General features: G+C 67.9%; 92 protein-coding genes, 1 other RNA gene and 14 pseudogenes (2 of these 107 cut by a window edge). 61 read left to right on the forward strand and 46 right to left on the reverse strand.

The features are described 5' to 3' along the window. Nucleotides 1–92 carry the beginning of an Rrf2 family transcriptional regulator gene (locus BN118_RS06425; RefSeq protein WP_010930798.1) on the reverse strand. 346 nt of this gene lie to the left of the window's left edge, so 92 of the gene's 438 nt are visible here — the first part of the coding sequence; its start codon is at nucleotides 90–92; its stop codon lies beyond the left edge, outside the window. Between the two features lie 43 nt (nucleotides 93–135). Next, on the reverse strand, nucleotides 136–1,344 hold the full coding sequence (gene hmpA / locus BN118_RS06430) for an NO-inducible flavohemoprotein (RefSeq protein WP_010930799.1): 1,209 nt from the start codon (nucleotides 1,342–1,344) through the stop codon (nucleotides 136–138). Nucleotides 1,345–1,490: 146 nt separating this feature from the next. Here hmpA and BN118_RS06435 point away from each other — a divergent pair, with 146 nt between their 5' ends. Continuing rightward, nucleotides 1,491–1,955, forward strand: a complete 465-nt coding sequence (locus tag BN118_RS06435; protein WP_003810867.1) for a GatB/YqeY domain-containing protein — start codon at nucleotides 1,491–1,493, stop codon at nucleotides 1,953–1,955. Between the two features lie 23 nt (nucleotides 1,956–1,978). Here BN118_RS06435 and BN118_RS06440 read toward each other — a convergent pair whose 3' ends face one another. Beyond that, a complete protein-coding gene (locus BN118_RS06440; protein WP_005015810.1) occupies nucleotides 1,979–2,929 on the reverse strand; it encodes an IS481-like element IS481 family transposase in 951 nt (316 codons plus the stop codon). Nucleotides 2,930–3,027: 98 nt separating this feature from the next. Next, nucleotides 3,028–4,044 (reverse strand): CAF17-like 4Fe-4S cluster assembly/insertion protein YgfZ, encoded by a 1,017-nt coding sequence (ygfZ, locus tag BN118_RS06445; protein WP_010930595.1) that lies wholly within the window; start codon nucleotides 4,042–4,044, stop codon nucleotides 3,028–3,030. A gap of 178 nt (nucleotides 4,045–4,222) precedes the next feature. On the opposite strand from ygfZ, the gene mltG reads away from it, so the two are divergent. The 11 genes and pseudogenes from mltG (at nucleotide 4,223) to BN118_RS06500 (ending at nucleotide 14,259) form a co-directional block, all read left to right on the forward strand. After that, nucleotides 4,223–5,257: an endolytic transglycosylase MltG gene (gene mltG / locus BN118_RS06450; protein WP_014905636.1), complete on the forward strand. Its 1,035-nt coding sequence runs from the start codon at nucleotides 4,223–4,225 to the stop codon at nucleotides 5,255–5,257. Further along, entirely contained in the window at nucleotides 5,254–5,880 is a 627-nt protein-coding gene (tmk, locus tag BN118_RS06455) for a dTMP kinase (RefSeq protein WP_003811733.1), read from the forward strand. Before mltG ends, tmk begins: the two co-directional genes overlap by 4 nt. Then, nucleotides 5,877–6,935, forward strand: coding sequence for a DNA polymerase III subunit delta' (gene holB, locus BN118_RS06460; RefSeq protein ID WP_014905637.1), 1,059 nt, complete (start codon nucleotides 5,877–5,879; stop codon nucleotides 6,933–6,935). Before tmk ends, holB begins: the two co-directional genes overlap by 4 nt. A 49-nt stretch (nucleotides 6,936–6,984) precedes the next feature. Then, a complete protein-coding gene (locus BN118_RS06465) occupies nucleotides 6,985–7,755 on the forward strand; it encodes a TatD family hydrolase (RefSeq protein ID WP_010930598.1) in 771 nt (256 codons plus the stop codon). 50 nt (nucleotides 7,756–7,805) lie between these two features. Next, nucleotides 7,806–8,642: an ankyrin repeat domain-containing protein gene (locus tag BN118_RS06470; RefSeq protein WP_014905638.1), complete on the forward strand. Its 837-nt coding sequence runs from the start codon at nucleotides 7,806–7,808 to the stop codon at nucleotides 8,640–8,642. Nucleotides 8,643–8,838: 196 nt separating this feature from the next. Further along, nucleotides 8,839–9,579, forward strand: a complete 741-nt coding sequence (locus tag BN118_RS06475) for an IclR family transcriptional regulator (protein WP_010930600.1) — start codon at nucleotides 8,839–8,841, stop codon at nucleotides 9,577–9,579. 74 nt (nucleotides 9,580–9,653) lie between these two features. Then, on the forward strand, nucleotides 9,654–10,397 hold the full coding sequence (locus tag BN118_RS06480) for a glutamine ABC transporter substrate-binding protein (RefSeq protein WP_014905639.1): 744 nt from the start codon (nucleotides 9,654–9,656) through the stop codon (nucleotides 10,395–10,397). Continuing rightward, nucleotides 10,394–11,062 (forward strand): annotated as a pseudogene (locus tag BN118_RS06485) (amino acid ABC transporter permease). Before BN118_RS06480 ends, BN118_RS06485 begins: the two are co-directional and overlap by 4 nt. Further along, entirely contained in the window at nucleotides 11,059–11,832 is a 774-nt protein-coding gene (locus BN118_RS06490; RefSeq protein WP_003811719.1) for an amino acid ABC transporter ATP-binding protein, read from the forward strand. Before BN118_RS06485 ends, BN118_RS06490 begins: the two are co-directional and overlap by 4 nt. Next, nucleotides 11,829–12,777 (forward strand): annotated as a pseudogene (gene hutG / locus BN118_RS06495) (formimidoylglutamase). Before BN118_RS06490 ends, hutG begins: the two are co-directional and overlap by 4 nt. A 192-nt stretch (nucleotides 12,778–12,969) precedes the next feature. Beyond that, on the forward strand, nucleotides 12,970–14,259 hold the full coding sequence (locus BN118_RS06500) for a Glu/Leu/Phe/Val family dehydrogenase (RefSeq protein WP_014905640.1): 1,290 nt from the start codon (nucleotides 12,970–12,972) through the stop codon (nucleotides 14,257–14,259). Nucleotides 14,260–14,334: 75 nt separating this feature from the next. On the opposite strand, the pseudogene BN118_RS06505 reads toward BN118_RS06500, so the two are convergent. The 13 genes and pseudogenes from BN118_RS06505 to BN118_RS06565 form a co-directional block, all read right to left on the reverse strand. Continuing rightward, a pseudogene (locus BN118_RS06505) lies at nucleotides 14,335–15,820 on the reverse strand (aldehyde dehydrogenase). Between the two features lie 49 nt (nucleotides 15,821–15,869). Beyond that, a complete protein-coding gene (locus BN118_RS06510) occupies nucleotides 15,870–17,117 on the reverse strand; it encodes a Zn-dependent hydrolase (RefSeq protein WP_010930602.1) in 1,248 nt (415 codons plus the stop codon). Nucleotides 17,118–17,126: 9 nt separating this feature from the next. After that, on the reverse strand, nucleotides 17,127–18,836 hold the full coding sequence (locus BN118_RS06515; RefSeq protein WP_010930603.1) for a thiamine pyrophosphate-binding protein: 1,710 nt from the start codon (nucleotides 18,834–18,836) through the stop codon (nucleotides 17,127–17,129). Next, nucleotides 18,833–19,771, reverse strand: a complete 939-nt coding sequence (locus BN118_RS06520) for an HpcH/HpaI aldolase/citrate lyase family protein (protein WP_003811709.1) — start codon at nucleotides 19,769–19,771, stop codon at nucleotides 18,833–18,835. The genes BN118_RS06515 and BN118_RS06520 overlap by 4 nt, the downstream gene beginning before the upstream one ends. After that, on the reverse strand, nucleotides 19,768–21,051 hold the full coding sequence (locus tag BN118_RS06525) for a TRAP transporter large permease (protein ID WP_003811706.1): 1,284 nt from the start codon (nucleotides 21,049–21,051) through the stop codon (nucleotides 19,768–19,770). The genes BN118_RS06520 and BN118_RS06525 overlap by 4 nt, the downstream gene beginning before the upstream one ends. A 3-nt stretch (nucleotides 21,052–21,054) precedes the next feature. Then, nucleotides 21,055–21,537, reverse strand: a complete 483-nt coding sequence (locus BN118_RS06530; RefSeq protein WP_010930604.1) for a TRAP transporter small permease — start codon at nucleotides 21,535–21,537, stop codon at nucleotides 21,055–21,057. Next, complete coding sequence (locus BN118_RS06535; protein WP_014905641.1) at nucleotides 21,538–22,524, reverse strand: TRAP transporter substrate-binding protein; 987 nt, start codon at nucleotides 22,522–22,524, stop codon at nucleotides 21,538–21,540. A gap of 172 nt (nucleotides 22,525–22,696) precedes the next feature. Further along, nucleotides 22,697–23,416: a FadR/GntR family transcriptional regulator gene (locus BN118_RS06540; protein ID WP_003811701.1), complete on the reverse strand. Its 720-nt coding sequence runs from the start codon at nucleotides 23,414–23,416 to the stop codon at nucleotides 22,697–22,699. A 116-nt stretch (nucleotides 23,417–23,532) separates the two neighbouring features. Beyond that, nucleotides 23,533–24,483: an IS481-like element IS481 family transposase gene (locus BN118_RS06545; RefSeq protein ID WP_005013747.1), complete on the reverse strand. Its 951-nt coding sequence runs from the start codon at nucleotides 24,481–24,483 to the stop codon at nucleotides 23,533–23,535. Nucleotides 24,484–24,564: 81 nt separating this feature from the next. Then, nucleotides 24,565–25,164, reverse strand: coding sequence for an ABC transporter ATP-binding protein (locus BN118_RS06550; RefSeq protein WP_227915017.1), 600 nt, complete (start codon nucleotides 25,162–25,164; stop codon nucleotides 24,565–24,567). Then, nucleotides 25,154–26,143 carry a branched-chain amino acid ABC transporter permease gene (locus tag BN118_RS06555; RefSeq protein ID WP_003811518.1) on the reverse strand — a complete coding sequence of 330 codons (990 nt, stop codon included), beginning with the start codon at nucleotides 26,141–26,143 and terminating at the stop codon, nucleotides 25,154–25,156. The genes BN118_RS06550 and BN118_RS06555 overlap by 11 nt, the downstream gene beginning before the upstream one ends. A gap of 11 nt (nucleotides 26,144–26,154) precedes the next feature. After that, a pseudogene (locus tag BN118_RS06560) lies at nucleotides 26,155–27,033 on the reverse strand (branched-chain amino acid ABC transporter permease). 51 nt (nucleotides 27,034–27,084) lie between these two features. Then, nucleotides 27,085–28,290: an ABC transporter substrate-binding protein gene (locus BN118_RS06565; protein ID WP_014905642.1), complete on the reverse strand. Its 1,206-nt coding sequence runs from the start codon at nucleotides 28,288–28,290 to the stop codon at nucleotides 27,085–27,087. Nucleotides 28,291–28,485: 195 nt separating this feature from the next. Here BN118_RS06565 and BN118_RS06570 point away from each other — a divergent pair, with 195 nt between their 5' ends. From BN118_RS06570 to BN118_RS06595, 6 genes and pseudogenes are all read left to right on the forward strand, one after another. Beyond that, a complete protein-coding gene (locus tag BN118_RS06570) occupies nucleotides 28,486–28,971 on the forward strand; it encodes a VOC family protein (RefSeq protein WP_003811524.1) in 486 nt (161 codons plus the stop codon). Then, nucleotides 28,964–30,172: an FAD binding domain-containing protein gene (locus BN118_RS06575; protein WP_014905643.1), complete on the forward strand. Its 1,209-nt coding sequence runs from the start codon at nucleotides 28,964–28,966 to the stop codon at nucleotides 30,170–30,172. The genes BN118_RS06570 and BN118_RS06575 overlap by 8 nt, the downstream gene beginning before the upstream one ends. Before the next feature lie 176 nt (nucleotides 30,173–30,348). Then, nucleotides 30,349–31,275, forward strand: coding sequence for a LysR family transcriptional regulator (locus BN118_RS06580; RefSeq protein ID WP_014905644.1), 927 nt, complete (start codon nucleotides 30,349–30,351; stop codon nucleotides 31,273–31,275). A 116-nt stretch (nucleotides 31,276–31,391) separates the two neighbouring features. Beyond that, a pseudogene (locus tag BN118_RS06585) lies at nucleotides 31,392–32,398 on the forward strand (LLM class oxidoreductase). Nucleotides 32,399–32,411: 13 nt separating this feature from the next. Beyond that, nucleotides 32,412–33,431, forward strand: coding sequence for an alkene reductase (locus BN118_RS06590; protein ID WP_257792204.1), 1,020 nt, complete (start codon nucleotides 32,412–32,414; stop codon nucleotides 33,429–33,431). An 81-nt stretch (nucleotides 33,432–33,512) separates the two neighbouring features. Next, nucleotides 33,513–34,463, forward strand: a complete 951-nt coding sequence (locus tag BN118_RS06595; protein WP_014905645.1) for an IS481-like element IS481 family transposase — start codon at nucleotides 33,513–33,515, stop codon at nucleotides 34,461–34,463. 29 nt (nucleotides 34,464–34,492) lie between these two features. Here BN118_RS06595 and BN118_RS06600 read toward each other — a convergent pair whose 3' ends face one another. The 6 genes from BN118_RS06600 to ompA form a co-directional block, all read right to left on the reverse strand. Continuing rightward, nucleotides 34,493–34,675 (reverse strand): type II toxin-antitoxin system HicA family toxin, encoded by a 183-nt coding sequence (locus BN118_RS06600; RefSeq protein ID WP_010930090.1) that lies wholly within the window; start codon nucleotides 34,673–34,675, stop codon nucleotides 34,493–34,495. Nucleotides 34,676–35,018: 343 nt separating this feature from the next. Next, nucleotides 35,019–35,405, reverse strand: a transfer-messenger RNA (tmRNA) gene (gene ssrA / locus BN118_RS19300). A 42-nt stretch (nucleotides 35,406–35,447) separates the two neighbouring features. After that, entirely contained in the window at nucleotides 35,448–36,629 is a 1,182-nt protein-coding gene (locus tag BN118_RS06605) for an MFS transporter (RefSeq protein WP_014905646.1), read from the reverse strand. A gap of 215 nt (nucleotides 36,630–36,844) precedes the next feature. After that, entirely contained in the window at nucleotides 36,845–37,522 is a 678-nt protein-coding gene (locus BN118_RS06610; protein ID WP_010930092.1) for an HAD-IA family hydrolase, read from the reverse strand. Then, entirely contained in the window at nucleotides 37,519–38,244 is a 726-nt protein-coding gene (gene ubiG, locus BN118_RS06615) for a bifunctional 2-polyprenyl-6-hydroxyphenol methylase/3-demethylubiquinol 3-O-methyltransferase UbiG (RefSeq protein ID WP_010930093.1), read from the reverse strand. The genes BN118_RS06610 and ubiG overlap by 4 nt, the downstream gene beginning before the upstream one ends. Before the next feature lie 125 nt (nucleotides 38,245–38,369). Beyond that, nucleotides 38,370–38,951 (reverse strand): outer membrane protein OmpA, encoded by a 582-nt coding sequence (ompA, locus tag BN118_RS06620; RefSeq protein WP_010930094.1) that lies wholly within the window; start codon nucleotides 38,949–38,951, stop codon nucleotides 38,370–38,372. Nucleotides 38,952–39,321: 370 nt separating this feature from the next. Between ompA and gyrA the strand changes: the two genes are divergently transcribed. The 15 genes from gyrA to cysM all read left to right on the forward strand — a co-directional run bounded on the left by gyrA (nucleotide 39,322) and on the right by cysM (nucleotide 55,864). Next, a complete protein-coding gene (gene gyrA, locus BN118_RS06625; protein ID WP_014905647.1) occupies nucleotides 39,322–42,039 on the forward strand; it encodes a DNA gyrase subunit A in 2,718 nt (905 codons plus the stop codon). Then, complete coding sequence (gene serC, locus BN118_RS06630; RefSeq protein ID WP_010930096.1) at nucleotides 42,039–43,172, forward strand: 3-phosphoserine/phosphohydroxythreonine transaminase; 1,134 nt, start codon at nucleotides 42,039–42,041, stop codon at nucleotides 43,170–43,172. Before gyrA ends, serC begins: the two co-directional genes overlap by 1 nt. Then, complete coding sequence (gene pheA / locus BN118_RS06635) at nucleotides 43,165–44,250, forward strand: prephenate dehydratase (RefSeq protein ID WP_010930097.1); 1,086 nt, start codon at nucleotides 43,165–43,167, stop codon at nucleotides 44,248–44,250. Before serC ends, pheA begins: the two co-directional genes overlap by 8 nt. An 86-nt stretch (nucleotides 44,251–44,336) precedes the next feature. Continuing rightward, entirely contained in the window at nucleotides 44,337–45,236 is a 900-nt protein-coding gene (locus tag BN118_RS06640; RefSeq protein WP_010930098.1) for a prephenate dehydrogenase, read from the forward strand. Next, a complete protein-coding gene (aroA, locus tag BN118_RS06645; RefSeq protein ID WP_010930099.1) occupies nucleotides 45,233–46,561 on the forward strand; it encodes a 3-phosphoshikimate 1-carboxyvinyltransferase in 1,329 nt (442 codons plus the stop codon). Before BN118_RS06640 ends, aroA begins: the two co-directional genes overlap by 4 nt. A 14-nt stretch (nucleotides 46,562–46,575) precedes the next feature. Then, nucleotides 46,576–47,247, forward strand: coding sequence for a (d)CMP kinase (gene cmk, locus BN118_RS06650; RefSeq protein WP_014905648.1), 672 nt, complete (start codon nucleotides 46,576–46,578; stop codon nucleotides 47,245–47,247). A 187-nt stretch (nucleotides 47,248–47,434) separates the two neighbouring features. Continuing rightward, complete coding sequence (gene rpsA, locus BN118_RS06655; RefSeq protein ID WP_010930101.1) at nucleotides 47,435–49,150, forward strand: 30S ribosomal protein S1; 1,716 nt, start codon at nucleotides 47,435–47,437, stop codon at nucleotides 49,148–49,150. A gap of 1 nt (nucleotide 49,151) precedes the next feature. Next, nucleotides 49,152–49,511, forward strand: a complete 360-nt coding sequence (locus BN118_RS06660) for an integration host factor subunit beta (protein ID WP_010930102.1) — start codon at nucleotides 49,152–49,154, stop codon at nucleotides 49,509–49,511. 191 nt (nucleotides 49,512–49,702) lie between these two features. After that, nucleotides 49,703–50,017: a lipopolysaccharide assembly protein LapA domain-containing protein gene (locus BN118_RS06665; RefSeq protein ID WP_010930103.1), complete on the forward strand. Its 315-nt coding sequence runs from the start codon at nucleotides 49,703–49,705 to the stop codon at nucleotides 50,015–50,017. Nucleotides 50,018–50,059: 42 nt separating this feature from the next. Continuing rightward, nucleotides 50,060–51,280: a lipopolysaccharide assembly protein LapB gene (lapB, locus tag BN118_RS06670; protein WP_010930104.1), complete on the forward strand. Its 1,221-nt coding sequence runs from the start codon at nucleotides 50,060–50,062 to the stop codon at nucleotides 51,278–51,280. Next, nucleotides 51,277–52,218, forward strand: coding sequence for a D-glycero-beta-D-manno-heptose-7-phosphate kinase (gene rfaE1, locus BN118_RS06675; RefSeq protein ID WP_010930105.1), 942 nt, complete (start codon nucleotides 51,277–51,279; stop codon nucleotides 52,216–52,218). The genes lapB and rfaE1 overlap by 4 nt, the downstream gene beginning before the upstream one ends. After that, nucleotides 52,215–53,204: an ADP-glyceromanno-heptose 6-epimerase gene (gene rfaD / locus BN118_RS06680; protein ID WP_014905649.1), complete on the forward strand. Its 990-nt coding sequence runs from the start codon at nucleotides 52,215–52,217 to the stop codon at nucleotides 53,202–53,204. Before rfaE1 ends, rfaD begins: the two co-directional genes overlap by 4 nt. A gap of 34 nt (nucleotides 53,205–53,238) precedes the next feature. Continuing rightward, nucleotides 53,239–53,823, forward strand: a complete 585-nt coding sequence (locus BN118_RS19415) for a ComEA family DNA-binding protein (RefSeq protein WP_033446303.1) — start codon at nucleotides 53,239–53,241, stop codon at nucleotides 53,821–53,823. 98 nt (nucleotides 53,824–53,921) lie between these two features. Continuing rightward, a complete protein-coding gene (locus BN118_RS06690) occupies nucleotides 53,922–54,872 on the forward strand; it encodes an IS481-like element IS481 family transposase (RefSeq protein ID WP_005012067.1) in 951 nt (316 codons plus the stop codon). 80 nt (nucleotides 54,873–54,952) lie between these two features. After that, a complete protein-coding gene (cysM, locus tag BN118_RS06695; RefSeq protein WP_014486062.1) occupies nucleotides 54,953–55,864 on the forward strand; it encodes a cysteine synthase CysM in 912 nt (303 codons plus the stop codon). A 60-nt stretch (nucleotides 55,865–55,924) separates the two neighbouring features. On the opposite strand, the gene mltB is transcribed toward cysM, so the two are convergent. Further along, nucleotides 55,925–57,070, reverse strand: a complete 1,146-nt coding sequence (gene mltB, locus BN118_RS06700) for a lytic murein transglycosylase B (protein ID WP_010930108.1) — start codon at nucleotides 57,068–57,070, stop codon at nucleotides 55,925–55,927. 19 nt (nucleotides 57,071–57,089) lie between these two features. Here mltB and BN118_RS06705 point away from each other — a divergent pair, with 19 nt between their 5' ends. The 14 genes and pseudogenes from BN118_RS06705 (at nucleotide 57,090) to BN118_RS06775 (ending at nucleotide 71,675) form a co-directional block, all read left to right on the forward strand. Beyond that, a complete protein-coding gene (locus BN118_RS06705) occupies nucleotides 57,090–58,004 on the forward strand; it encodes a histone deacetylase family protein (protein WP_003821521.1) in 915 nt (304 codons plus the stop codon). Nucleotides 58,005–58,075: 71 nt separating this feature from the next. Then, nucleotides 58,076–58,825 carry an electron transfer flavoprotein subunit beta/FixA family protein gene (locus tag BN118_RS06710; RefSeq protein ID WP_010930110.1) on the forward strand — a complete coding sequence of 250 codons (750 nt, stop codon included), beginning with the start codon at nucleotides 58,076–58,078 and terminating at the stop codon, nucleotides 58,823–58,825. Continuing rightward, nucleotides 58,825–59,754: an electron transfer flavoprotein subunit alpha/FixB family protein gene (locus tag BN118_RS06715; RefSeq protein WP_010930111.1), complete on the forward strand. Its 930-nt coding sequence runs from the start codon at nucleotides 58,825–58,827 to the stop codon at nucleotides 59,752–59,754. Before BN118_RS06710 ends, BN118_RS06715 begins: the two co-directional genes overlap by 1 nt. Nucleotides 59,755–59,997: 243 nt before the next feature. Next, complete coding sequence (locus BN118_RS06720; protein ID WP_003821527.1) at nucleotides 59,998–61,824, forward strand: acyl-CoA dehydrogenase; 1,827 nt, start codon at nucleotides 59,998–60,000, stop codon at nucleotides 61,822–61,824. 82 nt (nucleotides 61,825–61,906) lie between these two features. Continuing rightward, a complete protein-coding gene (locus BN118_RS06725; protein ID WP_014905650.1) occupies nucleotides 61,907–62,548 on the forward strand; it encodes a peroxiredoxin in 642 nt (213 codons plus the stop codon). A 189-nt stretch (nucleotides 62,549–62,737) separates the two neighbouring features. Beyond that, nucleotides 62,738–63,772, forward strand: a complete 1,035-nt coding sequence (locus BN118_RS06730; protein WP_003821528.1) for a sulfate ABC transporter substrate-binding protein — start codon at nucleotides 62,738–62,740, stop codon at nucleotides 63,770–63,772. Between the two features lie 15 nt (nucleotides 63,773–63,787). Next, a pseudogene (gene cysT, locus BN118_RS06740) lies at nucleotides 63,788–64,687 on the forward strand (sulfate ABC transporter permease subunit CysT). Continuing rightward, nucleotides 64,684–65,584, forward strand: a pseudogene (gene cysW, locus BN118_RS06745) (sulfate ABC transporter permease subunit CysW). Before cysT ends, cysW begins: the two co-directional pseudogenes overlap by 4 nt. 24 nt (nucleotides 65,585–65,608) lie before the next feature. Next, nucleotides 65,609–66,673, forward strand: a complete 1,065-nt coding sequence (locus BN118_RS06750; protein ID WP_003821532.1) for a sulfate/molybdate ABC transporter ATP-binding protein — start codon at nucleotides 65,609–65,611, stop codon at nucleotides 66,671–66,673. Then, nucleotides 66,673–67,377, forward strand: a pseudogene (locus BN118_RS20705) (phosphoadenylyl-sulfate reductase); the annotation flags it as partial. The gene BN118_RS06750 and the pseudogene BN118_RS20705, both read left to right, overlap by 1 nt. Before the next feature lie 63 nt (nucleotides 67,378–67,440). Then, on the forward strand, nucleotides 67,441–68,379 hold the full coding sequence (gene cysD, locus BN118_RS20710) for a sulfate adenylyltransferase subunit CysD (RefSeq protein WP_227915041.1): 939 nt from the start codon (nucleotides 67,441–67,443) through the stop codon (nucleotides 68,377–68,379). Nucleotides 68,380–68,431: 52 nt separating this feature from the next. Then, a pseudogene (locus tag BN118_RS06765) lies at nucleotides 68,432–69,678 on the forward strand (sulfate adenylyltransferase subunit 1). A 188-nt stretch (nucleotides 69,679–69,866) separates the two neighbouring features. Further along, entirely contained in the window at nucleotides 69,867–71,141 is a 1,275-nt protein-coding gene (locus tag BN118_RS06770; RefSeq protein ID WP_023852693.1) for a PA0069 family radical SAM protein, read from the forward strand. Nucleotides 71,142–71,294: 153 nt separating this feature from the next. After that, the gene (locus BN118_RS06775; RefSeq protein ID WP_023852686.1) at nucleotides 71,295–71,675 is read left to right on the forward strand and encodes a hypothetical protein; all 381 of its coding nucleotides are present in this window, start codon (nucleotides 71,295–71,297) and stop codon (nucleotides 71,673–71,675) included. Between the two features lie 7 nt (nucleotides 71,676–71,682). On the opposite strand, the gene BN118_RS06780 is transcribed toward BN118_RS06775, so the two are convergent. Beyond that, nucleotides 71,683–72,555 (reverse strand): DMT family transporter, encoded by an 873-nt coding sequence (locus BN118_RS06780; protein WP_014905652.1) that lies wholly within the window; start codon nucleotides 72,553–72,555, stop codon nucleotides 71,683–71,685. Nucleotides 72,556–72,862: 307 nt separating this feature from the next. Between BN118_RS06780 and rplS the strand changes: the two genes are divergently transcribed. Next, on the forward strand, nucleotides 72,863–73,243 hold the full coding sequence (rplS, locus tag BN118_RS06785; protein WP_003813315.1) for a 50S ribosomal protein L19: 381 nt from the start codon (nucleotides 72,863–72,865) through the stop codon (nucleotides 73,241–73,243). Between the two features lie 210 nt (nucleotides 73,244–73,453). Continuing rightward, nucleotides 73,454–74,179, forward strand: a complete 726-nt coding sequence (locus tag BN118_RS06790; protein ID WP_003813314.1) for a CoA pyrophosphatase — start codon at nucleotides 73,454–73,456, stop codon at nucleotides 74,177–74,179. 95 nt (nucleotides 74,180–74,274) lie between these two features. Here the strand turns inward: BN118_RS06790 and BN118_RS06795 are convergent, their stop codons facing one another. Then, nucleotides 74,275–75,225, reverse strand: a complete 951-nt coding sequence (locus BN118_RS06795; RefSeq protein ID WP_010930048.1) for an IS481-like element IS481 family transposase — start codon at nucleotides 75,223–75,225, stop codon at nucleotides 74,275–74,277. Nucleotides 75,226–75,329: 104 nt separating this feature from the next. Between BN118_RS06795 and BN118_RS06800 the strand changes: the two genes are divergently transcribed. Next, a complete protein-coding gene (locus BN118_RS06800; RefSeq protein ID WP_010930118.1) occupies nucleotides 75,330–76,379 on the forward strand; it encodes an NADP(H)-dependent aldo-keto reductase in 1,050 nt (349 codons plus the stop codon). Between the two features lie 96 nt (nucleotides 76,380–76,475). On the opposite strand, the gene BN118_RS06805 is transcribed toward BN118_RS06800, so the two are convergent. The 3 genes and pseudogenes from BN118_RS06805 to BN118_RS06815 all read right to left on the reverse strand — a co-directional run bounded on the left by BN118_RS06805 (nucleotide 76,476) and on the right by BN118_RS06815 (nucleotide 79,573). Next, nucleotides 76,476–77,492: an IS110-like element IS1663 family transposase gene (locus BN118_RS06805; protein WP_010930525.1), complete on the reverse strand. Its 1,017-nt coding sequence runs from the start codon at nucleotides 77,490–77,492 to the stop codon at nucleotides 76,476–76,478. Nucleotides 77,493–77,748: 256 nt separating this feature from the next. Beyond that, nucleotides 77,749–78,928 (reverse strand): annotated as a pseudogene (locus tag BN118_RS06810) (MFS transporter). Between the two features lie 72 nt (nucleotides 78,929–79,000). After that, nucleotides 79,001–79,573: a chorismate--pyruvate lyase family protein gene (locus tag BN118_RS06815; RefSeq protein WP_010926548.1), complete on the reverse strand. Its 573-nt coding sequence runs from the start codon at nucleotides 79,571–79,573 to the stop codon at nucleotides 79,001–79,003. A 59-nt stretch (nucleotides 79,574–79,632) separates the two neighbouring features. Here BN118_RS06815 and BN118_RS06820 point away from each other — a divergent pair, with 59 nt between their 5' ends. Next, nucleotides 79,633–80,364, forward strand: a complete 732-nt coding sequence (locus BN118_RS06820; protein WP_010930119.1) for a pseudouridine synthase — start codon at nucleotides 79,633–79,635, stop codon at nucleotides 80,362–80,364. A gap of 51 nt (nucleotides 80,365–80,415) precedes the next feature. Here BN118_RS06820 and BN118_RS06825 read toward each other — a convergent pair whose 3' ends face one another. Next, nucleotides 80,416–81,351 (reverse strand): LysR family transcriptional regulator, encoded by a 936-nt coding sequence (locus tag BN118_RS06825; protein WP_010930120.1) that lies wholly within the window; start codon nucleotides 81,349–81,351, stop codon nucleotides 80,416–80,418. Nucleotides 81,352–81,583: 232 nt separating this feature from the next. Between BN118_RS06825 and BN118_RS06830 the strand changes: the two are divergent. The 3 genes and pseudogenes from BN118_RS06830 to BN118_RS06840 form a co-directional block, all read left to right on the forward strand. Beyond that, nucleotides 81,584–82,054, forward strand: a pseudogene (locus BN118_RS06830) (biotin/lipoyl-binding protein); the annotation flags it as partial. 86 nt (nucleotides 82,055–82,140) lie between these two features. Beyond that, nucleotides 82,141–85,322, forward strand: a pseudogene (locus BN118_RS06835) (efflux RND transporter permease subunit). After that, complete coding sequence (locus BN118_RS06840; protein WP_014486063.1) at nucleotides 85,319–86,701, forward strand: efflux transporter outer membrane subunit; 1,383 nt, start codon at nucleotides 85,319–85,321, stop codon at nucleotides 86,699–86,701. The pseudogene BN118_RS06835 and the gene BN118_RS06840 overlap by 4 nt, the downstream one beginning before the upstream one ends. A gap of 69 nt (nucleotides 86,702–86,770) precedes the next feature. Here BN118_RS06840 and BN118_RS06845 read toward each other — a convergent pair whose 3' ends face one another. From BN118_RS06845 to BN118_RS06870, 6 genes are all read right to left on the reverse strand, one after another. Continuing rightward, nucleotides 86,771–87,022 (reverse strand): GlsB/YeaQ/YmgE family stress response membrane protein, encoded by a 252-nt coding sequence (locus BN118_RS06845; RefSeq protein WP_010930123.1) that lies wholly within the window; start codon nucleotides 87,020–87,022, stop codon nucleotides 86,771–86,773. A 147-nt stretch (nucleotides 87,023–87,169) separates the two neighbouring features. Continuing rightward, nucleotides 87,170–87,784, reverse strand: coding sequence for an SCO family protein (locus BN118_RS06850; RefSeq protein ID WP_010930124.1), 615 nt, complete (start codon nucleotides 87,782–87,784; stop codon nucleotides 87,170–87,172). 186 nt (nucleotides 87,785–87,970) lie between these two features. Then, entirely contained in the window at nucleotides 87,971–90,085 is a 2,115-nt protein-coding gene (locus tag BN118_RS06855) for a M3 family metallopeptidase (RefSeq protein WP_019248379.1), read from the reverse strand. 75 nt (nucleotides 90,086–90,160) lie between these two features. Then, nucleotides 90,161–91,012, reverse strand: a complete 852-nt coding sequence (folD, locus tag BN118_RS06860) for a bifunctional methylenetetrahydrofolate dehydrogenase/methenyltetrahydrofolate cyclohydrolase FolD (RefSeq protein WP_003811948.1) — start codon at nucleotides 91,010–91,012, stop codon at nucleotides 90,161–90,163. Next, on the reverse strand, nucleotides 91,009–91,635 hold the full coding sequence (locus BN118_RS06865) for a response regulator transcription factor (protein ID WP_010930126.1): 627 nt from the start codon (nucleotides 91,633–91,635) through the stop codon (nucleotides 91,009–91,011). The genes folD and BN118_RS06865 overlap by 4 nt, the downstream gene beginning before the upstream one ends. Beyond that, the gene (locus BN118_RS06870; protein WP_003817147.1) at nucleotides 91,632–93,386 is read right to left on the reverse strand and encodes a PAS domain-containing sensor histidine kinase; all 1,755 of its coding nucleotides are present in this window, start codon (nucleotides 93,384–93,386) and stop codon (nucleotides 91,632–91,634) included. Before BN118_RS06870 ends, BN118_RS06865 begins: the two co-directional genes overlap by 4 nt. 292 nt (nucleotides 93,387–93,678) lie before the next feature. Here BN118_RS06870 and aceE point away from each other — a divergent pair, with 292 nt between their 5' ends. Genes aceE through lpdA form a run of 3 tightly spaced genes read left to right on the forward strand, consistent with a single transcriptional unit; the run spans nucleotide 93,679 to nucleotide 99,831 of the window. Further along, nucleotides 93,679–96,384, forward strand: a complete 2,706-nt coding sequence (aceE, locus tag BN118_RS06875) for a pyruvate dehydrogenase (acetyl-transferring), homodimeric type (protein ID WP_014905653.1) — start codon at nucleotides 93,679–93,681, stop codon at nucleotides 96,382–96,384. A 12-nt stretch (nucleotides 96,385–96,396) separates the two neighbouring features. Beyond that, complete coding sequence (gene aceF / locus BN118_RS06880) at nucleotides 96,397–98,043, forward strand: dihydrolipoyllysine-residue acetyltransferase (RefSeq protein WP_014905654.1); 1,647 nt, start codon at nucleotides 96,397–96,399, stop codon at nucleotides 98,041–98,043. A 12-nt stretch (nucleotides 98,044–98,055) separates the two neighbouring features. Then, nucleotides 98,056–99,831 carry a dihydrolipoyl dehydrogenase gene (gene lpdA, locus BN118_RS06885; RefSeq protein ID WP_014905655.1) on the forward strand — a complete coding sequence of 592 codons (1,776 nt, stop codon included), beginning with the start codon at nucleotides 98,056–98,058 and terminating at the stop codon, nucleotides 99,829–99,831. Between the two features lie 221 nt (nucleotides 99,832–100,052). Here lpdA and BN118_RS06890 read toward each other — a convergent pair whose 3' ends face one another. Then, a complete protein-coding gene (locus BN118_RS06890; RefSeq protein WP_003817151.1) occupies nucleotides 100,053–101,228 on the reverse strand; it encodes a FliC/FljB family flagellin in 1,176 nt (391 codons plus the stop codon). 42 nt (nucleotides 101,229–101,270) lie between these two features. Continuing rightward, nucleotides 101,271–102,221 carry an IS481-like element IS481 family transposase gene (locus tag BN118_RS06895; protein WP_005012808.1) on the reverse strand — a complete coding sequence of 317 codons (951 nt, stop codon included), beginning with the start codon at nucleotides 102,219–102,221 and terminating at the stop codon, nucleotides 101,271–101,273. Between the two features lie 17 nt (nucleotides 102,222–102,238). Here BN118_RS06895 and BN118_RS21030 point away from each other — a divergent pair, with 17 nt between their 5' ends. Continuing rightward, the gene (locus tag BN118_RS21030; RefSeq protein ID WP_255033170.1) at nucleotides 102,239–102,361 is read left to right on the forward strand and encodes a hypothetical protein; all 123 of its coding nucleotides are present in this window, start codon (nucleotides 102,239–102,241) and stop codon (nucleotides 102,359–102,361) included. Here the strand turns inward: BN118_RS21030 and BN118_RS06900 are convergent. Next, entirely contained in the window at nucleotides 102,320–103,060 is a 741-nt protein-coding gene (locus BN118_RS06900) for a 16S rRNA (uracil(1498)-N(3))-methyltransferase (protein WP_010930130.1), read from the reverse strand. The two genes, BN118_RS21030 and BN118_RS06900, sit on opposite strands and share 42 nt — an antisense overlap. A 194-nt stretch (nucleotides 103,061–103,254) precedes the next feature. Between BN118_RS06900 and tkt the strand changes: the two genes are divergently transcribed. From tkt to BN118_RS06915, 3 genes are all read left to right on the forward strand, one after another. Next, on the forward strand, nucleotides 103,255–105,291 hold the full coding sequence (gene tkt / locus BN118_RS06905; RefSeq protein WP_010930131.1) for a transketolase: 2,037 nt from the start codon (nucleotides 103,255–103,257) through the stop codon (nucleotides 105,289–105,291). 17 nt (nucleotides 105,292–105,308) lie between these two features. Next, on the forward strand, nucleotides 105,309–106,319 hold the full coding sequence (gene gap / locus BN118_RS06910) for a type I glyceraldehyde-3-phosphate dehydrogenase (RefSeq protein WP_010930132.1): 1,011 nt from the start codon (nucleotides 105,309–105,311) through the stop codon (nucleotides 106,317–106,319). Between the two features lie 117 nt (nucleotides 106,320–106,436). Continuing rightward, entirely contained in the window at nucleotides 106,437–107,630 is a 1,194-nt protein-coding gene (locus BN118_RS06915) for a phosphoglycerate kinase (RefSeq protein WP_010930133.1), read from the forward strand. Between the two features lie 29 nt (nucleotides 107,631–107,659). Here BN118_RS06915 and fabI read toward each other — a convergent pair whose 3' ends face one another. The 7 genes and pseudogenes from fabI to BN118_RS06945 all read right to left on the reverse strand — a co-directional run. After that, nucleotides 107,660–108,433, reverse strand: a complete 774-nt coding sequence (gene fabI, locus BN118_RS06920) for an enoyl-ACP reductase FabI (RefSeq protein WP_014905656.1) — start codon at nucleotides 108,431–108,433, stop codon at nucleotides 107,660–107,662. Continuing rightward, entirely contained in the window at nucleotides 108,430–109,620 is a 1,191-nt protein-coding gene (locus BN118_RS06925; protein WP_014905657.1) for an acetate/propionate family kinase, read from the reverse strand. The genes fabI and BN118_RS06925 overlap by 4 nt, the downstream gene beginning before the upstream one ends. 25 nt (nucleotides 109,621–109,645) lie before the next feature. Continuing rightward, nucleotides 109,646–110,584 (reverse strand): phosphate acetyltransferase, encoded by a 939-nt coding sequence (locus BN118_RS06930; protein WP_003809454.1) that lies wholly within the window; start codon nucleotides 110,582–110,584, stop codon nucleotides 109,646–109,648. Then, entirely contained in the window at nucleotides 110,581–112,929 is a 2,349-nt protein-coding gene (locus BN118_RS06935) for a DUF3141 domain-containing protein (protein ID WP_014905658.1), read from the reverse strand. Before BN118_RS06935 ends, BN118_RS06930 begins: the two co-directional genes overlap by 4 nt. A gap of 154 nt (nucleotides 112,930–113,083) precedes the next feature. Continuing rightward, on the reverse strand, nucleotides 113,084–113,725 hold the full coding sequence (yfcF, locus tag BN118_RS06940; protein ID WP_010930137.1) for a glutathione transferase: 642 nt from the start codon (nucleotides 113,723–113,725) through the stop codon (nucleotides 113,084–113,086). Nucleotides 113,726–113,828: 103 nt separating this feature from the next. After that, nucleotides 113,829–114,014, reverse strand: a pseudogene (locus BN118_RS21400) (DHCW motif cupin fold protein); the annotation flags it as partial. Next, nucleotides 114,015–114,830, reverse strand: a pseudogene (locus tag BN118_RS06945) (IS481 family transposase); its annotated part runs 132 nt beyond the window's last position; the annotation flags it as partial.

Below are 114,830 nucleotides of genomic sequence, written 5' to 3' on the forward strand. Positions count from 1 at the left end.
TCGGGAATCGTCACGGGTACGGTGCGGTCGCGGCATTGCGTCAGGTACATCATGACGCGCAGGCCGAAGTCAGTGAAACGGTTCAGTTGCATGGCTGGCGCGGGATGGGCGGCGGAACGCGGCAAGCATACACCGCTATGCCACGCCGCCGGTGCCGAACACTTCGGCATGGATGCGGTGCTCGGCCACGCCCAGGTCGGCCAGGGCGCGCCGTTGCGCCTGCATGAAGGGCAACGGACCGCACAGGTAGTAGTCCGCGTCGGGCAGGATCACCTCGTCGCGGATCGCATGCAGATCGACCCGGCCTTCGTAGTCGTAGTCGACGCCGCGCCGGTCGTCCGCGCCCACGCGCTCGTAGAACACCGCCTTGCGCACATTCGGCCGCTTGGCGGCCAGCGCGTTGATATGTTCCTTCATCGCATGCACGCCGGCCTCGCGGCAGGCATGCACGAAGCGGATCTGCCGGCCGTCGTCGCGCGCCGTCAGGTGGTTGAGCATGGACACCATCGGCGTCAGCCCCACCCCGCCGCTGAGCAGCACCACCGGCCGGCCGTCCTCGGCGTCCAGCGTGAAATCGCCCTGCGGCGGCGACACGTCCAGCACATCGCCCTCGTTGATGCGATTGTGCAGCGTGCCCGACACCATGCCGGCGGGCGAGCCGGCCTCGCGCTTGACCGAAATGCGCAGTTGCCCCGGCATGCCCGGCGCCTCGGACAGGCTGTACTGGCGCGGCTGCATCAGGCCCAGCTCGGGCACGTAGACCCGCACCGATACGTATTGGCCCGGCAGGTAGTCGGGAGTGGCGCCGCCGTCGGCCGGCGCCAGGTAGAACGAGGTGATCTCGGCGCTTTCCGGCGTCTTGCGCACCACCTTGAAGGCGCGCCAGCCGGTCCAGCCGCCGTCGCGGGAAGCAGCGGCGGCGTACAGCGCGCGCTCGCGTCCGATCAGCAGATCGGCCAGCTGGCCATAGGCGGCCGCCCAGGCGTCGATCAGTTCGTCGGTGGCCGCTTCGCCCAGCACCTCGCGGATCGAGGCCAGCAAATGCTTGCCGACGATGGCGTAGTGTTCCGCGCGCACGCCCAGGCTGACGTGCTTGTGGGCGATGCGCTCGACCACCTGCAGCAGCACCGAGGGATCGTCGATATGCTCGGCATAGGCCGCCACCGCGGCGGCCAGCGCCTGCTGCTGCTGGCCGCTTTGCTGGTGGCCTTGGTTGAACAGCTGGCGCAACTCTGGGTTGCCGCCCAGCATGCGCGTATAGAAATGGCGCGTCAGCGCCTCGCCGTGTTCTTTCAGGACGGGCGCGGTGGCCTTGACCAGCGCGCGGACTTCGGGGCTCAACATACTGCGGTTCCTTCGATGTGGCTGCGAAAAATTAAAACATGTATTTATTCTACATCTTTTAAAAGGCCCGTATCGCGCGCCGTTTGCGGCCCCGCCCCCGGGCGGCGAAAATAGCGGTTTGCAGTCACCTATCCAAGGATTCCGTCATGAGCCACGATACGCTCAAAGCCCGCCTGTCCGACTCGGTCAAGGACGCCATGCGCGCCAAGGCCACCGATCGCCTGGCCACGCTGCGCTTTCTGCTGGCCGCCATCAAGCAGCGCGAAGTCGACGAGCGCCGCGAACTGAGCGACGCGGAAATCACCGCCGTCATCGAGAAGCAGGTCAAGCAGCGGCGCGAATCGATCGCCGCGTTCGAGCAGGCCGGACGCACCGAAACCGCCGAACACGAGAAAGCCGAGCTGGCCGTGCTGCAGGAATTCCTGCCCCAGGCGGCCGCGCCCGAGGAAGTGGCCGCCGCCGTCGATGCCGCGCTGGCCGAAGTCAGCGCGCAAGGCGTCACGGGCGCGCCCGCCATGGGCAAGGTCATGGCCATCCTGAAGCAGAAGCTGGCCGGCCGCGCCGACATGGCCGCGCTGTCGCAGCAGGTCAAGGCGCGCCTGCTCCCCTAGGGAGCGCGTCCGGTCTTGGTCGACTAGATGTGAACTGTCAATAGGTTGTATTCGTCCAGGTTGAGTCTGGAGATGGGTACAGCGCGCCCGATGCCTTGGTGGGGTCGATGCCAGTTGTAGTGGTGTAGCCAGGATTTCATGGCATCGGCTCGGTGTTGGGAGTTCTGGTAGGTGTGAGCGTAAGCCCACTCACGCAAGGCCGACTGGATGAAGCGTTCGGCCTTGCCATTGGTCTGTGGGCGGTAAGGTCGGGTAAAGCGGTGCTTGATGCCCAGCTCATGGCACAGCGCGGCGAAGGCGCGGCTGCGAAAGGCCGAGCCATTGTCGGTGAGCAAGCGCTGGATGGTCACGCCCAGGCGCTGGTAGTAGGCCACTGCGTCCTTGAGGAACTGGACGGCGCTGGGGAAGCGCTCGTCGGGGTGGATGTCGGTGAAGGCCACGCGGGCGTGGTCATCGATGGCCACGAAGACGAAGTCCCAGCCGGCCCCCTCAACGGTATCGCGTCGGTTGCCCGTGACCCGGTGGCCAGGGCGCTGGATACGTCCCAGCTTCTTGATGTCGATGTGCAGCAGATCGCCGGGGGCCTGATGCTCGTAGCGCACCACCGGCTCGGCCGGCTCCAGGTCGGCCAGGTGCGACAGACCGGCGCGGGCCAGGACGCGGCTGACGGTGCTGGCTGACACGCCCAGCGCCTGGGCGATGCGCGCTTGGGTCAGCCGCTTGCGGCGCAGCTCCACGATAGCCAGCGCCTTGGCCGGCGCAATCGCTCGGGGCGAGACCGTCGGGCGCGAGGACGCATCGGCCAAGCCCGCCTGGCCCTGAGCCAGGAAGCGGCCCAGCCATTTGCGCACAGTCGGCGCGGTGACCCCATAGGCGCGGGCCGCTTCAGGCACACAAACTTGATGGGCGATCAATTGCTGGACCATTTCGAGTCGACGTAGGAAGGTCAATCGGGCATGCTTATGGGTGTTCATCCGGCCGGGCTCCTTGAGTGAACTGGGGGGGTGGCGATTTCCAGTTTCTCAAATCCGGTTCGGATGAACCATGCATACAACCTATTGAATCTTCACACCTAGCCGGCGGCGTTGCCGGCCAGTTCGTAGGGCAGGGGCGCCAGGGCGATGCGCGGGCCCTGCGCGCTGAGCAGCCGCAGGTCGCCGTCGGGCAGGCTGGCCAGGGTGGTTTCGAACAGCAGCGCGAGCTGCCCGTCGCTGCGCGCGGCGTCGACCACGCGTCCGCAGGGTTCGTCCGGCCGCGCGCTGTCGTAGATGTCCTGGCCGGCCAAGGGGTCGGGCAGGTCGGCCGGGGCCTCGGCGATCACGCCATGGGCCATGCGGCGCTTGACCGTGCCGCGGTAATGGCTGCGCGCCACCACCTCCTGGCCCGGATAGCAGCCCTTGGTGAAGCTGACGCCGCCGATGAGGTCGAGATTGACGGTCTGCGGAATGAAGACGTCCTGCGTGGCCGCGCCGATCCAGGGCAGGCCGGCGGCCAGGTCGGCGGCCTGCCAGGCGGACTCGGACGCGCGGCCCAGGTGCGCGGCCAGCGCGCCGGCCCGCTCCAGCTGCGCTTCGGTGGCGATCCACCACCAGCGCGGCTGCGCATCGGCCGAGGGCGCGCCGATCCAGGTGCCGGTGGGCAATTCGGCGCGCTGCCAGGGCGCGGCGGGCAGGGCGCCGCCGGCGGCGTCCTGCAGCGCGGCCAGCGCGGCGGGGGCGCATTGCACGCCCGCCGCCCACGCCGGCACCGGAGCCAGCCGCGCCTTGGCGCGCAATACGAACATGGACAGGCGCTTGAGCACCGCCTCGGCGACGTCGGCGCGCACCAGCGCCTGCCATACCGGGGCGCTTTCGTCGGCCGCGGCGGCCAGCCACATGACCAGCGTGGCCAGCAGGCGGCCCTTGGCGGTGCAGTAGCCGGCCAGGCGGGCGTGGTCGGCGGGCTGGCCGGTGACGTCCTGGGTCAGTTGCCCATGCAGGAAAGCCAGCGCGTCGGCGCCGGCCGCGCCGATGACGCGCAGGCTGGCCAGCGGCGCGCATTGCGCCGAACCATCGGCGCGCGCGGGAATCGAATCGTAGAAAGCGTGCATGGCGGAATTCTAAAAGGGGCGGATGACGCGCACGCGCGAACCGGCGTGGGCCGCGCGGCGTCGAACAAACCCCGATGATACCCGGGGCGGCCCGCGCCGGCCCCTATGACCCGGCTGACCGCGGGGGCGTGGGCGGGCCAGCCGCCGCGCCCGCGATCCATTAAACTTGCGCAGACTTATGAGAAAACGCATTCGTTTCTATTTTCTGCTGCTCGTGCTGGTGGCGCTGCTCGGCGCCGCGCTGGCGGCCGGCGGCGCCTGGACCTGGATGCACAGGCCGGTGGCGCTCAAGTCCGACCGCATCGATTTCGTGGTGGATCCGGGCAGCACGCCGCGCGCCATCGCGCGCACCCTCAACCAGGCCGGCGTGGCGGTCTGGGAGCCGGGCTTCGTCTGGATGGCGCGCCTGTCCGAGCTGGACAAGCAGATCAAGGCCGGCGGCTACCAGGCCATCGACGGCGACTCGCCCTGGCAGTTGCTGCAACGGCTGGCGCGCGGCGACATGAGCCAGCGCCAGATCACTTTCCTGGAGGGCTGGACGTTCCGGCAGATGCGCCAGGCGCTGCGCGAACATCCCGACGTCAAGCAGACCCTGGGCGAGACCAGCGACGAGGCCCTGATGGAAAGGCTGGGCTCGACGGTGACTCATCCCGAGGGCATGTTCTTTCCCGACACCTATGTGTTCACTCCGGGCAGCACGGATTTCGACATCCTGCGGCGCGCCTACCAGGAAGGGCAGCGCATCCTGGAGTCGACCTGGGCCAAGCGCCAGGATGGGCTGCCGGTGGGCACGCCCTACGAAGCGCTGATCCTGGCCTCCATCGTCGAGAAGGAGACCGGCCACGGGTCGGAGCGCGCGCGCGTGGCCGGGGTGTTCGCCAACCGGCTGCGCATCGGCATGCTGCTGCAGACCGATCCGACCGTGATCTACGGCATGGGCGAGGCCTACCAGGGCCGTATCCGCAAGCGCGACCTGCAGACCGACACGCCATGGAACACCTACACCCGTCCGGGCCTGCCGCCCACGCCCATCGCCGCGCCCGGGCGCGCCGCGCTGCTGGCGGCGGTGCAGCCCGAACGCCACAAATACCTGTTCTTCGTGTCGCGCGGCAACGGCACCAGCGAGTTCTCGGTCAACCTGAACGACCACAACCGCAATGTGTCGCGCTACATATTGGGACAAGGGCAACCGCAACAAGGATCGCAGCAATGACCCCGCGTGGACGTTTCATTACGCTGGAGGGCGTCGATGGCGCCGGCAAGAGCACCCATACCGCATGGATGGTGCAGGCGCTGCGCGACCTGGGCCTGACGGTGCTGGCCACCCGGGAGCCCGGCGGGACGCCGGTGGGCGAGAAGCTGCGCGAGCTGCTGCTGTCCGAACCCATGGCCCTGGAAACCGAGACCTTGCTCATGTTCGCGGCGCGCTGCGAGCACGTGCGCGAAGTGATCGCGCCGGCGCTGGCGCGCGGCGAGTGGGTGGTGTGCGACCGCTTCACCGATGCGTCCTATGCCTATCAGGGCGGCGGACGCCAATTGGGCGCGGCGCGCGTGGCGGCGCTGGAGCAGTGGGTGCATCCCGATCTGCAGCCCGACCGCACCTGGCTGTTCGACGTGCCGCTGGACGTGGCGCGCGCCCGGCTGGCGCGCTCGCGCCAGCTCGACCGCTTCGAGCGCGAGGAGGATGCCTTCTTCGAACGCACCCGCGCCGCCTACCACGAGCGGGCGCGCAGCTCGGATGGACGTATCCGCATCATCGATTCGAGCCGGCCGCTCGAGGTCGTGCGCGCGCAGCTCGACAGCGAGGTGCGCGAGCTGGTGGCGCAAGCGGCATGAGCCTCGGTCGCTTCCTGCCCTGGCAGACGGAGATCGCCCGCTCCTGGCTGAGCGGGCGCGACCGCTTCGCGCATGCCTGGCTGATCCATGGCAATGGCGGCATCGGCAAGCTGGACTTTACGGCGGCCGCGGCGGCCAGCCTGCTGTGCGAGTCGCCGCGCCAGGGCCTGGCGTGCGGCGAGTGCGCGGCCTGCGCCTGGGTGGCCAGCGGCAACCATCCGGATCTGCGGCGCATCCGTCCGGAGGCGGTCGCGCTGGAAGAGGGCGCCGACCAGACCGAAGGCGCCGAGGAGGCCGAGGCCGAGGCCGGTTCCGGTGGCGCGGCGGCCAAGCGCGCGCCGTCCAAGGACATCCGCATCGACCAGATCCGCGCGCTCGAACCGTGGTTCAACACCGCCACGCACCGGGGCGGCTGGCGCGTGGCGCTGCTGTATCCGGCGCATGCGCTGAACGTGATATCGGCCAACGCCTTGCTGAAGGTGCTGGAGGAGCCGCCCGCGCATACGGTGTTCCTGCTGGTGGCCGATGCGCCCGACCGCCTGCTGCCCACGCTGGTGTCGCGCTGCCGGCGCCTGCCGCTGCCCACGCCGTCGGCCGGGCAGGCGCTGCAATGGCTGGGCGAGCAGGGCGTGGAGCCGGCGGCCGACTGGCTGGCTGCCGCCGGCGGCGCGCCGCTGGCGGCGCAGCGCCTGGCGGCCCGGGGCGATGCGCCGTGCCCGGCCTGGCTGGCGCAACTGGTGCAGCCCTTGGCCGCGGGCAAGGCGCCCGATGTGGGCACGCTGACCGAAAACCTGGAAAAGGTGGCGGCGGCCGAGTGGATCGACGCCCTGCAGCGCCTGTTCACCGACCTGACGCTGGCCGCCCATGGCGCGGCCAGCCGCTACTATCCCTTGCTGGCCGAGCCGGTGCGGCAAGCCGCCGCGCGCGCGCAGCCCGCGCAACTGGCCGAGACCGCGCGCTGGCTGAGCCGCCAGCGCGGGCTGGCCACGCATCCGCTCAACGCCAAGCTGTTCGTGCACGCGGCCCTGCAGCGCGTGGTGCTATCCTGCCAGTGACGATCGGGCCACGGCCCGTTTCTCCTGTGATCCGTATTCTGTGGTCCGTATGTACGTAGACTCCCACTGTCATCTGAATTTTCCCGAATTGGCGCAAGACCTGCCGGCCGTGCTGGATCGCATGGCCGCCAACCAGGTCACCCATGCGCTGGTCGTCAGCGTCAACATGCCCGACTGGCCGGGCCTGATGCAATTGGTCGAGCCGCACGGCAATCTCTGGGCGTCGGTGGGGGTGCACCCCGACTATGAAGACACGCCCGATCCCGAGCCCGCCGAGCTCGAGCGCCTGGCCGCGCACCCCAAGGTGGTGGCCATCGGCGAGACCGGGCTGGACTACTACCGCCTGAGCGAGCCGCTGGACTGGCAGCGCGAGCGCTTTCGCCGCCATATCCGCGCGGCGCGCTCGACCGGCCTGCCGCTGATCGTGCATACGCGCGCCTCGGCGCAGGACACGGTGCGCCTGCTGCGCGAAGAGGGCGCCGACGAGGTCGGCGGCGTGATGCACTGTTTTACCGAGTCCTGGGAGATCGCCCAGCAGGCCGTGGCGCTGAATTTCCATATCTCGCTTTCGGGCATCGTGACGTTCAAGAATGCGCAGCTCGTGCACGAGGTGGCCGCCAATATGCCGCTGGACCGGCTGCTGATCGAGACCGACTCGCCCTACCTGGCGCCGGTGCCATACCGCGGCAAGCTGAACGATCCGTCCAAGGTGATCCACGTGGCCGAGAAGATCGCCGAGCTCAAGGGTATTCCGGTGGCCGAGGTGGCGCATGCCTCTACCGAGAATTTCTTCAAACTTTTCAATAAGATAAAACGATAATCTAATTTGAATTATTTAAAGTGAATTCTAGATTTTGGCGGTATTCCACCATGAAACCCTTGCGTACCCGTTTTCTGCGCTGGCGCGGCGCCGCGGCCGGCGGCCTGCTCGCCGGCGCCTTGCTGGCCAGCCCCGCCTGGGCGGCCAAGCAGGCCGACTGGTGGGTGTATGTCCATAACGACAAGGCTCGCGACATCGGCGCCTTGCTGGCGGCGGGCGCCGATCCCAATGTGCGCTACGACAATGGCCAGCCGGCCATCATGCGGGCGGTGGTCGACAACGCCTGGGAGGTGTTCGATGTGCTGGCCGCCAACCGCCGCACCGATCTCAACGCCGAGAATCCCGCGGGCGAGACGCCCTTGATGTACCTGGCGGTGGCGGGGCAGACCGAACGCGCGCAGGCGCTGATCGCGCGCGGCGCGCAGGTCAACCGGCTGGGCTGGACGCCGCTGCACTATGCGGCCTCGAAGGGCCGGCTGGAGACCGCGCGCATGCTGCTGGGCAAGCAGGCGCTGGTCAATGCGCCGTCGCCCGACGGCACCACTCCGCTGATGATGGCCGCGTATTCGGGCGATCGCCGCATGGTGCAGTTGTTGCTGGATGCCGGCGCCGATATCACCACGCGCAACCTCAAGGGCATGAGCGCGGCCGACTGGGCCGCCTTCGGCAAGTCCGAGGCGCTGGCGCGCGAGCTCAAGCCCATGATCGCCCGCGCCGAGGCCGAACGGCAGGCCCGCCATGGCGCAGTGGCCACGCCCAAGCTGGCGCCGGCCGCCGAAACGCCGCCCACGGCACAGCCCGCGGCAGCCTCTGCCGCGGCGTCGCAACCCGGCGAAGGCCGCTCCCTGTCCGGCGTCTCGGGCGTGCGGCTGAATTCCTACGATTAACCCGGGTGCCTGTCCCCACAGGGACAGGCACCCGGGCCTCCCTGTTCCTGCTCCTCCACCTGATCACGTGCCGCCCACCGGGGCGGCATTTTTTTGCTCGGGGTTTTCCCTGAAATTCTCATAAATTGAGAATGAATTCTGAAAAAATGGGAAAAAACTGAATAATCTGCGCACGCAATATCAAGGAACGATCGACATGCAAGAACAAGCCATCGCGGGTGGCGCCGAGCGCGTGCTGTATGTGCTGGCCACCCTGGCGCGCGAGGAAGCCCCGCTGACCGTGGCGGCGCTGGCCGAGCGCACCGGCCTGGCCCAGAGCACGCTGTACCGGCAGGTGGCCCTGCTCAAGCGCTGGGGGTTCGTGCTGGAGCAGGCTGGCGCCTATACGCCGGGCCCGCTGTGCGTGCAGCTGGCGCGCGGCTTCGACCAATCGTCCTATCTGATCCAGGAAGCCTTGCCCGATATGACCCGCCTGGCCGCCGATTCGGGCGAGACGGTGGGCTTGCTGGTGGCCATGTCCGACCAGGCGGTCTGCCTGGAGATGGTCGAAAGCCGGCATCCGCTGCGCTGTTCGTTCGTCAAGGGCCGCGGCCTGCCGCCGTTGGCGCGCGGGGCCTCGGCCAAGTCGCTGATGGCGTTCATGGCGCCGGCGCGCCTGCAGGGCCGGCTGCACGAGCTGGCCGGGCAGGGCGTCGACGCCGCCGCGCTGGCGCGCGACCTGGAGGCGATCCGCGCCGCCGGCTACGCGGTCAGCGACAGCGAGGTCGACGCCGGCGTATGGGGCTGCAGCGCGCCGGTGTTCGAGCGGCCGCACCAGGCAGCCGGCTCGGTCACCCTGATGGCGCCTTCCACGCGCGTGGCCGAACGCACCGCGAACCTGATCAACCTGACGCTGGCGGCCGCCAAACGCATTTCCAGCCGCCTGCAGCATTCCTGATGTATCCCTGTGGCCGTATCCATCCATACGGTTTTCTTCACTCCAATGCCGCACCCATCACCAAAGGAAGCATCATGACGACTCGCCGCCAACTGCTGACCGCCGCCCTGACCCTGAACCTGGCCTGGGGCGCCGGCGCCGCGCATGCCCAGGAGACCATTCGCGCCGTGACCGACGCGACGTTCCCGCCCATGGAATTCGTCAAGGACGGCAAGCGCACCGGTTTCGATATCGAACTGGTCGAGGCGCTGGCCCAGGCCATGGGCAAGAAAATCGAATGGATCGACATCGACTTCAAGGGCCTGATCCCGGCGCTGCAGGCCGGCCGCGCCGACATCGCCGTGTCGGCCATCTACATCACCGCCGAGCGCCAGAAAGTGGTGGATTTCACCGACCCGTACTATGCGGGCGGCCTGGTGGTGCTGACCAAGAAGGATGGTCCGGTGAAGTCGCTCAAGGACCTGGAGGGCCGCAAGGTGTCGGTGCAGGTGGGCACCAAGTCGGTCAACTATCTGAAGGAGCACTTCCCCAAGGTGCAGCGCGTCGAGGTGGAGAAGAACCAGGAGATGTTCAACCTGGTGCAGATCGGCCGCGCCGACGCGGCGGTGACCGGCAAGCCGGCGGCCAAGCTGTTCGCGCAAAGTACGCAGGACCTGGCCGTGCTGAGCGAGCAGATCACCACCGAGGAATACGGCATCGCCGTGCCGAAGTCCAAGTCCGGACTGACCCGCGAGCTCAACGAGGCGCTCAAGAAGCTGAAGGCTGACGGTACCTACGAGCGCATCGTCAACAAGTGGTTCGAGGCGCAGGCCAAATGATGCTGGATTTCGCGCCTGTCTTTGCCGACTTCGACGCATTGCTGCGCGGCGCGGTCGTCACCGTGGAGGTGACGGCCTGCGCGCTGCTGCTGGGCTGCGTCATCGGCCTGCTGGTCGGGGTCGGCCGCCTCAACCCGCAACGCCGCTTCATCTACAACCTGTGCAGCGTATACCTGCTGTTCTTTCGCGGCACGCCGCTGCTGGTGCAGCTGTTCATCTGGTTCTTCGGGCTGCCGCAGTTCGGCATTACGCTGCCGGCGTTCGCCTGCGGCGTGCTCGGCCTGGGCATCTATTCCGGCGCCTACGTCTCGGAGATCGTGCGCGGCGCCATCCAGTCGGTCGACCGCGGCCAGATGGAAGCGGCCCGCTCGCTGGGCATGTCCTCGGCGTAGGCGATGCGCATCATCATCCTGCCGCAGGCCGTGGTGCGCATGATTCCGCCGCTGGGCAACGAGTTCATCGCCCTGATCAAGAATTCCGCGCTGGTTTCGCTGCTGACGATCCACGATCTGATGCACGAAGGCCAGAAGATCATCAGCGTGTCGTATCGCTCGCTGGAGACCTATCTGGTGGTGGCCCTGATTTACCTGGTGTTGACGACCGCGACGACGACGATCCTGCGCCGGATCGAGCATCGCCTGCGCGCGGGAGGGATGGTGCAATGAGTACGCAAGAGATGATCCGCATCCGCGGACTGCGCAAGGCCTATGGCGAGCACGAAGTGCTGCGCGGCATCGATTTCAATGTCGAGGCCTCGCAGGTGGTGGTGGTGATCGGGCCCAGCGGCTCGGGCAAGAGCACGCTTTTGCGCTGCTGCAACGGCCTGGAGGTGGCGCAGGGCGGCACCATCGATATCTGCGGCCACAACCTGCTCAAGGATGGCCGGCTGCTGCCCGAGGCGGAGCTCAATCGCCTGCGCATGCAGGTCGGCATGGTGTTCCAGGGTTTCAACCTGTTCCCGCACCTTTCGGTGCTGGACAACGTGACCGTCGGGCCGCGCACGCTGCGCGGCATGAGCCGGGCGCAGGCCGAGGAGCTGGGCGGCGACCTGCTGGCCAAGGTGGGGCTGCGCGAAAAGATGGCGGCCATGCCCGGCTCGCTGTCGGGCGGCCAGAAGCAGCGCGTGGCGATCGCCCGCGCGCTGGCGATGCAGCCGCGCGTGATGCTGTTCGACGAGCCCACGTCGGCGCTCGACCCGGAACTGGTGGGCGAGGTGCTGCAGGTCATGAAGCTGCTGGCCCGCGAAGGCATGACCATGATGGTGGTCACGCACGAAATGGGTTTCGCGCGCGAAGTGGCTGATGTGGTGGCGGTGATGGACGGCGGCAGCATTGTCGAGTCCGGTCCGCCCGAGCTGATTTTCAGCCAGCCGCGCGAGGCGCGTACCCGCGCCTTCCTGCAGGCCGTCCTCAGCGCATCGCAGGGGGCGGCATGAGCGTGGCCAACGATTCCGCGTCCATCTGGACCGCGCGCGACGACAGCGGCGAGCGCGGCGATACGCGCCGCCTGGCCCACATCGTCGCGCTGGGGCAGGACGCCGGCGCCGGCGACGCCGCGGTGCTGGGCTTTGCCTGCGATGCCGGCGTGGCGCGCAACCAGGGGCGGCGCGGCGCTGGCGCCGCGCGCCATCCGGCGCATGATGGCCGGCCTGCCGGCGCACAATCTGCGTCGCCTGGTCGACGCCGGCGACGTGGTGTGCGAGGACGACCAACTCGAGGCGGCGCAGGATGCGCTGGCCGGCCGCGTGGCCGCGCTGCTGCAGGCCGGCGCGCATCCGGTGGTGCTGGGCGGCGGGCACGAGATCGCCTGGGGCAGTTTCCAGGGCTTGCGGCGCTGGCTGGACGCGCGCGGCGACCGCGAACCGGTGCTGGTGCTCAACCTCGACGCGCATTTCGACCTGCGCACCGGCCGGCCGGGCAGTTCGGGCACGCCGTTCGACCAGATCGCCGAGTATTGCGCGGCGCGCGGCCACGCGCTGCAGTACGCCTGCCTGGGCGTCTCGCCGCTGGGCAACACGCCCGCGCTCTACGCGCGGGCGGCCGAGGTCGGCGCCGTCTGGGTGGAAGACCGCCACATGCAGGAGGCCCATCTGGGCGAGCGCCTGGCCCAGCTCGATACCTTGCTGGCGGCGGCCGGCCACGTCTATCTCACGATCGACCTGGACGTGCTGCCGGCGGCGACCGCGCCGGGGGTCTCGGCCCCCGCGCCCTATGGCGTGCCGCTGGCGGTGGTCGAGGAGGTGGCGATGCATGTGCGCGCCAGCGGCAAGCTGCGCCTGGCCGACCTGGCCGAGTGCAACCCGGCCTACGACATCGACCACCGCACCGCGCGCGTGGCGGCGCGCCTGGCGTGGCGCTTGCTGGGCGGCGCGGCGCGGTAGACGGCGGGCCCGCCACGGGCTTAGGATGTAGGCGTTGGCCGCCCGGATCGGCCCGATCCGGGCGGCCTGCCCGAAGGTTGTTGCAAGGCGCGCTTTTTTGATGCGACCCTAATAAATATTTATCTCTTTTTATTGGGGCCGCAGCTGGTTTCGTGGAAAAATAAGCGCAACCTCAGCCCGGAGATCCTCCCTATGTCTCAAGCTCCCGCCTATTCCTTGCCCTCATACCTGGATGCCGAGCATCTGGGCCCCTGGGGGATCTACCTGCAGCAAGTCGACCGCGTCACGCCGTACCTGGGTCCGCTGGCCCGCTGGGTCGAGACGCTCAAGCGTCCCAAGCGCGCGCTGATCGTGGACGTGCCGATCGAAATGGACAACGGCAGCATCGCCCACTTCGAGGGCTACCGCGTCCAGCACAATACGTCGCGCGGCCCGGGCAAGGGCGGCGTGCGTTTCCACCAGGACGTGACCTTGTCGGAAGTGATGGCGCTGGCGGCCTGGATGTCGATCAAGAATGCCGCCGTCAACCTGCCGTACGGCGGCGCCAAGGGCGGCGTGCGGGTCGACCCGCGCACGCTGTCGCACTCCGAGCTCGAGCGCATGACGCGCCGCTACACCTCGGAGATCGGCGTCATCATCGGGCCGTCCAAGGACATCCCGGCCCCGGACGTGAACACCAACGCCCAGACCATGGCCTGGATGATGGACACGTACTCCATGAACGAAGGCGCCACCGCCACCGGCGTGGTGACCGGCAAGCCGATCGCGCTGGGCGGCAGCCTGGGCCGGGTCGAGGCCACCGGCCGCGGCGTCTTCGTGGTCGGCTGCGAGGCGGCGCGCGACCTGAACCTCGACGTATCCAAGGCCCGCATCGTGGTGCAGGGTTTCGGCAACGTCGGCGGCACCGCGGCGCGCCTGTTCCATGAGGCCGGCGCCAAGGTGATCGCGGTGCAGGACCACACCGGCACCATCCACAACGACGGCGGGCTGGACGTGCACAAGCTGCTGGCGCACGTCGGCAACCAGGGCGGCGTGGCCGGCTTCACCGGCGCGCAGCAACTGGCCGACGACGATTTCTGGGGATTGGAGACCGATTTCCTGATCCCCGCCGCTCTTGAGGGACAGATCAACGAAAACAACGCCGCCAGGGTGCGCGCCAAGGTCGTGGTCGAGGGCGCCAACGGCCCGACCACCCCGGAAGCCGACGATATCCTGCGCGAGAACGGCGTCTACGTGGTGCCCGACGTGCTGGCCAACGCCGGCGGCGTGACGGTCAGCTACTTCGAGTGGGTGCAGGACTTCTCCAGCTTCTTCTGGAGCGAGGAGGAGATCAACCAGCGGCTCGAGCGCCTGATGCGCGAGGCCTACAGCGCCGTGTCGCAAGTGGCCAAGGAGCACAAGGTCACCCTGCGTACCGCGGCCTTCATCGTGGCGTGCACCCGCATCCTGCAGGCGCGCCAGGTGCGCGGCCTGTATCCCTGACCGCTGCGCGGCGGGCCCCGCAGGGCCCGCATCGGCGTACCAGGCAGCCGGCCCCGCAAGGGGCCGGCGCCGTTTTCAGCGCAGGCTGATCCAGGTGGTCTTGAGGTCGCTGTACTTGTCCATCGCGTGCAGCGACTTGTCGCGCCCGAAGCCGGATTGCTTGACGCCGCCGAAGGGCACCGTGATGTCGCCGTCGGCATAGCAGTTGACCCATACCAGCCCGGCGCGACAGGCGGTGCGCGCGGCCGAGGTCGGCGGTCCACAGCCCGGCCCCCAGCCCATAGATGGAATCATTGGCCAGCGCGACGGCCTCGTCCTCGTCGGCGAAGCCTTGCGCGGCCAGCACCGGCCCGAAGATTTCCTCGCGCACCAGCGAGTTGTCCTGGCCGGGACAATCGAAGATGGTCGGTTCGATGTAGTAGCCGCCGCTGTCGGTCAGCACTTGCCGGCCGCCCAGGCGCAGCCGCGCGCCTTCCTGGGCGCCGGCGGCGATGCGGGCCATGACCGCCTGCGTCTGCCGTTCGTCGACCATGGCGCCCAGCGCGCTGTCCGGGTCCAGCGGATTGCCGGGGCGCAGGGTGGCGGCGAAGGCGGCCACTTTTTCCATGAAGGCGTCGTAGATGCCGTGCTGCACGTACAGGCGCGAACCGGCGATGCAGACCTCGCCCTGGTTGGAGAAGATCGCCAGCGCGGCGACCTGAGCCGCGCGGTCCAGGTCGGGGCAGTCGGCGAACACGATATGGGGCGACTTGCCGCCGCACTCCAGCCAGACGCGCTTGAGATTGGATTGGCCCGAGTAGGTCATGAAGCGCTTGCCGGTCGCCGTCGAGCCGGTGAAGGCGATGCAGTCGACGTCCGGGTGCAGGCCGAGCGCCTGGCCGGCCTGCGCGCCCAGGCCGGGCACCACGCTGAACACGCCGGGCGGGATGCCGGCCTGTTCGGCCAGGGCCGCCAGCCGCAGCGCCGACAGCGAGGCCTGCTCGGCAGGCTTGAGGATGACGCTGTTGCCCACAACCAGCGCCGGGGCCACTTTCCAGGCCGCCATCATCAAGGGGTAATTCCACGGCACCACGGCGGCCACCACGCCCAGCGGCTCGCGCGTGATGGTGGCCAGCGCGTCGGCGCCGGTAGGCGCGATCTCGTCGTAGCGCTTGTCGATGGCTTCGCCGTACCACGCATAGCAGCGGGCGGTCTCGGGCAGGTCGAAGGCCAGGGCGTCGCGGATCGGCTTGCCCATGTCCAGCGTTTCGAGCAGCGCCAGCTCTTCCTGGTGTTTGGTGATCAGCGCGGCCAGGCGCAGCAGGCGGTGCTTGCGCTCGCGCGGGGCCAGGCCGCTCCAGACGCCGGCCTCGAAGGCGCGGCGCGCGGCGGCCACCGCGCGGTCCACGTCGGCCGCGCCGCAGGCGGCGACATCGGCCAGCTTGCGGCCGTCGATCGGGCTGTGCGCGGCGAAGGTGGCGCCATCGGCGGCGTCGCAATAGGCGCCGTCGATATAGGCGCGGCCTTCGGGGGCGAGGGCGGCGGCTTGCGCGCGCCAGTAGGCGGAATCGTGCAGGGTCATGGGAGTCAGATGCGGGCAGGCCCGGCGGCGCGCCGCCGGGCGGGGTGAATCAGCGCGGCGCGTTGGCGCGCGCCACCATGGCGTCGAGCAGTACGTTGCAGCCGGCCTCCAGGTGGGCGGGCTGGGCGTCCTCGATCTCGTTGTGGCTGATGCCGTCCTTGCAGGGCACGAAGATCATCGCCGTGGGCGCGACCGCGGCCATGTACACCGCGTCGTGGCCGGCGCCGGTCACGATGTCCATGGCCGGCAGGCCGCGGCGCTGCGCGCCGTCGCGCACCTTGCCGACCAGGTCGGGATGGAAGGGCGTCGGCGCGAAGTACTGCACCTGCTCGCACTGCACCGATACGGCATGCCGCGCGGCGGTGTCGGCGCACGCCTGGCGCCACAGCGCGTCCATCGTGGCGAGCGTGGCTTCGTCCTCGTGGCGCAGGTCCACCGTGAAGCGCACCTGGCCGGGGATCACGTTGCGCGAACCGGGGTAGGCGTGGATCTCGCCCACCGTGTCGCGGCCGTGCGGCTGGTGCGCGTTGGCGATCTCGACCACCGCCTGCAGCAGATGGCTGGCCGCGTACAGTGCGTCCTTGCGGATCGGCATCGGGGTGGGGCCGGCATGCATCTCCATGCCTTGCACCACCACGTCGTACCAGCGCACGCCCAGCGAGCCGGTCACCACGCCGACGATCCTGTCTTCGTGTTCCAGGATGGGGCCTTGCTCGATGTGCGCCTCGAAGTAGGCGTCGACCGCGCGTCCGCCCACCGGGTCGGCGCCGGCATAGCCGATGGCGCGCAGCTCGTCGGCCACCGACTTGCCCTCGGCGTCGCGCGCGGTCAGCGCGGTCTCGAGCGGGAATTTCCCGGCGAATACGCCCGAGCCCATCATCACGGGCAGAAAGCGCGAGCCTTCCTCGTTGGTCCAGATCGCCACTTCCAGCGGCGCGTCGGTCTGCACGCCGTGGTCATCGAGGGTGCGCATGACTTCCAGTCCGGCCAGCACGCCGTAGCAGCCGTCGAACTTGCCGCCGGTGGGCTGGGTGTCGATGTGGCTGCCGGTCATGACCGGCGCGCGCGACGGATCGCGTCCGGCGCGGCGCGCGAAGATATTGCCGACCTGGTCCACGCGCACGGTCAGGCCCGCGTCGCGCATCCAGCCGGTGACCAGGTCGCGGCCCTGGCCGTCGAGCGCGGTCAGCGCCAGGCGGCAATTGCCGCCCTTGGGCGTGGCGCCGATGCGCGCCAGGTCCATCAGCGACTGCCACAGCCGCTGTCCGTCGATGGAGATCGGGGAGTTGTTGCTCATGTCTTTACCTCATTGCACGCCGGCGGCCTGGGCCTGGGCCGCCTGGCGGATTTCCGTCAGGGTCTGGCCCGGCGCGATGCCGTCGGCTTCGTAGCGGATTTCCAATAGCGCCGGCAATTGCTCGCGTTCGGCGAAGGCGCGCGCGCGCTCGAAGGCCGGGCCGAAGTCCTCGGTGCGCTCGACCGCTTCGCCGTAGCCGCCGTAGGCGCGCACGAATTGGGTGAAATCGGGATTCTGGAAGTCCAGGGCAATGGCGCGGCCCGGGAATTCGCGTTCCTGGTGGGCGCGGATGGTACCCCAGATGCCATTGTTGAACACCAGCACGACCACGCCGACGCGGTATTGCAGCGCCACGCCGAGTTCCTGCATGTTCATCTGGAAGCAGCCGTCGCCGGCGTAGCAGACCACGGTGCGGGCGGGGTTTTCCAGCTTGGCCGAAATGGCCGCCGGCAGGCCGTAGCCCATCGCCCCGACCGTGGGCGCCAGGCTGGTGCCCGGGCCGCTGAACTGGCGGTAGCGGTGCGGGTACAGGGCGTAATTGCCCGCGCCCACCGTGATGCAGGCGTCGGCCGGGATGTGCTGGTTGACGTAGGCGGCGGCGCTGTCGAGGTTGAGCGGGCCGGGCGAGGGCAGCGGGGCCAGCGTGGCCAGGTATTCGTCGTGCGCGGCGCGCACGGCCTGCGCGCGGCTGGCGCGGTGTCCCGGCCGCAGCGCGTCGAGCGCGGCCGCGAACCCGGCCGGGTCGGCCACGATGCCCAGGGTCGGCGCGAACACCCGGCCCAGTTCGTTGGGGTCGGGGTAGACGTGCACCAGCCGCTGGCGCGGCAGCGGGCTCTCGATCACGGTGTAGCCTTCGGTGGTGGCCTCGCCCATGCGCGTGCCCACCGCCAGGACCAGGTCCGCGCCGGCGATGCGCTGGCGCAGTTCCGGCGCCATGGCCCAGCCGACGTGGCCGGCGGCATTGGGATGGCGCTGGTCGAAGCATTCCAGGCGGCGCCAGGCCGTGCCTACCGGCAGCTCGAAGCGTTCGGCGAACGCGGCGGCCTGTCCGATGGCCTCGGCGCTCCAGCCTGTGCCGCCCAGCAGCATGAAGGGCCGCTTGGCCTGGTCCAGCAATTCGACCATGCGCGCCAGGTCGGCCGCGCCGGGCAGGCAGCGCGCGCGCCGGTAGCGCGGCATGTCGGCCACGCGGGCGCGGCCCCACAGCGTGTCCTCGGGCAGCGCCAGTACCACCGGCCCGGGCCGGCCGCTGGTGGCCACCGCGAAGGCGCGCGCGATGAATTCGGGAATCCGCTCGGTGCGGTCGATCTGCGCGACCCACTTGGCCATCTGGCCGAACATGCGGCGGTAGTCGATTTCCTGGAACGCCTCGCGCTCCATGAAGTCGTTGCCGACCTGGCCGATGAACAGAATCATCGGGGTCGAGTCCTGGTAGGCCGTATGCACGCCGATGCTGGCGTTGGTGGCGCCGGGGCCGCGGGTGACGAAGCAGATCCCCGGCTCGCCGGTCAGCTTGCCATAGGCCTCGGCCATGTAGGCCGCGCCGCTTTCCTGGCGGCAGACAATGGCGTCGATGGCGCCGCGATGCTCGTTCAGGGCGTCGATGCAGGGCAGGTAGCTCTCGCCGGGAATCATGAACACGCGCCGCGCGCCGTGCACGCGCAGCTGCTGCATCAGGATCTGGCCGCCGTTGCGCTCGGGCAGGGCTGGCGTGGTCATGACTGCTCTCCTTGGGACTCGCGGGGGCGCGCCGCGCGGGCGGCCCATTGTTCGAATTCGGCGTGGCGCGCCAGCAGGCGGCGCGCGGTGTTGTAGTCGGGCGGGTCGACGCGCGCGCCGCCGGCGTCGCGGCCGTCGCGTTGCGCCTCGAAGCGGGCCGCCAGGTCGCGCGCGGCCGCCACGCGGTCCGCGTCCGGCGTGAAGGCGGCGTGAATGGCGGGCACCTGTTCGGCGAACACGGCGCACTTGGATTTCAGGCCGATGCGGCGCGCCCACAGCAGGTCGGCCTGCTGGGCGGCGGGGTCGCGGTAGTTGAACGGGCAGTCGATCGGCAGGCAGCCGGCCGCGACGCAATCGACCAGGAAGCGCGCGCGCAGGGCGTGCAGCTCGATGCCGTCGGGGCCGCGCTCGGCGCCCAGGCTGGCTGTCAGGTCCTCGGCGGCCAGCAGGCAGGCCGATACGCGCGGGCTGGCCGTCAGGATTTCGCAGGCGCGCGTCACGCCCAGCGCCGACTCCAGCGTGGGCACGATCTCGGTGCTGCCCGGCGCCAGGCCGGCCTCGGCCTCGCAGGCCGAGATGGCGCGGTCGAGCGCGGCGATCTGCGCCGCGCTTTCGGCATGCGGCAGGAAAATCGCGTCCGGCGCGCCGGCCATGATGCCGCGCAGGTCGTCCAGGCCGTCTTCTTCCAGCTTGTTGATGCGCACCGCGCCGATCACGCCGGCGGCGCGGCATTGCGCCAGCAGCGCGACGATGCGGCGGCGCGCGGCCGGACGGTCGGCCGGCGCGGTGAACTCTTCCAGGTCGGCCACCAGCGCGTCGGCGCCGCTGGCCAGGCCGGCCGCCTGGGCCTGCTCCAGCAGCCCGGGAACGAACATCCAGCTGCGGCGCAGGCTGGCGGGGCGGCGTTGGCCGCCCGGGTTGGAGATGGGGGTCATTGCACGTGCCTCGGCAGGAACAGCACCAGTTCGGGGACGAAGGTCAGCAGCAGCATGACGGCGGTCATGGCCAGCATCATCCAGCTCAGCGGGCGCAGGGTCTGCATCATGTTGATGCCGCCGATCTTGCAGGCGGCCATCAGGTCCACGCCCACCGGCGGGGTGTTCGCGCCGATCGCCATGTTGATCGACAGCAGGATGCCGAAATGCACCGGGTCGATGTTGTAGTGGGCCAGCACCGGCATGACCACCGGCGCCACGATGATGATGACCGGGATGGCTTCCATGAAGGTGCCCAGCAGCAGCAGCACCACCGTCAGCACCAGCAGTACGGCGATCTTGCTGTCGGTCCAGTCCACCAGCAGGCCGGACAGGGCCTGCGGCACCTGCTCGGCCACCAGCACCCAGGCGAACAGGCCCGAGGCGCCGATCAGCAGCAGGATGGACGCGCTGCCTTCGCCGGTCGACTTCAGGCTCTCCCACAGGGACTTCAGGCTGAGCGTGCGGTACCAGAAAAAGCCCACCAGCAGCGCATAGACGATGGCGCTGGAGGCGGCCTCCGTGGCGGTGAAGATGCCGAAGCGGATGCCGCCGATGATCAGCACGGGCACCATCAGCGCGGGCAGGGCGTCGATGGCGGCGGCGCGCAGCTCGCCCCACGAGAACGGCTGGCCGCCGGCCCAGTTGTGCTTGCGGGCCTGCCAGATCGCCACGACGATCAGCGAAGCGCCCAGCAGGATGCCGGGGATGATGCCGGCCAGGAACAGCTTGCCCACCGAAGTGTCGGTGATAGTGCCGTAGACAATCAGCACGATGCTGGGCGGGATGATGGTCGAGGTGGCGCCGGCGCTGCCGATCAGCGCGCAGCTGAACCCCTTGTCGTAGCCGCTGCGTGCCATGGCGGGCAGCAGCAGGCTGCCGATGGCGATCACGTCGGCCACGCCCGAACCCGACAGCGCGCCGAACATCAGGCAGGCCAGCACGGCCACCACGGCCAGGCCGCCCTTGATATCGCCGACGATGGCCGCGCACAGCCGCACGATGCGCTGCGTCAGGCCCGCGCCGTTCATCAGCTGGGCGGCCAGGATGAACAGGGGAATGGCCAGCAGCGTGAAGCTGTCCAGGCCGACCACGTATTGCTGGGCCGCCACCATCATCGGGGCGGCGTCGTAGACGGCCAGGTACGCCAGGCACGCCAGCACCAGCCCGAAGGCGATCGGCATGTCGATCAGCACCGTGACCGTGAATACGCCCATCAGGAAAAGGGCACCGGTAGACATCTTTTAATCCTTTGCCGCGACGGGGTCGGCCGGTTGGAACAATTGCGCCAGGTGCACCACGATGGTGATGGCGCACGCCGCCGGCAGGGCGAGGTAGACCGTGCCGGCCGATACGTCGAGCGCGGGCAGGGTCTGGTCCATGGTCAGTTCGGCCAGCTGCCAGCCGGCATAACCCAGCGCGGCCAGGCCGACGATGATCAATGCCTGGTTGACGCGGTCGGAGATGGCCAGCGCGCGCGGGTTGCGCACGACGAAGGGCAGCAGCCCGGCCATCAGGTGGGTGCGTTCATGGCTGCAGGTGACGCCGCCGATGAAGGCCGCCCACACCAGCACCAGGCGCGGCAATTCCTCGGCCCAGTGCGGCGTGGTGTGCATCACGAAGCGTTCGAACACAACGTAGGTGATCAGTGCGGCCAGCAAGGCCACCGCCAGGGCGGCGATGGCCTTGCTCAGGCCGGACAGCGCGTGCGAGATCCGGCCCAGCATTTACTTGGCCTCGCGGTACTTCTGCAGCAGGCCCATCAGCTCGGGGCCATAGGCGGTTTCGTAGGTCTTCCAGATCGGCGCGACGGCCGCGGCGAAGGGGGCCTTGTCGACTTCGTTGACCTGCATGCCCTTTTCCTTGAGCTGCGCGACGAACTGCAGGTCGCCTTCGGTGATCATCTGGCGTTGCGCGTCGCGCCACTTGTCGGCGGCGGCCTGGACGATCTTGCGGTCGTCGGCAGAGATGCGGTTCCAGATCGGCTTGGAGACGATCAGGCTTGCCGGACCCCACACATGACCGGTCAGCGACAGATACTTCTGGACCTCGAAGAACGACGAGGTGTAGATGATCGACAGCGGGTTTTCCTGCGCGTCGAACACCTTCTGCTGCAGGGCCGAGTAGAGCTCGCCGAAGGCCAGCGGCGCGGGGTTGGCGCCCAGGGCGGTGAAGGTGTCCAGGCGCATCTTGTCGGGCGTGACGCGCGTCTTCAGGCCGTTCAGGTCGGCCGGCGTGTTGACCGGGCCGCGATTGTTGGTCAGGTGGCGAAAGCCGTTTTCCCACCACGACACGATCACCAGGTTCTTCTTCTCGGCCAGCTTGGCCAGCGCCGCGCCCAGTTCGCCGTCGTAGGCCTTGTAGGCCTGCTGCGAGGTGGTCCAGGTGTAGGGCAGCTCGACGATGCCGAACTTCGGTTCGATCGGCTGCAGCGAGCCCGAGCCGATGATGGCCGCGCCCTGGCTGCCGATCTGCAGGCCCTCGAGCATGGTCTTCTCATTGCCCAGCTGGCCGCTGGGGAACAGGATGAAGTTGACGCGGCCGGCGGTCTTTTCCTTGACTTCGGCGGCGAAACCTTCGGCGGCCTTGTTCCAGCTGTGGCTGGGGGCCAGTACGTGGCCCAGCTTGATGTCCAGGGCGTGGGCGGCCGGGGCGACTGCCAGCGCCAGGCCGGCGGCGGCGAACAGGGAGGTCAGGGTACGGGTCAGCTGCATGGTTTTCACCTTGAAATGTTCTGGCTTGTGAAACGTCGGGAGGAACGAAGCCGGAAACCGCCGGCGCAAGCGGGCCCAGGCCGACGCGCGAGCGTGTCGGCGGCAAGGCGGGAAATCGGCAAGCAGGGCGCCAGCGTCGGGCGCGGGAGGCGGACGGGCCGCCGGAATCAATTCATCGGATGGCTCCGCTGCCAAAGTCTTCGCGCAGGCGCGCCAGGATGCCGACCAGATGGTCGTGCATGGCATGGCGGGCCCGGATAGGATCGCGGTCGACGATGGCCGCGAGGATGCGTTCGTGTTCGCGCTCGGCGGCTTCCCAGACCTTGGTCGTGACGAAATGCTGTTCGAGCCGGCTGAACACCGGGCTGGTGGCGCTGAGGTGCCAGATATGCGAGATGGCGGCGGCCAGCGCGGCGTTGCCGCAGGCTGCCGCGATGGCGCCGTGGAAGGCCTGGTCGTGGGCGCCGGGCGAGTCGCTCAGCGACATCGCCGCGTGCGCCGACGAGATCGCGGCGATCTGCGCGGGCGAGGCCTTCTGGGCCGCCAGCGACGCGCACTCGGGCTCCAGCAGCAGGCGCGTGTCGAGCAGGTCGAACGGACCGATGTCGGTGTGGCCGGGCTGGGGCGCCGGCGCGACGCCATAGTCGCCATCGGCGCGCGGCGCCGCCACGAACACGCCCGTGCCCACGCGGACTTCGACATAGCCTTCGATTTCGAGGGCGATCAGGGCCTCGCGCACCGAGGCGCGGCTGACCTGCAGTTGCTCGGCCAGTTCGCGCTCGGCGGGCAGGCGGCCGCCGGCGGGAAAATCGCCGGCGCGGATGCGGCCGGCGATCTGGTCGGCAATCATGCGGTACAGGCGCGTGGGGGCGACGGCTTGGAAGGATCCCATGGTTGGTGGCGTGTCCGGTTATCTGGTGGCCCAGTGGTCAGGCCACTAATATACCGAAGCGCCCGGCGAATAAAAATAGCGGGCGATGGCGAATCCGGGCTTTCTAGGGAAAACCACTAGGTGTGAACTGTCAATAGGTTGTATTCGTCCAGGTTGAGTCTGGAGATGGGTACAGCGCGCCCGATGCCTTGGTGGGGTCGATGCCAGTTGTAGTGGTGTAGCCAGGATTTCATGGCATCGGCTCGGTGTTGGGAGTTCTGGTAGGTGTGAGCGTAAGCCCACTCACGCAAGGCCGACTGGATGAAGCGTTCGGCCTTGCCATTGGTCTGTGGGCGGTAAGGTCGGGTAAAGCGGTGCTTGATGCCCAGCTCATGGCACAGCGCGGCGAAGGCGCGGCTGCGAAAGGCCGAGCCATTGTCGGTGAGCAAGCGCTGGATGGTCACGCCCAGGCGCTGGTAGTAGGCCACTGCGTCCTTGAGGAACTGGACGGCGCTGGGGAAGCGCTCGTCGGGGTGGATGTCGGTGAAGGCCACGCGGGCGTGGTCATCGATGGCCACGAAGACGAAGTCCCAGCCGGCCCCCTCAACGGTATCGCGTCGGTTGCCCGTGACCCGGTGGCCAGGGCGCTGGATACGTCCCAGCTTCTTGATGTCGATGTGCAGCAGATCGCCGGGGGCCTGATGCTCGTAGCGCACCACCGGCTCGGCCGGCTCCAGGTCGGCCAGGTGCGACAGACCGGCGCGGGCCAGGACGCGGCTGACGGTGCTGGCTGACACGCCCAGCGCCTGGGCGATGCGCGCTTGGGTCAGCCGCTTGCGGCGCAGCTCCACGATAGCCAGCGCCTTGGCCGGCGCAATCGCTCGGGGCGAGACCGTCGGGCGCGAGGACGCATCGGCCAAGCCCGCCTGGCCCTGAGCCAGGAAGCGGCCCAGCCATTTGCGCACAGTCGGCGCGGTGACCCCATAGGCGCGGGCCGCTTCAGGCACACAAACTTGATGGGCGATCAATTGCTGGACCATTTCGAGTCGACGTAGGAAGGTCAATCGGGCATGCTTATGGGTGTTCATCCGGCCGGGCTCCTTGAGTGAACTGGGGGGGTGGCGATTTCCAGTTTCTCAAATCCGGTTCGGATGAACCATGCATACAACCTATTGAATCTTCACAACTAGCCGCCGTATCAGGTCCATCATCGCGCGGGTTTCCTCCGGGTTCATGCCCGCGGTGGGCTCGTCCATCAGCAGCAGGCCGGGATCGGCGGCCAGCGCCACCGCGATCTCCAGCGCGCGCTGCTGCCCATGCGCCAGCTCGCGCGCCCTGACCCGGCTCTTGTCGGCCAGCCCCACCGTCTGCAGCAGCGCCATCGCCCGCTCGCGCAACTCGGGCAGGTCGCTGCGCCGGCTCCACAGGTTGTAGCGCGACACCTGCGCCTGCAGGGCGATGCGCACGTTCTCCAGCACGCTGAAACTGGGAAACAGGTTGGTGATCTGGAACGACTTGGCGATGCCGGTGTGCGCGTAGCGATGCTCGGGCAGGCCGGTGATGTCGCGCCCCTCGAACAGCACGCTGCCCTCGCTGGGCGCGAAGGCGCCCGAAAGCAGGTTGAAGTAGGTGCTCTTGCCGGCGCCGTTGGGGCCGATGATAGAGGTCAGACGGCCGCGCGGAATGCGCACCGATACGTTCCTCAGCGCCACGAAGTCGCCGAAGCGCTTGGTCACCGCGCGGGTTTCGATGATGGGGTCAGCGCTCATGGTCGATCCTTTCCAGCACGGTGCCCCACACGCCCTTGGGGAAGAACAGCACGAAGATCACGAACACCGCTCCGACGTAGAGCTGCCAGTTCTCGGTGTATTCGGATGCGACGTCCTGGATGAAGAGAAACAGGGCCGCGCCCACGAACGGCCCGAAATAGGTGCCCATCCCGCCCAGCAGGCAAAGCATGACGACCATGCCCGAGGTCGTATAGGCCAGGGTCTCGATCGCCACGCTGGACAGGTGGATCGCGTTGAGCGCGCCGGCCAGGCCGCAGAACGCGGCCGACAGCACGAAGGTCAGCAGTTTGCTGCGGTCCACGTCGAAGCCGCAGGCGCGGGCGCGCGATTCGTTCTCGCGTATCGCTTCGACCACGCCGCCGAACGGCGAGGACAGGATGCGCGAGAGCACGGCCATCGCCAGCGCGACGAACCCCAGGATGAAGTAGTACTTCTGCATGGGATCGAGCAGGTCCAGGCGCAGCCCCAGCAGCGAGACCTCGGCCACGTTGACGCCGCGCAGGCCGTTCTCGCCGCCCGAGGCCGGCAACTGGTAGACCAGGAAGTAGACGCACTGCGACAGCGCCAGCGTGACCATCGCGAAGTAGATGCCGCGCGTGCGGATGGCCAGCAGGCCCATGGCCAGCGCGACCAGGGCCGACATGGCGATGGCCGCCGGCACCGCCCACCACCAGGCGGCGCCGTGCTGCGAGATCAGGATGCCCGCCGTGTAGGCGCCCGTGCCGAGAAAGGCCGCATGGCCGAAGGACAGCAGGCCCATGTAGCCGAACAGCAGATTAAAGCCGACGGCGTAGAGCCCGAAGATCAGCACGTTGATGGCAACCGACTGATACGGCATGATCCACGGGAACACGCAGAAGAACGCGATGGCGGCCAGCACGCGGTGGCGCGCGACCAGCCCGCGCAGTACCGTGGCGCCGGAGGGCCTGGCGCCCGCCGCGAATGACAATGAACGCATGAATCCTCTCCTTACGCCAGCAGTCTGGATCGACCGAACAGCCCTTGCGGCCGCCACAGCAGCACCGCGGCCATGATCACGAACATGGACACCTTGGCCGCCTCCGGGAAAAACAGCACCGACATGCTTTCGGCCACGCCGACCAGCAGCCCCGCCACCACCGCGCCCATCAGCGATCCCATCCCGCCGACGACCGTCACCACGAAGGCCACGATCAGCACCGAGGTGCCCATCTCGGGCGACACGCCCTACAAGGGCGCCGCCAGCACGCCGGCGAGCGCGGCGATGCCGGTGCCCAGGCCGAATACCAGCAGCCAGACGCGCGACACATCGATGCCCAGCACGCGGACGATGACGGGGTCGCGCGCGCCGGCGCGCACGATCAATTCGAACGCGGTCTTCTCGATCAGCAGCCACAGCGCCAGCAGCAGCACGATCGTCACGGCGATGATGAAAAGCCGGTAGGTCGGGAAATCGGCAAAGCCCAGGTTGGTGAAGCCGGCCAGCGCCTCGGGCGTGTCGAAGGGCAGCCCCGCGCGGCCGAACAGCATGCGCACGGCTTCCACCAGCATGTAGGCCAGCCCGAAGGTCAGCAGGAGCGGATAGTCGATTCCGCGTCCGTAGAGCGGGCGTATCAGCCAGCGCTCGCAGACCATGCCCACGGCCGCCACGGCCAGCGGCGCCAGCAGCATGGCCGCCCAGAAGTTCTGCGTCAGGCCCAGCACCACGACGCCCGCGTACGCCCCGAGCATGAAAAAAGCCCCGTGCGCGAAATTCACCACCGTCAGCATGCCGAATATCAGCGACAGGCCGACCGCCAGCAGCACGTAGATGGCTCCCAGCGCCAGCCCGGTGAACAGCTGGAGCAACAACACCAGATCAACAGTCATTCTCGTCCCCTGCCCCGTCGCCGGCCCAAGCACGGCGGCGGGGCGAAATGCCTACTTGAAGCCCAGCGCCTGGCAGCTGCGCAGGATCTGCTCGCTGGGCGCTTCGGTATGCAGCAGCTTGAATACCTCGTCGGGGTGGGCGTTGTCCTTGCCCACCGACTGGATGACCAGCACCGACTGCACCGATTGCTGGTCGCAGCCGCGGTAATACTGGGCTCCCTTGTAGGTGTCGTACTTCAGCTTGCGCAGCGCCGCCGCGACCTCGTCGGTATCCGTGCTGCCGGCGTCCCGGACCGCCAGCAGAAGCGATTTCACGGCCGAATAAGCCATGGCGCCATAGTCGGACGGAAAGCGGCCCTTGTTCTCGGCCTGGAAGGCGGCGTTGAACGCCTTGGCCGACGGCACGCTGTCCTGGATCGCCCAGTAGTACTGGGTTCCGCCCACGACATCCTGGTAGGTCGCCGCGCCGCCCGAGACGCGGGCGGTGTAGGTCAGGATCGGGGTGACGAACCTGATATTGCGCTTCATGCCGAAATCGGCCGCCTGCTTGATCGAAATGCGGTTGTCGGCGCCGAAGTTGTTGAACACCAGCACGTCCGGATTGAGCGCCTTCAGGCGCGGCAGGAAAGCCGAATAGTCGGAGGCGCCCAGCGGATGCTTGACCTCGCCGACCACCTCGGCGCCCTGCTGGCGGGCCACCTCGGTAAAACCGCGCGTCATCTCGTGGCCATACGCATAATCGGCGGTGAGAAAGGCCACCCTCATGCCGGGCTTGAAGACATACTTGCCCACCGCCTGCGTGGTCATGTGCGGATTGAGCGCCTCATGGAAAGTGTATGGGCTGGCGTCGGCGGCCTCGTTGATCGCGTCGGACTGGCTGATGGAGATATACAGCTTCTTGCGCTGCCTGGTGACGTTGTTGATCGACAGCTGCGTCGCCGCCGAAAGCCCGCCGACGATGAAGTTGACCCCGTCCTTCTCGATCAGCTCCAGCGCGCGGGTGGCGGCTTCGGCCGGGTTGAGGCGGTCGTCGCGCACCAGAAGCTGGGCCTTGCGGCCGTCGAGGCCGCCAGCATCGTTGAACTGCTTGACCGCCAGCTCGGCATTGCGCACCTGGTTTTGCGCTTCCGCGCCGTAAGGACCGCTGAGCGGCACCGGCAGCCCGATCTTGATGGTCTGCGCCTGGACCGCGCTGGCGGCGCACCAGAGCGCTGCCGCCAGCAGGCCCGAGGCGCGCCATGGGGTTCGCATGGACATTGATGTCTCCTGGTCAGATTGGATCCCGCACGATCCGTTGTTTATCATATGATAACTATCGTACAGGCCGTTCGGCTTGTCAATTTTTTCTTCGCGGGGAAAACCCTTGGCGTCGTTTTCTTTCCATTCGCTTGCGCAGCGGGAAATCGATCTCTATTATTTATCACTCGATTACTTGAATCAAGGAGGCGCCACATGCCTGTCCGCAAACTCGCTCACTACTCCGTGCGCACGGCGTCCCTGGACGCCTCGCGCCGCTTCTATACCGAAATCCTGGGGTTCAAGGAAGGCTACCGCCCGGCGTTCAAGTTTCCGGGCGTCTGGCTGTACCAGGGCGGCGACGAGGCCGACTACGGCGTGGTCCACCTCATCGGCGTGGACCGCGACGACCCGCAGGGGCTGGCCGACTATCTCGGCGACAAGGACGCCGCCAGCCTGCATGGCAGCGCGGCGATCGACCACCTGGCGTTCCTGGCGACCGACCTGGCCGACATGCGCGCGCGCCTGGCGAACGCCGGCCTCGATTTCCGCGAGCGCACGGTGCCGGACCTCGGGCTGCACCAGGTGTTCGTCGAAGACCCATCCGGCGTGACCATCGAATTGAACTATCCCGCGGCACAGGCGATGGGCGCCGACGCCGCAACCCCGCACAACGGAGACCAGCATGCAACCCGTGCGTAAAGCGGCCGTCATCGGAGGCTCCCTGGGCGGCCTGTTCGCCGCCAACCTGTTGTTGCGCGCGGGCTGGGACGTCCACGTCCACGAGCGGGTGCACGACGAGCTCGACGGCCGTGGCGCCGGTATCGTGACCCATCCCGAGCTGCTGGACGTGCTGCGCCGGATAGGCGTGGCGCCGACCGAATCGATCGGCATCGAGGTGGCGCGCCGCGTCACCCTGGACCTGGACGGCAGCGTACTGGCCAGCCGTGCGCTGCCACAACTGCTGACCGCCTGGGGACGGCTGTTCAGCATCCTGAGAACGCGCTTCCCGGCCGAACGCTACCATCGCGGCCAGGCGCTCGAATCCCTGGAGCAGGACGAGCGCAGGGCCTTGCTGCGGTTTACCGACGGCGCGCGCGCCGAGGTGGACCTGGTGGTGGCGGCCGACGGCTTGCGCTCGACCCTGCGCCAGGCGCTGCTGCCGCAGGCCAGGCCCGCCTATGCGGGCTACGTGGCCTGGCGGGGGCTGGTCGACGAAGCCAGCCTGAGCGAACGCACGCGCCGCGAGCTGTGCCCCTACTTTGCCTTCGGCCTGCCGGCGCACGAGCAGATGATCGCCTATCCCGTGGCAGGCACAGGCTCCGGCGCGCAAGACGCCGCCCGGCGCTTCAACTTCGTGTGGTATCGCCCGGCCGACGAACACACCACGTTCCGGGACATGGTGACCGACGCCCAGGGCCAGGCCTGGATGGACGGCATTCCTCCCCCGCTGATCCGGCCGGAAATCGTGGCGCAGGCGCGCCAGGCCGCCGCGCAGGTACTGGCCCCGCAGTTCGGCGAGGTCGTGGCCAAAACCGCCAACCTGTTCTTCCAGCCGATTTTCGACCTGGAAAGCCCGCGCCTGGCGCTGGGGCGCGTCGCCTTTCTGGGCGACGCGGCGTTCGTGGCGCGTCCGCATTGCGGCATGGGCGTGACCAAGGCCGCCGGCGACGCGCGCGCGCTGGCCGATGCGCTCGCGGGTACGCCGGATATCGGCGCCGCGCTACAGGCGTACGAAGACGAACGCTTGCCGTTCGGCAAGTTCATCGTCGGCCACGCCCGCGACCTGGGCCGCTACATGCAGGCCCAATTGCGCGACGAGGCGGAGCGCGAGATGGCCGAGCGGTACCGGACTCCCGAAGCCATCATGCGCGAAACGGCCGTGGCGCCGGCCTGGCGCTAGCTGCGATGCCAGGGACCGGGTCTTTCCAGGCGGCGCATGACACCGCCCGGAAAAACCGGCCGCCTTCGCGCGCCCGCACTTCGCGCCGCAAGTTGGAATACCATTTCGTCAGTCGGGGAAATGGCTTCCCACGGCAGGCAACGCGCACCATCGCGCCCTTTGGATCGACGGCTTCCATGGAACCCAACCGCTTCGGCGACATCCTGGCTTTCGTGTCGGCGGTGAAAGCCGGCAGCTTCACGTCGGCGGCCGCCACGCTGGGCGTGACCCGCTCGGCGGTCGGCAAGAGCGTCGCCCGGCTCGAGGCGCGCCTGGGCGTGCGGCTCTTGCATCGCACCACGCGCAAGCTGAACGTGACCGGCGAGGGCCTGGTCGTCTTCGAGCGCTGGAGCCAGATCCTCGAAGACCTGGAGGAAGTCGATGCGACCATGGCGCAACGGCGGGGCAAGCCAGCCGGGATCCTGCGGCTGACCGCGCCGCTGTCCTTCGGCCAGCGCCATATCCTGCCCATCCTCAATGCATACGTGACGAATTGGCCGGAAATCCAGGCAGACGTCTGGTTCACCGATCATTACGTGGATCTGATCGAGGAAGGCATCGACGTCGCCGTTCGAATCGGTGGCGTCAAGGACGACGCCCGCATTCTGTCGCGCACCATCGGCGGACAACAGTTCGTCACCTGCGCCGCGCCCGACTACCTGGCCAAGAAGGGCGTGCCGTCGACGCCCGCGGACCTTGCCGGCCACGACACGATCTTCTTTCTGAGCGGACAGCGCCCCATGCCGTGGCGGCTTGGGCAGGGCGACGCGATCGAGGTGTGCGACGGCCCCGGCCGCATGAACATAGACAGTTCGGAGGCGCTGCGCGAGGCCGCGCTTTCCGGCTTCGGGCTGATCCATTTGCCCACCTACATCACGGGCAAGGACCTGCAGCGCGGGGACCTGGTGGAGGTCCTGGAAGCCTACCGTCCTTCCGCCGATCCGATACGGCTCATCTACCCGAGCAAGCGCCACCTTTCCCCGCGCACCCGCGCCTTCATCGATCTGCTGATCGAGCGGTGGCGCGATGGTGTGCCGTGGGAGCGCCTGGAGCCCGCCAGCTGACAAAGACTGCGACGTATTCGGGAATTCAAGTCCCGAGTAAGGGGCATCGCAGGCAGTTTATCCGCCGCCAGGAATCAATCAGACTGCACGGCATGTACTGATTGGAGCCTCACCCGATGGACACCCCGAATTCCGCCCCCCTCGACCGCCCCTCCTTCGAACCGCCTTGCGCAGGCCTGGAAAGCCACGCGGGGTTCGGCCGGCTGTTCCGGCCCGCGGCCCTGAGCATCGGCCTGATTCTGCCGCTGGAAACCCACCCGGACAGGCCCGCGCCCACGATGGCGCGCCACGTCGAGATGGCGCAGCGCGCCGAAGCGCTCGGTTTCGGAGCCCTGTGGCTGCGCGACGTGCCCTTTCATGACCCGGCCTATGGCGACGTCGCCCAGATATTCGAACCCCTGGTCTACATCGGCTACCTCGCCGCGGCCACCCGGCGCATCGCGCTGGGCACGACCGGAATCGTTCTGCCGACCCACGAGCCGATGTACCTGGCCAAACAGGCGGCCTCGCTCGATCAACTGAGCGGCGGGCGTTTCGTGCTGGGCCTGTCGTCGGGCGACCGCCTGAGCGACTACCCCATGCTGGGCATCGATTACGACTCCCGTGGCGCGCGCTACCGCGATGCCTACGGCGTCCTGCGCACGCTTACCGAACAGCGTTTTCCCAACTTCCGATCGGCGGCTCGGATGGAAAGCTGGACCTCGTGCCCAAGCCGCTGCATGGCCGCGTTCCCGCCATCGCCGTGGGCGCCGCGCAGCAGACCCTGGCATGGCTGGCAAGGAATATGGATGGCTTGCTCACCGGCGCGCCCATGCCGCAGCGCCTCTCGCGGCTGGCGCAGGAATGGCGCGACCACGTCGCGCGGCTGGCCGGCCCGGCGCATTTCAAGCCGCTTGGGCTTGGCGGCTATCTCGACCTGAGCGCCAACCCGGATGAACCCTTCCAGCGTATTCCGGGCGGTTTTCGCGCCGGACGCAACGGATTGCGCGCCTACCTGGAACTGGCGCGCGCGGCCGGCGTGGCGCACGTCGCGCTCAACCCCAAGGTCAGCCGCCAGCCGTATGCGGAAATCCTGGACGAGCTGGCGCAGTACGTGCTGCCCGAATTCCCCTCCCATTCTTGAGGCAGGCATGACCATGGCTTCGATATTCTCCCCTTACGAACTGGGCGAACTGATACTGCCCAACCGGGTGGTCATGGCGCCGATGACGCGCGCCCGGACCCTGGACACCGTGCCCGCGCAAAGCATGGCGCTCTATTACGCGCAACGCGCCAGCGCCGGCCTCATCGTCACCGAAAGCGCCCAGGTCTCGGCGCAGGGGCGCGGCTATCTGTGCACCCCCGGCATCCATACCCCGGAACAGGTCGCGGCATGGCGAAACGTGACCGACGCCGTGCACCGGGCCGGCGGGCGGATCTTCATCCAGTTGTGGCATGTCGGCAGGCTGTCGCACACCAGCCTGCTGCCCGATGGCGGGAGCCCGGTCGGGCCCGTGAGCGTGGCCGCCGCCCACACCCTGGTGCAGGCTTACGGCCACGACGGCCGGCCCGCGCAGGTTCCGGCCAGCCCGCCGGCGGCGCTGGATATCGCCGGCATCCGCCGTATCGTCGCCGACTTCCGCGCCGCTGCCGAAAACGCCGCGCGCGCCGGTTTCGACGGCGTGGAAATCCATGCCGGCAACGGCTTTCTGTTCGAGCAGTTCATCAACGCGGGCCTGAATACGCGCGAGGACCAGTACGGCGGCCCGTCGATCGCCAATCGGCTCCGGCTGCTGCTGGAGACGGTGGATGCCGTCAGTGCCGCCATCGGCAGGCAACGCGTCGGCGTACGCATCTCACCGTTCGCGCACGCGGGCGACCTGCATGAGTTCGACTCTGAAAAGGCAAGCTGGCTGGGCCTGGCCGGGGCGCTTTGCCAGCGGCGGATTGCCTACCTGCACGCCAGCCATCTTGGCCAGGCAGGCTTCCAACGGGATATGCGCAAGGCATTCGGCGGCACCTTCATGCTGGCCGGCGGCTTTACCGCCCAGACGGCTCAGGCCGCGCTCGATGCCGGCGAGGCGGACCTGGTGGTCTTCGGCCGCCCGTTCATCGCAAACCCCGACCTGGTCGAGCGCATGCGCCACGGATGGCCGCTAGCTGTGAAGATTCAATAGGTTGTATGCATGGTTCATCCGAACCGGATTTGAGAAACTGGAAATCGCCACCCCCCCAGTTCACTCAAGGAGCCCGGCCGGATGAACACCCATAAGCATGCCCGATTGACCTTCCTACGTCGACTCGAAATGGTCCAGCAATTGATCGCCCATCAAGTTTGTGTGCCTGAAGCGGCCCGCGCCTATGGGGTCACCGCGCCGACTGTGCGCAAATGGCTGGGCCGCTTCCTGGCTCAGGGCCAGGCGGGCTTGGCCGATGCGTCCTCGCGCCCGACGGTCTCGCCCCGAGCGATTGCGCCGGCCAAGGCGCTGGCTATCGTGGAGCTGCGCCGCAAGCGGCTGACCCAAGCGCGCATCGCCCAGGCGCTGGGCGTGTCAGCCAGCACCGTCAGCCGCGTCCTGGCCCGCGCCGGTCTGTCGCACCTGGCCGACCTGGAGCCGGCCGAGCCGGTGGTGCGCTACGAGCATCAGGCCCCCGGCGATCTGCTGCACATCGACATCAAGAAGCTGGGACGTATCCAGCGCCCTGGCCACCGGGTCACGGGCAACCGACGCGATACCGTTGAGGGGGCCGGCTGGGACTTCGTCTTCGTGGCCATCGATGACCACGCCCGCGTGGCCTTCACCGACATCCACCCCGACGAGCGCTTCCCCAGCGCCGTCCAGTTCCTCAAGGACGCAGTGGCCTACTACCAGCGCCTGGGCGTGACCATCCAGCGCTTGCTCACCGACAATGGCTCGGCCTTTCGCAGCCGCGCCTTCGCCGCGCTGTGCCATGAGCTGGGCATCAAGCACCGCTTTACCCGACCTTACCGCCCACAGACCAATGGCAAGGCCGAACGCTTCATCCAGTCGGCCTTGCGTGAGTGGGCTTACGCTCACACCTACCAGAACTCCCAACACCGAGCCGATGCCATGAAATCCTGGCTACACCACTACAACTGGCAGCGACCCCACCAAGGCATCGGGCGCGCTGTACCCATCTCCAGACTCAACCTGGACGAATACAACCTATTGACAGTTCACAACTAGCAGGCCCCGATTGCTTCGGGGCTTGTGTCTCACTTCAAACCAGCTGCTTTGAGGATGCTGTTTAGTAGTCCGATGCCGAGATCCTTTTTAGGGTGAGGGACGCTGATATGTCCGGGGCGGTCTGGGTGGGTGAAAACGTGGTGGGATCCCTTAACGCCCCGCAGTGTCCACCCGGACCGCTCAAGCTGCTTGATCAGTTCTTTGCTGTCCATGTGTGTGCTATACACACTTTCAATGTGTATAGTACACATTAACAAACTATTTTGCCCCGCGCGAGGTGTTGCGCGGGGCTTTTCATTTCCCCTCCCGCTACCGAGGGGCCGCGCGCTGGGCCGCGTGCGGGGGGCAATCTCTGGGGCGATGGCCGCCAGGACCACCCACTTGACCAAATCAAGCCCCACCGCCCGGCGGCGGCTTTCCGTTCCGGTACTGCCTCGTCGCCCGAGCCCCACCTGCGGGCTGGGAAAAGCTGACCAAGCAACTCAAAACAGCCAAAAAAAATAGCCAACTTTTGAAGTTGGCTATTAGGTAAATACTTGATACTTAACGGAAATTTGGTGGAGCCGGGGGGAATTGAACCCCCGTCCGCAAGCCCTCCGCAACCAGTTCTACATGCTTAGTCGATCTATTTGGATTTAACCCTGGACTTAGCCGATCGACGGGCCGGACCAGGGCGATTCACGTAATTTAAACCAACGCCGTGTGACCCCAGCGGTGGCCGATTCCTTGTGAATGTCGCTGCTGCGGTTCGGGGTTGCCCCCTGGGAAGTTGCCTTCCCCCGCCTGACCCAAGGACAGATCAGTGCAGCGGCTCACCGCTTAAGCGGCGAGAGCGAAACGCTCGTCGTTGGCGTTTGTAGTGTTCCAGTGGATTAACGAGCTTACTGGTGCTCGGCATGCCCTGAGCTGTTTCATGACCCACGTCGAATCCGGATCGGCCCCAAGGTTGACAGCCATTGTACCGTTAATTCGGCCCGCGCGTCTTCATGGTTCGATGCCCGGCGCGGGCGCCGCCGGGCGGGGCGTGGGCGGGCGCCGCGACAGCACCAGCGCGATGGCCAGGCCCACCGCCGCGAGGACGATGACGGCGGCGACCGTGCCCAGGGACGCCAGGCCGCGGCTGTCGATGAAGTGGCCGCCCACGGCTGCGCCCAGGCCGATGCCGATGTTGGCGCCCGAGATGTTCAACGACGCGGCGAAGGCCGGCGCCTGCGGGGCGGCCTTGATGACGCGCACGTGGCAGACCGTCAGCAGCGCGGCCTGGGCGACGCCCCACAGCGCCAGCGCGAGCGCCAGCCAGTACGGCGCCTGCATGACCTGGGCGACGAACAGCAGGCCGGCGGTCATGATCAGGCTGAACAGGATGGTGGCGCCCAGCGGGCTGCGGTCGACCAGGCGTCCGCCGAGCCAGTTGCCCAATATGCCGGCGCCGCCGAAGGCCATCATGGTCCAGCCCACGACCTTGCCGTCGAAGCCGGCCAGGTGCTCGAGCATGTCGGCCAGGTAGGTGTAGGCGGTGAACATGCCGGTGAAGACAAGCAGGGACAGCATCACATGGCCCAGCAGCCTGGGGTCGCGCAGGATGCGCAGTTGGGTGCTCAGGCGCTGGTTCTGGCGCCCCGTCCTCGGTTTGGGAAAGTAGGCCAGCAGCAGGGCCTTGGCCCAGGCCACGGCGGTCAGCACCGCGAAGGCGGCGCGCCAGCCGAAGGCGTCGGAAACCAGCACGCCGATGGGAATGCCCAGGACGGTGGCGGCGACGATGCCGAAGCCGATGATGGATATGGCGCGCCCGGCATAGGCGGGGCCGACCAGCTCGACGGCGGTGGCGCTGGCCAGCGACCAGAACACGGGCAGCGCCAGGGCGGGCACGAAGCGGGCGAACGCCATGACCCAGATGTTGGGCGAGACGGCGGCCAGGGCATTGGCCAGGCCGAACAGCACCAGCACCCAGACGAACAGGCGCTTGCGTTCGAGATTGGCCAGCAGGGCGGTCAGCACCGGGCCGGCGGCGGCCACCGTGAAGGCGAACAGCGACACCAGCAGGCCGGCCTGCGACACGGTGACCTGCAGGTCGCGCGCCAGGGGCGGCAGCAGGCCGACGATCAGGAATTCCGTGGTCAGAATGGTAAAGCCTGCCGCGGACAGCAGAATGATGGGCAACAACATAGGATTCTCCGCGCACCGGCGAGGCGGGCGCGTTGGGGGGAACGGTTGGACGCGCCGGCGGCTGGGCGGCGCCGGCGCAGGAACGTTACGCTAGAGGAATGCGGTGACGGGATAAAGACGGAAATCTCGGCATGACTGTTCGCGTGGGTGGAGCAATCAGTGGCCGGGTGTGGCGCCGGCACGGGCATGGGGCCCGCGCCGGCCGTCGCCGAAGGTCAGGCCGTGGCGCGCGTGGGCAGCAAGGGTTCGATGGCGGACCACAGTTCGCGCGGCGAAGCGGCGCACGCCTCGGCCTGCCAGGTTGTGACGTCTTCTTCCATGCCAACGTAGCCGTAGGCCGCCGCCACCGCCGGCATGCCGGCCGCATGGGCCGCCTGGATGTCGCGCAGGTCGTCGCCCACGTAGACGCATCGCCCGGCCTCGAAGCCGGCCTGCTCGGCCGCGTGCAGCAGGGGCAGGGGATGCGGCTTGGCGTGGGCGGTGGTGTCGCCGCAGACCAGCACCGCGCTGTCGCGCGTCAGGCCCAGGTGTTCGACGATGGGCAGCGTCAGGTAGGTGACCTTGTTGGTGACGATGCCCCAGGACAGGCCGCGCTGGGCGATATCCTCGAGCAGGTCGGCGATGCCCGGGAACAGGCGGCTGTGCACGGTGGATTCGGCCGCATAGTCTTCCAGGAACTGCAGCCGCGTCGGCTCGTAGTCGGGATGGTCGGGCAACAGGCCCAGCGCGGCGCGCAGCAGGCCGCGCGCGCCCTGGGAAGCCATCGGCTGCAGCGCTTCGTAGGGCATGGGCTCCAGGCCCTTGCGAGTGCGTTGCCGGTTGGCGGCGGCGGCCAGGTCGGGGGCCGTATCGGCCAGGGTGCCGTCGAAATCGAACAGGATGAGGGCGCTCATTTGCGGGTGGACATCAGGTAGTTGACCGAGGTGTTGGCCGACAGCGAATAGACCTGGGTAATGGGGTTGTACTCCATGCCGCGCATGCCCGTGGGTTCCAGGCCGGCCTGGCGCGCGCTGGTGGCCAGTTCGCTGGGCTTGATGAAGCTGTCGTAGCTGTGGGTGCCGCGCGGCAGCAGGCGCAGAACGTATTCGGCGCCGACGATGGCGAACAGGAACGACTTGGGGTTGCGGTTCAGGGTGGAGAAGAACACCCATCCGCCGGGCTTGGCCAGCGCGGCGCAGGCCCGCACGACGGAGGCCGGATCCGGCACGTGTTCGAGCATTTCCATGCAGGTCACCACGTCGTACTGGCCCGGCTGCTCGGCGGCCAGTTCCTCGACGGGCACGGCGCGGTAATCGACCTTCACGCCGGACTCCAGCCCGTGCAGGCGGGCGATCTTGAGCGATTTCTCGGCCAGGTCGATGCCGGTGACCTGCGCGCCGGCCACGGCCATGCTCTCCGACAGGATGCCGCCGCCGCAGCCCATGTCCAGCACGCGCTTGCCGCTCAGGCTGCCGGCGGTCTCCTGGATCCAGCCCAGGCGCAGCGGGTTGATGGCATGCAGCGGCTTGAATTCGCTTTCCGGGTCCCACCAGCGGGCGGCCAGCGCGCTGAATTTCTCGACCTCGGCTTGGTCGACGTTGACGCCGGGGGCGCTGGATTGGGTGGCTGTCGTCATGGGCGCGGGGGTCGGCGGGCCGACCGGCTCTATACAAGGGTACGGCATGCCGCGCCGGGAGGGCGCGGCAAGAAAAAAGGGCCTCGCTATGCGAGGCCCCCTCATTGTAGCGGCTAGCGCTGCAATTAGTTCTTGCGGCTACCGACGATTTCGATTTCCACGCGACGGTTCTGGGCACGGCCTTCACGCGTCTTGTTCGAAGCGATCGGTTGCAGTTCGCCCTTGCCTTCCGTGTAGATACGGTTGGGGTCGATACCCTTGCTGACCAGGTAGGTCTTGACCGCAGCGGCACGGCGCTCGGACAGCTTCTGGTTGTAGGCTTCGGTGCCGATCGAGTCCGTGTGGCCAACGGCGATGATCGTTTCCAGATCGATCGTGCCGGCTTGCTGGGCGACTTGATCCAGCAGCTGGCGGCCTTCCGGCTTCAGCGTCGACTTGTCGAAGTCGAAGAAGGTGTCAGCATTGAACACGACCTTGGCGGCCATGGGAGCGGACTTTTCCTTCTGAGCGACCGGAACGCCGTCGCAACCGGGGATGCCGGTAGCCGGGGTCCAGAACGCATCGCGCCAGCACAGTTCATTGGTGCCGTTCTTCCAAACGTCGCCAAACGGATTGCGCCAGTTGTCCACGGTTTGCGCGGAAGCTGCACCAGAGGCCGTAACAGCGGCGAAGGCGAGCGCCAGAGCGAATTTGGAGGGTTTGTTCATGTTTCTCCTCGTTGAGCTTGAAGCTGGATAAGTGACTCGCAGCGAACCCCCGCCGCATATCAGGAAAACGGGGCCAGTATAGCAACGCCAAGAACAGGTTCAAAGGATCGCTACTGGGTCTCCTGCGTGCTGGAAACAATCTTAAGGCATTTGGGTGGCTTTGGCTGCCCTAGACCGTTGCATTGACCGTGGATATTGAGCATTTCAGGGCTCGCCGCCTTGATCATGTTGGTTTTTGGCAACAAGGCGGGGAAGCGCGCAAGCAAGCCCGCCGGGGCGGCCCCAAAGGAGGCAAAAAGGATCGAATGATAGAATTTCCTGTTTACCCGGCTCGGGTTCATCCTTACATACGATTCTGTCGCCTATATATATGGATTCCTTCGCCAAGGAGACGCTTCCGGTATCGCTGGAAGAAGAGATGCGCCGTAGCTATCTTGATTACGCGATGAGCGTGATCGTGGGGCGCGCGCTGCCAGACGTGCGTGACGGTCTCAAGCCTGTGCATCGCCGCGTGCTGTACGCGATGCACGAACTGAACAACGATTGGAACCGTGCCTATAAGAAGTCCGCGCGTATCGTCGGGGACGTCATCGGTAAGTACCACCCGCACGGCGACCAGTCGGTATACGACACCATCGTCCGCATGGCGCAGGACTTCTCCATGCGCTACATGCTGGTCGACGGCCAGGGCAACTTCGGCTCCATCGACGGCGACAACGCCGCGGCGATGCGCTACACCGAAATCCGCCTGGCCAAGATCGCGCACGAGTTGCTGGCCGATATCGACCAGGAAACGGTCGACTTCGGGCCCAACTACGACGGCAGCGAACAGGAGCCCCTGCTGCTGCCTTCGCGCCTGCCCAACCTGCTGGTCAACGGCAGCTCGGGTATCGCCGTGGGCATGGCCACCAACATTCCCCCGCACAACCTGCAGGAAGTGGTCGACGGCTGCCTGTATTGCCTGCGCAATCCGGAATGCTCGATCGACGAGCTGATCGAACTGATCCCGGCGCCGGACTTTCCCACGGGCGGGGTGATCTACGGCATCACGGGCGTTCGCGAGGGGTACCGCACCGGGCGCGGCCGCGTCATCATGCGCGCCAAGACCCACTTCGAGGACATGGAGAAGGGCAACCGCCAGGCCATCGTGGTCGACGCGATTCCCTACCAGGTCAACAAGAAGACCCTGCAGGAGCGCATCGCCGAGCTGGTCAACGACAAGAAGATCGAGGGCATTTCGGACATCCGCGACGAGTCGGACAAGGACGGCATGCGCCTGGTCATCGAGCTCAAGCGCGGCGAAGTGCCCGAGGTGGTGCTGAACAACCTGTACAAGAATACGCAGCTGCAGGACACCTTCGGCATGAACCTGGTGGCGCTGGTCGACGGCCAGCCGCGCCTGCTGAACCTCAAGCAGCTGATCGAGTACTTCCTGCAGCATCGCCGCGAAGTGGTGACGCGCCGCACCGTGTTCCAGCTGCGCAAGGCGCGCGAACGCGGCCACGTGCTGGAAGGCCTGGCGGTGGCGCTGGCCAACATCGACGACTTCATCGCCATCATCAAGGCGGCGCCCACCCCGCCGGTGGCGCGCCAGGAATTGATGGCGCGTTCCTGGGATTCGTCGCTGGTGCGTGAAATGCTGGCCCGCGTCGACGGCGACGCCGCCGGCGGCGTCGCGGCGTTCCGCCCCGACGACCTGGCGCCCGAGTACGGCCTGCAGGGCGATGGCAACTACCGGCTGAGCGAGACCCAGGCGCAGGAAATCCTCAACATGCGCCTGCAACGCCTGACCGGCCTGGAGCAGGACAAGATCATCGGCGAGTACAAGGACGTGATGGCCACCATCGCCGACCTGCTCGACATCCTGGCCCGTCCGGATCGCATCACCACGATCATCAGCGAAGAGCTGCAGGCCATCAAGGCCGAGTTCTCGACCTCGGCCAAGGATACGCGCCGCGCCGAAATCGAAGTCAACGCCACCGAGCTGGATACCGAAGACCTGATCACGCCGATGGACATGGTGGTCACCCTGTCGCATGGCGGATACATCAAGAGCCAGCCGCTGTCCGAGTACCGTTCGCAAAAGCGCGGCGGACGCGGCAAGCAGGCTACCGCCATGAAGGAGAACGACTGGGTCGACCAGCTGTTCATCGCCAATACGCACGACTACCTGCTGTGCTTCTCCAACCGGGGCCGGGTGTACTGGCTGAAGGTGTGGGAGGTGCCGCAGGGCACGCGCAACTCGCGCGGCAAGCCCATCGTCAACATGTTCCCGCTGGCCGACGGCGAGAAGGTGACCGTGGTGCTGCCGGTCAAGGAATTCAGCGAAGACCACTACGTCTTCATGGCGACGTCGCGCGGCACGGTCAAGAAGACCCCGCTGTCCGACTTCTCGAACCCGCGCAAGGCCGGCATCATCGCCGTCGACCTGGATGACGGCGATTACCTGATCGGCGCCGACCTGACCGACGGCAAGCACGATGTGATGTTGTTCTCCGACGCCGGCAAGGCGGTGCGCTTCGACGAGAACGACGTGCGTCCGATGGGCCGCAATGCGCGCGGCGTGCGCGGCATGATGCTCGAAGAGGGCCAGACCGTCATCGCGCTGCTGGTGGCCGGCGACGAGACCCAGAGCGTGCTGACCGCCACCGAGAACGGCTACGGCAAGCGCACCCCGATCACCGAGTACACCCGCCATGGCCGCGGCACCAAGGGCATGATCGCCATCCAGACCAGCTCGCGCAACGGCCGCGTGGTCGGCGCCGTGCTGGTGATGCCGTCCGACGAGATCATGCTGATCACCACCGGCGGCGTGCTGGTGCGCACCCGCGTGGCCGAGATCCGCGAGATGGGTCGCGCCACGCAGGGCGTCACGCTGATCAGCGTCGATGACGGCAGCAGCCTGTCCGGCGTGCGGCGCGTGGTCGAAAGCGATGCCGACGCCGATGACGAGGATGGCGGCGAAGATCTCGGCGAAGAGGGCGGCGAAGATCTCGGCGAAGAGGGCGGCGAAGAGGGCGGCGACCAAGGCGGCGACGATACCGGCGCCCAGGGCAAGGATTCTGAACCGACTGAACCTACGGAGTAATGATGGCTCGCCCCTGGAATTTCTCGGCAGGCCCCTCGGCCTTGCCCGAGGCGGTGCTGCAGCAAGCCGCCGCCGAAATGCTGGACTGGCACGGCAGCGGCATGTCCGTGATGGAAATGAGCCACCGCGGCAAGCACTTCGTGCAGATCTGCGACGAGGCCGAGGCCGACCTGCGCGAACTGCTGGGACTTCCGGCCGACTACGCCGTGATGTTCATGCAGGGCGGCGGGCTGGGCGAAAACGCCATCGTGCCCATGAACCTGATGGGCCGGCGCAGCACGCCGGCGGCCGATTTCGTGGTGACCGGCCACTGGTCGACCCGTTCGCACAAGGAAGCGGGCCGCTACGGCGACGCGCAGATCGCGGCCAGCGCCGCCGAGGCCACCGAGATCGACGGCCAGGCCCAGTCCTCCTGGACCTGGCTGCCGCCGGTCGATACCTGGCGCGTGCGCAAGGATTCGGCCTATCTGCACCTGTGCAGCAACGAAACCATAGGCGGCGTCGAGTTCACCGAATGGCCCGATCCGGCCAGCCTGGGCGCGCCCGACGTGCCGCTGGTGGTCGACGTGTCCTCGCATTTCCTGTCGCGTCCGCTGGACATCGCGCGCGCGGGGCTGGTGTTCGCCGGCGCCCAGAAGAACGCCGGCCCGGCCGGCGTGACCGTGGTCATCGCGCGCCGCGACCTGCTGGGCCATGCGCTGCCGATCTGCCCGTCGGCGTTCGACTATGCCAACGTGGCGGCCGATCACTCGCGCTACAACACGCCGCCCACTTTCGCCATCTACGTGATGGGCCTGGTGTTCAAGTGGATCAAGGCGCACGGGGGCGTGCGCGGCATGGAAGAAGCCAACCGCGCCAAGGCCGAGTTGCTGTATGGCTACCTGGACGGCTCCGCGTTCTACCGCAACCCGGTGCAGGCATCGGTGCGCTCGCGCATGAACGTGCCGTTCGTGCTGCGCGACGAATCGCTCAACGATGCCTTCCTGCAAGGCGCGGAAGCGGCCGGCCTGATGCAGCTCAAGGGCCACAAGAGCGTCGGCGGCATGCGGGCCTCGATTTACAACGCCATGCCGCTGGCAGGCGTGCAGGCCCTGATCGATTACCTCAAGGAGTTCGAGCGCCGCCATGGATGATTCCCTGCAGGACAAGCTGCGGCCGCTGCGCGACCGCATCGACGCCATCGACGCCCAGATCCTCGACCTGCTGTCGCAGCGCGCGCGCACCGCGCAGGAAGTGGGCTCGGTCAAGCACGCCGCGCACGCGGATGGCCCGGTGCTGCGCCCCGAGCGCGAAGCCGAAGTGATCCGCCGCTTGCAGTACAGCAACCCGGGGCCGTTTCCCAAGGCCGCCGTGGCCGCCGTCTGGACCGAGATCATGTCGGCCTGCCGCGGCCTGGAGCGCGGCATGACCGTGGCCTATCTGGGGCCGCAGGGCTCGTTCTCCGAACAGGCCGCGCTCGAGCATTTCGGCCATTCGGTGCAGCAGCTGCCGTGCCCCTCGTTCGATGAGGTGTTCCGCGCCGTCGAGGCCGGGCAGGCCGACGTCGGCATGGTGCCGGTGGAAAACTCCACCGAGGGCGCGGTCAACCGCAGCCTGGACCTGCTGCTGAACACGCCGCTGACCATCCTGGGCGAGCGCTCGCTGGTGATCCGCCACTGCCTGATGAGCCAGTCCGGCACGATGGACGGCATCAAGACGATCTCGGCGCATCCCCAGGCGCTGGCACAGTGCCAGGGATGGCTGACGCGCCATTACCCGGACCTCAATCGCGTGGCGGCGGCCAGCAATTCCGAGGCTGCCCGCGTGGCCGCCGAGGATCCGACGGTCGCGGCCATCGCTGGCGAAGTCGCCGCGCCGGCCTGGAACCTGCGCGTCGTGGCCGCCGGCATCCAGGACGATCCGCAGAACCGCACGCGCTTCCTGGCTGTCGGCCATATCGAGCCATTGAGCAGCGGCAAGGACAAGACCAGCCTGATCCTGGCCGTGCCCAACCGCGCCGGCGCCGTCTATGACATGCTGGCGCCGATGGCGGCCAACGGCGTTTCCATGACGCGCTTCGAATCGCGCCCGGCGCGCACGGGCCAGTGGGAATACTATTTCTACGTCGACGTGCTGGGCCATCGCGATGACGCGAACGTGGCCCGCGCACTGGCGGCATTGCAGGCGCAGGTGGCCTTCTTCAAGGTGCTGGGTTCGTATCCGGCGCAATAGGGCCACGGCGTGGTTGACGCACACCAGGCGGCCGCCGTGACGGAGCGTGTGTCCGTCCGGCGCTGCCATATTGTTTTTCTGCAGGTATGAGCGCGAACAATTCGGCAAACGGGCAGGGGCCCCTGGTCCCCGTGCTGGCTGTGGCCGGCGTAGGCTTGATCGGTGGCTCGTTCGCCGCCGCGTTGCGCCACGCCGGGCAGGTCGGCACCATTCTCGGCGTGGGCCGCAACCCGGCGTCGCTGGCGCGTGCGCGCGAGCTGGGCCTGATCGACGAGGCCGTCTCGCCCGAGGAAGCGGCGGCGCGCGCCGACCTGGTGCTGCTGTCCACCCCGGTGGGCGGGCTGGGCGCGATGCTGGCGCGGATGCGCGACCATCTGCGGCCGGGCTGCCTGCTGACCGATGCCGGCAGCACCAAATCGCAGGTCGTCATGGCGGCGCGCCAGGCGCTGGGCGAGCAGGTTTCCTGTTTCGTGCCGGGGCATCCGATCGCCGGCGGCGAGCGCACCGGGCCCGAGGCGGCCGACGCGGGGCTGTACGTACGGCGTGCGGTGGTGCTTACGCCCCTGCCGGAGAACGCGGCCGCATCGGTGGCGCGCGTGCGCGCCTGCTGGCACGCTTGCGGGGCGCACGTGGTCGAGATGGACGACGCGGCGCACGACCGGCTGCTGGCCTCGGTCAGCCACATGCCGCACTTCCTGGCCGCCGTCTACATGGCCCAAGTGGCCGGCTCCGATGACGCCCAGGCGCGCATGGATCTGGCCGGCAGCGGTTTTCGGGATTTCACGCGCATCGCGGCCGGTTCGCCGGAAATGTGGCGCGATATCTTTTTGTCCAACCAGGCCGCCATGCAGTCCGAGCTGGCGGCCCTGCGACGGGTGCTCGACGAGGCCGAGCAGGCATTGGGCGCCGGCGACGGCGCGCGCCTGCAGGCCTTGCTGGAGCGCGCGGCGCACGCGCGGCGCAATTGGCGCAAGGATTCCAAATGAGCGGATTGGCATATCTCGACCTGCCCGCGGCGCGCCTGGCGCGCGGCGAGGTGGCCCTGCCGGGCTCCAAGAGCATCTCCAACAGGGTATTGCTGCTGGCCGCGCTGGCCGAAGGCAGCACCGAAATCACGGGCCTGCTCGATTCCGATGACACCCGCGTCATGCTGGCCGCGTTGCGCCAGCTGGGCGTATCGGTGGGCGAGGTGGCCGACGGCTGCGTGACCATCGAAGGCGTGGCGCGCTTTCCGACCGAACAGGCCGAGCTGTTCCTGGGCAACGCCGGCACCGCGTTCCGGCCGCTGACCGCGGCGCTGGCGTTGATGGGCGGCGATTACCGCCTGTCCGGCGTGCCGCGCATGCACGAGCGGCCCATCGGCGACCTGGTCGACGCCCTGCGCCAGTTCGGCGCCGGGATCGAATACCTGGGGCAGGCGGGGTATCCGCCGCTGCGCATCGGCGGCGGCAGCATTCGCGTCGACGGGCCGGTGCGCGTGGAGGGCTCGGTGTCCAGCCAGTTCCTGACCGCCTTGCTGATGGCCGCCCCCGTGCTGGCGCGGCGCAGCGGCCAGGACATCACCATCGAGGTGGTGGGCGAGCTGATTTCCAAACCCTATATCGAGATCACGCTCAATCTGATGGCGCGCTTTGGCGTGTCGGTGCGGCGCGACGGCTGGCGCGCCTTCACGATCGCGCGCGATGCGGTCTACCGCGGCCCGGGCCGCATGGCGATCGAGGGCGATGCGTCGACGGCGTCGTACTTCCTGGCCCTGGGCGCCATCGGCGGCGGGCCGGTGCGCGTCACCGGCGTGGGCGAGGACAGCATCCAGGGCGACGTGGCGTTCGCCGCGACGCTGGCGGCGATGGGCGCCGACGTGCGCTATGGCCCGGGCTGGATCGAGACGCGCGGCGTGCGGGTGGCCGAGGGCGGACGCCTGAAGGCGTTCGACGCTGACTTCAACCTGATTCCCGACGCCGCCATGACGGCCGCGACGCTGGCGCTGTACGCCGACGGCCCATGCCGCCTGCGCAACATCGGCAGCTGGCGCGTCAAGGAGACCGACCGCATCCACGCCATGCACACCGAGCTGGAGAAGCTGGGGGCGGGCGTGCAAAGCGGGGCGGACTGGCTGGAGGTGGCGCCGCCCGAGCCCGGCGGCTGGCGCGACGCCCATATCGGCACCTGGGACGACCACCGCATGGCCATGTGCTTCTCGCTGGCCGCGTTCGGTCCGGCGGCGGTGCGCATCCTGGATCCGGGCTGCGTCAGCAAGACTTTCCCCGATTATTTCGACGTGTACGCGGGCCTGCTGGCCGCGCGGGACTGAACGGCGCCTGCCCCATGGCTATTTCCGCATCCGCCGGCGCCGCGCCGGTCATCACCATCGACGGCCCCACGGCTTCCGGCAAGGGCACCATCGCGCACCGGGTAGCCAAGCAGCTGGGCTGGGACGTGCTCGACAGCGGCGCCCTGTACCGGCTGACCGCCCTGGCCGCGTTGCGGCGCGGCCTGCCGGCCACCGACGAGCCGGCGGTGGCCGCCGTGGCCCAGGCTCTGGACGTACGGTTCGACGGGCCGCATGTCTACCTGGAAGGGCGGGACGCCGGGCATGAAATCCGCCAGGAAGAGGTCGGAAACTACGCTTCGCGCATCGCCGCCTACCCGGGCGTCCGTCAGGCCTTGCTGGAGCGCCAGCGGGCTTTCCGGCAGCCGCCGGGCCTGGTCGCCGACGGCCGCGACATGGGGGCGGTCGTGTTTCCTGATGCGTCCCTGAAAATATTTCTGGTGGCCGATGTCGAGGCGCGCGCGCAAAGACGCTGTAAGCAGTTGATCGAAAAGGGAATTTCTGCTAATCTAGATGACCTGCTACGCGATATGCGTGAACGCGATGCGCGTGACACGCAGCGTGCGGTGGCACCGCTAGCCCCGGCTGCCGATGCGCATGTGCTGGATTCATCCGGCCTGACCATCGAACAGACCGTGCAGGCCGTGCTGGATTTCTGGTGCGCCTAGCCACGGCGCGTGTTGTTTCGGCAGTATCTGTCAGTACCTGTTTGAGGCCCTGACGGCCAATCTCCAGCCCCCACGGGACACCCCGCAAGGGCAGGCGAAGCCGGCAGGTTTTACCACTCCACTGCTGCGGGCAATCCGTTGCGGTGTGTTTTGAACGGCCAATCCCGGCCAAATGGATTCCAACCTAATGTCTTCCGTTTCCACCTCCGCCATCCTTGGCGGCGAAAACTTCGCCGACCTGTTCGCAGAAAGCCTCAAGAGCCAGGACATGAAGTCCGGCGAGGTCATCAGCGCAGAAGTCGTGCGCGTCGACCACAACTTCGTGGTCGTCAACGCCGGCCTGAAGTCCGAAGCGCTGATTCCCCTGGAAGAGTTCCTCAACGACCAGGGCGAACTCGAAGTTCAACCCGGCGACTTCGTCTCGGTGGCGATCGATTCGCTGGAGAACGGCTACGGCGACACCATCCTGTCGCGCGACCGCGCCAAGCGTCTGTCGGCCTGGCTGCAACTGGAGCAGGCCCTCGAGAACGGCGAGCTGGTCACCGGCACGATCACCGGCAAGGTCAAGGGCGGCCTGACCGTCATGACCAACGGCATCCGCGCGTTCCTGCCCGGTTCGCTGGTCGACCTGCGTCCGGTCAAGGACACCACGCCGTACGAAGGCAAGACCCTCGAATTCAAGGTCATCAAGCTGGACCGCAAGCGCAACAACGTCGTGCTGTCGCGCCGCCAGGTGCTGGAAGCCAGCATGGGCGAAGAGCGCCAGAAGCTGCTCGAGACGCTGCACGAAGGCGCGGTGGTCAAGGGCGTGGTCAAGAACATCACCGACTACGGCGCGTTCGTCGACCTGGGCGGCATCGATGGCCTGCTGCACATCACCGACATGGCCTGGCGCCGTGTGCGTCACCCGTCCGAAGTCCTGCAAGTGGGTCAGGAAGTCGAAGCCAAGGTGCTCAAGTTCGACCAGGAAAAGAGCCGCGTCTCCCTGGGCGTCAAGCAGCTGGGCGAAGATCCGTGGGTGGGCCTGGCTCGCCGCTACCCGCAGGGCACCCGCCTGTTCGGCAAGGTCACCAACCTGACCGACTACGGCGCGTTCGTCGAAGTCGAAGCCGGCATCGAAGGCCTGGTGCACGTGTCCGAAATGGACTGGACCAACAAGAACGTCGATCCGCGCAAGGTCGTGACCCTGGGCGAAGAAGTCGAAGTCATGGTCCTGGAAATCGACGAAGACCGTCGCCGCATTTCGCTGGGCATGAAGCAGTGCCGCCAGAACCCGTGGGAAGAGTTCGCCACCAACTTCAAGCGTGGTGACAAGGTCCGCGGCGCCATCAAGTCGATCACCGACTTCGGCGTGTTCGTCGGCCTGCCCGGCGGCATCGACGGCCTGGTCCATCTGTCCGACCTGTCGTGGACGGAATCGGGCGAGGAAGCCGTGCGCAACTTCAAGAAGGGCGACGAGCTGGAAGCCGTGGTGCTGGGCATCGATACCGAGAAAGAGCGCATCTCGCTGGGTATCAAGCAGCTCGAAGGCGACCCGTTCAACAACTTCGTTGCCACGCACGACAAGGGCGCCGTTGTTCCGGGCACCATCAAGTCGGTCGAGCCCAAGGGCGCCGTGATCACCCTGTCGGTGGATGTGGAAGGCTACCTGCGCGCCTCCGAGATCTCCTCGGGCCGCGTCGAAGACGCTACCACCGTGCTGAAGGCTGGCGAGAACATCGAAGCCATGATCGTCAACATCGACCGCAAGGCGCGTTCGATCCAGCTGTCGATCAAGGCCCGCGATAACGCCGAGACGGCCGAGACCATCCAGCGCATGTCCGAGGCGAGCGCTTCGTCGGGTACGACGAACTTGGGCGCGCTGCTCAAGGCCAAGCTGGACCAACAGCGCAACGACGGTTGACGTGACCAAGTCGGAGCTGATCGCCGCGCTGGCGGCCCGCTATCCTCAGCTGGCCGCTCGCGACACCGATTACGCTGTCAAGACCATGCTCGATGCAATGACCCAGGCCCTGGCCTCGGGTCAGCGCATCGAAATCCGCGGGTTTGGCAGCTTTTCGCTGTCGCAGCGCTCTCCCCGTATCGGGCGCAATCCGAAGTCGGGCGAACAAGTGCTGGTGCCTGGCAAGCAGGTGCCGCACTTCAAGGCCGGCAAGGAGCTGCGCGAGTGGGTCGATCTGGTTGGCAACGATCAGGGCGACGACTCGTCCAACGGGTCGTCCGACCCGCTGCAATCGGTCATGGATATGCATGCCATGCACTGATGTGCCGCGTACGGCGTCCCGCGTGGTTGGTGTTCTACCGGCAAAGCCCCTTGCTTGTTCAAGGGGCTTTGTTTTTTCGGGCCGGCGCCGCGCCGCGGCGAAAAAGACGGCCGGCGCATGTGCCGCCGGCCGCGGCAATGGCGCCGCTTCCGCTTACAATTACTCGTCTTGAATTCTTTGGAGCATGCGTCATGCGCTACCTGGTCTGGGCCCTGCGATTGCTCGTGTTTGTGGCGGTTCTGATGTTCGCGCTCAAGAACACCAATCCCGTCGCCGTGACTTTCTATGCCGATTACGTGGTGCACGACGTACCGCTGATCGTCGTCATGCTGGTCGTGTTCGTCGTCGGCGCGCTGTTCGGGCTGCTGCTGACCGTACCCGCCGCCATGCGCCGCCGCCGCGAGGCCCTGCGCCTGCGCCGCGAAGTCGAGCGCCTGCAGGCGGCCGCCAGCGGCACGCCGCCGGCCGTCACGCCGGAGGCCGTCGCGCCGATGTCGCCGCTGTAACCCGGGGCGCCGTGTCCCTACTTCCTACCGAGAGCCCGCGCTGTGGACTTTGAACCCTGGTGGCTGATATTCGTGCCGGTGCTGTTTGCGCTGGGCTGGCTGGCGGCGCGCTTTGACTTCCGGCAGATGCTGCGCGAGACGCGCACGTTGCCCGATTCGTACTTCCGCGGCCTGAACTTCCTGCTCAACGAGCAACCCGACCGGGCGATCGACGCGTTCGTCGAGGTCGCCAAGCTGGATCCCGAAACCACCGAGCTGCACTTCGCCCTGGGCAGTCTGTTTCGCCGGCGCGGCGAAATGGAGCGCGCCATCCGCGTGCACCAGAGCCTACTGAGCCGCTCCGACCTGCCGGTGGCCGAGCGCGAGCACGCACAGCACGAACTGGCGCAGGATTTCCTGAAGGCCGGCATGCTGGACCGCGCCGAAGGGGCGTTCGAGCAGCTCAAGGACACCCGCTATGCGCTGCCCGCGCTGCGTTCGCTGATCCGTATCTACGAATCCGAGCACGACTGGCCGCGCGCCATCGAGGCGGTCAAGACCTTGCACGGGCTGGTCGACGAGCCCGTGCCGCAGATCGTGCACTACTACTGCGAGCAGGCGCAGGCCGCGCTGACGGCCAAGCCGGTGGATTTCGACGCCGCCCATGCCGCGCTGGACGCGGCCGACCACGCCGCCGGCATGGTCGAGCGCGGCAACGCGCCGGCCAAGGCGTCGCTGGTGCGCACCGCCATGTTGCGCGCGCGCCTGGCCGCCCTCGAGAACGATCCCAAGCGCGAACGCCTGTATCTCGAATCCATCCTCACGCAGGCGCCCGAATTCGCCGGACTGGTGGCCGAGGCCCTGCTGACCAACTACCGGCAGGCCGACCAGGCCGCCGCCGGGTTGGCGATGCTGCAGCAGCAGTACCAGCGGCACGCCTCGCTGGACCTCTTCAACGTGGTGTTCCGCGAGCTGCGCGTGCAGCAGGGCTCGGCGCCCGCGTGGGCATTCGCGCGCGAGGCGCTGCGCCATCATCCGTCCCTGCTGGGCCTGGACCGCCTGCTCGAGGCCGAATTGGCCTCGCCCGGCGCGCCCGCCGACGCCGGGCCCGTGACCGGGGCCGACCTGACCCTGCTGCGCAGCCTCATCCATAAACATACCCAGCGCCTGGATCGCTATGCCTGCCGCAGTTGCGGCTTCCAGGCGCGCCGCTTTTACTGGCAGTGCCCCGGTTGCAATTCCTGGGAAACCTACGCGCCGCGCCGCCTGGAAGAACTCGAATGAATCAATACCCCGCTGAACGCATCGCCCGCGCCCGCGTGCTGGTCGTGGGCGACGTCATGCTCGACCGCTACTGGTTCGGCGAAGTCGACCGGATTTCGCCGGAAGCTCCGGTGCCCGTGGTGCGCGTGGCGCGCCGCGAAGACCGCCTGGGCGGCGCCGCCAACGTGGCGCGCAACGTGGCCGCGCTGGGCGCCCAGGTGACGCTGATCGGGGTGGTCGGCGCCGATGAGGTCGGCCTCCGCATCGAGCGCATGGCAGCCGAAGAGGGCGTGCGCACCGACCTGGTATCCGACACCGAACACCCGACCACGCTGAAGATGCGCGTGCTCGGCCGCCAGCAGCAGCTGCTGCGGGTGGATTTCGAGCAGCATCCCGAGCCGGCCGCACTCGACGGCATCAGCGCCGCCGTGGCGCGGCAGCTGGCGCAGCACGATATCGTGGTGCTGTCCGATTACGCCAAGGGCGTGCTGGACCGGGTCGAATCCATCATCGCCGCCGCCGTCGGCCACAGCCTGCCGGTGCTGGTCGACCCCAAGGGCGACCACTACGAGCGCTATCGCGGCGCCACGCTGGTCACGCCCAACCGGGCCGAAATGCGCGAGGCGGTCGGGCGCTGGAAAACCGAGGACGAACTGGCCGAGCGCGCCCAGCGGCTGCGCCTCGACCTGGACCTGGAGGCCTTGCTCGTGACGCGGTCCGAGCAGGGCATGACCCTCTTTACCGACGCGGGGCGCGACCATGCCGACGCCGCCGCGCACGAAGTCTATGATGTATCGGGCGCCGGCGATACCGTGCTGGCGACCCTGGCCGTCATGCGCGCGGTGGGACTGTCCTGGGGCGACGCGATGCGCTGGGCCAACCGGGCCGGCGGCATCGTGGTCGGCAAGCTGGGCACGTCGGTGGTGACCGCCGCAGAACTTGCAGGAGAATCAACATGATCGTGGTGACCGGCGCGGCCGGCTTTATCGGCAGCAATCTGGTGCGCGGCCTGAACCGGCGCGGCATCCAGGACATCATCGCCGTCGACGACCTGACCGACGGCGACAAATTCCGCAACCTCGTCGATTGCAGCATCGCCGACTATCTCGACAAGGACGAGTTCCGCGAACGCGTGCGCGGCGGCAACCTGCCGGCCTTGCGTGCCGTGCTGCACCAGGGCGCCTGCTCGGACACCACCGAGCGCAACGGCCGCTACATGCTGGACAACAACTACCGCGTCACGCTGGAACTGTTCGAGTACTGCCAGGCCGAGCGCGTGCCGTTCCTGTACGCCTCGTCGGCCGCAGTCTACGGCGGTTCGTCGGTGTATGTGGAAGACCCGGCCAACGAGCATCCGCTCAATGTGTACGGCTATTCCAAGCTGCTGTTCGACCAGGTGCTGCGCACGCGCATGGACAGCCTGACCGCCCAGGTGGTGGGGCTGCGCTATTTCAACGTGTACGGGCCGCACGAGCAGCACAAGGGCCGCATGGCTTCGGTGGCCTTCCACAACATGAACCAGTTCCTGGCCGAAGGCCATGTGCGCCTGTTCGCCGGCTGGGATGGCTACGAGGACGGCGGGCAGAGCCGCGATTTCATTTCGGTCGAAGACGTGGTGGCGGTCAATCTGCATTTCCTCGACAACCCTGACCAGTCGGGCGTTTTCAACTGCGGCACCGGGCGCGCCCAGCCGTTCAACGACGTGGCCGCGGCGGTGGTCAATACCCTGCGCGCCGAACGCGGCGAGGCGGCGCTGCCGCTGGCCGAACTGGTCAAGAAGGGCCTGCTGCGCTATATCCCGTTCCCGGACGATCTGAAAGGGCGCTACCAGAGCTACACCCAGGCCGACGTCAGCCGGCTGCGGGCGACCGGCTTCAGCGCGCCGATGCGCGATGTACAGACTGGCGTATCGGAATACGTGCGCTATTGGCGCGTCCTGAAGTAGCGGATTTGCCCCGGGTAATTGCCCGGGTGGATGTTTGCGTGCACCGCCGGCCCCGGCGTTCGCCAGGGTGGGCAAGATGGCTGCGGGGCGGATCGACCGGTTCGTCCGACAGGCATCCAAGGAGCACAGCATGAATCCGTTTCTGCACGATCCCGTGGCGCGTTGCGCAAACGCTCCCGCTTGGCCGCTGGTGGGCCGCGGCCGGCCATGGCGGCCGCGGCCGCCCGGCGCCGCGGCGCGCGCGCCGGCGGGCAAGGCGCCGGTCGGGCGCAAGCCGGCAAGCGAGCCGCTGGCGCGCTGGCTGGTGATGGCCGGTTGCGCGCTGGCCGCCGCGCCGGCCCACGCGCTGGACGTCAACACCGCCACCGTCGACCAGCTCGAAACCGTGCGCGGCGTGGGGCCGCGCACGGCCCGGGTCATCATCGAAGAGCGCCAGCGGGGAGGCCGCTTCCTGTCGCTCGAAGACCTGTCCGAGCGGGTCAGCGGCATCGGCCACAAGAAAATGCAATCCTTGCAGGCCGCCGGCCTGACGGCCGGCCCGGCTGCGCCGGCCGCGGGCGCCAGGCCCGAGGCCAGGCCGGCGGGAGGGCCGCGCGCCAAGGCGGCTGCCGGCCGCTAGCTGTGAAGATTCAATAGGTTGTATGCATGGTTCATCCGAACCGGATTTGAGAAACTGGAAATCGCCAACTCCCCAGTTCACTCAAGGAGCCCGGCCGGATGAACACCCATAAGCATGCCCGATTGACCTTCCTACGTCGACTCGAAATGGTCCAGCAATTGATCGCCCATCAAGTTTGTGTGCCTGAAGCGGCCCGCGCCTATGGGGTCACCGCGCCGACTGTGCGCAAATGGCTGGGCCGCTTCCTGGCTCAGGGCCAGGCGGGCTTGGCCGATGCGTCCTCGCGCCCGACGGTCTCGCCCCGAGCGATTGCGCCGGCCAAGGCGCTGGCTATCGTGGAGCTGCGCCGCAAGCGGCTGACCCAAGCGCGCATCGCCCAGGCGCTGGGCGTGTCAGCCAGCACCGTCAGCCGCGTCCTGGCCCGCGCCGGTCTGTCGCACCTGGCCGACCTGGAGCCGGCCGAGCCGGTGGTGCGCTACGAGCATCAGGCCCCCGGCGATCTGCTGCACATCGACATCAAGAAGCTGGGACGTATCCAGCGCCCTGGCCACCGGGTCACGGGCAACCGACGCGATACCGTTGAGGGGGCCGGCTGGGACTTCGTCTTCGTGGCCATCGATGACCACGCCCGCGTGGCCTTCACCGACATCCACCCCGACGAGCGCTTCCCCAGCGCCGTCCAGTTCCTCAAGGACGCAGTGGCCTACTACCAGCGCCTGGGCGTGACCATCCAGCGCTTGCTCACCGACAATGGCTCGGCCTTTCGCAGCCGCGCCTTCGCCGCGCTGTGCCATGAGCTGGGCATCAAGCACCGCTTTACCCGACCTTACCGCCCACAGACCAATGGCAAGGCCGAACGCTTCATCCAGTCGGCCTTGCGTGAGTGGGCTTACGCTCACACCTACCAGAACTCCCAACACCGAGCCGATGCCATGAAATCCTGGCTACACCACTACAACTGGCATCGACCCCACCAAGGCATCGGGCGCGCTGTACCCATCTCCAGACTCAACCTGGACGAATACAACCTATTGACAGTTCACAGCTAGCTTGGCCGGCGGCGCGGGAGTCCCTGGCGCCAGCGCGGCTAAACCGCCTCGGCCGATCCGGGGCGGTTATTATCGGCGGCATGAGCACTCCTACCTACCCCACTATCGAGCAAACCGTCGGCAATACGCCGCTCGTGCGCCTGCAGCGCATTCCCGGCGCGGCCGGGCAGGCGCGCGGCAACGTGATCCTGGCCAAGCTGGAGGGCAACAACCCTGCCGGCTCGGTCAAGGACCGTCCTGCCCTGTCCATGATCCTGCGCGCCGAAGAGCGCGGCGAAATCCATCCGGGCGATACCCTGATCGAGGCCACCAGCGGCAATACCGGCATCGCGCTGGCCATGACGGCGGCCATGCGCGGGTACCGGATGGTCCTCATCATGCCCGACAACCTGTCGCTCGAGCGGCGGGCCGCCATGACCGCCTATGGCGCCGAACTGATCCTCACGCCCGCCGCCAAGGGCGGCATGGAATACGCCCGCGACCTGGCCACGGCGATGCAGGCCGAAGGCAAGGGCAAGGTGCTGGACCAATTCGGCAACCCCGACAACCCGCGCGCCCATATCGAGGGCACCGGTCCGGAAATCTGGAACCAGACGGATGGCCGTGTCACGCATTTCGTCAGCGCGATGGGCACCACCGGCACCATCATGGGCGTGTCCACCTACCTGAAGTCGCGCAACGCGGCGGTGCAGGTGGTCGGCGCGCAGCCGGCCGAAGGCTCGCAGATCCCGGGCATCCGCAAATGGCCCGAGGCCTACATGCCGAAGATCTTCGACCGTGCGCTGGTCGATGCCTATGAGTCCATCGCGCAGGCCGAGGAGGAGACCATGGCGCGCCGGCTGGCCGCCGAAGAGGGCATATTCGCCGGCATTTCGTCGGCGGGCGCCCTGGTGGCGGCGTTGCGCGTGGCCGAGCGGGTCGAGAACGCCACCATCGTCTTCATCGTCTGCGACCGCGGCGACCGCTACCTGTCGACCGGCGTCTTCAACTGACGCAGGGCCGGCCGGGCGCGGCGCCCGCCTGCGTGGCGGGCCGCGCCGCGGCACGGGGCATCAATAGCCCGTGCGGGCCTGCAGTTCGGCCGCCAGGTCGGCCACCGCCGTGGCATAGAAGTAGCTGCGGTTGTATTGCGTCAGGGCAAAGAAATTGGGCGTGGCGGTACGGTATTGCACGGTGCCGCGCGCTTCCTCGACCAGGTCCACGATGCCCATGGGGTGCTCCTGCCAGGCGCCGCGTCCGGCGCCCGCCGCCGGGCGCGCGCCGGCGGCCTGCAGGCCGTTCCAGTCCAGCGTCGGCGTAAGGCCGCCGGCCACCAGCGGCGCCGGATCGGCCGGCAGCGCGACCGGCGCGAACACCGGCAGGCCGCGCTGCCAGCCATGTTCGACCAGGAAGTTGCCCACCGACATGACCGCGTCCGCGACGCTGTTGGTCAGGTCGATGTGGCCGTCGTCATCGCCATCGACCGCATAGCGCATGATGCTGCCGGGCATGAATTGCGGCATGCCGATGGCGCCGGCGTACGAGCCGCGCGTCTCGGGGTCCAGCTTGTCCTGCAGCGCCAGGGTGATGAAGTCGCCGAGCTGGCCGCGGAACATGTCGGCGCGCTCGGGCTTGGCGGGATCGAGGTAGTCGAATGCCAGCGTCGCCAGGGCGTCGACCACGCGGAAGTTGCCCACGTTGCGGCCATACAGGGTTTCCACGCCGATGATGGAGGCGATGATCGAGGCCGGCACGCCGTAGCGCTGGGCGGCGCGGTTGAGCAGGTCCTGGTTGGCGTTCCAGAATTCCACGCCCCAGGCGATGCGCTTGGGTTCGACGAAACGCCCGCGATAGGTCAGCCAGCTGCGCCAGATTTTCTTGCCCGACGCGCCGGACGGGGCGATGAGGCGGGCGACGGTCGCGTTGTAGCGCGTGCTTTCCAGGCTGGCCAGCACTTGCGGCAGGGGCAGCTCGCGCTGCGCCGCCAGCTGTTCGGCGAAGGCGCGGACGTCGGGCCGCAGTTCGCCGGTCGGCGTCAGCGTGGCGGGGCCTTCGTCGCTCGATACGGGTTTGTCCGGGCCGATGCGGACGCGGTCGGCCTGGCCTGTGGCGGCCTGCGCGGGAAGATGCTGGGCTTGGGGTGTTTGGCTGGAGGTGGCACAGCCGGCCAGCAGGGCCGACAGCGTGCCGATTTGCAGGAATCGCCGACAGTTGAACATAATCTTCCTTATGGAGACTATGTATCTTACCCACCCGTCATGCCGCTTGCATGAAATGGGCGACTGGCATCCCGAGAGCCCGCAGAGGCTCGATGCCATTTCCGATCAATTGCTGGCCAGCGGCCTGCTGCCCTACCTGCAGGAGCGGCAGGCGCCGGAAGCCTCGCGCGCCGACATCCTGAGGGTGCATACGCCGGCCTACCTGGACAGCCTGCGCGCGCACCAGCCCGAGCACGGCTATTACGCGATAGACGCCGACACGTCGATGAACCGCCACACCTACGAGGCGGCGCTGCGCGCCGCCGGCGCCGGAGTGGCGGCGGTCGACGCGGTGCTGGGCGGCGAGGCCATTACGGCATTCTGCTCGGTGCGTCCGCCCGGCCACCATGCCGAGCGCGACCACGCCATGGGATTCTGCTTCCTGAACAATGTCGCGATCGCGGCCCGCCACGCCCTGGACTTCCATGGCTTGCAGCGGGTGGCGCTGGTGGATTTCGACGTCCACCATGGCAATGGCACCGAACATGCCTTCGCGGGCGATCCGCGGGTGCTGATGTGCAGCTTCTTCCAGCACCCGTTCTTCCCCAACAGCGGCGCCGACGATCCGGCGCCCAATATGCTGAATGTGCCGGTGGCGGCCTACACCGGCGGCGCGTCGATACGGACGATCGTGCGCGAGCAGTGGCTGCCGCGGCTGCACGCGCATCGCCCCGAACTGATCCTGATCTCGGCCGGTTTCGACGCCCATCGCGAGGACGATATGGCCCAGATGGGCCTGGTCGAGGCCGATTACGCCTGGATCACCGACCGCCTGGTCGAGGTTGCCGACCAGCACTGCCAGGGCCGTATCGTCAGCACCCTGGAGGGCGGTTACAACTTGTCAGCCTTGGGCCGCAGCGTGGTCGCGCATATACGATCCCTGTCGAAGCTGTAGAATCGAGAAAAAATTGTGCAATGCGGTCCCGGGTTTCGCCGGGTAATTATTGTTATTTTGGAGACTGCTGGATGAAGGTTCTGGTACCAGTCAAGCGCGTGGTCGACTACAACGTCAAGGTGCGCGTCAAATCGGATCAAACGGGGGTGGACATCGCCAACGTGAAGATGTCCATGAACCCGTTCGACGAGATAGCGGTCGAGGAGGCCACGCGGCTCAAGGAGAAGGGCGCGGTGACGGAGGTGGTGGCGGTTTCTTGCGGCGCCGCACAATGCCAGGAGACGCTACGCACGGCGATGGCGATCGGGGCGGACCGCGCGGTGCTGGTGCAGACCGACGCGGAGCTGCAGCCGCTGGCGGTGGCCAAGCTGCTCAAGGCGCTGGTGGACAAGGAGCAGCCGCAGCTGGTGATTCTGGGCAAGCAGGCGATCGACGACGACGCCAACCAGACGGGGCAGATGCTGGCGGCGCTGCTGGATTGGCCGCAGGCGACGTTTGCGAGCAAGGTGGAGCTGGGCGATGGTCAGGTGACGGTGACGCGCGAGGTCGATGGGGGGCTGGAGACGCTGTCGCTGAATCTGCCGGCGATCGTGACCACGGACCTGCGGCTGAACGAGCCGCGCTACGTGACGCTGCCCAACATCATGAAGGCCAAGAAGAAGCCGCTGGAGACGGTGAGCCCGCAGGATCTGGGGGTGGATCCGGCGCCGCGCCTGAAGACGCTGAAGGTGAGCGAGCCGCCGGCGCGCCAGGCCGGCATCAAGGTGCCTGATGTGGCCACGCTGGTGGACAAACTGAAGAACGAAGCGAAGGTGGTGTGATGACGACGCTGGTAATAGCCGAACACGATAACGCGCAGCTGAAGGGCGCGACGCTGAACACGATCGCCGCGGCATCCAGGCTGGGCGGCGAGGTGCATGTGCTGGTGGCGGGCTCGGGCGCGCAGGCGGTGGCCGAGCAGGCCGCGCAGGCGGCCAGGGTGTCCAAGGTGCTGCTGGCCGATGCGCCGCAGCTGGCCGAGGGGCTGGCCGAGAACCTGGCCGCGCAGGTGCTGGCGGTGGCTGGCGGGTACAGCCACATTCTGTTCGCGGCCACGGCCTCGGGCAAGAACGTGGCGCCGCGGGTGGCGGCCAAGCTGGATGTGGCGCAGATCTCGGACATCATCGGAGTAGAGTCGGCCGATACGTTCCAGCGGCCGATCTACGCGGGCAACGCGATCGCCACGGTGCAGTCGGGCGATGCGGTCAAGGTGATCACGGTGCGCACGACCGGTTTTGACGCGGTGGCCGCGCAGGGCGGGTCGGCGGCGGTCGAGGCGCTCGATGCGGTGGCCGATTCGGGGCTGTCGCGCTTCGTGGGCCGGGAGGTGGCCAAGAGCGACCGTCCGGAGCTCGCCGGCGCGCGGGTGGTGGTCTCGGGCGGGCGCGGGCTGGGCAGCGCGGAGAACTTCAAGATCCTGGACCCGCTGGCCGACAAGCTGGGCGCGGCGCTGGGGGCCTCGCGCGCGGCGGTGGACGCGGGCTACGCGCCCAACGACTGGCAGGTGGGGCAGACGGGCAAGATCGTGGCGCCGCAGCTGTACGTGGCGGTGGGCATCTCCGGAGCGATCCAGCACCTGGCGGGCATGAAGGACTCCAAGGTCATCGTGGCCATCAACAAGGATCCGGAAGCGCCGATCTTCGGCGTGGCCGACTACGGCCTGGTGGGCGACCTGTTCCAGGTCGTGCCCGAACTGACCGGCGCGCTCTGAGCGGCACGCCGCACGCAGAGAGAAAGCCGCGGGCTGTCGCCCGCGGTTTTTTTTCGGCCATGCACGGCATGGGGCCGTCGGCGAGGGCGCTCGCGTGGTTACATCTGCCGCCCGGAATGAGGTTGCCCTGCGTGGCGAGGCCGATTATCGTCGCTTGGCATACTCTACGAAATCCGCCGGCGCGCACCCTGCAAATGCCTGGCCGACCTGACCGCCAGCCCGCATCAAGACTACGGAGACAAAATGACTTACGCCACACCGTTGCAGGATTTCCGCTTCGCGCTCAATGAGCTGGCCGGGCTGGAGGAAATCCTGAAACTGCCCGGGTTCGAAGAAGTGACCCCGGACTTGGTGGACGCCATCCTCGAAGAGAACGCGCGCTTCGTGCAGCAGGCCATCGCGCCGCTGAACGTGGCCGGCGATACCAAGCCGCCGGTCTGGAACGACGGCCAGGTGACCACCACGCCGGGTTTCAGCCAGGGTTTCGCGGACTATACGGCGGGGGGCTGGCAAGGCCTGCAGCATCCGCAGAAGTGGGGCGGGCAGGGCCTGCCCAAGGTCGTGGCGGCGCCGGCGGGAGAAAACATCCAGGCGGCCAGCCTGGCGTTTTCGCTGTGCCCCATGCTGACCGACGGCGTGATCGAGGCGCTGCTGACGGTGGGTTCGGAGGCGCAGCGGCAGACCTACGTGCCCAAGCTGATCGGCGGCCAGTGGACCGGCACCATGAACCTGACCGAGCCGCAGGCCGGCTCGGACCTGGCCCAGGTGGCCACGCGCGCGGTGCGGCAGGACGATGGCAGCTACCGCCTGAGCGGCCAGAAGATCTTCATCACCTACGGCGAGCACGACCTGGCCGAGAACATCATCCACCTGGTGCTGGCGCGCACGCCCGATGCGCCGGCCGGGGTCAAGGGGATTTCGCTGTTCATCGTGCCCAAGTACCTGGTCAACGAGGACGGCTCGCGCGGCAAGCGCAACGATGTGTGGTGCGCCTCGCTGGAGCACAAGCTGGGCATCCACGGCAGCCCGACCGCGGTGCTGCTGTACGGCGCGGGCAAGGGCGAGGTGGGCGAGGGCGCGGTGGGCTATCTGGTGGGCGAGGCCAACCGCGGCCTGGAATACATGTTCATCATGATGAATGCCGCGCGCTATTCGGTCGGCCAGCAGGGCATCGGCGTGTCGGAGCGCGCCTATCAGCATGCGCAGGCCTACGCGCGCGAACGCGTGCAGGGGCGCGCCATCGAGGGATCGGCCGCGCCGGTGACGATTGCGCACCACCCCGATGTCCAGCGCATGCTGCTGACCATGCGGGCGCTGACCGAAGCGGCCCGCGCCGTTTCCTACGTAGCGGCCGCTGCGCACGACAAGGGCACGCATCATCCCGACGCCGAGGTGCGCGCCCGCAACCGCGCCTTCTATGAATACCTGGTGCCGATCGTCAAGGGCTTCTCGACCGAGTCGGCCGTGGAAGTGGCGTCGCTGGGCATCCAGGTGCATGGCGGCATGGGTTTCATCGAAGAGACCGGCGCCGCGCAGCATTATCGCGATGCGCGCATCCTGCCCATCTACGAGGGAACGACCGCCATCCAGGCCAACGACCTGGTGGGGCGCAAGACGCTGCGCGACGGCGGGGCCACGGCCCATGCCTCGATCGCGGCAATGCGCGACACCCTCAAGGCGGTGGCGGCCGAGGCGCAGCGCGCCGATACGGCCGACCACACCGCCTTGCGCGTGCTGCGCGACAATTTCGACCAGGCCATCCAGTCCTATGAGGGCGCGGTCGAATTCATTCTGGCGCACGCCGCGTCCAATGTGCGCGCGGTGTATTCGAGCAGCGTGCCTTACCTGATGCTGGCCGGCGTGGTGCACGGCGGCTGGCAGATGGCGCGCGCGGCATTGGCGTGTCGCCGCCATCTGGCGGCCGGGTCCGGCGATGCGTTCCATCGCCATAAATTGGGCACGGCATTGTTCTACGGCGCGCACATCCTGCCGCGCGCCTTGGCCCTGGCGGCGGCGGTGCGCGCCGGCGATGTGGCTGATTCGTGCGGCAGCATGGCTGATATCGCATAAAGTTATATGCCTTACGTATTTCCCCCTAAATAAGTTTGATGCAAGAATCAGAGCGCCACTCAACCTGAAGCAGGAGACGTCAATGGGTCAACTCCGTCTGGGCGATACCGCCCCCGATTTCGAACAAAAATCTTCCATCGGTCCCCTCCGCCTGTACGACTATCTGGGCGACAGCTGGGGCGTGCTGTTTTCGCATCCGGCCGATTTCACGCCGGTCTGCACCACCGAGCTGGGCTACACTGCCAAGCTGGTCGGCGAGTTCGCCAAGCGCAACGTCAAGGTGCTGGCCTTGTCGGTGGATCCGGTCGATTCGCACACCAAGTGGATCGACGACATCAACGACACGCAGTCGACCACGGTCAATTTCCCCATCCTGGCCGACGACGACCGCAAGGTGTCCGAGCTGTACGACATGATCCATCCCAACGCCAACGCCACCCTGACGGTGCGCTCGGTGTTCGTGATCGATCCGGCCAAGAAGGTGCGCCTGACCATCACCTATCCGGCCAGCACCGGCCGCAACTTCGACGAGATCCTGCGCGTGATCGACTCGCTGCAGCTTACCGACAGCCACAGCGTGGCCACGCCGGTCAACTGGAAGGACGGCGAGGACGTGATCATCGTGCCGTCGCTGAAGGACGAAGCCGTCATCAAGGAGAAGTTCCCCAAGGGCTACAAGGCGCTGCGTCCGTATCTGCGCATCACCCCGCAGCCGAACAAGTAAACCGGCCGCTTCGGCGAGAACGCCCCGCAAGGGGCGTTTTTTTTGCCTTGGACGGCCCGGCCGCAAACAGCTTCCCCCACGCCGCGCTTTATGCCCTGAGGCGATGAGCAACCAAAAAATGAGTCGTTCCGTTCAGTAGGAGCGGCCGGCACACTTGCATCCATTCCGATGTTCTCGAAGGAAGCAGGTATGCCACGCAACACAGCAGGTATCCGTGGCGCCATCGTGGCGCTGGCGACGGTTTTCTCGCTCGGCCTGCCATGGGCCGTGCAGGCGCAGGACAAGCAGACGCTGCTCAATGTCTCCTATGACCCCACCCGCGAGCTGTACCGGGCGGTGGACGAGGCCTTCATCAAGGAATACCAGGCCCGCGCCGGCGTGGACCTGACGGTGCGCCAGTCGCACGGCGGTTCGGGCCGCCAGGCGCGTTCGGTGATCGATGGCCTGGATGCCGACGTGGTGACGCTGGCGCTGGCCTACGATATCGACGCCATCGCCGACCGCGGCCTGTTGCCGCAGGACTGGCAGAAACGCCTGCCGCGCAACAGCTCGCCCTATACCTCGACCATCGTGTTCCTGGTGCGCAAGGGCAATCCCAGGCAGATCCACGATTGGGACGACCTGGTCAAGGACGGCGTGCAGGTGATCACGCCCAATCCCAAGACCTCGGGCGGCGCGCGCTGGAATTACCTGGCGGCCTGGGCCTATGCGCTGGCGCGCAACGAGGGCAGCGAAGCCAAGGCGCGCGAATTCGTGGGCCAGTTGCTCAGCCATGTGCCGGTGCTGGATACGGGGGCGCGCGGCTCGACCACCACGTTCGTCGAGCGCGGCGTGGGCGACGTGCTGCTGGCCTGGGAAAACGAGGCCTTCCTGGCGCGCGAGGAGCTGGGGCCGGACAAATTCGACATCGTGGTGCCGTCGCTGTCCATCCTGGCCGAACCGCCTGTCGCCGTGGTGGACAAGGTGGTCGACCGCAAGGGTACCCGCGCCGCCGCGCAGGCCTATCTCGAGTACCTGTATACGCCGGCCGCCCAGGAAATCATCGCCCGCAATTTCTACCGGCCCACCGACGCGGGCGTGGCGGCCAAATACGCCAGCCGGTTTCCCAAGCTGAAGCTGGTGACCATCGACGATCCGATCTTCGGCGGCTGGCGCAAGGCGCAGAAGGATCACTTCAGCGACGGCGGCACCTTCGACCAGGTCTATCAGCCACAGCGGAAATAGCAGGATCCAGCCACCATGTCCCTGGCCATTCCTTCCGGGCCCGCGCCGACGGCGGCGCGGCGCCAGCGCCCCGGCGTATTGCCGGGTTTCGGCATCTCGATGGGATACGCCGTGCTGTACCTCAGCCTGCTGGTGCTGGTGCTGGTGCTGGTGCTGGTGCTGGTGCCGCTGGCGGCCCTGCCGATCAAGAGCCTGGAGCTCGGGTGGGCCGGCTTCTAGGAGACGGTCACCGCGCCCAGGGTGGTGGCCTCGTATCGCCTGACGTTCGGGGCGTCGCTGCTGGCGGCGCTGGTCAACCTGGTGTTCGGCACCATCGTTGCCTGGGTGCTGGTGCGCTACCGCTTCCCTGGCAAGAAGATCGTCGACGTCCTGGTGGACCTGCCGTTCGCGCTGCCCACCGCCGTGGCCGGCATCGCGCTGACAGCGCTCTATTCGGCCAACGGCTGGCTGGGCGCGCCGCTGCAGCGCTGGTTCGACCTGAAGGTGGCGTTCACCCCGCTGGGCATCGTGGTGGCGCTGATCTTCATCGGCGTGCCATTCGTGGTGCGTACGGTGCAGCCGGTGCTGGAAGATGTCGAGCGCGAACTGGAGGAGGCCGCGGCCAGCCTGGGCGCGGGCCGCTGGCAGACCATACGTCGCGTGCTGCTGCCCGCGCTGCTGCCGGCCTTGCTGACCGGCTTCGCGCTGGCCTTCGCGCGCGCCATCGGCGAGTACGGCTCGGTGGTGTTCATCGCCGGCAACATGCCCATGATTTCGGAGATCACCCCCTTGCTGATCATTTCCAAGCTGGAGCAGTACGACTACGCCGGCGCCGCGGCCATCGCCACCGTCATGCTGGCGCTGTCGTTCGCCTTGCTGCTGGTCATCAATCTGTTGCAGGGCTGGCAGACGCGCCGTGGCGGGAGGCAGCCATGAGCCCGGCCGATGACCGGCCCGCCCACCTGACCGAGCCGCGCTGGGTGCGCGCGCTGCTGCTGGGCGCGGCGCTGGCGTTCCTGACGCTGTTCCTGCTGGTGCCGCTGGCCGGCGGTGTTCACCGAGGCCTTGCGCAAGGGGTGGCAGCTGTACCTGGCCGCCATCGTCGAGCCCGATGCCTGGTCGGCCATCCGGCTGACCCTGCTGGTGGCCGCCATCGCGCTGCCGGTGAACCTGGTGTTCGGCGTGGCGGCGGCCTGGGCGGTCACCAAGTTCCAGTTTCGCGGCAAGCAGTTGCTGATCACCCTGATCGACCTGCCGTTCTCGGTTTCGCCGGTGGTGGCCGGCATGGTGTTCGTGCTGCTGTTCGGGTCGCAAGGCTGGTTCGGCCCCTGGTTGCAGGACCATGACTGGAAGATCGTGTATGCGGTGCCCGGCGTGATCCTGGCGACGCTGTTCGTCACGTTCCCGTTCATCGCCCGCGAGCTGATCCCGCTGATGCAGGCGCAGGGCAGCGAGGAAGAGCAGGCCGCGCTGACGCTGGGCGCCAGCGGCTGGCAGATCTTCTGGCGCGTCACGCTGCCCAATATCAAGTGGGGCCTGCTGTATGGCGCCATCCTGTGCAATGCCCGCGCCATGGGCGAGTTCGGCGCGGTCTCGGTCGTGTCCGGGCAGGTCCGCGGCCTGACCAACACGATGACCTTGCACGTCGAGATTCTCTACAACGAGTACCAGTTCGCGGCGGCCTTCGCCGTGGCGTCGCTGCTGGCCCTGCTGGCGCTGGTGACGCTGGCGGCCAAGCAGGTCGTCGAATGGCGCAACCAGCGGTTGTCGCCGCGGCAGGCCGAGGCGCCCGTGCATGCGGGCGCGCTGGCGGTGCGGCCGGCGGCAGCCTGAGCGCCGTTTACCAGGAGACGATTCATGAGTATCGAAGTTCGCGGTCTGTCCAAGCGGTTCGGCGCATTCCGGGCGCTCGACGAGGTCTCGCTGCATATCGAGACGGGCGAGCTGGTGGCACTGCTCGGGCCATCGGGCTGCGGCAAGACCACCCTGCTGCGCATCATCGCCGGGTTGGAGTCGGCCGATGCCGGCAGCGTGCTGTTCGCCGGCGAAGATGCCACCGAAGTGGACGTGCGGCAACGCCAGGTCGGCTTCGTGTTCCAGCATTACGCGTTGTTCAAGCACATGACGGTGTTCGAGAACGTGGCCTTCGGCCTGCGCGTGCGGCACCGTTCGCAGCGCCCCTCGGAGGCGCGGATCCGCGCCAAGGTGCTCGACCTGCTGGGGCTGGTGCAGCTGGACTGGCTGGCCGACCGCTATCCGGCCCAGCTCTCCGGCGGGCAGCGCCAGCGGATTGCCCTGGCGCGCGCCCTGGCCGTCGAGCCGCGCGTGCTGCTGCTGGACGAGCCGTTCGGCGCGCTGGACGCCAAGGTGCGCAAGGAGCTGCGCCGCTGGCTGCGCCGGCTGCACGACGAGCTGCATGTGGCCAGCGTCTTCGTCACCCACGACCAGGAGGAAGCCCTGGAAGTGGCCGACCGCGTCGTTCTGATGAACGCCGGACGCATCGAGCAAGTGGGCTCGCCGCGCGAGGTCTGGGAGCGGCCGGCCACGCCATTCGTGTACGGCTTCCTGGGCGACGTCAACCAGCTGCATGGCCATGCCACGCGCGGCGTGTGGCGCCTGGGCGAGGTGGCGCTGCCGGCGCCGGACCTGCCCGAGGCCGACAACCAGCGCGCCATCGCCTATGTGCGTCCGCACGATATCGACCTGGCCCGCGCGGGCACGGCCGCTCCCGGCATCCCGGTGCGCCTGAACCACGTGTACCTGGCCGGACCCAGCGCCTACCTCGAACTGGCGCGCCAGGACGATCAGGCCATCATCGAGGCGCAAGTGCCTGAACCGCTGTTCCGCAGCCTGGGCCTCAAGGAGGGCGAGGCGCTGCTGGCCCAGCCGCGCCGCGCGCGCGTTTTCGCGGTGCAGCCATGATGGCGGCCCGTCCCCTCGCCGCCATCGCCGGCCTGACGGCCGCCGCCGCCGCCCGCTGGCACGACCTGCAGTCGCTCCTGGCGATCATCGCGCGGCAGTATCCCGACGCGGCGCTGGCTTCCTCGCTGGCCGCCGAAGACATGGTGCTGACCCACGCCATCTATGCCGGCGGGCTGGACCTGGAGGTGTTCACCCTGGATACGGGCCGGCTGCATACCGAGACCCTCGGCGTGCTGGACGCGGTGGCCACGCGCTACGGGCGCGCCATCACGGTTTACCGGCCCGACGCCGCCGCGGTGCAGGCGCATGTGGACGCGCACGGCATGCACGCCTTCTATGAAAGCGTGGCGTTGCGCAAGGCCTGCTGCGAAATCCGCAAGGTCGAGCCTTTGCGCCGCGCGCTGGCCGGGCGCGGCGCCTGGATCACCGGGCAGCGCCGCGCGCAATCGGCCACCCGCGGCGAACTGCCCGACGAGGAGCGCGACCCCGTGTTCGGCCTCTACAAGTTCAACCCGCTGGCGGCGTGGAACGAGGCCGATGTGTGGAGCGTCATTCGCGCGCTGGGCATCCCGTACAACCCGCTGCACGACCAGGGCTACCCGTCCATCGGCTGCGAACCCTGTACGCGCGCCGTCCGCCCGGGCGAGGACGTGCGGGCCGGCCGTTGGTGGTGGGAATCGTCGGACTCGAAGGAATGCGGCCTGCATGCCGGCAACCGGGTCATCCAGATCGAGGCCCGGCTGCCTGAGGCCCGGATTGCTACAGACATCGATAACGCAGACAGAAAGGAAACGCCAATGAGCGCCGTCATGACCCGCAGCCATCTCGACTGGCTCGAATCCGAAGCGATCTTCATCCTGCGCGAGGTCGCGGCCGAATGCGCCCGGCCCGCGCTGCTGTTTTCCGGCGGCAAGGACTCGGTCGTCCTGCTGCGGCTGGCCGAGAAGGCCTTTCGTCCGGGCAGGTTCCCGTTCCCCTTGCTGCACATCGACACCGGGCACAACTACGACGAGGTGATCTCCTTCCGCGACGCCCGCGCCGCAGAACTGGGCGAGACGCTGCTGGTGCGCAGCGTCGAGGATTCGATCGCCCGCGGCAGCGTGGCGTTGCGGCGCGAAACCGACTCGCGCAACGCCGCCCAGGCCGTGACCCTGCTGGAGGCGATCGAGGAGCTGGGGCTGGATGCCTGCATCGGCGGAGCCCGGCGCGACGAGGAAAAGGCGCGCGCCAAGGAACGCATCTTTTCCTTCCGCGACGAGTTCGGCCAATGGGACCCCAAGGCCCAGCGCCCGGAACTCTGGAACCTGTTCAACACCCGCGTGCACCGGGGCGAAAACATGTGGGTGTTCCCGATTTCCAACTGGACCGAACTGGATGTGTGGCAGTACATCCAGCGCGAGCGCCTGGCGCTGCCGTCGATCTACTACAGCCATACCCGCGAGGTGGTGCGGCGCAAGGGGTTGCTGGTGCCGGTCACGCGCCTGACGCCGCCGGCGAAGGGCGAAACCGTCGAGCAGCTGGCCGTGCGTTTCCGCACCGTGGGCGATATCTCGTGCACCTGCCCGGTGGCCTCCGATGCGGCCGATCCGGCTGCCATCATCGCCGAGACCGCGGTCACCGACATCACCGAGCGCGGCGCCACCCGGATGGACGACCAGACCTCCGAGGCGTCGATGGAACGCCGCAAACGCGAAGGCTACTTCTGAGCCGGCCCGCACCTGAACACCGGCGCGCCTGGCGCGCCCACTGGGGACATGCATGAACGCTTTGAACGATTCTTTCCTGGCCGGCGCCGACAACGGCGTGCTGCGGCTGATCACCGCCGGTTCGGTCGACGACGGCAAGTCGACGCTGATCGGCCGACTGCTGTACGACAGCAAGGGCGTCTTCGCCGACCAGCTCGACGCCATCTCGCGCGCCAAGCACAAGCGCGTGGCCGGCGACGGCATCGATTTCTCGCTGCTGACCGACGGCCTGGAGGCCGAGCGCGAGCAGGGCATCACCATCGATGTGGCCTACCGCTATTTTTCGACACCCTTGCGCAAGTTCATCATCGCCGACGCGCCGGGCCACGAGCAGTACACGCGCAACATGGTGACCGGGGCGTCCACCGCCGATGCCGCCATCATCCTGGTCGACGCGACGCGACGCGGGCGGCCGACGGGCGGCTGCTGGCCCAGACCAAGCGCCACAGCGCCATCGCGCGCCTGCTGGGCATCAAGCACATCGTGGTCGCCGTCAACAAGATGGATCTGGTCGATTGGGACCGGGCCGTGTTCGAGCGCATCGGCGCCGCCTATGGCGAGCTGGCGCGCCGGCTGGCGCTGCCGGCGTTCCACATCCTGCCGTTGTCGGCGCTGCACGGCGACAACGTCGTCAACCTGTCGCCGCACTCGCCCTGGTACGAAGGGCAGCCCTTGCTGACGCTGCTCGAAGGGCTGGACCTGGCGGGAGACGGCCGCGATCTGCCATTGCGCGTACCGGTGCAATGGGTGGCGCGCCACGGCGGCGAACGGGCCGACGATTTTCGCGGCTACGCCGGCCGCGTGGCCAGCGGCGTGTTGCGTCCGGGCGACGAGGTGGTGGTGCAGCCGTCCGGGGTGCGCGCGCGCGTGCAGCGGGTGCTGGCCTTCGACGGCGAACTGCAGGAGGCGGTCAGTGGCGACTCGGTCACGTTGATCCTGGATCGCGATGTCGATGTCTCGCGCGGCGATGTGCTGGCGCATGCGCAGCCGCTCAATCCCGCGCGCCGCTATCTGCTCAAGCATGGCACGCGGCTGACTTCGGCGAAGATCAGCGCGGTGCACACGCGGCGCGACATCCATGAGCTGCAGGAGGTGCCCAATGCCGATGGCGTCTTGCACATGAACGACATCGGCCGCGTGTCGCTGCTGACGCGCGAGGCCTTGGCGACCGATCCGTACGCCGCGATCGCGGCCACCGGCGCGTTCATCCTGATCGACGAGGCCACGCACCAGACGGCTGCCGCGGGCATGCTCGAATAGGCGGCCGCCAGGCCCCCGGCAGGCTGTTGTTTTTAATCCAAACCCTTGCTGGGCGCGGTTCTCCGGGCGATTTCCAAAGGATGAAATGATTTCCCCGGACGGCGCCGCCGTCTTGGGGTAAATTCGATGCATGGCTCGCAAGGGCTGCGGGGCTTGCCAAAAGTACTGTGTTTTTGTACAGTGCATTCATGGCAAGCACCGAACATTCTTTTTCCGCCGGTTTTGGGTCCCCGGCTGCCGCCCCCGCCGCCTTGCGCGGTCGGGGTGCGGTTACTAATGTTCCGCATCGCTTCCAGCAAGCCGACCGGGTCCGCGTCGACGACGGCTGGGCCAATCCCGACTACACCGCAGGTTCCGACGCCGCCGCGCTTCCCTCTGTCGCCGAGGCGCTCGGGCAGGGCGGGCGGCGGGCCATCCCCATCGCCGTCGAGGGCGCTGATGCGTCACCGAATACTTGCGCCCAGGCGCCGGCCCCGCGCACCATCGTGCAGGCCGAAGAAGCCCGCAAGATGCTCTCGCGCAACGACTCCCCCGACATCCCGTTCGACGTGGCGGCCAACCCCTATCGGGGCTGCGAGCACGGCTGCGTGTACTGCTACGCGCGGCCCACGCATGCCTACCTGGGCTATTCGCCGGGGCTCGACTTCGAAACCCGGCTGGTGGCCAAGGCCAACGCGGTCGCCGCGCTGCGCGCCGAGCTGGCCCGTCCGGGCTACCGCGCATCGCCCATCAACATCGGTTCGGCCACCGACGCCTACCAGCCCATCGAGCGTACCTGGCGCCTGACGCGCGGCATGCTCGAACTGCTGCTGCAAACCCGCCACCCGCTTACCGTCGTTACCAAGAACGCCCTGGTCGAGCGCGACCTCGACCTGCTGCAGGACCTGGCGCGCCAGAAGCTGGTCACGGTATTCGTCAGCATCACCACGCTGGATGCCGCCATGGCCCGCACGCTGGAACCGCGCGCCTCGGCGCCGTACCGCCGGCTGCAAACGGTGCGCACCCTGGCGCAGGCCGGCGTGCCGGTGGGTGTGCTGGTGGCGCCTGTCATCCCGTTCATCAACGACGAATCCCTCGAGCACATCCTGCAGGAGGCCAGCGCGGCTGGCGCCTGCTACGCCAGCTACACCGTGCTGCGCCTGCCCTGGGAAGTGAAAGAGGTCTTCGAAACCTGGCTGCAGGCGCATTTTCCGGATCGCGCCCAGCGTGTGCTGCACCGTATCGAAGATCTGCGCAACGGCCGGCGCAACGATACGGCCTTTGGTTCGCGCATGCGCGGTACCGGCATCTGGGCCGATTTGCTGCGCCAGCGTTTTGCGTTGGCCACGCGCAAGCTGGACCTGAACCGCCACCGTCCCGAACTCGACACGCATCGTTTCGTCCCGCCGCTCGAGCCCGGCTTGCCGCCGGCCCGCGGCCGGCGCGAGGCGCGTGCCCAGCCGGGGCAGCTGGCCTTGTTTTAGCGGCGCGTCGCCGCAGGCGCCTGGCGCCGCCGCGACGTTGCCAGTGGTAGGGGGCCGCGCCCGTCGCGGCAGTGGTTTGACATGCATTCGCGGCGTGGTCCGCGAAGAGCCGGGGCCTCGGGGCCCGCCGGCTTCAACACCAGGAGAGTCGACATGACTATCGCTACGACGCTTGACGCTGCAACATCCTTGCCGACGGCCGTGCCCGGTCGCACCTTGGGCGCGCTGCGCCGCCTGGCGCGCGCATGGGCCGGCGCGGCGGTACCGCAGCGCAAATGGCCGTTTCCGCCGACGCCGCCGGGCCAGGCGCAGCCTTGCACGCCCTGCACAGACAGCCAGCCCCGGTCCGTCCAGGCCGTCCAGCCTGCGCAGGCCCGGGCGCTTCACGCCCAGGCCGAACTCAGCGGCGCGGCCACGCAAGCCGCCACGCAAGTATTGAGCACCAAGGCCAAGATCATCGACGTGCTGCTGGTGGCGGTCTGGGGCGCCATGATTCCGGCGCTGATGTGGCTGGGCGCGGCTGGCGGGTTCTGAGCCGGGGTCAGCTCGAACCCAGCAGCACCACGCCGGCCAGGATGGCCAGGCAGCCAGCCAGTCGGCCTATGCCTACTTTTTCCCGTAGCAGGAACATTCCCGCCAGTGTGCCCAGCATCATCGACATTTCGCGGGCCGGGGCAACCAGGCTGAGCGGCGCGCCATTGCGCAGCGCGTACAGCACCAGGATGTAGCCCAGCGGCGACAGGACGCCCACCGCAATGGCAAGGTGCCAATAGCCGCGCATGGCCGGCCAATATTGGGCGCGCCGGCGCAGCACGTGAGGCGTCATCATCAGGGTGCGGGTGGCACAGGTGAACCAGTCGAACAGCACCGGCATGATCAGCAGTATCTTGACGCCATAGGCGTCCACCACGGTGTAGGCGGCGATGAATAGGCCGATCACCACCCCCCAGCGCACGCCAATCCAGGCCTGCGCCTGCCGGAACATGCCCAGTCGGCCTTGCGTGGCAATCAGCAGTACGCCGCCGACCACGCACAGCATGCCGGCAATACCGGTGGTGGTGGCCGGCTCGCTCAGCAGCGTGAAGGCGCCCATGGTCGAGAGCAGCGGGCCCGTACCGCGCGCGATCGGGTATACGACAGACAGATCGGCGACCTGGTAGCCGCGTTGCAGGCACAGGCTGTAGCCTAGATGCAACATACTGGACGCCAGGATGCATAGCACCACCGGCCAGCTCCAGACCATTCCGTCGTGCGCCAGCACCCAGATCACCCAGGGGGCATACAGTATGGTTGCCGCCAGGCCATAGGCAAAGACGAACATGGGGCCGACCATCGCGGCGCGCTTGGCAAGCAGATTCCAGGCCGCATGGGCCATGGCAGCCAGTACTACCAAAATAAGGGACGTATACGACATTACGTTGGGATGTGTCCGCGAGGGCGGGGCCGAGTCCTGGTGTATATGGGCTGGCTGTGCCGCTAGAGTAACGTAAACAGGGCCGGAGGGTGGCAGCCCGCAGCCCTGTCCATGCTTTTGATGTAGAATGCTGGGTTTGCCAAACCTCATCCTCTGCTTGCGGAAACCCAATAGCCGTTGCCTGGTTGCGGCATCCGGCGGTAGCCATACCGACGGAGCGGCAGGCGCCACTTGTGGCGCATGACAGGCGACGGACAAGAAATCCTGGCAAATACCGTCCGCAAGGCAAGATGATCAAGGAGTTCTCGTGAACCTCATCGCTATCCTGGAACAGGAAGAAATTGCTCGCCTTACCGGCGGCAATGCCGTAACCGAATTTGCTCCCGGCGACACCGTCGTGGTCAGCGTCAACGTTGTCGAAGGCACCCGCAAGCGCGTTCAGGCTTTCGAAGGCGTGGTCATCGCCAAGCGCAACCGCGGCCTGAACTCGTCGTTCATCGTGCGCAAGATCTCGTCGGGCGAAGCCGTGGAACGTACGTTCCAGCTGTACTCGCCGCAGATCGCCGGCATCGAAGTCAAGCGCCGCGGCGACGTGCGCCGCGCCAAGCTGTACTACCTGCGCAGCCGCTCGGGCAAGTCCGCACGCATCAAGGAAAAGCTGGTTCTCAAGAAAGCCAAGTCGGCTTGATCGAGACCGGAGCCGTGTCCGGCATGCAAACGTCGACGCGTTTGTGTCTGGCACGGCTTTCCGCAATAAAAGGGCACCCGCAAGGGTGTCCTTTTATTGCGAAAAGATATCTGGAAGAAAGCCTTTTCAGAGTAAAAGGGCACCCGCAAGGGTGCCTTTTTGCATGGCGGGGTTACTCTTGCAGCTGCCTAGTTTCTTTTTCGTTGCCGCATGTCTGACTCTGCTCCTTCTCGTCCACGCCGCACGCCAGTGCGTCCGCTCTTCGATCCCATGGCGCAGCCTTGGGAAACCGCCAATCAGGGGCTGGCCCGCGTGGACGAACGCCTGCTGACGCCGCCCGAGCTGCGCTCCAGCCTGCGCCCGGCCGATCACTGGCGGCTCGATCCCTTGTGCGCGGCGGAGCCGCGCGCGCCCGGCCGGGAAGGCAGTCTGGTGGCCGCGGCGGTATTGATCCCCCTGGTCATGCGGGCCGATGGCGTGCGCGTCATGCTGACCCAGCGCGCCGCGCACCTGCACGACCACGCCGGCCAGGTCAGCTTCCCGGGCGGGCGTATCGAAGTCAGCGATGCCACGCCGGTGGCCGCCGCGTTGCGCGAGGCCCAGGAGGAAACCGGCCTGCCGGTGCAGCAAGTGGAAGTGCTGGGCAGCATGCCCCAGTATTTCACCGCTACGGGCTTTGCCATCACGCCGGTGGTCTCGCTGGTGCAGCCCGATTTCGAGCTGGCGCCCGATGCGTTCGAAGTGGCCGAGGTGTTCGAGGTGCCGCTGTCGTTTCTCATGGACCCGGCCAATCATCGGCTGTACCGCGCCGCGCTGCCCGATGGCTATGTGCGCCAATACTATGCGATGCCATGGCAGCGCTATTTCATCTGGGGCGCCACCGCGGGCATGCTGCGCAATCTGTATCAGACGGTGCGCGAGGCGCTGCCGGGTTGACCCCGCCAGCGGGAGTAATATTCCCGATCAGTACGGCGCGCCGTGGCGCGCCTTTTTTCATCCCGGCGCAGGGCGCCTCGCAGTCTGGACAGGATCTAGCTGTGAACTGTCAATAGGTTGTATTCGTCCAGGTTGAGTCTGGAGATGGGTACAGCGCGCCCGATGCCTTGGTGGGGTCGATGCCAGTTGTAGTGGTGTAGCCAGGATTTCATGGCATCGGCTCGGTGTTGGGAGTTCTGGTAGGTGTGAGCGTAAGCCCACTCACGCAAGGCCGACTGGATGAAGCGTTCGGCCTTGCCATTGGTCTGTGGGCGGTAAGGTCGGGTAAAGCGGTGCTTGATGCCCAGCTCATGGCACAGCGCGGCGAAGGCGCGGCTGCGAAAGGCCGAGCCATTGTCGGTGAGCAAGCGCTGGATGGTCACGCCCAGGCGCTGGTAGTAGGCCACTGCGTCCTTGAGGAACTGGACGGCGCTGGGGAAGCGCTCGTCGGGGTGGATGTCGGTGAAGGCCACGCGGGCGTGGTCATCGATGGCCACGAAGACGAAGTCCCAGCCGGCCCCCTCAACGGTATCGCGTCGGTTGCCCGTGACCCGGTGGCCAGGGCGCTGGATACGTCCCAGCTTCTTGATGTCGATGTGCAGCAGATCGCCGGGGGCCTGATGCTCGTAGCGCACCACCGGCTCGGCCGGCTCCAGGTCGGCCAGGTGCGACAGACCGGCGCGGGCCAGGACGCGGCTGACGGTGCTGGCTGACACGCCCAGCGCCTGGGCGATGCGCGCTTGGGTCAGCCGCTTGCGGCGCAGCTCCACGATAGCCAGCGCCTTGGCCGGCGCAATCGCTCGGGGCGAGACCGTCGGGCGCGAGGACGCATCGGCCAAGCCCGCCTGGCCCTGAGCCAGGAAGCGGCCCAGCCATTTGCGCACAGTCGGCGCGGTGACCCCATAGGCGCGGGCCGCTTCAGACACACAAACTTGATGGGCGATCAATTGCTGGACCATTTCGAGTCGACGTAGGAAGGTCAATCGGGCATGCTTATGGGTGTTCATCCGGCCGGGCTCCTTGAGTGAACTGGGGGGGTGGCGATTTCCAGTTTCTCAAATCCGGTTCGGATGAACCATGCATACAACCTATTGAATCTTCACATCTAGCCGTGAAATACCGCAAACTCGGACACACCGATCTCGACGTCAGCCTCATCGGCCTGGGCACCATGACCTGGGGCGAGCAGAACACCGAGGCGCAGGCTCACGAACAGTTGGACTATGCGCTGGCGCACGGCATCAACCTGGTCGACGCCGCCGAGATGTATCCCGTGCCGCCCAAGCCGGAAACCCAGGGACGCACCGAAAGCTGCATCGGCAGCTGGCTGGCCCGGACCGGACGGCGCCACGAGGTGGTCCTGGCCAGCAAGGCGGCTGGTCCGGTGCGCGACGCCAAGCGCCCCAGCCATATCCGCGACGGCAAGACCTTTCTCGACCGCAAGAACCTGACACAGGCGCTGGACGCCAGCCTCAAGCGCCTGCAGACCGATTACCTGGACCTCTACCAGCTGCACTGGCCCGATCGCACCACCAATACTTTCGGCAAGCTGGCCTACCCGTGGGTGGACGACGCCCACACCGTACCGATCGAAGAGACGCTTGAGGTGTTGCAGGATTTCGTGCGCGCGGGCAAGGTGCGCCATGTCGGCCTGTCCAACGAAACCCCGTGGGGCGTGGCGCGTTTCCTGCAGGCAGCCGAGAAGCACGGGCTGCCCAAGGTGGCCACGATCCAGAACCCGTACAACCTGCTCAACCGCATCTTCGAGATCGGCCTGGCCGAGTTCAGCCACCGCGAAGGCGTCGGGCTGCTGGCCTACTCGCCGCTGGCCATGGGTATCCTGTCGGGCAAGTACCTCGACGGGGCGCGCCCGGAGGGCTCGCGGCTCGCGCTGTTCACGCGGTTTACCCGCTACAGCAACCCGCAGGCCGAAGCCGCGGCGCGCGACTACGTGATGCTGGCGCGCGACCACGGCCTGGCGCCGGCGCAGATGGCGCTGGCCTGGGTCAACCAGCGTCCGTTCGTAAGCAGCAACCTGATGGGCGCGACCACGCTGGCGCAGTTGAAGGAAAACATCGAGAGCGTCGAGGTCACCCTGTCGGACGAGGTGCTGCAAGGCATCGAGGCCATCCACGCGCGCCAGCCCAATCCGGCGCCGTAAGGGGGCGGAAGTCGGCAGGCGCCTGTCCGCGTAGGGACAGGCGCCCCGGGAGTCGGCAGGTGCCTGTCCCCGTGGGGACAGATACCGTCTTGGCAGTCAACCGTTCATGGCGTAATTGGGCTGGTAGGGGATGCGGTTTTTGAGGACCCCGAAGCACAGATGCACCAGTTTTCTCATGGCCGCGCCCAGCGCGGCCTTTTTGCTTTTTCCTGCTTTGAGCAGGCGCTGGTAAAGGGCGCGGATGTGGGGGTTGTGGCGGGTCCCAACCAGGGCCGCCATGTATAACGTGGCGCGCACCTGGGAGGGGCCGGCTTTGGACAGGCGTGCGCAGCTGTTCAGACTGCTGCCGGATTGGCGCTGCACAGGGACCACCCCGAGATAGGCGGCCAGGCTCTGGGCGGAGTCGATATGCCGATTGTGCATGACGGCCAGGATGGCGTTGCCGGCCTGAGGCCCGATGGCGGGGATGGAGTTCAGCAGCTCGCAGTCTTGCTTGAGGTCGGGGTGGTTGTCGATGTGCTGATCGATCGCCCGCTCGATTTGTTTGATCTGTTCGCGCAAGAACGCGATGGCCTTGTCGATGGAACCATCGACCAAGGGCGCCGAGGGGCTGAACTGGCTCTTCTCTTTGCGATTGAGCTCACGCAACAGATCCTTGCTCAGCGCCTCGCGTCGCGTCAACAAGGCGCGCAGTTGACGCGCATGCAAGGGCGCCGGGTGCCACAGCGCCGGGCTCAGCGTCTGTCCATAGCGAGCCAGCACGTAGCTGTCGAGCGCATCATTTTTGGAGCGCAGCGCCAAGGCCTTGGCAAAGTCCCGGGCCTGGGCGGGATTGACCAAAGAGACCCGGACCTGGGGCAGCGCCGTGGCCGCTTGCTCGTGATACAGACCCGTAGGCTCCAGGATGGCGTGCAACTGCGCCGGCTGTGCGCCGTGTTTGGCGCACCACGCCAGCAGGGCTTGTACGCCCGCGGCGGTGTTGACCACCACCTTGGTCTTACGCTTGTCAGCCTCAGCCGTCAGCAACGTGCAATCCAGCTTGGCCTTTGATACATCAATACCTATGAAAACATGGACTTGGCCTCCTGCAGATAACAAACTGCTGTCAGCCACTGCGCCCACTTGCCTTGTACATACAGGGTCCTCGCCCTACGATACCGTCCAGTGTCTCGCCGGCCCAGCAGTGCGCTGCCGAGCCGCTATCTGTCCCACAAAGTCCTCGCTTTGGGCACCAACTCGCGGTCATCGGCGTGCGGTGGTGATAGCTAATCACCACCGGAGGAAAGATACAAGGCACCCCTGCCGCAGCGGGGACAGGCACCCTTGCCGCAGCGGTGACAGGCACCCGGGGCAGCCACGGCGCGCCGGATCAGCCGCGCGCCTTGCGTCCTTGCCAGGCCAGAAGCAGCAGGACGGCGGCGGGCAGGACCGTCAGATTGACCATGGACCAGCCGCCATGGGCCAGCAGCTGGCCGGACGAGAACGAGGCGGCGGCCACGCAGCCGAATACCAGCAGGTCGTTGAGCGCCTGGACGCGCAGGCGTTCGTGCGGCTCGCAACAGTCGGCCAGCATGGCTGGTGGCGCCGATGAAGCCGAGGTTCCAGCCCACGCCCAGCAGGACCAGCACGGCCCAGAAATGCGGCACGCTCAGGCCGGTCAGCGAGACGCCGGCCGCGGCCAGCATCAGCGCCAGGCCCAGCGCGGTGACCGGCAGCTTGCCGAAACGCTCGATCAGCCGGCCGGTGACGAAGCTGGGGGCATACATGGCCAGCACATGCCATTGGATGCCCAGGGCGGCGGCGGCGACGCTGTGGCCGCAGTCGACCATGGCCAGCGGGGCGGCGGTCATGACCAGGCTCATCAAGCCGAACGACACCACGCCGGCCGCGGCCGCGATGATGAAGCGCGGCGTGCGCGCGATGCGCGCCAGGGGCCGGCCGGCCTGCGCCGCGGCCAGGCCCACCGGCACCGCGCGCAGCCGGCTGACGACGCCCAGCGCCAGCAGCGCCAGCGCGGCCTGCGAGACGAAGCTGCCGGCAAAGGGCGCGGCGGGCCACAGGTTGCGGGTCCAGATGGCGGCATTGGTGCCCAGCACCGCCGCCACCAGGCCGGCGCTCATGATGGCCGAAATGGCGCGCGGCCGGTGCTCGGGGCGGACCCCGTCGGTGACGGCGTGGCGGTAGCTCTGCACGTAGGCGCCGTACAGGCCGGCCAGCGCCGTGCCGGTACAGAACAGCGCGAACCGGCCGCTCCAGATGCCCCAGGCGGCCAGCAGGCCGCCCAGCAGGCCCAGCAAGGCGCCCAACTGGTAGCCGCCGCGCCGGCCGCGGCGGCGCATCATGGCGGCCGCGGGCAGGATGCCGGCGGCCAGGCCGAGGTTGTACAGGCTGACCGGCAGCGTCGCCAGCCCCGGGTCGCCGGCCAGCATCTGGCCCACCAGCCCGCCCATCGAGATGACGATGGCCGGGCTGGCCCCGCCCAGCGCCTGCGCGCAGCTGAGCAGGCGCGTGTTGCGGCGGATATTCGGCGATTCGGCGGTCGTGGTCATGGGCACCTGGCGCGAACAGGGCGCGGCAGGCCGCCGCGCAACCCTGATTCTGCGTCAAAACCGCCGGCGGCGTCAGCGCGGCGCGACGGGCGCGCGCGCCAGCGACCAGAAGGCGGGCAGGAAGCACTCGGCCACCAGCAGCGGCTGGCCGGCGCGCCAGAAGGCGGAGCGGCGCGCCCACAGCGCCGGCTCGGGGCCGCCGGCCGGCGCGCGCGCGATGGCGGTGGCATGGAAGGGCACGCCGGCGGCCAGCCGGCGGCATACGAAGACCGAGCGATGGATGCCGGGATCGTGGTACAGCATGTCGGCCAGCGGGCGCGTCAGCAGGCGCCGCATGCCCTGCCAGACGCCATGCGAGGCGCGCAGCGGCGTGAGGCTGCGCGCCACGACGCTGTCCACGCCGTCGATCGACATCAGCACTTCGCGCACCCAGACCGGGCTTTGCGCGGCGATGCGCATGCCGTCGGCCTCGTCGCGGGGCGCGCCGGTCGGGTACTCGGCCAGCACGCGCAGGCGTACGTGGCCCAGCTGGCGCAGGCCGGCGGTGAGCGCGCCGGGACGGAACAGCCAATACTTGCGCAAGGGATCCAGCGTCGAGGGCGCGGCGGGCAGCCAGCCGCGCGCAAGGGGAATGGGGGTGGTCATGGCTGTGTATTATGCCAAGCCGGCGCGGCGCCCGTGAGGCAGGCTCTACAATACGCGCCATGGAAAAAGTACGCATCTCCAAGCTGATGTCCGAGCGCGGGCTTTGTTCGCGCCGCGAGGCCGACAGCTATATCGAACGGGGCTGGGTGCGCGTCGACGGCGTGGTGGTGTCCGAGCTGGGCGCACGCGCCTTGCCCGATCAGGTCATCACCCTGGAGCGCGCCGCGGCCGCGCGCCAGACCGCGCGTGTCACCATCTTGCTGCACAAGCCCGTGGGCTATGTATCGGGACAGGCCGAGAAAGGCTACACCCCGGCGGTGGCGCTGATCGACGCGCGCTCGCGCTATGCGGGCGACCGCGCGCCCCAGCGCTTCGAGCGCGGCCAGCTGCAAGGGCTGGCCGTGGCCGGGCGGCTCGACATCGACTCGCAGGGCTTGCTGGTCCTCACGCAGGATGGCCGTATCGCCAAGAAGCTGATCGGCGAAGACTCCGAGGTCGACAAGGAATACCTGGTGCGGGTGCAGGGCCGCCTGTCCGAGGCGGGGCTGGCGCTGCTCAACCACGGCCTGTCGCTGGACGGCAAGCCATTGCGCCCCGCCCAGGTGCGCTGGCAGAACGCCGACCAGCTGCGGTTCGTGCTGCGCGAGGGCAAGAAACGCCAGATTCGCCGCATGTGCGAACTGGTGGGGCTGCGGGTGGTGGGCTTGAAACGGGTGCGCATCGGCCGGGTGTCGCTGGGCGACCTGCCGGCGGGCCAATGGCGCTATCTGCGCGCCGACGAACGCTTCTGAGCGACGTAACCGTTTCAGTCGATTTCCAAGCGGCCGCCGCCGGCCCGGCGATTAACGCAAATTTAAAAACGCCGGGTTATTCTGGCCTGCCAGTGTCTTGTTGCTCAGACGCTCCATCAGGAATTCCACGAAGATGCGGGTCTTGGCCGGCAGCATGCGGGTGTCCGTGACCGCGTAGACCGGGAACGGCCCGGCCAGCCAATCGGGCAAGATGCGCTTGAGACGGCCCGATTCGATGTCTTCGCGCACGTTGCCCATGGGCGCCAGGATCGCGATGCCGGCGCCCAGCGTGGCCAGGTTGCGCACCATCGACACGCTGTTGACCGAAAAGCGGTTGCCCGGGGTGATCTCGACGTGGCGCTCGCCGCTGTTCAGGGGCCAGCGCGTGACGCGGCCCGTGCCGGCGCGGAACTGAATGCATTCGTGGCGGGGCAGGTCATCGGGGTGTTGCGGTTCGCCGTGGCGCGCCAGGTAATCGGGCGACGCATACAGGTGGGCCGGCAGCACGCCCAGCAGGCGGGCGATGTGGGTGGAGTCGGGCAGATCGCCGATTTCGATCGACACATCGCAGGTCTGGAAAACCCGCTCGGCGTGCTCGGGGCTGGCCAGGTCCAGGTAGAAGGTGACCTCGGGGTAGCGGCGCGAGAACTCCGTGAACGCCTCGGACAGGAAGTCGGTGCCGAAGTCGGCCGGCATGTTCACGCGCAGCGGACCGGACGGCGTCTCGACCAGGTTCTGCAGCTCTTCATGGGCGATGCGGGCTTCGGCCACGATGCGCTGGCAGCGCTCGAAGTAAAGCTGCCCGGCTTCGGTCAGCTCGACCCGGCGCGTGGTACGGCTGAGCAGCCTCAGGCCGACCGAACGCTCCAGTTCGGCCACCTGGCGCGACAGGGTGGATTTGGGAATGGCCAGGTTCTCGGCGGCGCGGCCGAAGCTGAGCGTCCTGGCCACTTCGACGAAGAGTTCCATGCCTTGCAAACGGTTCATGGCGGATGGTGAGAGGGCGGAATATGAAATTGTCCCATATTTGGAATGATGTTTTCGAAAACAAGTTGTTTGTTTCCACCGCGGGATAACGCAAAATGCTCGTTTTGCAGCGCAGCACCAAGCCGGCCGGCAAACCCGCATGGCGGAGGCGGTGTGTTTCCTTTTATGCGTTGTGGCGCGCAACGGGTGCGCACAGGCATCCCGGCGCTTGGTTTGAATGGAAAGGCAAGCTATGAAGAATAACTATCTGGTCGGGCGCGGCATCGCCGCGCTTTCCTTGGCGGCATTGACCCTGACGCTGGCCGCATGCGGCAAGGAACAGCAGGCGGCGCAGGAAGGCGGGCAACCGCAGGTCGGGGTGGTCACCCTGAAAACCCAGTCGGTGGCGCTGTCCAGCGAATTGCCTGGCCGCACCGCCGCCTACCGCATCGCCGAAGTGCGTCCGCAGGTCAGCGGCATCGTCCAGAAGCGCCTGTTCACCGAAGGCGGCGAAGTCGCCGCCGGCCAGCAGCTCTACCAGATCGATCCGGCGCTGTACCAGGCCGAGGTCGACAGCCGGCGGGCCGCGCTGGCGCGCGTCCAGGCGCAGCTGAAGACCGCCACCTTGCTGGTGCAGCGCTACAAGCCGCTGGTCGATACGCGGGCGGTCAGCCGGCAGGCCTACGATGACGCGGTCGCCGCGCGCGACCAGGCCTCGGCCGACGCGCCGAGGTCAAGGCGGCCGAATGGAGTCCGCCCGCATCCAAGGCCGCCGCGCAACCGGCCGCCGCGAAGTAAGGGAGTTCCCGCATGGCAAAGTTTTTCATCGACAGGCCGGTGTTCGCCTGGGTGATCGCGATTGTGCTGATGATGGCCGGCGCGCTCTCCATCCTGAGCCTGCCGGTCGCGCAATATCCGAACATCGCGCCGCCCGCCATCAGCATCAACGTGACCTATCCTGGCGCCTCGGCTCAGACCGTGCAGGACACGGTGGTGCAGGTCATCGAGCAGCAGATGAACGGCATCGACAACCTGCAGTACATCTCGTCGGAAAGCAATTCCGACGGCAGCATGTCGATCACGCTCACGTTCTCGCAGGGCACCAACCCGGATACGGCGCAGGTGCAGGTGCAGAACAAGCTGGCGGTGGCCCAGCCGCTGCTGCCGCTGGAAGTGCAGCAGCAGGGCATCCGCGTCACCAAGGCCACCAAGAACTTCCTGATCGTCGCCGGCTTCGTGTCCACCGACGGCACCATGGACAAGTCCGACCTGGCCGACTACGTGGCCTCGTACATCCAGGACCCGATCAGCCGCACGCCCGGCGTGGGCAACTTCCAGCTGTTCGGCGCGCCATACGCCATGCGCATATGGATCAGCCCCGAGAAACTGGTCAATTTCGGCCTGACCGCCTCCGACGTCACCACCGCGATCCGCGAGCAGAACGTGCAGGTCTCGTCCGGGCAGCTGGGCGGCCAGCCGGCGGTGCGCGGCCAGCAGCTCAACGCCACGGTGATCGGACCGTCGCGGCTGCAGACCCCGGAAGCCTTCGGCCGCATCCTGCTCAAGGTCAATAGGGACGGCTCGCAGGTGCGCCTGAAGGACGTGGCCAGCATCGAGCTGGGCGCGCAGACGTACGCCATCGACAGCTACTACAACGGCAAGCCCGCCTCGGGCCTGGCCATCAAGCTGGCCAGCGGCGCCAACGCGCTCGATACCGCCCAGGCGGTGCGCGAGACCATCAACGGCCTCAAGCCGTACTTCCCGCCGGGCATGGACGTGGTGTATCCGTACGACACCACCCCGTTCGTCAGCCTGTCGATCGAGGGCGTGGTCAAGACGCTGTTCGAAGCGGTGCTGCTGGTCTTCCTGGTGATGTACCTGTTCCTGCAGAACGTGCGCGCCACGCTCATCCCCCACGCTGGCCGTGCCGGTGGTGCTGCTGGGCACGTTCGGGGTGCTGGCGGCGTTCGGCTATTCGATCAACACGCTGACCATGTTCGGCATGGTGCTGGCCATCGGCCTGCTGGTCGACGACGCCATCGTGGTGGTCGAGAACGTCGAGCGCGTGATGGCCGAGGAGGGACTGTCGCCCAGGCAGGCCACCCGCAAGTCGATGGGGCAGATCACCGGCGCGCTGATCGGTATCGCCATGGTGCTGGCGGCGGTGTTCGTGCCCATGGCGTTCTTCGGCGGTTCCACCGGGGTGATCTATCGCCAGTTCTCCATCACCATTGTTTCGTCCATGGTGCTGTCGGTGGTGGTGGCCATTGTCTTCACGCCGGCGCTGTGCGCCACCATGCTCAAACCCATTCCGAAGGGCCACCATGGCTCCAAGAAGGGCTTTTTCGGCTGGTTCAACCGCACCTTCGAGCGTTCCAGCCAGGCCTATGCCAACAACGTGGCCCGCAGCATGGGGCGCACCAAGCGCCTGTTGCTGATCTACGTGGTGATCCTGCTGGGCATGGCCTGGATGTTCATGCGCATTCCCACCGCGTTCCTGCCGGACGAAGACCAGGGCATCCTGTTCGCCCAGGTGCAGGCGCCGGCCGGCGCCACCAGCGAGCGCACCCAGGCCACCATCGACGCGGCGGTCAAGTACCTGCTGGAAGACGAGAAGGAATCGGTGGCCTCGGTGTTCGCGGTCAACGGCTTCAGCTTCGGCGGCCGCGGGCAGAACGCCGCCATCCTGTTCATCAAGCTGCGCGACTGGAACGAACGCAAGGGCGCCGAGCACCGCGCCGCCGCGGTGGCCGCGCGCGCCAATGCCAAGTTCCGCGCCGAGTTGCGCGACGCGCAGGCGGCCGTGTTCGCGCCGCCCGCGGTGATGGAGCTGGGCAACGCCACCGGCTTCGACTTCCAGCTGCAGGACCGCGCCGGCGTCGGCCACGAAAAGCTGCTGGCGGCGCGCAACCAGCTGCTGCAAGAGGCCGGCGCAAGCCCCATGCTGGTGGCCGTGCGCCCCAACGGCATCGAGGACGCGCCGCAGTACCAGCTGGACATCGACCGCGAGAAGGCGCGCGCGCTCGGCGTGTCGATCACCGAGATCAACAACACGCTCGCCACCGCCTGGGGCTCGTCCTACGTCAATGATTTCATCGACCGCGGCCGGGTCAAGAAGGTGTTCGTGCAGGGCGAGGCATCGTCGCGCATGCTGCCGCAGGACCTGGACAAATGGTACGTGCGCAACAACGCGGGCGACATGGTGCCGTTCTCGGCCTTCTCGTCGGCGCAATGGACCTTCGGGCCGCAGAAGCTGAACCGCTACAACGGCGTGCCGTCGTACAACATCCAGGGCCAGGCCGCGCCGGGCTACAGCTCGGGCGACGCCATGGCCGAGATGGAGCGGCTGGCCGACAAGCTGCCGCTGGGCATCGGCTACGACTGGACCGGCCTGTCGTTCGAGGAGCGCCTGTCGGGCGCGCAGGCGCCCGCGCTGTACGCGATCTCGCTGATCGTGGTGTTCCTGTGCCTGGCCGCGCTCTATGAAAGCTGGAGCATTCCCACCGCGGTGATGCTGGTGGTGCCGCTGGGCGTGGTGGGGGGCCTTGCTGGCCACCATGACGCGGGGCCTGTCCAACGACGTGTACTTCCAGGTGGAGCTGCTGACCACCATCGGGCTGGCCGCCAAGAACGCCATCCTGATCGTGGAGTTCGCCAAGGAGCACTACGAGGAGGGCGCCAGCCTGACCGAGGCGGCGGTGCACGCCGCGCGCCAGCGCCTGCGCCCCATCCTGATGACGTCGCTGGCGTTCATCCTGGGCGTGGTGCCGCTGGCCATCTCCACGGGCGCCGGCTCGGGCAGCCAGAACGCCATCGGCACGGGCGTGATCGGCGGCATGCTGACCGGCACCTTCCTGGCGATCTTCTTCGTGCCCCTGTTCTTTGTCCTTACCCTGCGCCTGTTCAAGGTCAAGCGCGCCTCGGAGAACCGCGAGGACGACGACCCGCATGGCGGCGCCCAGCCAGCCACGCACGGAGGACAGCCGCAATGAAACCTGTCGTCATGAGAACCTTGTTGTCCCTTGCCGTGGCCACGGCCCTGGCCGGCTGCTCGCTGGCGCCCACCTACGAGCGCCCGCAGGCGCCGGTCGACGCGGCCTATCCGTCCGGCCCGGCCTACGGCGCGCCGGGCCAGGCCGCCGCGGGCGCGCCGGCCGCCGCCGACGTGGGCTGGCGCGACTTCTTCGGCGACCCGCTGCTGCAGGAGCTGCTGGCGCTGTCGCTGGCCAACAACCGCGACCTGCGGGTCGCCGCGCTCAACGTGGAGGCGGCGCGCCTCAACCCGAGCGGACAGGCCGGCATCAGCCGCAGCTACCAGGTCGGTGCCAGCCTGTCGACCTGGGAGCTGGACCTGTTCGGGCGCATCCGCAGCCTCAGCGAACAGGCGCTGCAGCTCTATCTGGCCCAGGACGAAACGCGCCTGGCCACCCAGCTGACGCTGGTGGCCGAGACCGCCAACGCCTACCTGACCCTGCGCGCCGACCAGGAACTGCTGGCGCTGACGCGCCAGACGCTGGCGGCCCAGCAGGAGTCGTACAAGCTGACCCGCCAGAGCTACGACCTGGGCGTGGCGACCGAGCTGGACCTGAGCCAGGCCGAGATTTCGCTGCGCACCGCCGAGCGCAATCTGTCGCAGTACACGCGCATGGCGGCGCAGGACCGCAACGCGCTGGTGCTGCTGGTGGGCCAGCCGCTGCCGGCCGGCATCGGCGCGCAGCTGGACCAGGCCGTGGCGCTGCCCGACGGCGTGGTCCTGGCCGACCTGCCGGCGGGCCTGCCGTCGGATCTGCTCGCGCGCCGGCCGGATATCCGCGCGGCGGAGCACCAGCTGCAAGCCGCCAACGCCAGCATCGGCGCGGCGCGCGCGGCGTTCTTCCCGCGCATCAGCCTGACCGGCTCGGCCGGCACGGCCAGCGCCAGCCTGGGCGGCCTGTTCGATGCCGGGTCGGGGGCCTGGAGTTTCGCGCCGCAGATCAGCGTGCCGATCTTCGCGGGCGGGGCGCTGCGCGCCAGCCTGGACCTGGCCAAGATCCAGAAGGACATCGGCATCGCGCGCTACGAGCAGGCCATCCAGAGCGGGTTCCGCGAGGTCTCCGACGCGCTGGCCGGCCGCGGCACATTGCAGGAGCAGATCCGGTCGCAGGAACTGCTGGTGCAGGCCAACCAGCGCGCCTACGACCTGTCGCAGCAGCGTTACCAGCAGGGCATCGACAACTATCTCAGCGTGCTGGATTCGCAGCGTTCGCTGTATACGGCGCAGCAGACGCTGGTCGAGACGCGGCTGGCGCGCCTGTCCAACCTGATCCAGCTCTACAAGGCGCTGGGCGGCGGCTGGTCCGAGCGCACGGTGGCGGCGGCGCAGGCCGGCTGATCGCGCGCGGCCGTCCAAAACAGACAGGCCGGCAAGATGCCGGCCTGTCTGTTTGCGCAGTGGCGAGGGTCAGGCGCGCTTCTTGGCGACCAGGCCCACGACGAACAACACGATGATCGCGCCGACGACCGAACCGATCCAGCCCGCGGGTTCGCCCGGTGCGTACCAGCCCAGTTGCTGGCCCAGGAAACCGGCGACCACCGATCCGATGATGCCCAGGATCGTCGTCATGATGTAGCCCATGTTCTGGTCTCCCGGCATGATGGCCCGGGTGATCAGTCCGACGACAAACCCGACGATGATCATGATGATGATGTTCATACGCGCGCTCCTTCGTGGTGGCGAAATGGTGCGGCCATATGATACCCATGGCCGTGCGCCCGACGCTGTAACAACACGTACGACCGCAGGGGATTGCCGCGCGGTGGGGCGCAAAAGCAACAACCGCGCCCTGGGGCGCGGTCCGGATCATTGGGTCTGCGCGATGAGCTGGCGCAGGTCCTTGACCATGGTGTCGATGGTGTCCGTGTCGGAGGCCAGCAGGCGCGCCTTGCCCTGGTTGTCGAAGATATAGACGCCGCGGCTGTGGGTGACGTCGTAGATATCGGCGTCGTCGCCCGGCTTGGGCTTCTCGATCTGGTAGGCCACCCGATAGCGCCGCGCCAGGTCGGCGATCTGCTTTTCGTTGCCGGTCACGCCGATCGCATTGCTGTTGAACTCATTGACATAGGCCTGCAGGATGTCCGGGGTATCGCGATGCGGGTCGACGCTGACGAACAGGATGCGCACGTCCCTGGCCTGCTCGCCCAGTTGCTGCAGCACCGCCGTCAGTTGCGCCATGGTGGTGGGGCAGACGTCGGGGCAGCTGGCGTAGCCGAAGAACAGCAATACCGTCTTGCCCTTGAGGTCGTCGCTGCTGACGGTCTTGCCGTGCGCGCCCGGCAGGCTGAACTTCAGGTCGGGCAGATGGCCCTTGACGTTGTACAGCGACCAATCCGCCGAACGTTCGCTGCACGCCGCCAGCAGCATCAACATCGCCAGGAGCAGGCCGCGCCACGCGCGGCCGGAAAGAGGTGAGTACATGGTAGATACAGCCAGGCGCCGACGCGGCGCGCGCATGAGTGGAAAGGACCTGGGGATTCTACCGCGTCGGGGCGGGAGGGGCGCGGGGGTGGAGTTGGCAGGTGCCTGTCCCCGCGGGGACAGGCACCTGAGGCGTCCAGAAGTCAGCAGGTGCCAGTCCCCCTGCGGGGACAGGCACCTGAGAGGTCAGGCTTGCATGCCGCTGTGCCGCAGCAGGGCGTCGATGCGGGGTTCGCGGCCGCGGAAGGCGCGGAAGGAGTCGGCGGCGGGGCGGGCGCCGCCGACGGCGAGGATTTCCTTGCGAAAGCGCGCGCCGGTGGCGCCGTCCAGCGTGGTGGCGGCCGGCTCGCCCTGGCGGGCGGCTTCCTCGAAGGCTTCGTACGCGTCGGCCGACAGCACCTCGGCCCACTTGTAGCTGTAGTACCCGGCGCCATAACCGCCGGCAAACAGGTGCGAGAAGCTGTGGGGCAGGCGATGCCACGCGGGCGGGAACAGCACCGCGACTTCCTGGCGCACCTGCTGCAGCAGCGCCAGCACGTCGGCGATAGGCGCGCCTTGCGGGCGGTCGTGCAGCATCATGTCGAACAGCGCGAACTCGATCTGGCGCACGGTCTGCATGCCGCTCTGGAAGTTGCGCGCCGCCACCAGGCGGTCGTAGAGATCGCGCGGCAGCGGCTGGCCGGTTTCGACATGGGCCGACAGCTTCTGCACCACGCTCCATTCCCAGCAGAAGTTCTCCATGAACTGCGACGGCAGTTCGATGGCGTCCCACTCGACGCTGGCGAACGCCGCCGCGCCGGGCTCGTCCACTTCGGACAGCAGGGCGTGCAGCGCGTGGCCGGTTTCGTGGAACAGCGTGATGACGTCATCGTGCGTGAGCAGCGCGGCCTTGTCGCCATTGGGGCGCGAGAAGTTGCACGTCAGGTAGGCGACCGGCGTCTGCAGATCGCCTTGCACGCGGCGTCGGCTGCGCTCGCTGTCGACCCAGGCGCCGCTTTGCTTGCCGGCGCGCGCGTACAGGTCGAGGTAAAGATGCCCCAGCGTCGCGCCGTCCGGGCTTTCGACCCGCACGCCGCGCACGTCGGCATGCCAGGACGACACCGGCACTTCGCGCAGGCGCACGTCGAACAGCGTCTCGATGACCTCGAACAGGCCCGCCAGCACGCGCGGCTCGGTGAAGTACTGCTTGATCTCGTCTTCCGAGTAGGCATAGCGCGATTCGCGCAGCCGCTCGGCGGCGAAGGGCACGTCCCAGGGCTGCAGCTCGGCCAGGCCCAGCTCGCCGGCGGCGAAGGCCTGCAATTCGGCCAGGTCGCGTTCGGCGTACGGCTTGGCGCGGCGCGCCAGGTCGCGCAGGAAGTCCACGACTTCGGTGGCGTCGCGCGCCATGCGGGTCTGCAGGCGCAGGGCGGCGAAGGTGGGGTACTGCAGCAGCCCGGCTTCGTCGGCGCGCAGCTGCAGCAGTTCTTCGATCAGCGGCGAGTTGTCGTAGGCGGCGTCGCCATGCTCGGACGCGACGGTGCCGTACGCGCGGTACAGGGTTTCGCGCAGGGCGCGGTCGCGCGCGTACTGCATGACGGGCAGGTAGCAGGGCATTTTCAGCGTCAGCTTCCAGCCGGTGGCGCCATCGTCCTCGGCCGCCTTGCGCGCCGCGGCCAGCACGTCGGCCGGGATGCCGTCCAGGCGCGCCTGGTCGTCGACCAGCAGCGACCACGCGTCGATGGCGTCGAGCACGTTCTCGGAGAACTTCTGCGATGCCTGGGCCTCGCGGTCGGAGATCTCGGCGTAGCGTTCGCGCGCGGCCCCTTGCAGCTCGACGCCGCTGAGGCGGAAGTCGCGCAGCGCCAGCTCGACCACGCGGCGGCGCACCGGCGGCCAGGCCGCGAAATCCTCGGCGGCCTGCAGGCGCTGGTACTGGCGGTACAGGCCTTCGTGCAGGCCGACCCAGGTGGAGAATTCGGTGACCAGCGGCAGCGCGGCGTTGTAGGCCTCGCGCAGCACGGGCGTGTTGACCACCGCGTTCAGGTGGCCGGCCACCGACCAGGCGCGCCACAGGCGCTCGGATGCGCTGTCCAGGGGCGCCACCACGGCGTCCCAGGTGGCGGGCAGGGCCGGGTCGGCCGCGTGTTCGACCGCCGCGCGGGCGATATCCACCAGGGCCTGGACGGCCGGCACGATGTGTTCGGGTTTGACGGCGGCGTAGTCGACCAGGTCGGCGACCGGCGCAAGCAGGGGATTCTGGGTCATGGGCTTGGAAATTCCGTGGACGAGCCGGCGCAGCCCGAAGGGCGCGCATGCCATGAGAGTGGGGACGGACGGGCGGATTGCAAGGCGGGCATGCCAGGCGCGGCGCGCCTGGCTGCGCGGGGCAGGGCCTTACGCGGCAGCGCGTTCGGCCGCTTCAACCGTATTGACCAGCAGCATGGCGATGGTCATGGGGCCGACGCCGCCGGGCACCGGCGAGATGGCGCCGGCCACTTCGCGGGCCGAGGCCATGTCGACGTCGCCGCACAACTTGCCGTCGGCGCCGCGGTTGATGCCGACGTCGATGACCACGGCGCCGGGCTTGATCATCGAGCCGTCGATCATGCCGGGCTTGCCGGTGGCCACCACCAGCACGTCGGCGCGGCGCGTCTGGGCGCCCAGGTCGCGGGTCTTGGAGTTGCAGATCGTGATGGTCGCGCCCGCCTGCAGCAGCAGCATCGCCATCGGCTTGCCGACGATATTGCTGGCGCCCACGATGACCGCCTCGGCGCCGCGCAGGGCCACGCCTTCGGATTCGAGCATCTTCATCACGCCGTAGGGCGTGCAGGGGCGAAACAGCGGCTGGCCGGTCATGAGCAGGCCGGCATTGCTGATGTGGAAACCGTCGACGTCCTTCTCGGCGGCAATGGCCTCGATCACCTTGTGCGCGTCCATGTGCCTGGGCAGCGGCAGCTGCACCAGGATGCCGTGGATGGACGGGTCGCGGTTGAGCGCGTCGATGCGTTCGAGCAACTGGGCCTCGGTGAGGTCGGCCGGGTATTGCTCCTTGACCGAATGCAGGCCGGCCTTCTCGCAGGCGGCGACCTTGTTGCGCACATAGACTTGCGAGGCGGGGTCATCGCCCACCAGCACGACCGCCAGGCCGGGGCGCACGCCCTTGGCCGTCAGCGCCTGCACGCGCTGGGCGACTTCTTCGCGAATGCGCTGCGACAGGGCGGCGCCGTCGATGATGCGTGCGGTCATGTGTGGGCCTCGGGTTTGGCCAGGGCCACTTTCATCAGGTCTGCTACGGTGGTCACTTCAAGTTTTTCCATGATGTTGGCGCGATGCGCCTCGACGGTCTTGATGCTGATGCCCAGGTCGTCGGCGATCTGCTTGTTCAAGCGGCCGGCGACGATGCGTTCCAGCACCTGTTGCTCGCGCGCCGTCAGGCGGGCAAGCATGGCTTCGTGGTCTTTCTGCGCCTGGAACTTGCTGATCCGCTGCACCGCCTGCTCCAGCATGCGGGCCACGATCTCGCGCAGGTCGGATTCGTTGAACGGCTTTTCCAGGAAGTCCACGGCGCCCTTTTTCATGGTCGACACCGCCATCGGCACGTCGCCGTGGCCGGTGATGAACACGATGGGCAGCGGGGCGTTGCGGGCGATCAGCTGCTCCTGCAGTTCCAGGCCGCTCATGCCCGGCATGCGCACGTCGGCGATCAGCACGCCGATCTGGCTGGCGTCGTACTCGTCCAGGAAATTCTCGCCGCTGGCGTAGGCGCGTACGCGGTAGCCGTTGGCTTCCAGCAGCCAGCGCAGGGAATCGCGCACGGCTTCGTCGTCGTCAACTATGAATACGGTGCTCGACAGGTGGGGCGTGTTCATGCGTGCAACTCCTCGGACTGGTCGTTCTGTGCCTGCGACTGGGGCGTGGCGCAGGGCAGTGTAAAGCGGAAAATGGTGCCGCCGGCAGGATTGGGATCCGCCCACAGACGGCCGTGGTGCGACTCGATAATGGTACGGCAAATGTTCAGCCCCATGCCCAGTCCTTGCGACTTGGTGCTGAAGAACGGTTCAAACAGGCGCTCCGGCTCGGGCAGCCCGTGGCCGCGATCGACCACCGCCACCTCGATGTGCTGCTCGTGCGGGATGACGGCCACTTTCAGCTCGTCGGACTCGCTCTTTTCCATGGCCTCCAGGCCATTCTTGAGCAGGTTCAGCAGCACCTGTTCGATCAGGATGGGGTCGGCCAGCACGTCGGGCGCGTTCGAGGGCACGAAGCGCTCGATGCGGATGCGGCGCTTGCGCGCGTCGATCTCGGCGAACCCGATGGCGTTGTCGACGATGCGGCTGATCGCCACCCGCTGGCGGCGCGGTTCGCTGCGTTTGACGAACTCGCGGATGCGGCTGATGATCTTGCCGGCTCGCTCGGCCTGCGAGGCGGCCTTCTCCAGCGCCGGCAGCAGCATGTTGGGGCTGGTGTGGCCGGCCTTGACCAGCGCCACCGCGCCCATGCTGTAGTTGGCGATGGCGGTCAGCGGCTGGTTCAGCTCGTGCGCCAGCGACGAGGCCATCTCGCCCATGGTGGTCAGGCGGCTGGTGAGCTGGATCTTCTCCTGCTGCACGCGCGAGGCTTCCTCGTGGACGCGGCGCTCGGTGATGTCGCGCGCTACCTGCATGCGCACGCGGCGGCCGTCGGTCCAGGCCAGCATGCGGTGGTGCACCTCGAACCAGCGCTGCACCGAGGGGGCGAACACCTCCACCGACTCGTCGGTGAAGCGGCCGCGCCGGCCGGCCAGCAGCTCGTCGTGGCCGCCGGTCTGGGCGCCGAACACGCGCCGGTAGGTGCGGTTGGCGAACAGCAGTTCCAGTCCGTCGTGGGTGTCGGCGGTGACCGAGATGGCGTCGTCCAGGCCTTCGAGCACGGTCATGAAGCGTTCGTGCGCGGCGGTCAGGGCCTCGCGGATGCGCTTGGGTTCGGTGATGTCGGTCATGGAGGTCATCCAGCCGATCTGGTCGCCGTTGGGGTCGAGCAGGGGCGAGACGTACATGCGCGCCGTGAAGCGCGAGCCGTCGCGGCGCTGCGCCTCGACCTCCAGCCCGCTGCTGGGCGTCTTGCCCGAGGTCAGCACCTCCAGCGTGTGCTGGTGCTGGTCGTGGCGGCCGGGCACCCAGTACGGAAAGGGCGGGCTGCGGCCGATCAGGTCGGCTTCGTTCCAGCCGATCATGCGGCAGAACGCCGGATTGACGTAGGCGATGCGTCCCTCCATATCCAGCACCCGCATGCCGGTGGACATGGAGTTCTCCATCGCGCGGCGAAAGCCCGTCTCGGCGATCAGGGCGGCCTCGGCCTCGGAGCGAAAGCGCGTATAGCGCCACAGCATCAGCAGGCTGATCACGATGACGCAGGACAGCGCCAGCACCACCCAGATCAGCCGCTGCTGGCGCAGCTCCTGGTCGATGGTGACGAACATGACGCTGTCGTCGTGGATGCGCTGCAGCCAGAAGAACACGCCCATCACACATATATAGAGGACGAGCACGAGCGCCGGCGTCAGCCAGTACACGCCACGCCTGCGCGCGCGGGCGTGGTCACGGAACGACATCGGTATATTGGACTTGGGCGGGCTGGACATGGACTTCTTGTCGTTGGAGCCGGCATTTTAGATTCTGTTGCGGCTTGTTGCTTGCCGGGGAAGGGGATTTCCGCGATAACTGTCGCTACAACGGATTTTGTATTATGAAATGCCGTACCGCAACATGAAAATTTCCTTGCGACGGGTTAATCTTGCTACTTAGAATGCCGGCTTCGGCACAATGCAGCCGTCCGCAACCCACGCGTAACATGGTATCCGGCATCCGGCAACTCTTGCGCCCCGCACACTGATAAGCCGGGAAGCGGCCAGAAACCCCAACAGGAGACACACGATGTCCTCTTTCGCCCAGGCTGGCGCCCTAGCGGCCGCCAATGACGAAGACACCCTCGAGACACAGGAATGGCTGGAAGCATTGGCCGCCGTCCTCGACCGTGAAGGACCGCAGCGCGCGCACTACCTGCTGGAGCGTCTGATCGACGAGGCGCGCCGTTCCGGCGCCCATATCCCGTTCTCGCCGAACACCGCCTACGTGAACACGATTCCGCCGGGGCTGGAGCCTGCCCATCCCGGCAACCTGGAGCTGGAAGCCCGCATCCGCTCGTACGTGCGCTGGAACGCCATGGCGATGGTGGTGCGCGCCAACAAGCACAACCCGCCCGACGGCGGCGACCTGGGCGGCCATATCGCCTCGTTCGCCTCGCTGGCCACCATGATCGGCTGCGGCCAGAACCATTTCTGGCACGGCGAGACCGAAGAGCACGGCGGCGACCTGGTGTACTTCCAGGGCCATACCTCGCCGGGCATGTACGGCCGCGCCTACCTGGAAGGCCGCCTGACCGAGGACCAGCTCAACCATTTCCGCCAGGAAGTCGACGGCAAGGGCCTGTCTTCCTATCCGCACCCCAAGCTGATGCCGGATTTCTGGCAGTTCCCCACGGTGTCGATGGGCCTGGGCCCGCTGATGGCCATCTACCAGGCCCGTTTCCTGAAGTACCTGCATGCCCGCGGCATCGCCGACACCAGCAACCGCAAGGTCTGGGTGTTCTGCGGCGACGGCGAGATGGACGAGCCCGAATCGCTGGGCGCCATCGCCCTGGCCGCGCGCGAGAAGCTGGACAACCTGATTTTCGTCATCAACTGCAACCTGCAGCGCCTGGACGGCCCGGTGCGCGGCAACGGCAAGATCATCCAGGAGCTGGAAGGCGACTTCCGCGGCTCGGGCTGGAACGTCATCAAGCTGATCTGGGGCGGCTACTGGGACCCGCTGCTGGCGCACGACAAGGAAGGCATTCTGCGCCGCATCATGGAAGAGGCCGTCGACGGCGAGTACCAGGCGTACAAGGCCAACGACGGCAAGTACGTGCGCGAGCACTTCTTCGGCAAGCATCCCAAGCTGCTGGAGATGGTCGCGCGCATGAGCGACGAGGACATCTGGCGCCTGAACCGCGGCGGCCATGACCCCCACAAGGTCTATGCGGCGTTCGACGCGGCCAGCAAGCACGCCGGCCAGCCCACCGTGATCCTGGCCAAGACCATCAAGGGCTACGGCATGGGCCACGTCGGCCAGGCCAAGAACCCCACCCACCAGCAGAAGAAGCTGGAGCTCGACTCGATCCGCGAGTTCCGCGACCGCTTCGGCATTCCGATTCCCGACGACAAGCTGGAAGAGCTGCCGTACTACAAGCCGGCCGAAGACTCGCCCGAAATGCAGTACCTGCACGAGCGCCGCAAGGCGCTGGGCGGCTACCTGCCCAAGCGCCGCGCCAAGGCCGACGAGCAACTGAAGGCGCCGGCCCTGGACGCCTTCAAGGCCGTGCTCGAGCCCACCGCGGAAGGGCGCGAGATCTCCACCACCCAGGCTTTCGTGCGGGTGCTCAACCAGGTCCTGCGCGACAAGGACCTCGGTCCGCGCGTGGTGCCCATCCTGGCCGACGAGTCGCGCACCTTCGGCATGGAAGGGCTGTTCCGCCAGATCGGCATCTATGCGCCCGAAGGTCAGAAGTACACCCCGGTCGACAAGGACCAGGTCATGTACTACAAGGAGTCGGCCGACGGCCAACTGCTGCAGGAAGGCATCAACGAAGCGGGTGCGATGAGCTCGTGGATGGCGGCGGCCACGTCGTACTCCACCAACAACCGCATCATGGTGCCGTTCTACATCTATTACTCGATGTTCGGGTTCCAGCGCGTGGGCGACCTGGCCTGGGCGGCCGGCGACATGCAGGCGCGCGGCTTCCTGCTGGGCGGCACCGCCGGGCGCACCACGCTCAACGGCGAGGGCCTGCAGCACGAGGACGGCCACAGCCACCTGCTGGCCTCGACCATCCCGAACTGCGTCTCGTACGACCCGACGTTCGCCCACGAGCTGGCCGTCATCATCCAGCATGGCCTCAAGCGCATGGTGGAGGACCAGGAGAACGTCTACTACTACCTGACCGTGATGAACGAGAACTACCCGCAGCCGGGCCTGACCGCCGGCGACGAGGAAGGCATCATCCGCGGCATGTACAAGCTGAAGTCGCACGGCAAGGGCAAGCAGCGCGTGCAGCTGATGGGTTCGGGCACCATCCTGTGCGAAGTGATGGCGGCCCAGGAACTGCTGGAAGCCGACTGGGGCGTGGCGTCCGATATCTGGAGCGTGACCAGCTTCACCGAGCTGCGCCGCGACGGCCTGGACGCCGAGCGCCACAACCTGCTGCATCCGGAAGGCAAGCAGCAGGTGCCGTACGTGACCACGCAGCTGGCCAAGAGCGACGGCCCGATCATCGCCTCGACGGACTACATGAAGCTGTTCGCCGACCAGATCCGCCCGTTCGTGCCCAAGGGCCGTACCTACAAGGTGCTGGGAACCGACGGTTTTGGCCGCTCGGACTTCCGCTACAAGCTGCGCGAGCATTTCGAGGTCGATCGCCACTTCGTGGTGCTGGCCTCGCTGCGCGCGCTGGCCGACGAGGGCAAGATCCCGGCCGCCAAGGTCGCTGAAGCCATCAAGAAGTACGGCATCAACCCGAACAAAGCCAACCCGCATCACGCCTGAGGGTAAACAGACATGAGCAATATCGTGGAAATCAAGGTACCGGACATCGGTGACTTCAAGGAGGTGGAAGTCATCGAGGTGCTGGTATCGGCGGGCGACACGATCAAGGCCGAGCAAAGCCTGATCACGGTGGAGTCCGACAAGGCATCGATGGAGATTCCGGCCTCGGCCGCGGGCGTGGTGAAGTCGGTCAAGGTGAAGGTGGGCGACAAGATCGCCGAAGGCACGGTCATCCTGGAAGTGGAGGCGGCCGGCGAGGCCGCCGCCGCGCCCAAGGCCGAGGCCCCCAAGGCCGAGCAGGCCGCCGAGACGCCCAAGGCCGACGCCGCGAAGGCCGAGGCGCCCCAGGCGCAGGCGGCCCAGGCCGAGGCGCCGGCCGCCGCCGGCCCGATCGAAGTCAAGGTGCCCGATATCGGCGACTTCAAGGAAGTCGAGGTCATCGAGGTGCTGGTCGCCGAGGGCGACACCATCAAGGCCGAGCAAAGCCTGATCACGGTCGAGTCCGACAAGGCCTCGATGGAAATCCCGGCCTCGGCGGGCGGCGTGGTGCAGTCGCTCAAGGTCAAGGTAGGCGACAAGGTCGCGATGGGCACGGTCATCGCCGTGGTGCAGGGCCAGGGCGCCGCCGCGGCGCCGGCCGCAGCCGAGCCCGCCGCGCCGGCTTCGCCCGTGGCCCCGGCTTCGGCTCCGGCGCAGCGGCCCGCCCCGGCCGCCGCGCTGCAGGACGAAGACCTCAAGCCCGGCCAATTGCCGCATGCCTCGCCGTCGGTGCGCAAGTTCGCGCGCGAGCTGGGCGTGAACCTGAGCCGCGTCACCGGCTCGGCCGCCAAGGGCCGCATCACGGCCGATGACGTGCGCGCCTACGTGAAGCAGGCGCTGTCGGCTGGTGCGCCGGCTGGCGCCTCGGGCGGCGGCGATGGCGCCGCGCTGGGGCTGCTGCCGTGGCCCAAGATCGATTTCACCAAGTTCGGCCCCATCGAAGCCAAGCCGCTGTCGCGCATCAAGAAGATCTCGGGCGCCAACCTGCACCGCAACTGGGTCATGATCCCGCACGTCACCAACAACGACGAAGCGGACATCACCGACCTGGAGGCGCTGCGCGTGGCGCTGAACAAGGAGAACGAGAAATCGGGCGTCAAGGTCACCATGCTGGCCTTCCTGATCAAGGCGGTGGTCGCGGCGCTGAAGAAGTTCCCCGAGTTCAACGCCTCGCTGGATGGCGACAACCTGGTGCTCAAGCAGTACTACCACATCGGCTTCGCCGCCGACACGCCCAACGGGCTGGTGGTGCCGGTGGTGCGCGACGCCGACAAGAAGGGCATCCTGGAGCTGGCCCGCGAAACCTCCGAGCTGGCCAGGAAGGCCCGCGAAGGCAAGGCCTCGCCCGCCGAGATGCAGGGCGGCTGCTTCTCGATCTCGTCGCTGGGCGGCATCGGCGGCACGCATTTCACGCCCATCATCAACGCGCCCGAAGTGGCCATCCTGGGCGTGTCGCGCTCGGCCCACAAGCCGGTCTGGGACGGCAAGCAGTTCGTGCCGCGCCTGACCCTGCCGCTGTCGCTGTCCTATGACCACCGCGTCATCGACGGCGCCTCGGCGGCGCGCTTCAACGCCTATCTCGGCCAGCTGCTGGTCGACTTCCGCCGCATCGCGCTGTAACGGGGGCAATCGATGAGCAATATCGTGGAAATCAAGGTGCCCGACATCGGTGACTTCAAGGAAGTCGAAGTCATCGAGGTGCTGGTCGCCGCCGGCGACACCATCAAGGCCGAGCAAAGCCTGATCACGGTCGAGTCGGACAAGGCGTCGATGGAAATCCCGGCCTCGTCGGCGGGCGTGGTGAAATCGGTCAAGGTCAAGGTGGGCGACAAGGTCGCCGAGGGCACGGTCATCCTGGACGTGGAGGCGGCCGGCGAGGCCGCCGCCGCGCCCAAGGCCGAGGCGCCCAAGGCCGAGGCGCCGAAGGCGGATGCACCGAAGGCGCCGGCCGCCAAGGCGAGCGCGCCGGCCGCGGCCGCCTACAGCGGCTCGGCCGACCTCGAATGCGACATGCTGGTGCTGGGCGCGGGCCCCGGCGGCTATTCGGCCGCCTTCCGCGCCGCCGACCTGGGCATGGACACCGTGATGGTCGAGCGCTACGCCACCCTGGGCGGCGTGTGCCTGAACGTGGGCTGCATTCCCTCCAAGGCGCTGCTGCACAACGCCGCGGTGATCGACGAAGCGCGCGCGCTGGCCGCCCATGGCATCAGCTTCGGCGAGCCCAAGGTCGACCTGGACAAGCTGCGCGGCTACAAGGACAGCGTGGTCGCCAAGCTGACCGGCGGCCTGGCCGGCATGGCCCGCGCGCGCAAGGTGCGCGTGGTCACCGGCACGGGCGAGTTCGCCGACCCGCACCACCTCACGGTGACCGACGGCGAGGGCAAGAAGCAGACCATCCGCTTCAAGCAGGCCATCATCGCCGCCGGCAGCCAGTCGGTGAAACTGCCGTTCCTGCCCGACGACGAACGCATCGTGGACTCCACCGGCGCGCTGCAGCTGCGCGCCATCCCCAAGAAGATGCTGATCGTCGGCGGCGGCATCATCGGCCTGGAAATGGGCACGGTGTACTCCACCCTGGGCGCGCGCCTGGACGTGGTGGAAATGCTCGACGGCCTGATGCAGGGCGCCGACCGCGACCTGGTCAAGGTGTGGCAGAAGATGAACGCGCCGCGCTTCGACAACATCATGCTCAAGACCAAGACGGTAGGCGCCGAGGCCCGCAAGGACGGCATCTACGTCAGCTTCGAGGGCGAGGGCGCGCCCAAGGAGCCGCAGCGCTACGACCTGGTGCTGCAGGCCGTGGGCCGCAGCCCCAACGGCAAGAAGATCGGCGCCGAGCGCGCCGGCGTGGCCGTCACCGAGCGCGGCTTCATCGAGGTGGACCGCCAGATGCGCACCAACGTGCCGCACATCTACGCCATCGGCGACGTGGTCGGCCAGCCCATGCTGGCCCACAAGGCCGTGCACGAAGGCCACGTGGCGGCCGAGGCGGCCCATGGCGAGAAGTCGTACTTCGACGCGCGCGTCATTCCGTCGGTGGCCTACACCGATCCGGAAGTGGCCTGGGTGGGCCTGACCGAGGACGAGGCGAAGAAGCAGGGCGTCAAGGTCGAGAAGGGCCTGTTCCCGTGGGCGGCCTCCGGCCGCGCCATCGCCAACGGCCGCGACGAGGGCTTCACCAAGCTGCTGTTCGACGCCGAGACCCACCGCATCGTCGGCGGCGGCATCGTCGGCACGCACGCGGGCGATCTCATCAGCGAAATCGCCCTGGCCATCGAAATGGGCGCGGACATGGTCGACATCGGCAAGACCATCCACCCGCATCCGACCCTGGGCGAATCCGTCGGCATGGCCGCCGAAGTCGCCGAAGGCGTGTGCACCGACCTGCCGCCGATGCGCAAGAAGTAAGGCGCGCGGCATGGCAGCACAAGGGCCCCTCGCGGGGCCCTTGTGCGTTGGCGCGGCGCATTGGCCAACGGAAGAGGGCGGGGCGTGAGCAGGCGCCTGCCCCGCCGGGACACACGCTCTTGCGCGCGCCGGACGCAAAAACGCCCGGCGCGGTGAGGCGGCCGGGCGTACGTACTGCCATGGCCCCGGGCGGGTTGTGCCCGCCCGGGGTGTGCCGATGCTTAGCGCAGCAGCGACAGGACGTTTTGCGGGACTTGGTTGGCCTGGGCCAGGACCGAGGTGCCAGCCTGTTGCAGGATCTGGTTCTTGGTCATGTTCGACACTTCGGTCGCGTAGTCCGAATCTTCGATGCGCGAACGGGCAGCCGATAGGTTCGTGATCGTGTTGTTCAGGTTGGCAACGGTCGATTCGAAACGGTTCTGGATCGCGCCCAGCGAGCTGCGCTGCTCGTCCACGGCCTTCATGGCGTCGTCCAGCTTGGACAGCGCGTTGGCGTTGCCGCCGGACACGGTGACGTTGTCGCCGGAGGCGACGTCGTTGACGCCGACGGCGGCTTCAGCGGCTTGCGAAGCGACGGCACCCAGTTGGTCGCCCAGGGCGGCCTTGCCGTCCTTGTCGAAGGTCAGGGCGTAGGAGGTCAGCGTGCCGGCGTTGTCGACCACGACCGCGTATTGCGGGTTGGCGGCATCGCCGTACGAGACGACGCTGCCGTCGCCTGCGGCGGCGCCAGCAGCCTGTTCGGCGGCCGCCACGGCGGCGTCGAAGGTCACGGTGTCCGAAGCGATGGTGGTCGTGACGGCCGACAGCACGTCAAAGCCCAGCGCGTTGACGGTGCGAGCCTCGCCGTTGACCGTGCCACCGGGGACGGTGCCCACGGCGTCATACAGGTTCCAGTTCGAGTTGCGATCGATCTTGATATCGATCGTTTCGTTGTCCTTGGCGCCGACCTGGATCGACAGGGTCATGTCGGTGGCGTTGGACTTCAGGACCTTGATGCCGTTGAAGTCGGTCTGCTCGGCGATGCGGTTGATTTCTTCCAGGCGCTGGTTGACTTCCTGCTGGATCGAGTCGATGTCCGAAGCCGAGTTCGTGCCGTTGGAGGCCTGAACCGTCAGTTCGCGGATGCGCTGCAGGTTGTTGTTGATTTCGTTCAGCGCGCCTTCGGTCGTCTGGGCGATCGAGATGCCGTCGTTGGCGTTGCGGGCAGCCTGGGTCAGGCCCTTGACGTTGGCGGTGAAGCGGTTGGCGATGGCCTGGCCGGCCGCGTCGTCCTTGGCGCTGTTGATGCGCAGACCCGACGACAGGCGCTCGATGGCGCTACCCAGGGCCGATTGGGACTTGTTCAGGTTGTTCTGGGCAACCAGCGACAAGTAGTTGGTATTGATGACTGCAGCCATGTTGAGGCTCCCAAGAGAGAAAGGCTTCTTCAAACCGGGCAGCTAGTTGTGAACTGTCAATAGGTTGTATTCGTCCAGGTTGAGTCTGGAGATGGGTACAGCGCGCCCGATGCCTTGGTGGGGTCGATGCCAGTTGTAGTGGTGTAGCCAGGATTTCATGGCATCGGCTCGGTGTTGGGAGTTCTGGTAGGTGTGAGCGTAAGCCCACTCACGCAAGGCCGACTGGATGAAGCGTTCGGCCTTGCCATTGGTCTGTGGGCGGTAAGGTCGGGTAAAGCGGTGCTTGATGCCCAGCTCATGGCACAGCGCGGCGAAGGCGCGGCTGCGAAAGGCCGAGCCATTGTCGGTGAGCAAGCGCTGGATGGTCACGCCCAGGCGCTGGTAGTAGGCCACTGCGTCCTTGAGGAACTGGACGGCGCTGGGGAAGCGCTCGTCGGGGTGGATGTCGGTGAAGGCCACGCGGGCGTGGTCATCGATGGCCACGAAGACGAAGTCCCAGCCGGCCCCCTCAACGGTATCGCGTCGGTTGCCCGTGACCCGGTGGCCAGGGCGCTGGATACGTCCCAGCTTCTTGATGTCGATGTGCAGCAGATCGCCGGGGGCCTGATGCTCGTAGCGCACCACCGGCTCGGCCGGCTCCAGGTCGGCCAGGTGCGACAGACCGGCGCGGGCCAGGACGCGGCTGACGGTGCTGGCTGACACGCCCAGCGCCTGGGCGATGCGCGCTTGGGTCAGCCGCTTGCGGCGCAGCTCCACGATAGCCAGCGCCTTGGCCGGCGCAATCGCTCGGGGCGAGACCGTCGGGCGCGAGGACGCATCGGCCAAGCCCGCCTGGCCCTGAGCCAGGAAGCGGCCCAGCCATTTGCGCACAGTCGGCGCGGTGACCCCATAGGCGCGGGCCGCTTCAGGCACACAAACTTGATGGGCGATCAATTGCTGGACCATTTCGAGTCGACGTAGGAAGGTCAATCGGGCATGCTTATGGGTGTTCATCCGGCCGGGCTCCTTGAGTGAACTGGGGGGGTGGCGATTTCCAGTTTCTCAAATCCGGTTCGGATGAACCATGCATACAACCTATTGAATCTTCACAGCTAGCCGTTCCAGCCCCTGATGGCGCTGACCGCGGCGATTAGGGCGATGCCCGCAGTTTCGGTGCGCAGCACCCGGGGGCCGAAGCGCACCGCCTGCACGCCGGCCGCGCGCGCCTGCTCCAGCTCCTCATCCGACCAGCCGCCTTCCGGTCCCACCAGCAGGCAGATGTCGTCGTGCGCGGCGTGCCGCGCCAGCGCGCCGGCCAGATCGAGCTCGGCCTCGGGGTGGCACAGCAGGCGCAGCGCCGCGCCGGGCGCCTGTGCCAGCCAGGCCGCCAGGGCCTGCGGCGCGTCCACGGCCATCAGGCGGTTGCGGCCGCATTGTTCGGCGGCCGCCTGGGCGATCCGCTGCCAGTGCGCCAGGCGCTTTTCGGCGCGCGCCCCGTTCAACTGGAGCACGCTGCGCTGCGCCGCGATGGGGCTGACCCGCCAGGCGCCCAGTTCGACCGCCTTCTCGACCACCCAATCCATCTTGTCGCCGGCCGGCAGGCCCTGGACCAGCGTGATGCGGCCCGGCAATTCGGCTTCGCGCGGCACATGCGCGCCCAGTTGCGCCCAGGCCGCCTTGCCCTCGATTTCCAGCGTGGCGGGATATTCGCCGCCGGCGCCGTCGAACAGCACCAGCGCCGCGCCGGCGCGCAGCCGCAGCACGCGCACCGCGTGATGGGCGAGCGCTTCGGGCAGCGCCACGCACTCGCCGGGCGCCAGGCGGGCGTCGCAGTAGAAACGGGGCAGGGACATGGCAGGTTCGCGTACGGCTGGGACAAGGCCGTAAGCCTATCATTTCGGCGCTTGGGCGCCGCGATCCGGGCGGGCCGGCCGCCGCGGCGCGCACTATCGGGGACGGATATTCTCCCGGTGCTAAAATCTGGAGCTTTTCAATCCTTACACCTGACGTCGGATTGACCGGCCGCCAGGGTCACAGAGCCTCCCGAATGAGCAACCCGACCGCCCCTAAACTTGCCTTGGCGGATGCCATCCGCGTACTTGCGATGGACGCCGTGCAGAAAGCGAATTCCGGACACCCCGGCGCGCCCATGGGAATGGCCGAAATCGCGCAAGCGCTGTGGCTGGGCAACCTGCGCCACAACCCGGCCGATCCGGCCTGGGCCAACCGCGACCGCTTCGTGCTGTCCAATGGCCACGGCTCGATGCTGATCTACGCCCTGCTGCACCTGACGGGCTACGATCTGCCCCTGGAAGAGCTGAAGAACTTCCGCCAGCTGCATTCGCGCACGCCGGGGCACCCCGAAGTGGGCATCACCCCGGGCGTGGAAACCACCACCGGCCCACTGGGCCAGGGCCTGGCCAACGCGGTCGGCATGGCGCTGGCCGAGGCCCTGCTGGCGGCCGAATTCAACCGCGCCGGCCACACGGTGGTGGACCACCACACCTATGTCTTCCTGGGCGACGGCTGCCTGATGGAAGGCATCTCGCACGAGGCCTGCTCGCTGGCCGGCACGCTCAAGCTGTCCAAGCTGGTGGCGCTGTACGACGACAACGGCATTTCCATCGACGGCCATGTCGAGCACTGGTTCGCCGACGACACGGCGACCCGCTTCGAGGGCTACGGCTGGAACGTGATCCGCGGCGTGGACGGCCACGACGTGGCGGCGGTGGACGCGGCCATCAAGCAGGCGCGCGCGCAATCCGAGAAACCCACCCTGATCGTCTGCCGCACCGTGATCGGCAAGGGTTCGCCCAACATGGCCGGCACGCACAATGTGCACGGCGCGCCGCTGGGCAACGACGAGATCGCCGCCACCCGCGCGGCGCTGGGCTGGTCGGCCGGCCCCTTCGAGGTGCCGCAGGATATCTACGCCGCGTGGGACAGCCGTCCCGCCGGCGCGCTGGCGCAGGCCGCCTGGGAAGACAAGTTCCAGGCCTATGCGGCCCAGTATCCGGCCGAGGCCGCCGAATTCACGCGCCGCATGAAGGGCGAGCTGCCCGAAGGCTTCGCCGCCCGGTTCGAGGCTTTCCTGCAGGCCACCGTGGCCAAGGGCGAGACGGTCGCCACCCGCAAGGCGTCGCAGTTCGCCATCGCCGAGCTGGCCGGCCTGCTGCCGGAGATGCTGGGCGGCTCGGCCGACCTGACCGGTTCGAACTTCACCGACTGGAAGGGCGTGGCGCCGCTGCGCGCCGGCCACCACGGCGTGCATTTCGGCCGCCATATCAACTACGGCGTGCGCGAGTTCGGCATGGCCGCCATCATGAACGGCATCGCGCTGCATGGCGGCTACCTGCCGTTCGGCGGCACCTTCCTGACGTTCTCGGACTACTCGCGCAACGCCATCCGCATGGCGGCGCTGATGAAGCAGCGCGTGGTGCACGTGTTCACGCACGATTCCATCGGCCTGGGCGAGGACGGTCCGACCCACCAGTCGATCGAACACGCCGCCAGCCTGCGCCTGATTCCCAACCTGTCGGTGTGGCGGCCCTGCGACACCGTCGAGACGGCCGCCGCCTGGGGCGCGGCCGTGACGCGGCCGGCCAGCATCGGCATGGACTTGCACGACGGCGGTCCGACCGCGCTGCTGCTGTCGCGCCAGAACCTGCCGTTCGTGGCGCGCGACGAGGCCACGCAGAAAGCGATTGTTCGCGGTGGTTACGTCTTGCGCGACGCACACGACGCGCGTGCGGCTATCATCGCCACGGGCTCGGAAGTCGCCATCGCGCTGGCCGCGCAGGAATTGCTGGCCGCCGACGGCATCGCCGTGCGGGTGGTTTCCATGCCCAGCACCGACGTGTTCGACCGCCAGGACGCCGAATGGAAGCGCGAAGTGCTGCCGGCCGGCATGCCGCGCGTGGCCGTCGAGGCGGGCGTGACCGCGTTCTGGCACAAGTACGTGGGCCTGGAAGGCGCCGTGGTGGGTATCGACCGCTATGGCGAGTCGGCGCCCGCCGGGGCTTTGTTCAAATTCTTCGGACTGACCGCTGAAAAGGTGGCCGAGGCCGTCAAGCAGGTTTTGTAAAAAAGGGAGATCAAGTCATGACCATTCGCGTCGTCATCAACGGCTACGGCCGCATCGGCCGCAACATCCTGCGCGCCCACTACGAAAACGGCAAGAAGCACGATATCGAGATCGTCGCCATCAACGACCTGGGCGATCCCAAGACCAACGCGCACCTGACGCGTTTCGACACGGCGCACGGCAAGTTCCCCGGCACCGTGACGGTCGACGGCGACTACATGGTCGTCAACGGCGACAAGATCCGCGTGCTGGCCAACCGCAACCCGGCCGAACTGCCGTGGGGCGAGCTGGGCGTGGACGTGGTGCTGGAGTGCACGGGCTTTTTCACCTCCAAGGAAAAGGCCGGCGCGCACCTGAAGGGCGGCGCCAAGAAGGTCATCATCTCGGCGCCCGGCGGCAAGGACGTCGACGCCACCATCGTGTTCGGCGTGAACCAGAACGTGCTCAAGGCCGAGCACACCGTGATCTCCAACGCCTCGTGCACCACCAACTGCCTGGCCCCGCTGGTCAAGCCGCTGCACGACAAGCTGGGCGTGGAAACCGGCCTGATGACCACCGTGCACGCCTACACCAATGACCAGGTGCTGACCGACGTCTACCACGAAGACCTGCGCCGCGCCCGCTCGGCCACCATGAGCATGATCCCGACCAAGACCGGCGCGGCCGCCGCGGTCGGCCTGGTGCTGCCCGAGCTCAACGGCAAGCTGGACGGTTTCGCGATCCGCGTGCCGACCATCAACGTCTCGCTGGTCGACCTGTCCTTCGTGGCCAAGCGCGACACCACCGTCGAGGAAGTCAACAGCATCCTGCAGGCCGCCGCCGAAGGCGAGCTCAAGGACATCCTGACCTACAACACCGAGCCGCTGGTGTCGATCGACTTCAACCACAACCCGGCCTCCAGCAACTTCGACGCGACCCTGACCAAGGTGTCCGGCAAGCTGGTCAAGGTCTCGTCGTGGTACGACAACGAGTGGGGCTTCTCGAACCGCATGCTCGACACCACCGTCGCGCTGATGTCGGCCAAGTAAGCCGCACGGCCTGAACAGGGCGCAAGGGCCAGGTTGGTTTTCCCGTCACGGGGAAACGGATCTGGCCCTTTTCGCAGGCAGGCCCCGGACGCTATCCACACAGGAACCGAATACAGTATGTCCAACGTCAATACGCTTTCCGCGCTGGCCAAGAGCGGCGCTCTGTCCGGCAAGCGCGTTTTCATCCGCGCCGACCTCAACGTGCCGTTCGACGACGCCGGCCGCATCAGCGAAGACACCCGCATCCGCGCCTCGGTGCCCGGCATCCGCCTGGCGTTAGACGCCGGCGCGGCGGTCATGGTCACCTCGCACCTGGGCCGCCCCAAGGAGGGCGCGCTGACCGAGGCGGACTCGCTGGCCCCGGTCGCGCAGCGCCTGTCCGAACTGCTGGGCATGCAGGTGCGCCTGGTGCCCGACTGGGTCGACGGCGTTTCCGTCGAGCCGGGCGAAGTCGTGCTGCTGGAGAACTGCCGCGGCAACGTGGGCGAGAAAAAGGACGACGAAGGCTTGTCGCGCAAGATGGCGGCGCTGTGCGATGTGTACGTCAACGACGCCTTCGGCACCGCGCACCGCGCCGAGGCCACCACGCACGGCATCGCGCGCTTCGCGCCGGTGGCCTGCGCCGGCCCGCTGCTGGAGGCCGAGCTCGACGCGCTGGGGCGCGCGCTGCATGATCCCAAGCGGCCGCTGGTGGCGATCGTGGGCGGCTCCAAGGTGTCGACCAAGCTGTCCATCCTGCAATCGCTGGCCGACAAGGTCGACCAGCTGGTGGTCGGCGGCGGCATCGCCAACACCTTCATGCTGGCCGCCGGCCTGCCCATCGGCAAGTCGCTGGCCGAGCCCGAGCAGGTCGAGCAGGCGCGCGCCGTGATCGAAATCATGAAGCGCCGCGGCGCCGAGGTGCCGATTCCCACCGACGTGGTTTGCGCCAAGTCGTTCGGCGCGGACGCCGCGGCCACCGTCAAGGCGGCCGCCGACGTGGCCGAGGACGACATGATCCTCGACATCGGACCGCAGACCGCGCAGCGCCTGGCCGATATCCTCAAGACGGCCGGCACCATCGTCTGGAACGGTCCGGTCGGCGTGTTCGAGTTCGACCAGTTCGCCCACGGCACCGAGGTGGTGGCGCGCGCCATCGCCGACTCGGCGGGCTTTTCGATTGCCGGCGGCGGCGATACGCTGGCGGCCATCGCCAAGTACGGCATCGCCGACCAGACCGGCTATATCTCGACCGGCGGCGGCGCTTTCCTGGAGTTCCTGGAAGGCAAGGCGCTGCCGGCCGTGGCCGTGCTGCAGGCGCGCGCCGCGTAAGGCGCGCCGGGCCCGGCCACGGCCGGGCCTCAATCGATGATGTGGTAGCCGCCGTCGATGTAGAGGGTCTGGCCGGTGATGCGGCGCGCCGCGTCGGTGGCCAGCCAGGCGGTGGCCTCGCCCACGTCGTCGATGCCGACCAGGCTGCGCGCCGGCGCCTTGGCCTGGGCGCGGTCCAGCAAGGCGTCGAAGCCGGTGATGCCCGAGGCGGCGCGGGTCTTGAGCGGCCCGGGCGAGATGGCGTGCACGCGTATGCCCTGCGGACCCAGTTCGGCCGCCAGGTAGCGGGTGGCCGATTCCAGCGCCGCCTTCACCGGCCCCATCATGTTGTAGTGCTCCACCACCATCTGCGAGCCGTAGTAGGTCATGCAGAACAGGGTGCCGCCCTTGGGCATCAGGGGCTCGGCCAGGTGCGCCATGCGGATGAACGACCAGCACGAGATGTCCATGGCCTGCAGGAAGCCTGCGCGCGAGCAGTCGACCACGCGTCCCCGCAGATCGTCGCGCGGCGCGTAGGCGATCGAATGCATGACGAAATCCAGGCTGCCCCAGCGCGCGCCGATTTGCTCGAACACGGATTCGAGCTGGCCGTCGACGCGCAGGTCCAGCGGCAGCAGCAGGGCGGCGTCGATGCTGCGCGCCAGCGGCTCGACGTGGACGCGCGCCTTGTCGTTCAGGTAGGTCACGGCCAGTTCGGCGCCCAGCGCGCGGAAGGCGCGCGCGCAACCCCAGGCTATCGAGTCCTGGTTGGCGATGCCGGTGACGAGCCCGCGCCGGCCCTGCAGGGGGGCGGCGGCGTTCATGCCTGCCTCTGCCGCACCAGCGCCAGCGTGTGCTGGGCGATGATCAGTTCTTCGTTGGTGCGCACCACGTAGACGCCGATGGCGCTGTCGTCGCTGGAAATGCGCGGGCCGTGGCGGGCATTGCGCGCCTCGTCCAGCCGCACGCCCAGCCATTCCCAGTGGCGGGCGATCGCCGCGCGCACCGGCGCGGCGTTTTCGCCGATGCCGGCGGTGAACACGATGGCGTCGATGCCGTTCATGGCGCAGCCCAGGCCGGCGATGCCCTCGGCCACGCGCCAGGCGAAGTAGTCCAGCGCCAGCCGGGCCGCCGGCGCGTCGCTGGTCAGCAGCTCGCGCACGTCGTTGCCGATGCCCGACAGCCCCTTCAGCCCGCAGTCGTGATAGAGCAGATGCTCGATGTCGTCGTGGCTCATGCCGCGCTCCATCATCCACAGCACCACGCCCGGGTCGAGGCGGCCGGGCCGGGTGCCCATCGGCAGGCCCTCGAGCGCGGTAAAGCCCATGGTGCTGTCGACGCTGCGGCCATCGACCATGGTGCAGGCCGAAACGCCGTTGCCCAGGTGGGCGGCCACGATCTTGCCGCCGGCGATCTCGGGCAGCGCGCGCCGCAGGCGCTGCGCGATGTACTCGTACGACAGGCCGTGGAAACCGTAGCGCCGCACGCCCTCCTGGTACAGGTGCTCGGGCAGCGCGTAGCGGTCGGCCAGCGGCGAGTGGGTGCGGTGGAAGGCCGTGTCGAAGCAGGCCACTTGCGGGATGTTCGGCCGGCGCTCGCGGATCACGCGGATGGGCGCAAGGTTGTTGGGCTGGTGCAGCGGCGCCAGCGGGGTGAGATCGTCCAGCTGCGCCAGCACGTCGTCGTCGACCAGCACCGGCGCATCGTACTGGGTGCCGCCATGCACCACGCGGTGACCGATGGCGCAGGGCGCGCCGCCCAGGTGGCCGCTGAGCCAGGTGCCCAGCACTTCCTGGGCGCCCGGCACGTCGGCCGCGTGCGTGGGCGCCACGTCGCGCTCGAGCAGGGTGTGGCCGTCCTGGGCGCGGATGCGCAGGTGCGGGCGCGACCCGCCGATGCCGTCGAGCTGGCCGCCCAGGGTGGGCCGCAGCTCGTCGCCCTCGGCGATCTCGTACAGGTAGAACTTGAGGCTGGAGCTGCCGGCGTTGATGACGAGAAGATTGTCGCTCATGGTCGCGTACTCCGTCGGCGTCGCGTCAGGCCAGGGGGGTGGCGCGCGCCAGGTGGTGGGCGTAGAGGGTGGCCACCGCGCACGAGGCCAGGCGGGTCTGGGCGCTGTCGGCGCGGCTGGTCAGGACGATGGGCACGCGCGCGCCGAGCACGATGCCGGCGGCCTGGGCGTTGGCCAGGAAGCTGAGGTTCTTGGCCAGCATGTTGCCGGCTTCCAGGTCCGGCACCACCAGGACCTGCGCGCGGCCGGCCACCGGCGAGACGATGCCCTTGACCTGCGCGGCCTCGGGGCTGATGGCGTTGTCCAGCGCCAGCGGGCCGTCCAGTATGCCGCCCTGGATCTGGCCGCGGTCGGCCATCTTGCACAGCGCGGCCGCCTCCAGCGTGCTGGGAATGCTGGGCATGACCTGTTCGACCGCCGACAGGATGGCCACGCGCGGCTCGCCCAGCCCCAGGCCGAGATGCAGCGCGATCGCGTTGCGCACGATGTCGGCCTTGGTTTCCAGGTCGGGGAAGATGTTGATGGCCGCATCGGTGATGAACAGCGGCTCGGGATAGGTGGGCACGTCCATGATGAACACATGGCTGATGCGGCGCTCGGTGCGCAGCCCGGTGTCGCGCGCCACGACCTCGTGCATCAGTTCGTCGGTATGCAGGCTGCCCTTCATCAGCAGGCTGGCCTGCCCGCCGCGCACCAGCTGGACCGCGGCGGCGGCCGCGGCGTGGCTGTGCGGCGCATCGACGATGGCCGCCCCGCCCAGGTCCAGGCCGCAGCGCTCGGCCACGTCGCGGATCTTCTGCTGCGGACCCACCAGGATGGGCGTGAGCAGGCCCAGTTGCATGGCCTGCAGCGCGGCGCCCAGCGAGGTTTCGTCGCAGGGGTGGGCCACCGCGCAAGGCAGCGCGGGCAGGGTGCGCGCGTGCGCGATCAGGCGTTCGTAGTGGTTGTGGCGCGTCGCGCTCATGCCGTGCGCCCCTTGCGCGGGGTGGCGGCGGCCTTGCGGCCGGCCGGCCTGGCGGCCGTCTTGCCCGTCGCCGCCTTGCCTGTCGCCGTCTTGCGCGCGGCGGCCTTGCGCGCGGGCGCGGGCGCGTCGGCGCGCTTGACGGCGCGCCGCTCGGCGCCCTGGAACAGGCGCTTCATTTCGTCCAGGCTCGCGCGCGCGCGGTCGCTCAGCGGGCCGGCGGCCTCCAGCACGTGGGTGATCCCGTGCAGGGTGGCGCGGATGTCGGCGGCGCTGGCGTTCTCCAGCAGCTTGGGGATGGCGCGGATGGCCGCCGGCCGGTCCAGCTGCATCATCAGCGCCTGGTCGCGCGTGGCGTCCTTGAAGGCCTGCAGCGACAGCTTGGCGTCGGTGTCGGCGCGCATCTTGCGGATCATGGCGAAGCTGCGCTCGTCGACGCCGCCCTCGGCGCCGCTGACATACAGCAGCATGCGCAGGCCGGCTTCGCGCAGTCCGCCCTGGTCGATCTGCGCGCGCAGCTCGGCCGCGCGCGCGGCCATGAAGTCGCGGTGCTCGGGCGAAACGCCCGGATGCCTGCGCGGCGGCCCGTCCTTGGCGCCCAGGCCGGCCCAGTCCTGCACCAGCGGCGAGCCATAGGTGGCCATGAAGATCCGCTCGCAGGCCGAGTCGCGCAGGTCGCGCCAGATGTCCAGGCCCGCCACGATGGCGTCGGACGCCATCTTCTGCAGCGCCCAGAACGGGTTGTCCGGCGCGGCCGGCTGGCGCTGTTCGCGGACCTGCTCGGCCAGCTGCGCGACGGGCGCCACCCAGGGGTTGCGGTCGGAAATCAGCTCGTAGGGCAGGCGCAGCGGGTGCATGCGCTGCATCCACTCGGCCGATTGCGGCGTGACGGCGGCCCGCACCCACGGTTGCACGAAGCTGCGGTACAGGCCCAGATTGATGTCGGAAATGCGGGCCACCGCCGCGAAGCGCTGGTCGTCCTCCTCGTTGCGCTCGACGATCTCGCGCACGTCGTCCAGGCGGCGGCGCTCGAACGACAGCACGTAGTCGCCGTAGGCCAGGTCGGCATTGGGCGTGTCGGGCGTCTTGTCGGCGATCTCGGCCTGGTAAATGCCGGGCGGCAGCACGTCGATGACGTCGATGTTGGCGGTGAACTCCTGGTGCTCCTTGCGCGCCACCGCGCCGGAGACGAAGATGCCCAGGTGGCCGATGCTCTCATGCACCGCGTAGACGATGGTCTGGTTGTGCGCCACCACTTCGCGGTCGTCCTGGTACAGGTCGGTGATCCAGCCCAGCGCCTGCGGCGGCGGCGTGATGTTGTCGCCCTTGGAGCAGAACACGATGATGGGCGAGCGGATGTTGCGCAGGTCGATGCGGATGCCGTCGGAGGTGACCAGCCCGGCGGTGGCCAGGCGGTTGCCGACGAACAGGTTGTCGACGATGTACTGGATCTCGGGGCCGTTGAGGAACACGTGCCCGCCCCACCATTTCTCGAACTCCAGGTAGCGCGGCGCTTCGGTATCGACCTTGGCGTAGAGGTTGTACTGCTTGCTCCACAGCGTATTGGCGGGGTTGAGGTTCTCGAAATTCTGCACCAGCCAGGCGCCGTCGAACTTGCCGTTGCCCAGGTCGCTGGTCATCTGGGTCAGCCAGCTGCCGCCCAGCAGCCCGCCCGAGTAGCGCATGGGGTTCATGTCGCGCCAGCCGGCCCAGTACGACAGCGGCGCGCCGGCCACGATGATGGGGCCGAACAGCTCGGGCCGCATCGCGGCCGTCATCATGATCTGCCAGCCGGCCTGGCAGTTGCCGACCACCACCGGGCGGCCTTCGGCCTGCGGATGCAGGGCGATGATTTCTTCCAGGAAGCGCGCCTCGGCGCGCATCACGTCCTCGACCGTCTGGGTGTCGGTCGGGTGCGGCAGGAAGGTGGCGAAGTAGCAGGGATGGCCGGCGCGCACCGCCACGCCGATTTCGCTTTCGGGCTTGAAGCCGCCGATGCCGGGGCCGTGCCCGGCGCGCGGGTCGACCACCAGGAAGGGGTGCTTCTGCGGGTCGACCGGCGCGTCCGCGGGCGGGACGATGCGCAGCAGCGCGTAGTTGACGGGGCGTTCGAACTTGCGCCCGTCGAGCACCAGCTCGGACTTCATGCTCAGCACATTGGGGGCGCGCTTGGCCATGTGCGTCAGGTACTGGTTGCCGCGCTGGCGCATCACGTCGGTGTACAGGATGCCGCGCTGCCAGGCGTCGAGCGTGTATTGGTACGCGCTGGTCCAGAGATTGGCGGCGGGATGCGCGGCCGGGGCGGGGGAGCGGTCGGGGGCGGTGCGATCGGCGGCGGATGCGGCCATGGCGATCTCCATTGCGATGCGGCGGCCGGCCTGGTCGGGCCGTGGCGGCCGGCTCCCGTGTGGGGAGCGGATTCGGGGACCCTTGTGGGTTTACCCTATTACACCGCAAACGATGTTGCGGTGCAACATTCGTGTGACCGGGGCGCCGCCCCCTTCAGCCGCGCGCCGCTTCGTAATGGCGCAGCCATGCCTGCACCGAGGCGCGTTGCCATTGGGCCGCCGCGTAGTCGCGCAGCGGCGCGGGCAGGTCGTCGCCGCTATGGGCCAGGCGGTTGAGCATCAGGGCCAGTTCGGTGTCGACGATGCTCCAGGCCCCGAACAGGTGCGCCTGGCCGGGCGGCAGCAGCGCCTCGGCCACGCGGATCAGCTTGGCGGCGTCGCAGTGCGCGGCGTCGTCCAGCGGCGTGGTGGCCGGGGCATCGAAGACGGAGTCGATCGGGCGCGCCCGCCGCAGCGCCGCCAGGTCGGTGCGCAGCCAGGCCTGCACCTGGCGGGCGCGGGCGCGCGCCTGGGCGCCGGCCGGATACAGCGCGGGATGCGCCGGCGGCGCGAAGGCGTCTTCCAGGTATTCCTGGATGGCGCTGGACTCGGTGAGATGGAAGCCGGCATGCGCCAGGGCCGGCACCCGGGCGGTCAGGGCGCGGCTCTGGTAGGGCTGCATGCGTTGCTCGCCGGCAGCCAGGTCCACCAGGCGGACTTCGAACTCCAGCTGCTTTTCGGCCAGGGCGACATGGGCCGACATGGCGTAGGGGCTGCGAAAACGGGCGTCGACGTACAGGGTCAGGGGGGCGGGCAACGGCGGGCTCCTGGGACGGCAGGCCCCGCGCGTGCCGCGGCGGCCGATCGCTACAGCGTAGCGCAAACCGGGCCGTCCTGCCCGCCGGCGTGGCGCGCGGGAGTCAGTCGACGATGAACAGCCGCGCGCCGCCGCGGGTCGAGGAGCGGTGCGCCTCGGCCTGGTCGGCGACCTGGTAGCTCATGCCCGGGGTCAGCACGAAGGTGCGGCCGTCTTCCAGTTCGGTGTGCAATTCGCCTTCCAGGCAGAACAGGATATGGCCCTTGCTGCACCAGTGGTCGGCCAGGTAGCTGTGAACTGTCAATAGGTTGTATTCGTCCAGGTTGAGTCTGGAGATGGGTACAGCGCGCCCGATGCCTTGGTGGGGTCGATGCCAGTTGTAGTGGTGTAGCCAGGATTTCATGGCATCGGCTCGGTGTTGGGAGTTCTGGTAGGTGTGAGCGTAAGCCCACTCACGCAAGGCCGACTGGATGAAGCGTTCGGCCTTACCATTGGTCTGTGGGCGGTAAGGTCGGGTAAAGCGGTGCTTGATGCCCAGCTCATGGCACAGCGCGGCGAAGGCGCGGCTGCGAAAGGCCGAGCCATTGTCGGTGAGCAAGCGCTGGATGGTCACGCCCAGGCGCTGGTAGTAGGCCACTGCGTCCTTGAGGAACTGGACGGCGCTGGGGAAGCGCTCGTCGGGGTGGATGTCGGTGAAGGCCACGCGGGCGTGGTCATCGATGGCCACGAAGACGAAGTCCCAGCCGGCCCCCTCAACGGTATCGCGTCGGTTGCCCGTGACCCGGTGGCCAGGGCGCTGGATACGTCCCAGCTTCTTGATGTCGATGTGCAGCAGATCGCCGGGGGCCTGATGCTCGTAGCGCACCACCGGCTCGGCCGGCTCCAGGTCGGCCAGGTGCGACAGACCGGCGCGGGCCAGGACGCGGCTGACGGTGCTGGCTGACACGCCCAGCGCCTGGGCGATGCGCGCTTGGGTCAGCCGCTTGCGGCGCAGCTCCACGATAGCCAGCGCCTTGGCCGGCGCAATCGCTCGGGGCGAGACCGTCGGGCGCGAGGACGCATCGGCCAAGCCCGCCTGGCCCTGAGCCAGGAAGCGGCCCAGCCA

Origin of the sequence: Bordetella pertussis 18323 (assembly GCF_000306945.1) — a bacterium.
GTDB lineage: Bacteria > Pseudomonadota > Gammaproteobacteria > Burkholderiales > Burkholderiaceae_B > Bordetella > Bordetella pertussis.

Excerpts from the sequence above, each read along its gene's own strand:
- BN118_RS06440 (WP_005015810.1), bottom strand. The coding sequence starts at position 2,929 with ATGAACACCCATAAGCATGCCCGATTGACCTTCCTACGTCGACTCGAA.
- BN118_RS06515 (WP_010930603.1), bottom strand. The coding sequence starts at position 18,836 with ATGACCACGCCAGCCCTGCCCGAGCGCAACGGCGGCCAGATCCTGATG.
- gyrA (WP_014905647.1), top strand. The coding sequence starts at position 39,322 with ATGGATTCCTTCGCCAAGGAGACGCTTCCGGTATCGCTGGAAGAAGAG.
- BN118_RS06715 (WP_010930111.1), top strand. The coding sequence starts at position 58,825 with ATGACGACGCTGGTAATAGCCGAACACGATAACGCGCAGCTGAAGGGC.
- BN118_RS06915 (WP_010930133.1), top strand. The coding sequence starts at position 106,437 with ATGTCCAACGTCAATACGCTTTCCGCGCTGGCCAAGAGCGGCGCTCTG.
- BN118_RS06530 (WP_010930604.1), bottom strand. The coding sequence starts at position 21,537 with ATGCTGGGCCGGATCTCGCACGCGCTGTCCGGCCTGAGCAAGGCCATC.
- BN118_RS06490 (WP_003811719.1), top strand. The coding sequence starts at position 11,059 with ATGAGTACGCAAGAGATGATCCGCATCCGCGGACTGCGCAAGGCCTAT.
- BN118_RS06535 (WP_014905641.1), bottom strand. The coding sequence starts at position 22,524 with ATGCAGCTGACCCGTACCCTGACCTCCCTGTTCGCCGCCGCCGGCCTG.
- ygfZ (WP_010930595.1), bottom strand. The coding sequence starts at position 4,044 with ATGCACGCTTTCTACGATTCGATTCCCGCGCGCGCCGATGGTTCGGCG.
- BN118_RS06565 (WP_014905642.1), bottom strand. The coding sequence starts at position 28,290 with ATGTCCATGCGAACCCCATGGCGCGCCTCGGGCCTGCTGGCGGCAGCG.
- BN118_RS06580 (WP_014905644.1), top strand. The coding sequence starts at position 30,349 with ATGGAACCCAACCGCTTCGGCGACATCCTGGCTTTCGTGTCGGCGGTG.
- tmk (WP_003811733.1), top strand. The coding sequence starts at position 5,254 with ATGACCCCGCGTGGACGTTTCATTACGCTGGAGGGCGTCGATGGCGCC.
- BN118_RS06795 (WP_010930048.1), bottom strand. The coding sequence starts at position 75,225 with ATGAACACCCATAAGCATGCCCGATTGACCTTCCTACGTCGACTCGAA.
- BN118_RS06520 (WP_003811709.1), bottom strand. The coding sequence starts at position 19,771 with ATGACCCCCATCTCCAACCCGGGCGGCCAACGCCGCCCCGCCAGCCTG.
- BN118_RS06590 (WP_257792204.1), top strand. The coding sequence starts at position 32,412 with ATGGCTTCGATATTCTCCCCTTACGAACTGGGCGAACTGATACTGCCC.
- BN118_RS06790 (WP_003813314.1), top strand. The coding sequence starts at position 73,454 with ATGTCTGACTCTGCTCCTTCTCGTCCACGCCGCACGCCAGTGCGTCCG.
- BN118_RS06750 (WP_003821532.1), top strand. The coding sequence starts at position 65,609 with ATGAGTATCGAAGTTCGCGGTCTGTCCAAGCGGTTCGGCGCATTCCGG.
- BN118_RS06855 (WP_019248379.1), bottom strand. The coding sequence starts at position 90,085 with ATGGCATGCGCGCCCTTCGGGCTGCGCCGGCTCGTCCACGGAATTTCC.
- pheA (WP_010930097.1), top strand. The coding sequence starts at position 43,165 with ATGGATGATTCCCTGCAGGACAAGCTGCGGCCGCTGCGCGACCGCATC.
- BN118_RS06525 (WP_003811706.1), bottom strand. The coding sequence starts at position 21,051 with ATGTCTACCGGTGCCCTTTTCCTGATGGGCGTATTCACGGTCACGGTG.
- cysM (WP_014486062.1), top strand. The coding sequence starts at position 54,953 with ATGAGCACTCCTACCTACCCCACTATCGAGCAAACCGTCGGCAATACG.
- aroA (WP_010930099.1), top strand. The coding sequence starts at position 45,233 with ATGAGCGGATTGGCATATCTCGACCTGCCCGCGGCGCGCCTGGCGCGC.
- BN118_RS06900 (WP_010930130.1), bottom strand. The coding sequence starts at position 103,060 with ATGTCCCTGCCCCGTTTCTACTGCGACGCCCGCCTGGCGCCCGGCGAG.
- BN118_RS06850 (WP_010930124.1), bottom strand. The coding sequence starts at position 87,784 with ATGTACTCACCTCTTTCCGGCCGCGCGTGGCGCGGCCTGCTCCTGGCG.
- BN118_RS06570 (WP_003811524.1), top strand. The coding sequence starts at position 28,486 with ATGCCTGTCCGCAAACTCGCTCACTACTCCGTGCGCACGGCGTCCCTG.
- BN118_RS06605 (WP_014905646.1), bottom strand. The coding sequence starts at position 36,629 with ATGTTGTTGCCCATCATTCTGCTGTCCGCGGCAGGCTTTACCATTCTG.
- BN118_RS06545 (WP_005013747.1), bottom strand. The coding sequence starts at position 24,483 with ATGAACACCCATAAGCATGCCCGATTGACCTTCCTACGTCGACTCGAA.
- holB (WP_014905637.1), top strand. The coding sequence starts at position 5,877 with ATGAGCCTCGGTCGCTTCCTGCCCTGGCAGACGGAGATCGCCCGCTCC.
- gap (WP_010930132.1), top strand. The coding sequence starts at position 105,309 with ATGACCATTCGCGTCGTCATCAACGGCTACGGCCGCATCGGCCGCAAC.
- BN118_RS06770 (WP_023852693.1), top strand. The coding sequence starts at position 69,867 with ATGGCAAGCACCGAACATTCTTTTTCCGCCGGTTTTGGGTCCCCGGCT.
- folD (WP_003811948.1), bottom strand. The coding sequence starts at position 91,012 with ATGACCGCACGCATCATCGACGGCGCCGCCCTGTCGCAGCGCATTCGC.
- BN118_RS06610 (WP_010930092.1), bottom strand. The coding sequence starts at position 37,522 with ATGAGCGCCCTCATCCTGTTCGATTTCGACGGCACCCTGGCCGATACG.
- serC (WP_010930096.1), top strand. The coding sequence starts at position 42,039 with ATGATGGCTCGCCCCTGGAATTTCTCGGCAGGCCCCTCGGCCTTGCCC.
- BN118_RS06930 (WP_003809454.1), bottom strand. The coding sequence starts at position 110,584 with ATGAGCGCGACGCGCCACAACCACTACGAACGCCTGATCGCGCACGCG.
- BN118_RS06720 (WP_003821527.1), top strand. The coding sequence starts at position 59,998 with ATGACTTACGCCACACCGTTGCAGGATTTCCGCTTCGCGCTCAATGAG.
- fabI (WP_014905656.1), bottom strand. The coding sequence starts at position 108,433 with ATGAACGCCGCCGCCCCCCTGCAGGGCCGGCGCGGGCTCGTCACCGGC.
- BN118_RS06435 (WP_003810867.1), top strand. The coding sequence starts at position 1,491 with ATGAGCCACGATACGCTCAAAGCCCGCCTGTCCGACTCGGTCAAGGAC.
- rfaE1 (WP_010930105.1), top strand. The coding sequence starts at position 51,277 with ATGAATCAATACCCCGCTGAACGCATCGCCCGCGCCCGCGTGCTGGTC.
- BN118_RS06895 (WP_005012808.1), bottom strand. The coding sequence starts at position 102,221 with ATGAACACCCATAAGCATGCCCGATTGACCTTCCTACGTCGACTCGAA.
- BN118_RS06890 (WP_003817151.1), bottom strand. The coding sequence starts at position 101,228 with ATGGCTGCAGTCATCAATACCAACTACTTGTCGCTGGTTGCCCAGAAC.
- BN118_RS06705 (WP_003821521.1), top strand. The coding sequence starts at position 57,090 with ATGTATCTTACCCACCCGTCATGCCGCTTGCATGAAATGGGCGACTGG.
- mltB (WP_010930108.1), bottom strand. The coding sequence starts at position 57,070 with ATGTTCAACTGTCGGCGATTCCTGCAAATCGGCACGCTGTCGGCCCTG.
- BN118_RS06510 (WP_010930602.1), bottom strand. The coding sequence starts at position 17,117 with ATGAGCAACAACTCCCCGATCTCCATCGACGGACAGCGGCTGTGGCAG.
- BN118_RS06540 (WP_003811701.1), bottom strand. The coding sequence starts at position 23,416 with ATGGGATCCTTCCAAGCCGTCGCCCCCACGCGCCTGTACCGCATGATT.
- BN118_RS06500 (WP_014905640.1), top strand. The coding sequence starts at position 12,970 with ATGTCTCAAGCTCCCGCCTATTCCTTGCCCTCATACCTGGATGCCGAG.
- rpsA (WP_010930101.1), top strand. The coding sequence starts at position 47,435 with ATGTCTTCCGTTTCCACCTCCGCCATCCTTGGCGGCGAAAACTTCGCC.
- BN118_RS06840 (WP_014486063.1), top strand. The coding sequence starts at position 85,319 with ATGAAACCTGTCGTCATGAGAACCTTGTTGTCCCTTGCCGTGGCCACG.
- BN118_RS06480 (WP_014905639.1), top strand. The coding sequence starts at position 9,654 with ATGACGACTCGCCGCCAACTGCTGACCGCCGCCCTGACCCTGAACCTG.
- BN118_RS06690 (WP_005012067.1), top strand. The coding sequence starts at position 53,922 with ATGAACACCCATAAGCATGCCCGATTGACCTTCCTACGTCGACTCGAA.
- ubiG (WP_010930093.1), bottom strand. The coding sequence starts at position 38,244 with ATGACGACAGCCACCCAATCCAGCGCCCCCGGCGTCAACGTCGACCAA.
- cmk (WP_014905648.1), top strand. The coding sequence starts at position 46,576 with ATGGCTATTTCCGCATCCGCCGGCGCCGCGCCGGTCATCACCATCGAC.
- BN118_RS06870 (WP_003817147.1), bottom strand. The coding sequence starts at position 93,386 with ATGTCCAGCCCGCCCAAGTCCAATATACCGATGTCGTTCCGTGACCAC.
- BN118_RS06470 (WP_014905638.1), top strand. The coding sequence starts at position 7,806 with ATGAAACCCTTGCGTACCCGTTTTCTGCGCTGGCGCGGCGCCGCGGCC.
- aceF (WP_014905654.1), top strand. The coding sequence starts at position 96,397 with ATGAGCAATATCGTGGAAATCAAGGTACCGGACATCGGTGACTTCAAG.
- aceE (WP_014905653.1), top strand. The coding sequence starts at position 93,679 with ATGTCCTCTTTCGCCCAGGCTGGCGCCCTAGCGGCCGCCAATGACGAA.
- BN118_RS06775 (WP_023852686.1), top strand. The coding sequence starts at position 71,295 with ATGACTATCGCTACGACGCTTGACGCTGCAACATCCTTGCCGACGGCC.
- BN118_RS06820 (WP_010930119.1), top strand. The coding sequence starts at position 79,633 with ATGGAAAAAGTACGCATCTCCAAGCTGATGTCCGAGCGCGGGCTTTGT.
- lpdA (WP_014905655.1), top strand. The coding sequence starts at position 98,056 with ATGAGCAATATCGTGGAAATCAAGGTGCCCGACATCGGTGACTTCAAG.
- tkt (WP_010930131.1), top strand. The coding sequence starts at position 103,255 with ATGAGCAACCCGACCGCCCCTAAACTTGCCTTGGCGGATGCCATCCGC.
- hmpA (WP_010930799.1), bottom strand. The coding sequence starts at position 1,344 with ATGTTGAGCCCCGAAGTCCGCGCGCTGGTCAAGGCCACCGCGCCCGTC.
- BN118_RS06725 (WP_014905650.1), top strand. The coding sequence starts at position 61,907 with ATGGGTCAACTCCGTCTGGGCGATACCGCCCCCGATTTCGAACAAAAA.
- mltG (WP_014905636.1), top strand. The coding sequence starts at position 4,223 with ATGAGAAAACGCATTCGTTTCTATTTTCTGCTGCTCGTGCTGGTGGCG.
- BN118_RS06935 (WP_014905658.1), bottom strand. The coding sequence starts at position 112,929 with ATGGCCGCATCCGCCGCCGATCGCACCGCCCCCGACCGCTCCCCCGCC.
- BN118_RS06925 (WP_014905657.1), bottom strand. The coding sequence starts at position 109,620 with ATGAGCGACAATCTTCTCGTCATCAACGCCGGCAGCTCCAGCCTCAAG.
- BN118_RS06475 (WP_010930600.1), top strand. The coding sequence starts at position 8,839 with ATGCAAGAACAAGCCATCGCGGGTGGCGCCGAGCGCGTGCTGTATGTG.
- BN118_RS06780 (WP_014905652.1), bottom strand. The coding sequence starts at position 72,555 with ATGTCGTATACGTCCCTTATTTTGGTAGTACTGGCTGCCATGGCCCAT.
- BN118_RS06550 (WP_227915017.1), bottom strand. The coding sequence starts at position 25,164 with ATGAGCGCTGACCCCATCATCGAAACCCGCGCGGTGACCAAGCGCTTC.
- BN118_RS06865 (WP_010930126.1), bottom strand. The coding sequence starts at position 91,635 with ATGAACACGCCCCACCTGTCGAGCACCGTATTCATAGTTGACGACGAC.
- BN118_RS06600 (WP_010930090.1), bottom strand. The coding sequence starts at position 34,675 with ATGGACAGCAAAGAACTGATCAAGCAGCTTGAGCGGTCCGGGTGGACA.
- BN118_RS06640 (WP_010930098.1), top strand. The coding sequence starts at position 44,337 with ATGAGCGCGAACAATTCGGCAAACGGGCAGGGGCCCCTGGTCCCCGTG.
- BN118_RS06595 (WP_014905645.1), top strand. The coding sequence starts at position 33,513 with ATGAACACCCATAAGCATGCCCGATTGACCTTCCTACGTCGACTCGAA.
- BN118_RS06815 (WP_010926548.1), bottom strand. The coding sequence starts at position 79,573 with ATGACCACCCCCATTCCCCTTGCGCGCGGCTGGCTGCCCGCCGCGCCC.
- ompA (WP_010930094.1), bottom strand. The coding sequence starts at position 38,951 with ATGAACAAACCCTCCAAATTCGCTCTGGCGCTCGCCTTCGCCGCTGTT.
- BN118_RS06710 (WP_010930110.1), top strand. The coding sequence starts at position 58,076 with ATGAAGGTTCTGGTACCAGTCAAGCGCGTGGTCGACTACAACGTCAAG.
- BN118_RS06845 (WP_010930123.1), bottom strand. The coding sequence starts at position 87,022 with ATGAACATCATCATCATGATCATCGTCGGGTTTGTCGTCGGACTGATC.
- rfaD (WP_014905649.1), top strand. The coding sequence starts at position 52,215 with ATGATCGTGGTGACCGGCGCGGCCGGCTTTATCGGCAGCAATCTGGTG.
- BN118_RS06825 (WP_010930120.1), bottom strand. The coding sequence starts at position 81,351 with ATGAACCGTTTGCAAGGCATGGAACTCTTCGTCGAAGTGGCCAGGACG.
- BN118_RS06730 (WP_003821528.1), top strand. The coding sequence starts at position 62,738 with ATGCCACGCAACACAGCAGGTATCCGTGGCGCCATCGTGGCGCTGGCG.
- BN118_RS06665 (WP_010930103.1), top strand. The coding sequence starts at position 49,703 with ATGCGCTACCTGGTCTGGGCCCTGCGATTGCTCGTGTTTGTGGCGGTT.
- BN118_RS06465 (WP_010930598.1), top strand. The coding sequence starts at position 6,985 with ATGTACGTAGACTCCCACTGTCATCTGAATTTTCCCGAATTGGCGCAA.
- BN118_RS06555 (WP_003811518.1), bottom strand. The coding sequence starts at position 26,143 with ATGCGTTCATTGTCATTCGCGGCGGGCGCCAGGCCCTCCGGCGCCACG.